Here is a 109,875-nt window from a genome sequence, read left to right on the forward strand (position 1 = left end):
CCCGGGGGGGGGCTCGCGGCCGGGGGGGCGCGGGGGGGGGGCCGCCGGGCGGGGGCCCCCCCCCGCCGACGCGGCGCTCGACCGCGTCGGCCTGCACCACCGGGGTGCGGCGCTGGCCGGCACCCTCGCCCACGGCGAGAAACGCAAACTGGAGATCGCGCTGCTGCTCGCCGGGGAACCCCGGGTGATGCTGCTGGACGAGCCGATGGCCGGGGTGAGCGCCGAGGACGTGCCCGAACTGGTCCGGGTGATCAAGTCGTTGACCGGCGACAGTGGCCGGGCGGTGCTCATGGTGGAACACCACATGGACGTGATCCTGGAACTGGCCGACCGGATTGCCGTCATGCACCACGGCGCGTTGCTGGCCTGCGACACCCCGGAAACGGTGATGGCCAACGCCACCGTGCAGGAGGCGTACCTGGGGGAGGCTCTGTGAGCGCGAGGAGTGAGCCGGGTTCGCGAGCCCCGCAGTCGCGAACGAGAAGCGGCTCTGTGAGCGCGAGGAGTGAGCCGGTCCTGTCCGTCGAGGACCTGTCCGTGCGGATCGCCGGACTGCACATCCTCCAGGGCGTGTCGTTCGAGGTCGCGCCCACCGGCGTCACCGTGCTGCTCGGACGCAACGGCGTCGGCAAGACCACCACACTGCGCGCGATCGTCGGGCTGACGCCGCGCAACGGCGAAGCCCGCGGCACCGTCCGGATGGGGGCGCGGGCCCTGCTGGCACGCCCCACCCACCGGCTGGTCCGCGACGGCCTCGGCTACGTGCCGGAGGACCGCTGCGTCTTCGCCGCGCTCACCGTCGCGGAGAACCTGCGGCTGGCCGAACGGCGGGGCATCACCCCGGCGTACGACAAGGTCTTCGCGCTCTTCCCGGAGCTGGACCGGCGCGGACGGCAACGCGCCGGCTCGCTCTCCGGCGGGCAGCAGCAGATGCTCGCCATCGGCCGCGTCCTGCTCAACGACAACCGGCTGCTGCTGGTCGACGAGCCGACCAAGGGGTTGGCGCCGAAGGTGGTGACCGAGGTGGCCGAGGTGTTGGAACGGGTCGCGGAATCCGTGCCGGTGCTGCTGGTCGAGCAGAACCTGGCGGTGGTACGGCGGTTGGCGACCGACGCGGTGGTGCTCTCCGCCGGTCGGGTCGCCTGGACCGGTGACGCACGCGAACTGCTACTGGAGACGGCGCTGACGAAGTCGCTGCTCGGGGTCGGATCCGGGGAGGCGCACTCGTGAACACAGTGGTGCTGCTGACGCTGACCGGGCTGGGCCTGGCCGCGCTCTACTTCCTCGTCGCCTCCGGCCTGTCCCTGGTCTTCGGCCTCGCCGACGTGCTCAACTTCGCGCACGGTCTGTTCCTCGGCGTCGGCGCGTACGCCACCTGGTGGGCGGCGGACAACCTGCCCGGCGCCGGGCCGGACGGGTTCGGCTTCGTGCTGGCGGTCGCGTTCGGTGTGCTGGCCGGGGCCCTGGTCGCGGTGCTCGTCGAACTGGTGCTGATCCGGCCGCTCTACTCCCGCACCATCGAACAGGTGCTGGTCACCGTCGGCCTGTCGCTGGCCGGGGTGGCGCTGCTCCAGGCCACCTGGGGCGCGGACCCGCGACCGTTCCCGCGTCCCGAGTGGAGCCGGGACGTGACCTCGGTGCTCGGCGCGCAGGTGCCGAACGCCGGGCTGCTGCTGATCGTCGCCGCCGCGGTGGTGCTCGGCGGGTTGCTGGCGTTCCTGCGCTGGACCCGGTACGGCCTGATCATCCGGGCGGGGGTGGAGAACCGCGAGATGGTCACCGCGCTCGGCATCGACGTGCGCAAGGCGTTCACGCTCGTCTTCGCGATCGGTGGGGCCGCCGCCGCGCTGGCCGGCGCGCTGGGCGGCGTCTACTTCGGCACCGTCTCACCCGGGCAGGGCGGTTCGCTGCTGATCTTCGCCTTCATCGTGGTGGTGATCGGCGGGATGGGCTCGGTGGTCGGGTCCGCGTACGCGGCGGTCGCGGTGGGGCTGCTGCAACAGTTCGTCAACTACTACGGCACGTCCGGGCTCGGTGACCTGTGCGTGGTCGGTCTGCTCGCCGTGGTGCTGCTGCTGCGTCCGCAGGGCCTGGCCGGAAAGGTGGCTCACGCATGACCGAGGTCAAGAGTGCCGAGGCGCCCGCCCCCCGGGCGGCGGTGCCGGACGAGTTGACCCCCGGCCGCGCCCGCTGGCACGGCCTGCGTCCGTACCTGCCCCTGGTGGCGCTGCTGGTGGCGGTGATCCTGCCCTACTCCACGCTGCACCTGCCGGGGATCTTCGAAGGGCCGCTGAACTCGCCGGGCACCCTGCAAATGCTCGCCATCTGCCTGGTCTTCGGCGGGCTCGCGGCCGGCTACGACCTGCTGTTCGGGCGCACCGGGATGCTCTCCTTCGGGCACGCGCTCTACTTCGCCGCCGGGGTGTACGGCACGGACGTCCTGGTCACCAAGGCCGGGCTGCCGCTGTGGCAGGCCGCCGTGCTGACCGTGATCGGCGGGACGACGCTCGCCGCGCTGCTCGGCGCGGTGGCCCTGCGGACGGTCGGCATCGCGTTCGCCATGGTGACGCTGGCGTTCGCGCAGGTCGGGGCGATCCTGGTGGCCCGGGACTTCGGCGGTCTCACAGGCGGCGAGGAGGGGTTGCCGCTCGACGTGTCCGGGCTGCCGGCGGCGTTGGTCGGGGTCACCAACACGGCGAACCTGTACTGGCTGGCGCTGGCGTACCTCGCACTCGTGGTCCTGGTGGTGCACCGGGTCAGCGCCTCGCCGACCGGGCGGGTGCTGGCCGGGTTGCGCGACGACGAGCGGCGTATCGGGGTGCTCGGGCTCGACCCGTACCGGTTCAAGCTTGTCGCGTTCACGCTGGCCGGCGGCCTGGCGAGCGCCGGTGGGGTGGTCTACGTGCTGATCGTCGGCGGCGCCAGCCCGCACATCACCTCCTCGGAGCTGACGTTGTCGCTGCTGGTCATGGTGGTGCTTGGTGGGCCGGGCACCCGGTGGGGGCCGGTGCTGGGCGGCATCCTCTACATGTACCTGGACCACCGCCTCACCGCGTTCGGCAGCAGCGACGCGGTGAACGACCTGCCCGCGTTCCTGAGCCGTCCACTGAGTCAGCCGCTGTTCGTCCTGGGCACGGTGTTCATCCTGGCGGTGTACTTCTTCCCCGGGGGCCTGGCCAGCCTCCGTTCCCGCCTGACCCCGCTGCTGGCGTCCCTACGGCCGAAGCAGCCCCGCTGATCAGGGAGTTCGCGTCGGATCTGTCCGGATAGGATGACGCGAACTCCTTGATCAATACGACAGTCGGGGGAAAGTCGATGGTGGAACAGGCGAGGCTGGCGGTGGTCAGCGGAGGCGGCACCGGCATCGGCGCCGCCGTGGCGCGGGGACTCGTCGCGGACGGGTTCGACGTGCTCGTCGTGGGACGGCGTGGGGATCTGCTGAGGGCTACCGCCCGGCGGCTCTCCGACGAGGTCGGACGGGACGACGCGGTCACCGCGGTCGTCGCGGACCTGACCGATCCGGTGCAGCTCGGTGCCGTGCGGGACGCGGTCGGAGAACGCACCGTGGACGCGGTGGTCAACAACGCCGGGGGCTACCTCGGCGGTGCGGCGGACACGCTCACCGCGACGGCCGCCTGGTGGCGGGCCAACCTGGACGCCAACGTGCTCACCGCGGTCCTGCTCACCGAGGCACTGCTGCCCGCCCTGCGCCGTCCCGGCGGCCGGGTGGTGCTGCTCAGCTCGATCGCCGCCCAGCGCGGCGGCGGTGGACCCTATTCGGCCGCCAAGGCGGCGCTGCACGGCTGGGCGTACGACCTGGCCGCCCAGCTCGGCCCGGACCAGATCACGGTCAACGTGGTCAGCCCCGGCTACGTCGCGGAGACCGAGTTCTTCGGCGACCGGATGACGCCGGAGGGGCATGCCAAGCGGGTCGCCGCCACCCTGGTCGGCCGGGCCGGAGTGCCGGACGACATCGCCGCCGCCGTGCGCTACCTGGTGGGCCCGTCCGCCGGCTACGTCACCGGGCAGGTGCTCGGCGTCAACGGCGGCTCCGTCCTCGGCCGCTGACACGCGAGCGGGGCCGCGGCCCCCCGTGTGGCCGCCGCCCCGCTCACGTCGTGGGTCAGCCGTTGAGCATCTCGTACGCCGAAGCCGGCGCCTTCTGCACGTCGGCGCCGGTCGGTGCGCTGATCCTCGGCGCCTTGCCGAAGTCGTAGTACCTGGCGACCAGCTTCATGGCCTTCTGCTTACCGGCGGCCGGAATCTCCAGGGTCAGCGAGGTGAGATTGCCGTCCGGGCCGACCACCGCCGTGAACGGCACCTTCTTCGCCGCCTCACCGAGCGCGTCCACGTCCACGCTGCTGAAGTTGTCGCGGACGTCGGCGTTCGCGGTCAGGTCGACGAACCCGCCGTACGTGCCGTTGCCCCGGTCCTCGACCGTCCCGGCGGTCTGGATGATCGCGGCCATGTTGGCCGGGTCGGCGCCCTCGTAGGCCGGCACCTCCGAGGCGTCGCTCAGCTTCGCCCGGTCCATGGTCATCCAGCGCTTCGGCAGCTTCAGCCTGTCGTGCAGGCCGGGGATGCCGGTCAGCTTGACCCGCACCCAGAGGGCCTCGTCGATGATCCGGAACGTCATCGCCATGGTGAACTTCGGGTCCTTGTTCTTCTGCGACACGGACAGTTCGACGCCCCGCGCGGCGGGGTCGACCACTCCGTTGAACTTTTCGCCACCCTCCGCCGTGGAGAACCGGAAGGCCGGGTCCTCGTCGTCGGGCACGGCGGCCAGCAGCGCGGCCTTCGGGTCGGCCGAGGGGGACGGTGCCGGGGCGGAACCGGCCTCGTCGCGGGTCGCGGTGGCGCACCCCGCGGACAGGACGGTGGCGGCCAGTACGACTGTCGCGAGGGACGCGACCCGGCGGAGCGTCGCGGCGGTACCGATTCGCTGCGTCATGGTGTTCGACTCACTTTCCCAGGTGGCTGTTGCCGGGGAAGTATCGCCAGCCGTCACGGTGCTTTCACTGCCGATATGCTGCCGTCCGACTGCCGTCCGACTGCCGTCCGCGACGGCAGTGACAGTCGGACGTTACGGGGGCGGAGACTGGCATGTCAGAGGCGCTGCGCTTCGAACTGCTCGGTCCACAACGGGCCTGGCACGCCGAGCGTCCGCTCGATCTCGGACCGGCCAAACAGCGCGCTGTCCTGGCTGTCCTGCTGCTCGCCGGCGGCCGTCCGGTCCCCAGCGGACAGATCGTCGAGGCGGTCTGGCCGGACGACGCACCGGTAAACGGCCTCAACGTGGTGCAGAAGCACGTGGCGGGTCTGCGCCGGGTGTTGGAGCCGGAGCGGTCGCCGCGAACGCCGGCCCGGGTGCTCACCCTCACCGACGCCGGGTACGTGCTGCGGGTCCCGCCGGAGGCGGTGGACGTGGTCCGCTTCGAGCGGGGTGTGCGGCGTGCCCGGCAGGCGGAGTCGGCCGGGCGTACGGCGGAGGCGCTGGCCGAGGTGACCGCCGCGCTGGAGCTGTGGCAGGGGGAGCCGTTCACCGGTTTCGCCGGCACCGGTTGGTCGAGCTGCGGGGTGTCGCCCTGGAGACGCGTACCGAACTGGAGTTGGCCGCCGGGCGGCACCGTGAGGTGGTGGGGCGGCTGGTCCCGCTGGTCGCCGAGTTCCCGGTGCGGGAGGGCCTGCGCCGCCAGTTGATGTTGGCGCTGCACCGCAGTGGGCGGCCGGCGGAGGCGCTCGCCGCCTACCGGGGCTTCGCCACCCTGCTGCGCGACGAGTACGGCATCGAGCCCGGAGACGCGCTCCAGGACCTGCACCGCCGGATCCTCCGCTCCGATCCGGACCTGCTGCTGCCGGCGCCCGAGGTCCCGCCGGTGGCTGCGCCGGCCCCCGCGGTCCCGCCGGTGGCCGCGCCGCCGCCCGGGGTGCCCGCGCCGCCCCTGACGGCGGACTGGAGCCCCGCCCCGGTGCAGCGTGCCGCCGAGCCCTGGTCGACAGGCGCGAACCGGGCCGCCGGCCCGGCCCTGCCGCTGGCGCGTCTCCTCGGGCCACCGGCGGGCGTGCCGGGTTGGGGAGCGCCGGCCCCGCCGTTGCCCGGTACGTCGTCGAGGGCGCCGCGCACGGTCGCGGTGCCCGGTTGGCTGAGTGTCGGCACCACGGTCGTGGCCGTGTTCGTCTCCGTGTTCTCGTTCAGCCTGCTCACCTGGCTCGTGGTGCTGCTGTACGGCGTCTGGCGACGGAGTTGGGGCAACATCGCGGCCTCGGTCTACTACCTGACCGCGGCGGTGGGGGTGATGCTGGCCCGGCTGCGGGGCATCGCGCACCGCGGGCCGAGCTCCGACGCCAGCCGGCTGCGTCGGGAACACGCCCGCTACCTGCTCTACCACTACCCGTCGGCCCGCGGCGAGCTGCGCATCGGCCGCCCCGATCTGCCCCGCTCGTACGACGACGGCGGACTTGTCGACGTCAACTCGGTGTCCGACGAGGTGCTCGCCCGGCTGCCGGGGCTGAACACGGCGCAGGCGCAGCATGTGGTGTTCGACAGGCGGTTGCGCGGGCCGTACGCCTCGACGGAGGAACTGGCGGCGCGGTGCCTGCTGGCGCCCGCGGTGACGGACTCGCTGCGCGAGGTGCTCCTGTTCCTGCCACCCGAGCCGCCGCCCGGTCCGCCGGTGGCACCGGCTTCCCTGGTAGAAATGCCGGATGAGCCAGGATCGGACGGCCGTCCGGGAGCGAGCCGAGGCGGTGCTGCGGCGGCTGGCGGGTGACCACGCCCGGCTGCGCGAGGACCAGTGGCGCGCCATCGAGGCGCTCGTGGTCGACCGGCGGCGGGTGCTGTGCGTGCAGCGCACCGGCTGGGGCAAGTCGGCCGTCTACTTCGTGGCGACCGCGCTGCTGCGTGCGGGTGGTGAGCACGGTCCGACCGTGATCGTGTCGCCGCTGCTGGCGTTGATGCGCAACCAGGTCGAGTCCGCGGCCCGGGCCGGCATCCGGGCGCGCACCATCAACTCCGCGAACCTGGACGAGTGGGACGAGATCACCGCCGAGATCCACGCCGGGGCCGTGGACGTGCTGCTGATCAGCCCGGAACGCCTCAACAACCCGGACTTCCGCGACGGGGTGCTGCCGAAGCTCGCCGCCACCACCGGCCTGCTGGTGGTGGACGAGGCGCACTGCGTCTCCGACTGGGGGCACGACTTCCGCCCCGACTACCGGCGGTTGCGGACGTTCCTGGCCAACCTGCCCGAGCGCACGCCGGTGCTGGCCACCACGGCCACCGCCAACGCCCGGGTCACCCGGGACGTGGCCGAGCAACTGGGCGACGCCCTGGTGCTGCGCGGCACGCTCGACCGGGAGTCGCTGCGGTTGGGCGTCCTCGACCTGCCCAGCCCGGCGCACCGACTCGCCTGGCTGGCCGATCACCTGGACCGGCTCCCCGGCTCCGGGATCGTCTACACCCTCACCGTGGCGGCGGCCGGCGAGACCGCCGAGTTCCTGCGCAGCCGCGGCTGGTCGGTGGCCTCCTACACCGGGCAGGCCGAGGACGCCGACCGCCGGGCCGCCGAGCAGGACCTGCTCGACAACAAGATCAAGGCGTTGGTGGCGACGAGCGCGCTCGGCATGGGCTTCGACAAGCCCGACCTCGGCTTCGTGGTGCACCTGGGCGCGCCGCCCTCGCCGATCGCCTACTACCAGCAGGTCGGCCGCGCCGGCCGGGCCGTCGCGCACGCCGAGGTGCTGTTGCTGCCGGGGGTGGAGGACGCGGCCATCTGGCGGTACTTCGCCTCGCTCGCGTTCCCGCCCGAGGAGCAGGTACGCGCCGTGCTCGCCGCGCTGGACACCGACCGGCCCATCTCCACCCAGGCCCTGGAACCGGTGGTCGACCTGCGTCGGGCCCGGCTGGAGCTGATGCTCAAGGTGCTCGACGTGGACGGCGCGGTGCGCCGGGTGCGCGGCGGCTGGCTCGCCACCGGCGAACCCTGGACCTACGACGAGGAGCGGTTGCGGCGCGTCGCCGACGCGCGCGCCGCCGAGCAGCGGGCCATGCGGGAGTACGCGGCCACGGCCGGCTGCCGGATGCGCTACCTGCGGGAAGGGCTCGACGACAGCGGTGCGCAGGACTGCGGCCGGTGCGACAACTGCGCCGAGCCGCTGTTCGACGCCGACGTGTCCACCGAGGCGCTGGCCGCTGCGCAGGCGTTCCTCGGCCGCCCCGGCGTGCAGATCCCGCCGAAGAAGCTCTGGCCGACCGGGCTGGACGCGGTCGGCGTACCCCTGAAGGGCCGGATCCCCCCGGCCGAGCAGGCGCTGCCCGGACGGGCCGTGGGGCGGCTGTCCGACCTGGGGTGGGGTGGGCGGCTGCGCGGGTTGGTCGGCCCGGAGGCGGCGGACGGGCCGGTGCCCGACGACGTGGCGGCGGCGGTGGTCGAAGTGCTGAAGGCGTGGGCGCACGGCGACGACCCGTGGCCCCGGCGGCCGGCGGGCGTGGTCGCGGTCGGCTCCCGGACACGGCCGCTGCTTGTCGGTTCGCTTGCCGAGCGGATCGCCGCGGTCGGCCGGCTGCCGCTGCTCGGCCTGGTCGCCCCGCACGGCCCGGCCGGGACCGGCGGGCCACGCGGCAACAGCGCCCAGCGGGTACGCGCGCTGCACGACGCGTTCCGCGTGCCGGACGACCTGGCCGACGCGTTGACCGGACTGGACGGGCCGGTGCTGCTCGTCGACGACCTCGTCGACTCGGGCTGGACGATGGGCGTGGTGGCCCGGCTCCTGCGCCGGACCGGCGCGCCGGACGTGCTGCCGTTGGCGCTCGCGGTGGCCGGCTGACCGGTCGGGTGCGAGCGGCGCCACGGTCCGCGCGGCCGTCGGCGGCGGGCGGTCCGGCCGGCGGTACGGTGGGGTCATGACCGAGCAGCGAGGCGTCGTCCAGACGTACACCGTGACCGGGATGACCTGCGAACACTGCGTCCGGGCGGTGACCGGGGAGCTGTCCGCGCTGCCCGGTGTCGAGGAGGTCCGCATCGATCTGACCGCCGGCACGGCCACTGTCACCAGCGACGCGCCGCTGCCTGTCGAGTCGGTCCGCGCGGCCGTCGACGAGGCCGGTTACGAGATGGTCGGCGGCGGTGCCTGAGTCGCCGTCCCTCACCTCCGCCCCCGACCCGGTCGGGGTGCGCTCCGGCGACGGACCGGATTCGCACGACCGGGTGGACGGGGCGGGTCCCGCCGGTCCCGTCGTGGTGGACCGGGAGACGCTGCGGCTGGCCCTGGTGGTGGGCGGCCTGGTGCTGGCCGTGCTGCTCGGCTTCGGACTCGGCCGGTTGAACCCGTCGGCCGGTTCCGCCGGCCCGGCCGCCGGTGCGGTCCCGGCCGGCGGCGTGGACGGCGGCCTGCACGCCCACGCGCCCGGGACCGGCGCGCACGCGCACGACGGGGCGTCGGTCACCCAGGGCGGCGGCGACGGCGCCGCCGGACTGTCGATCACCTCGGCCGGCTTCACCCTGGTCCCGTCGACCGGCGAGCTGACCGCCGGTCGCGGCGGTGAGCTGCGGTTCCAGGTCCGTGACGAGCAGCGCCGCCCGGTGACCCGGTTCGCCGTGGTGCACGACAAGCCGATGCACGTGATCGTGGTGCGCCGCGATCTCAGCGGTTACCGGCACCTGCACCCCACGATGGCCGCCGACGGGACCTGGTCGGTGCCGCTCGCGCCGCTGGACCCGGGCCCCTGGCGGATGTACGCGGACTTCACCGCGGTCGCCGACGACGGCCGGCAGGTCGCCGTAGTGCTCGGGGCGGACCTGACCGCGCCCGGCGCGTACCGGCCCCGACCGTTGCCCGCCGCGGCGGCCTCGGACACCGTGGAAGGGTTCACCGCCACGTACGCCGGCACGCCGGAGGTGGGGCGGTCGGCGCCGCTGCGGTTCCGGGTCACCGGGCCGGGCGGGGCAGCCGCACCGCTGCAGCGCTACCTCGGCGCGTACGGGCACCTGGTCGCGTTGCGCGAGGGTGACCTCGGCTATCTGCACGTGCACCCCGAGCCGGTGCGCGACGGTGACGAGGTGACGTTCTGGCTGACCGCGCCGGGACCGGGTCGCTACCGGATGTTCCTGGACTTCCAGGTCGGCGGCGTGGTGCGGACCGCGGAGTTCACCCTGACCGTGGCCTGATCGGCCGGTCAGCCTGCCCGGCGGACCGGCCGGCGGGCCAGGTAACGCAGCAGGTCGCGGATGTGGTGCTTCTCCTCGGCCGGAACGTTCGGGTCGGCCAGCCGGTCCAGGATGACCCGCACGTCGGCCTCCACCGGCCCCTCCTCGGCGCCGCGCCGACGGGGAGCCGGCCCGGCGTCCGGCAGGCCCAACGCGCGGAACGCCGCCGCCACCGGCAGGTCGAGGGCGGCGCAGAAGCCGCGCACCTTGGCGAGCTCGGGATAGTCCTGCCAGTCGCCGGCCAGCCAGCGGAAGACGGTGGAACGTCCGACCCCGGTGTGGGTGGCCAGGTCGGTCACCGTCCAACCGCGCTCCTCGCGCGCGTCGTCGATGGCCCGGCGTACGAAGCGCGCGAAGGCCATCTGCGGCGACACGTCTGCGGAACCCATCCTCGCGGGTCTGTCCCCTTCCGCCGGGTGGCCCGGCTCTGCGCACCGAGCCTAGTACGCCCGGGCGTCGATGTAACTGCCCGATCGGTCCGGACGTCCCGCCGACGGGACTGTCGAAGTCTGGCGAGTCGCGGCGTGTCCATTAAGCTGGACCGATCCCCTTCAGCCGGACGAAGGAGCAGCATGACCGAACCGGATCGCACCGCCCACACCGGCCCGGGGCGGTGAGCCTCTTCTTCGTGGCCAAGGCCGGTGTGTTCGCGCTCGGCTTCTGGATCTGGCTGCTGGTGCTGGCGGTACGGGGCGACGCGGCGACCGGTGTGCAGGTGATCGCCGCGACCGGCGCGATCTGCACCACGCTCGTCGCCGTGGTGCTCGGCGCGCGTCTGGCGTTGCAGCGCAACGCCGCCGTCCGGCACGCCGAGCTGAAGCGCCTGCTCGTGGATATCTCCTGGAACGCGTTCGCCGCCGCCGGCAACGCCGAGCAGTCGGGGAAGGTGGTGCCGTTCCCGACCGCGCCGCCGGAGGGTGAGCGCGCCACCAACCGGTTCCCGGGTGACCGGGTGTCGGTGCTGGACCGGGGTGACCGCAACCGGGGCGACCGGGGGCGTTAGGGCACCTCGGCCAGCAGCGTCTCCAGCCGGGGCGTGACACCCCACTGGCCGACCAGCTCGCGATATTCCGCCCACTGCGCGTCGGTCGGCGCACCGGTGCGCCGCGCCCGGATGAGCAGGTTGCGCGGGGTGTGCGCGGAGTCGACGAACTCCACCACCTCGGCCCGGTAGCCGTGCAGGCGGAGCAGGGCGGCCCGCAGCGCGTCGGTCAGCACGTCGGCGAACCGTTCCCGCAGGATGCCCTGTCGGGTCAGCAGCTCGTACGGCCCCGGTGCGGGGTGGGCGCGGAGCTGGGCCGCAAGGTCGTGATGGCAGCAGGGCGCGGCGAGCACCCACCGGGCGTCCCAGCGCACCGCGCGGGCGAGCGCCTCGTCGGTGGCGGTGTCGCAGGCGTGCAACGCCAGCACCAGGTCGGGCGCGGGTTCCACGGTCGCCTCGGCGATGGTGCCGGCCACGAAACTCACCCGGTCGGCCCAGCCCAACCGTTCGGCCAGTTCGGTGTTGCGGCGGCGCTGGTCCTCGCGGACGTCCACCCCGACAAGCGTCACGTCGAGGCCCCGCCGCACCAGATAGCGGTGGGCCGCGAAGGTCAGGTAGGCGTTGCCGCACCCCAGGTCCACCACCCGCAGCGGGCCGGTGGGGTCGTCCGGCAGCGTCGCCGCCAACGCGCGCAGGAAGGCGTCGACCTGGCGGCGTTTGGCCGCCGAGCCGCCGATCTCCCGGAACAGTGGATCACCCGGATCGAGCAGCCATTCCTTGGTCCGGTCGTGCCCGTCCGGCGTGCCGGCCGGCCGGGTGGCCGCCGCGCGGTGGACCTGCGCCGCGCCGGATTTCGTCACCCGGAGTTGGAGGGTGGTGTCGGCGGTCTCCACGTGCCAGTTGCCGAACGGTTCGGCGAGCAGTTCGTCGACGGCCACCTCGGCTTCCGCTCCGGGCGCGACGTTGCGGGTGTGCGGCCGGGTCCCGTCGGAGGTGGCGATCTGCAGTCGGGGGCCGGCCTTCAGGGCGACCGGCCGCAGCTCCGCGCGGACCACCGACGGGTGCTGTCCCCGCCGCCGCCCGGCGGCCACCGCCCGGCTCAGCCCTGGCCCGAGCAGCAGCCCGCGCACTTCCCCGAGCGCCACGTCCAACGCTTCCAACATCGCTCTGCCTCTCCGGTGGGGACCGCATCCCACCGCGGCGGCCGCGCCGGGCGTCGCCAACCTCGTCCGGGCCGGTCGGGGTGGGACAGGGAGCGGCCCCCGGGGTGGGTCCGGGGGCCGTCTGGTGCGTACGGGGTCAGTCGGTGGCGGTGGCCTCGACCGGGGTGGCGTCACCGGTGCCGGCCGCGCTGCGGCGACGGCGGCGACGGCGGGGCTTGGTGGCCGTGTCGCCTTCCGTGGCCGTCGGCGCGCCAGTGGCCTCGACGCTTGTCACCGTGGTCTCGCTGCCGGTCGTCTCGCCGCCGACCGTCTCGTCGGCCCGGCGGCGACGCCGCCGACGCGGGACGCGGGCGCCCTCGCCGCCGTCGGAGTCGGTCGCCACCTGCTCGGCCGGCTGGTCCCCGGTGTCGCCACCGCGGCCCCGGCCCCGGCTGTCACCGCGGTCGCGCTCACGGCCCCGGCTGTCACCGCGGTCGCGGTCGCGGCCCCGGCTGTCACCGCGTCGCGTGCCCCGCGACCGGCCGCCGCCCAGGTCCTCCTCGACCTCGGCGGACAACCCGGCGCGGGTACGCTCCGCCGTCGGCAGCGTGCCGCTGATGTCGGTGGGGATGTCCAGGTCGGTGTAGAGGTGCGCGGAGGTGTGGTAGGTCTCCGGCGGCTCCGGCATCTCCAGCCCGAGGGTCTTGTCGATGATCCGCCAGCGGGGGACGTCGTCCCAGTCGACGAACGTCACCGCGACACCCGTGGCGCCGGCCCGGCCGGTGCGGCCGATCCGGTGGGTGTAGGTGTCCTGGTCCTCGGGGCAGTCGTAGTTGATGACGTGCGTGACGCCGGTGACGTCGATGCCCCGTGCCGCCACGTCGGTGGCGACGAGGGTGTCGATCTTGCCGGCCCGGAACGCCCGCAGCGCCCGCTCCCGAGCGCCCTGGCCGAGATCGCCGTGCACGGCCGCCACGGCGAACCCGCGGAAGTCGAGATCCTCGGCGACGCGGTCGGCGGCCCGCTTCGTGCGGGTGAAGATCATGGTCAGCCCGCGCCCCTCGGCCTGCAGGATGCGCGCCACGATCTCGACCTTGTTCATCGAGTGGGTGCGGTACGCGAGCTGCTGGGTCTGCGGCGACGGGCCGGTCTCGGCGGTGTGCCCGGCGTGGATGGTCACCGGCCGGCGCAGGAAGCGCCGGGACAGCGCGACGATCGGGTCGGGCATGGTGGCGGAGAAGAGCATGGTCTGCCGGTCCTCCGGCAGCATCGCCAGGATCTTCTCGACGTCGTCGAGGAAGCCCAGGTCGAGCATCCGGTCGGCCTCGTCGAGGACGAGCGCGCGGACCCGGTCGAGCCGCAGGTGCTTCTGCTTCTGCAGGTCGAGCAGGCGGCCCGGGGTGCCGACCAGGATCTCGGCGCCTCTGCGCAGCGCCTCGATCTGCGGCTCGTACGCGACGCCGCCGTAGATCGGCAGCACCCGGACGCCCCGGGTGCGGCCGGCCGCGTCGAGGTCCTTGGCGACCTGGATGCCCAGCTCGCGGGTGGGGACGACGACAAGTGCCTGCGGTACGCCGTCGCTGCCCTCGGACGGGGCGAACACCCGCTCCAGCAGCGGGATGCCGAAGCCGAGCGTCTTGCCGGTGCCGGTCGGGGCCTGCCCGATCAGGTCGACGCCGCGCAGCGCGATCGGCAGCGCGTATTCCTGGATGGCGAAGGCGCGGGTGATCCCGGCGGCGGCGAGCGCGTCGACGGTCTCCTGGCGGGCGCCGAGCGCCGCGAACGTGGGGGCCTCCGGGCGGACCGGAGCGGTGGGGGCCAGTGGCTGGCCGGAAATCTGCTCACTCATCGGGATGTGGGGGTGCCCTCTCGTGGTGCGCCCCTCATGTCCTCAGGGCGCGTTCGGTGTGGCGCGGGCCACGCGGTCGACGGCGATGTCGCCGAGCCGGACCGGGCCGCACGCGCGCCGAAGGGCCGGTGTCGACCGGCGGAGCTGAGGGTTCCAGCCCAGCCGATCGGTTCGGTGCCCACGGCAACGGCTCTCATCGTACCTGAACGGTCCCTGAGCTGTCCTGATTCCGCCTGGCGGTGGCGCACCCGGGGGGACGTGATGTGATGTGGGCCACCGCGGAGAGGGTGAGCGCGCGCCGCGCGGCTGTCCCCGGCCGGGCTCGACAACTGAGCCGCCGTGGCGGGCGTCCCACCACGGCGGCCGGTGCCGCGCGGGAATCAGCGGACGGTGAACCCGACCGCGCGGGGCGAGGCCTCCGCGATCTCGACGTAGGCGACCTTGCTGACCGGCACGATGACCCGCCGGCCCTTCTCGTCGGTCAGGGAGAGGGTGCCCTCACTCGTGGCGAAGGCGTCGGTCACGATCTGCTCGATCTCGGCCGGCGACTGCGCGCTCTCCAGGACCAGCTCCCGCGGCGCGTACTGCACGCCGATCTTGACCTCCACTGTGCCTCCTCAACTGGGGCGAAAAAGCCACCGTGGGAAGGCTATCCGATCCGGTGGCGCGATGTTCAGGCTGACTCACCTTGCAGCGGGAAGCTGGCGATGCCCCGCCAGGACAGCGCCGCGACAAGCGCCTCGGCCTCGGCCTTCGGCACCTGCCGGCCGCCGGCCAGCCAGAACTGGGCGGCCGTCTCGGCCGCGCCGACCAGGCCGGAGGCGAGCAGTTCGGCGTGCGACCGGCTCACCCCGGTGTCCGAGATGATGGTGTCGGTGATCGCCGCGATGCAGCCCTGCTCGACCCGCTCCACCCGCTGGCGCACCGCCGGATCGTTGCGAAGGTCGGACTCGAAGACCAGCCGGAACGCCTCGCTCTCGTGGTCGACGAAGTCGAAGTACGCGCGCACCGCGGCGCTGACCCGCTCCTTGTTGTCGTTGGTGCCGCGCATCGCCGCGTCCACGTTCGCCACGATGGCGTCACAGTGCGTGTCCAGCAGCGCCAGGTAGAGCTCCATCTTCCCGGGGAAGTGTTGGTAGAGCACCGGCTTGGAGACTCCCGCCCGCTCGGCGATGTCGTCCATCGCGGCGGAGTGGTAACCCTGCGCGACGAACACCTCCTGAGCAGCGGCCAGCAGCTGCTTGCGGCGCGCCGAGCGGGGCAGGCGGGTGGGCCGACCGGCGGTCTGGGCACCGTTCCCCACTGCGGTCATCGGAACCTCCGAGTATCTGCGTACGAGCCGGCACGTAACACCCGAACCGGGGCGGGTTCGTGAACCCGTCGCGGAATTGGCCCGCCGCTGTAACTTATCGCCACTGTCACCACACGGTAGCCTCAGCGGGGGCGACCAAGGAGCGCGCGGTGAGTGAAACAGGGCAACCCGGTGCCGCCACCCCGGGAGAGCACGGCGACGGGACGGGCCGGCACGACGAGCCGGCCCGCACCGGCGGCGGTTGGGCGCCCCCGTCCAACGGCTGGTCCCGGGGCGCCGCCCCCGGCGACTGGCCCTACGGCGACCTCGGCGGCTGGGCCGCCTCCTCGCCCCGGCACGGTGACCTGCCGGCCGTGCTGCCCGGCCACCCCGCGCCGGAACCGCCGGCCCGGGCAAACGGCCACCACGTCAACGGCGTGCACCACGCCGCAGAGGAGTCGCCCGTGACCCGCCAGGCGCCGGTCAGTGCCCCGCCCGTGGCCGAGTCGCTCGGGCCGGCCGAGGGTGACCGGCTGGCCGAGCCGCCCCGTTCGACCGACGGCGATCGACTGGTCGTGCCGGCTCCCCGTCCGGCACCCGCGATCGAGCGTCCGGCGCCCGGGATGGAGCGTCCGGCGCCCGGGACCGGGCCGCGGACCGACACGGCGGCCGCGGCCGGCTCCCGGCACGCCGCCGACGACACCGGACGGATCCCGCGTTGGGCCGACAGCGGCCCCGCGTCCGCGCCACCGGCCCTGCAGGTCCCGCCCGTCGGTGCCGCCGCCTCCGGTTTCGAGGTGCCACCGGGCTTCCACGCGCCGACCACCGAGCGCGCCCCGTCGCTCTCCCGAGGCTGGACGGACCGGGCACCTGCCGAACCCCTCGCGGAGCACCGCCCGGGTGAGGTCCACCCGTCCGAGCACCCGGCGCACCGGCCGGCGGAAGGGCATCCGGCGCGCCGACCGGTGGAAGGGTCGGCGCCGCAGGCCGAGCCACGGGCCGCCGACCGTCGCGAGTCGGCGGACGCCGCCGGGCCGGGCGGGGCGGGGGAGCCGGACTGGTCCGGACCGTCCTGGAGCCCGCCGAGTTGGGGCGACGGATGGGCACCCCCGTGGGCCCGCGGGGACGAACCGCCGGTCCACGACGAGCCACCGACCCAGTCCGCCGGCTACGGCGAGCCACCGGTCCAGTCCGCCGGCTACGGCGAGCCACCGGTCCAGTCCGCCGGCTACGGCGAGCCACCGGCCCATGACGTACCGCCCGCCCGACCCGCCGGCTACGGCGGGTCGCCGGTCGATCGCCCGCCCTACGGTGAGCCGGTGCACCGGTCCGCCCCGGACGAGGACCGGACCGCCCCTGCCGGGGAGCCCGCCCGGGAGGACGACACCGGACGCCCCCGCGCCGCCGGCTGGGCGCCCGAGCCGGTGCGGCCGTACGAGCCGGCGCGCATCGAGTCGCCCTCGGCCTACGAGCCGGTCCGGTCGTACGAGCCACCGCGCGCGGAACCGGCCGCTGGCGGGGAGCCGTCGCCGCCGGAGTCGGCCCGGCCGTTCCGACTGCCCCGCGCCGACGCCGAGCCGCACCCGGGCTATGAGCGCCCCGCCTGGGCCGGCCCGCCCGTGCCGGTCCCGCCGTTGGCCGCGCCCGGCCAGTCCGAACCGGTGCCGCCCCGGGACACGCCGCCCGGCGGGTACCCGTCGGTGCCGGCGGCCGCGCCGTTCATCGGGCATCTCTCCGCACCTGCCGGTGCGCCGTCCACCGGATACGCCCCCGCCGGCTACCCTTCCGCGCCCTCGGCGCCGTCACCCGCCGGGTCGGTCCCGGCCGACGTGCCGTCCCCCGGCGCGGACGCCACCGGGCAGCTTGTCGACGGTCCCCGCCAGGCGGGCGGGCAGGTGGAACCGGCCACCCCCGGGCCGGTCTCCGGCGCGCCCGCCGCAGGCGGGGCGACCCCGTTCGACCGGGCCCCCGAACCCCGTCCGACGAGCGCGCCGCCCTACGCGGCCCGCCGGTCCGCGCCCGAACCGGCACCCGCCGACGCGGTCGTCGAGTCGCACCCGGAGGAGCCGGCCACGCCGGTGCTGCCGCAGCGCGTTCCCGCCGAGCCGGACGTGCCCGTCGTGCCGGAGCCGCCAGCCGTGGAACCGGCCGCCGAAACCCCCGAACTGGCCCGCATCGCCACCCACCTGCGCCGTGAGGACGAACCCGCGCCGCCGCGGGAGCGGCCGGAGGGCTTCGACGTGGACGCCATCCTCGACGCGGTCCGGGAGGTGGCCGGGGTGCGGGACGCGACGCTGCGCCGTACCCAGGCCGGTGCCCACAGCCTGCGCCTCGACCTGGCCGACGGCGCGGACGCGGCCGAGGTGAGCCGGCTGGTGGCCCGGTTGTTGCAGGAGCGGATGGGCCTGGCCGCCGCGCCGCAGAACCTGCCCGGCGAGCCGGTCGTGCCGCCGGTGCCGCTGCGTCGCCGGTCGGCCCGCCGCAACGGTGAGCCCCGCACCGCCATGGCGTCGGCGCTGCCGGTCGAGGCGGGTGACGGCGCGGCCGGCGAGGTGCGGGACGAGCCGGACAGCCCGGTACGCGGCCGCGGCGACGTGTCGGCGCGTGGTGGCGTGGCGCGGCCGGCGGTGAACCGTTCCGGCGAGGGACGGTTCGGCGGTACGGAGTCGCGTGCCCCCCATCCGACGGACGCGCCGATGGACGACGACGAGCCGCCGCGCCGCCGCCGACAGGCCACCCACCGGGGTCGCGCCGCGGTGGACGAGACGTCGTTGGCCACCGCCCCGACCGGCATGTCCACCGGCAGCCCGGTCACGCTTGGCACCTCGTACTCCGGTGGGCAGATGACCACGACGGAGACCGCGCCCTCGCGGCCGCTGGACACCGGCGGCATCCCGGGGCCCCGGGTGGTGATCGAGCACGTCCTGGTGAGCACGATCGGCCTGGACGCATCCACCGAGGTCCGGCTGGTGGCGGGCGACCGGCCGGCCGTGGGGCAGGCGACCGGGCCGGCCGTGGACGGGTACGTCCTGCGGCTCTGCGCGGTCGCGGCCGCTGCCGCGGTGGACGAGTTGCTCGGCCGGGACGCCGTGCCGGCCGGCGAGCGGGGGCGGTGCTTCGTCGAGCACACCGCGGTGGTGCCGTTCGGCAACTGCGAGGTCGCCACGGTGGTCGTGCTGCTGGTCTGTGACGGCTGGGTGGAGCAGTTGGCCGGCGCCGCGCTTGTCGCCGGGGACCCTCGGCAGGCGGTCGTGCGGGCCACGTTGGCGGCGGTGAACCGGCGGCTGGAGGCGTTGCTGATCTGAGTGCCGGTGCACAGTCTGGCTCCGGCGGGGAACACTGGAGACATGAAGCGCGCCGCACTCTGGTCGGACCACGACCTTCCCGCACCCCACGTCCCGCCGCCCTGGCCCGGCCGGCACGTGCGGGTCGACGGCAGCCTCGTGCACGTACGGGAGACCCCGGCGACCGCACCCGGCGCGGAGCCGGCGCTGTACGTGCACGGCCTCGGCGGGTCCGCGCAGAACTGGACCGACCTGGCCGGGCTGCTCGCGGGCCGGCTCGACGGCCAGGCGATCGACCTGCCCGGGTTCGGGCGCAGCGAGCCGGGCCCCCGCTACACGATCCCGGCCTTCGCCGACCTCGTGGCCCGCTGGATCGAGATGGGTGAGCGGGGGCCGGTGCACCTGTTCGGCAACTCGTTGGGCGGCGCGGTGGCGGTGCGGGTGGCGGCGTTGCGCCCGGACCTGGTCCGCACGCTCACCCTGATCTCGCCGGCCCTGCCGTTCCTGGACTTCCGGCGGTCGTTGCAGGGGCGGATGCTTCCGCTGCTGGCGATCCCCCGGGGCGAGCGGCTGGCCGCCTGGCGGCTGGCCCAGTTCACCCCGGAGGTGACGGCGCAGCAGGTGATGGAGGCGAGTGTGGCGGACCTGACCCGGATCAGCGAGCAGCGCCGGCAGGAGGCGATCGACGAGATCCGGATCCGGTACGAGGCGGCGCACTACGCCGCCGCGTACGTCCGCACGTTCCGAGGGTTGGTGAGCAGCTTCCTGCGGTCGTACCTGCCGGGGGAGGGCGCGTTGTGGCGGCAGGCCGCGGCGGTGCGGGCGCCGACGCTCGTGGTGGGCGGGCGGCAGGACCGGCTGGTCGACGTGCGGGTGGCGCCGCAGGCCGCCCGGGTGATCCCGGACAGTCGCCTGTTGATGCTCGACGGCGTGGGGCACGTGGCCCAGTTGGAGGTGCCGAGGACCGTGGCGCGGGCGGTGCTGGCGCTGCTCGCGGAGCGGCGGGAGAGCGCGGCCGGGGGTGACGTGGCAGGCTGACCGGGATGCTCAGCTCCCGCCGTCCGCGTGCCGGCCGATCCCGTCCGCCCCTGCGTCACTGGCGTTCCGCGCTTGTGGCCTGCGCGTTGCTCACCGCCGCCGGGGTCGGCATCGGCGTGGCCGTGCGGCTTCCGTCCGCGGGGGCCGAGACGCGGGTCGCCGAGGGGTCGGTGGCTCCGTCGGCGCCGACGCGGGTGCCGCCAGCGCTGGTCCCGTCGCCCACGGTGGTCCCGTCGCCGACGGTGGCGTCCGGTTCGCTGGCGGCCCCGGTGCTGACCCTGCCCGGTCCGACGCCCACGAAGGGGCGGGGCAGTTTCGGGTATGACGAGCGGGTCGGCGGTGTGCTCGGCCGGTCCGGAACGCTGGTCCGTTACCGGGTGGCGGTGGAGCACGGCGCCGGTGAGGACGCGGGCGACTTCGGTGCGGCGGTGCACCGTGCGCTGGTCGGGCCGGGGAGCTGGGTGGACGGCGGCCGCCTGCGGTTGCAGCAGGTCGGGTCGGGCAGCCGGCACGACTTCACGGTCTACCTGGCGACCCGGGAGACCGCCGGCCGGATCTGCGGCGCGGGTGGGATCAACATCCGGGTGGGCGGGGTGCCGTACACGTCCTGCCGGGTGTCGGGCAAGGTGGTGATCAACCTGGATCGGTGGCGGACTTCCGTGCGGCATCTGGTGGCGGCGCGGGTGCCGCTGGACACCTACCGTCTCTACGTGGTCAACCACGAGGTGGGTCACCAGCTCGGGCACCGGCACGAGAGCTGCCCGGGTGCGGGCCGGGCCGCGCCGGTGATGCAGCAGCAGACGCTCTTCCTGGACGGCTGTCGACCGAATCCGTGGCCTTATCTGGGTGGGAAGCGGTACAGCGGTCCAGCCAGGTGAGATGGCGAGAAACTTTCGCGGCATAGGCGGCAAAAGCAGCTAAATGCCCGTTTTGCATGTCACGCTTGGTTCATGACGTCGTCGTCCCCGTACGACCCGCCTGCCGCACCGTCGCGCCGGCCGACCCCGCGCCGGCCAGCCGCCCCGGAGCGCCCCAGCCTGCGCCGGATGCGCCGCCGCCGGCGCCGCTCCGTGCTGCTGCTGGCCATGCTGCTCGCGGCCGGCAGTGGCGCCGCCGGCATCACCGTGCTCACCGGCCCACCGCCCGGTCACACGCCGGTCCCGCTCGCCGCCCGACCGCTGGTGCGCGGCGTCGACGCCCCCACCGCGTCCCCGAGCGGCTACCCCACCGCCGGCTCCGGCACGTTCGCGGTGGCCCAGGAGCGCTCACCTGTACGCGGGCAGGCCGGCCCGTTGCGCCGCTACCGGGTCGAGGTGGAGCAGGGCACGGGGCAGGACGCCGACCGGTTCGCCGCCGCCGTGGACACGGTGCTCGGCGACCCACGCAGCTGGATCGCCTCCGGGCAACTGCGGGTGCAGCGGGTGCCCGAGGCGGTCGCCGCCGACTTCACCGTCTACCTCGCCAGCCCGGCCACCTCCGAGCGGATGTGCGCCGAGGGTGGCCTGCGCACCGAGCGTTACACCTCCTGCCGCCTCCCCGGGCAGGTGGTGCTCAACCTGGCCCGGTGGATGACTGCGGTGCCCGACTACGGTGCTCCGCTCGAGGTCTACCGGACGTATGTGATCAACCACGAGATCGGCCACGAGTTCGGCGAACTGCACCAGGCGTGCCCGGCGCCCGGCGCGCCCGCCCCGGTGATGCAGCAGCAGACGTACGGGCTGGACGGCTGCGTGCCGAACGCCTGGCCGTACGTCGACGGATCGCGCTACGAAGGTCAACCGACCGACGGCCTCTGAGTTATTCCCGGTCCCGCAGTTCGGACCGAGTGTCCCTCATCATGGCCGTGCCCCGTCCTGGCGAGAGACAATTGCGCCCTCACGCCGCCGATCCCGGGGAGTCCACCGTGTCGTTGCCCCCGCTCGTCGAACCCGCCGCCGAGCTGACCGTAGACGAGATCCGCCGCTACTCGCGCCACCTGATCATCCCGGACGTGGGGGTGGCGGGGCAGAAGCGGCTGAAGAACGCCCGGGTGCTCTGCGTCGGTGCCGGCGGCCTCGGCTCGCCGGCCCTGCTCTACCTCGCCGCGGCCGGTGTCGGCACGCTCGGCATCATCGACTTCGACACCGTCGACGAGTCCAACCTCCAGCGTCAGGTCATCCACGGCGTCTCGGACGTGGGCCGGTCGAAGGCCGAGTCCGCCGCGGCCTCGATCCGCGAGATCAACCCGCTGGTCCACGTGGAGATCCACAACACCGCGCTGGACCGGGAGAACGTCCGGGACATCTTCTCCCGGTACGACCTGATCGTGGACGGCACCGACAACTTCGCCACCCGGTACATGGTCAACGACGCGGCCGTCCTGCTCGGCAAGCCGTACGTGTGGGGTTCGATCTACCGCTTCGACGGCCAGGCGTCGGTGTTCTGGGCCGAGCACGGCCCCTGCTACCGCTGCCTCTACCCGGAGCCCCCGCCGCCCGGCATGGTCCCCTCCTGCGCGGAGGGCGGCGTGCTCGGTGTGCTCTGCGCGTCCATCGGCTCGATCCAGGTGAACGAGGCGATCAAGCTGCTCACCGGCATCGGCGAGCCGCTCGTCGGCCGGCTGATGGTCTACGACGCGCTGGAGATGAGCTACCGGAAGATCAAGGTCCGCAAGGACCCGAACTGCGCGCTCTGTGGCGAGAACCCCACGGTCACCGACCTGTTGGAGGACTACGAGGACTTCTGCGGCGCGGTCTCCGAGGAGGCGCAGGAGGCGGTGGTCGACTCGACCATCACCGCGCTGGAGCTGAAGGACTGGCAGGACGCCGGCAAGGACATCTTCCTGGTCGACGTGCGCGAGCCCGCCGAGTACGAGATCGTCCGGATTCCCGGCTCCACGTTGATCCCCAAGCAGGAGATCATCTCCGGCGAGGCGCTGGCGAAGCTCCCGCAGGACCGGCAGATCGTGCTGCACTGCAAGTCCGGCGTCCGCTCCGCCGAGGCGCTGGCCGCGCTGAAGGCGGCCGGCTTCTCCGACGCGGTGCACCTCCAGGGGGGCGTGCTGTCCTGGGTCAAGCAGGTCGACCCGTCCCTGCCCGCGTACTGAACCACGCCGATAGGCCCTCCCGGGATCGGGAGGGCCTTCCGCGTGCCCCGCTCGACGACGGGGGTGGGGCCACCCTGACCGGGCTACCGAGGCGTAACCACGTAGGCGCAGGTAGCGTCTCTGTCGTGGTCGACATGGATGCGGCGATCGGATTCGTCGTCGCGCACGGGGACGCGGTGGATCGCGCCCGCCTCTCCCGGCTGCGCACCGGCGCTCCCGTGCCAGCCGGTGTGCTCGACGCCGCCGAGGCCGGGCAGAGCCCTGACGGCGGCTGGCCGGCCGTCCTCGGTGGCGACGTCGGCTCGGTCGACGCGACCTGCTTCCGCCTCGCCGAGCTGGACGATCTCGGCGCGCTGGGCCGCCCGGCCGCCCGGCACGCGCTGGACTGGCTGGCCGCCCGGCAACTGCCCGACGGCGGCTGGGACGAGGACCGGGCGCTGGCCGGGCTGGCCCCCGAGTGGGCCACCCCCGGTGACCCGGAGGCGCGGCTCTACCTCACCGCCAACGCCGGGTTCTGGCTGACCGTGGCCGGGCTGGACGCCCGCGCCGCCGGCCCGTTGGACCACCGGGTCGGCGGCGCGTACGCCGGTGTGGTGCAGGCGGCGGCGCAGACCCTGGCCGGTCAGCTCGCCCCGGACGGCAGCTGGCCGTCGTTCCTGCCGGCCGGTTGGCTCGCCGCCGCCGTGCTGCACCGCCAGCGGATGTACTACGAGTCGGCGCGGATCCAGGCGGTGCTTGCCGAACGGCTCCCCCGGATGTCCCCGGCCGACGTGGCCTGGCTCGCCGCCACCCTGCGCCGGGTCGACGTGGGCGAGGAGCAGTGGCTGCTGGTGTCGGCACGCAACCGGCTCGGCGCGACCCAGCGCAGCGACGGCGGCTGGGACAGCGACGACGGCCACCAGTTCGACGTGCACACCACGCTGCGTGTGATCCGGGCGTGCCGTCCGGCGGAGCCCGCGGTGCCGGCCTCCGGCGCGCCGACCGCGGCACCTCGCGCCGAGGTGCCGCCGGCCATCCGGCCGGTGCCCGCACCGAAGGTCGTGCCCCCGCCGGTGGGGCCGGCCGCGTCCGCCTCCGCGTGAGGCGCCGGCGCTGCGGCGGTCACGTCGCGGTGGCGTCCGGCGCGGGGCGTGGGGCGGCGGCTCCGGCGGCCAGGCCGTCGAGGACCACCCGTAGGGCCGGCCCGGTGGCCGACGGTTCGATGCTCGGGTGGGCGGCGGCCAGGGAGAGGCCACGGATCAGCAGGTACACGTCGTCCACGGTGACGTCGGTGCGGATCGCGCCGGCGCCCTGCGCGCGGCGTAGCGAGGCGTCCACCTCGGTGCGCAGGGCCGCGGACGCGCGCAGGGCGCCTTCGGTGAACCCGCCCGCATCGATGAGCAGACCCAGCATCACGATCTTGCCGGCGCCGCGTTCCGTCATCGTGGACAGCAGGGCGCGGAAGGCGGCGCCGGCCTCCGGTTCGCTGCCGGCGGCGCGGGCGTAACTGGTCAGGTGCTCGAAGTGCCGCACCACGGTGGCGCCGAGGAGGTCGCGCTTCGTGGGGAAGTGCCGGAACACGGTCGCCACCCCCACGCCCGCGCGGCGGGCCACGTCCTCGGTGGAGCCGGTGGCGCCGAGCTCACCGAACACCTCCTCGGCGGCGGCCAGGATCCGGTCGCGGTTCGCCCGGGCGTCACTGCGCATGGTGCCTCCTTCGGCAAGCGAGCGTACGCCTTGACAAAACGGAGTGGTGACTCCGTTAAATCGGAGTCACCACTCCATTTGCGACAGAGGAGCCGACATGGCCGTGCCCACCACCCCCCGCGACGTGTTCCACCGCCTCGTCGAGGGCGTCGCCCGCCTGGTCGCTGGGGACACCGCACAGGTGGACGTCCTCGCCGACCTGTACGCCGAGAACACCCACGTCAGCCATCCGATGAGCCCGCTCGGCAACGAACCCCTGCGTACCCGCGACGCCCTGCGCAAGCACTTCGCCGAAGGGCCCGGCCGGCACGACGGCGAGTTGACCGAATTCCACGCCGACGACATCACCGTGCACGAGACCACCGATCCGGAGGTCGTGGTGGCCGAGTTCCGCTACCACGGCCGCGTCCACGGCCGTCCGTTCGCCGTGCCGTGCGTGTTCGTGCTCCGGGTCCGCGACGGTCGGATCGTCGAGTCGCGCGACTACACCGACCACCTGACGTTCGCGCGGATCGGCGGTGGCCTGGACGGACTGTTCGAGGCGCTGCGCGCCGCCGACCGCTAACGCAGGTGACCGTCCCCGGTGACCACGTACTTGGTGCTGGTCAGCTCCGGCAGGCCCATCGGCCCGCGGGCGTGCAGCTTCTGCGTGGAGATGCCGATCTCCGCCCCGAAGCCGAACTCGCCGCCGTCGGTGAAGCGGGTGGACGCGTTGACCATGACCGCGGCGGCGTCGACCCGGGCCACGAACTCCCGGGCGGCCCGCTGCGAGTCGGTGACGATCGCCTCGGTGTGCCCGGTGCCGTACCGCCGGATGTGCGCGACCGCCGCGTCGAGCGAGTCGACCACGGCCACCGAGATGTCGGCGGACAGGTATTCGGTGCCGAAGTCCTCGTCGGTCGCCGGGACCACGGCGGTGGAGTGGGCGGCGACCTCGGGCGTCCCGTGCACGGTCACCCCGGCCTCGGCGAACGCGGCCAGCACCGCTGGCAGGAACGCGTCCGCGATGTCGCGGTGGACCAGCAGCGACTCGGCGGTGTTGCAGGTGGAAAGGCGTTGCGTCTTGGCGTTCAGGGTGACCGCCACCGCCTTGCCGAGGTCGGCGTCGGCGTCGACGTAGACGTGGCAGTTGCCCACCCCGGTCTCGATCACCGGCACCGTCGACTCCTCGACCACGGCCCGGATCAGCGACGCCCCGCCGCGCGGGATCAGCACGTCGACCAGGCCCCGGGCGCGCATCAACTCCTTGACCGAGTCGCGGGTGCTGGAGTCCAGCAGTTGCACCGCGTCCGCCGGTAGGCCGGCCCCGGAGACCGCGTCGCGCAGCACCGCGACCAGTGCGGCGTTGGAGTGGGCGGCCGAGGACGAACCGCGCAGCAGCGCCGCGTTGCCGGACTTCAGGCAGATCCCGGCGGCGTCCACGGTCACGTTCGGGCGGCCCTCGTAGACGATGCCGACCACCCCGAACGGCACCCGGACCTGCCGCAGCTCCAGCCCGTTGGGCAGGGTGGAGCCGCGTACCACCTCACCGACCGGGTCGGGCAGCGCGGCCATCTGGCGCAGGGCGTCGGCGATGGTGGCCACCCGAGCCTCGTCGAGGGCGAGCCGGTCCAGCACGGCCGTGGACAGTCCCGCGTCGCGCCCGGCCGCCAGGTCCGTCGCATTGGCGGCCAGGACTTCCGGGGTGCGCGCCACGAGCGCGTCGGCCATCGCGTGCAGCGCGGCGTCCTTGACCGTACGGGTGGCGGTGGCGAGGGACTCCGCCGCGTCCCGGGCCCGGCGGGCCTGCTCGACGACGCTCATCGTGCGTACTCCTTCGGAGGTGGGTTCACAGCAGGACGAGGTCGTCGCGGTGCACGACCTCTCGTTCGTACGCCGGGCCGAGCGCCGCGGCGAGTTCGGAGGTGGACCGGCCGAGCAGGCCGGGCAGTTCCACCGCGTCGTAGTTGACCAGCCCGCGGGCCACCGGCGCCCCGGCGGTGTCCACCAGATCCACCGGGTCGCCGGCGGTGAACGCGCCGTCCACGGCAGTGATGCCGGCCGGCAGCAGCGACTTGCGGCGGCCGACCACGGCCTGCACCGCCCCGGGGTCCAGGTGCAGCCGGCCGCGGGGGGCGGTGGCGTGCGCCAGCCAGAACAGGCGCGCGGCCGGGCGGCGGCTGCTCGGGTGGAAGTACGTGCCGACCGGCTCGCCGGCGAGCGCCGACCCGGCCAGCGGCGCGGCGGTGAGCACCACCGGGATGCCGAACCCGGTGGCGATGCGCGCCGCCTCGACCTTCGTCACCATGCCGCCGGTGCCCACCCCGGCCCGCCCGGCCCCGCCGACGTCCACGCCGGCCAGATCGCCCTCGCCGTGCACCTCGGCGATGCGGGTGCTGCCGGGGCGGGCGGGGTCGCCGGTCCAGAGCGCGTCGACGTCGGAGAGCAGCACCAGCAGGTCGGCGTCGACGAGCGCGGCGACCAGCGCGGCGAGGCGGTCGTTGTCGCCGAACCGGATCTCCTCGGTGGCCACCGTGTCGTTCTCGTTGACGATCGGCACGGCGTGCAGGTCGAGCAGTTTGCGCAGCGTCCGGTACGCGTTGCGGTAGTGCGCCCGGCGGGTCACGTCGTCGACGGTGAGCAGCACCTGCCCGACGGTGCGCCCGTGCCGGGCGAACGCGGCCGCGTACCGCCCGATCAGCAGGCCCTGGCCGACGCTGGCGGCGGCCTGCTGGGTGGCCAGGTCGCGGGGGCGCCGGGTCAGTCGCAGCGGGGCGAGGCCGGCGGCGATCGCCCCGGAGGAGACCAGCACCACCTCGCGCCCGGCGGTGACCAGCTCGCCGAGCGCGTCGACGAGCGCGTCGACCCGGGCGTCGTCCAGGCCGCCCGTCGCAGTGGTCAGCGAGGACGAACCGATCTTGACGACGATCCGGCGGGCCGAGGTGACTGCTTCACGCACCCGACCATTCTGCGCGCCGTGGTCCGCCGCGCCGCGGCGCGTTCCCATATCGTGGCAGCTCGTGACACCGGACGAGTACGTCGAGGCGGTTCTGGCGCTTGTCGAGCGGATTCCGCCCGGGCGGGTGATGTCGTACGGGGCGGTCGCCGACGCGCTCGCCGACCGGTCGGGGCGGGCATCGCCACGACTTGTCGGTTCGATCATGGCGCGGCACGGGGGCGGGGTGCCGTGGCACCGGGTGGTGAACGCGGCCGGCCGGCTCCCGCCGGGGCACGAGCGCCGGGCCCGGGAGCGACTGCTCGCCGAGGGGTGCCCGTTGCGCGGGGACCGGGTGGACCTGGCGGCGGCCGCCTGGTCGCCGGAGGAGGGGATGTGACGCCGGTCATACGTGAGTAACATTCGGCGCCATGACGGCTTCGGGTCTGCCCCGCCGGGTGCACCTCGGGTACGCCTCCGGGTCCCTGGTCACCGGCGCGTTCGGCACCGTGCCCGGGTTGCTGCTGCTGCCGTACCTCACCGACACGCTGGGCGTGGCCGCCGGGCTGGCCGCGTTGCTGGTGCTCCTGCCGAAGGCGTGGGACGTGCTGGTCAACCCGGTCGCCGGGCGGATCTCCGATCGGACCCGGTCGCGTTGGGGCGCCCGCCGGCCGTACCTGCTGGGCGGCGGACTGGCCCTGGCCGTGCTGTTCGCCGCGATCTTCGCCGCCCCGTTCGCGACCGGCCCGGCCGCCGCCGGATACGTGGCGTTCGCGTTCCTGGCCACCGCCACCGCGTTCGCGTTCTTCCAGGTGCCGTACGTGGCCATGCCCGCCGAGTTGACCGCCGACCCGGCGGAGCGTACCCGCCTGATGACCTGGCGGATCGCGGTGCTGGCGCTGGCCATCCTGGTCTCCGGCGCGGTGGCCCCGGCGGTGGTGACCGCCGGCGGGGACGGCGTGCCGGGCCACCGGTGGATGGGCCTGTTCGTCGCCGCGCTGATCGTGGTCGGCACCGTCGGCGTGTTCCTCGGCACCCGGTCCGCGCCGGCCGGGACGGTGGGGGAGAGCGAGCCGAGCCTGCGCGCCCAGCTCGCGGTCGCCACCCGCAACCGGCCGTTCCGGGCGCTGCTCATCTGCTTCGTGATCCAGTCCGCCGGGGTGGCCACCGTGCTGGCCGGCGTGAAGTACTTCGCCGACCAGGTGCTGCGCGAACCGGACAGCGGCCCCACGCTGCTGTTCGCCTGTTTCGTCGCGCCCGCGCTGCTGGTCATGCCGCTGTGGTCCCGGGCCGGTGCCCGGCTGGGCAAGCGGGCGTCGCTTGCCGTCGCGTCGCTGATCTTCGCGGCCGGCGCGCTCACCCTGGTCGCCGCGCCCGCGCTGCCGGCCGCCGGGGCGTACGCGGTGGTCGCGGTGATCGGCGTCGGGTACGCCGGCCAGCAGGTCTTCGCGCTGGCCATGCTGCCCGACTGCATCGCGTACGACACCGCGCGCACCGGGCGGCGGCAGGCCGGGGTCTTCACCGGCCTGTGGACCGCGGGCGAGACGTTCGGGCTGGCGCTGGGGCCGGGCATCTACGGGCTGGTGCTCCAGCTCTGCGGCTATGTCTCCTCGTCCACAGGGGTCGCCGCCGCCCAGTCCGACACCGCCCGGCTCGGCGTGCTGCTCGGGTTCACCGTGCTGCCGGCCCTGCTTGTCGCCGCCCCGGTGGTGCTGCTGCGCGGCTACACCCTGACCCCGGCCCAGTTGGCCACCGCGCCCGACGCCACGGCACCCGACGCCACGGCACCCGACGCCACGGCACCCGGCGCCACCGCACCTGTCGCGCGGGCGTGAACGCCCCGACGCCCCGGAAACCGTCACGAGAGGAACACCCGATGACCGACACGGCAGGCGCGGGCGCGCTGCCCGCGCGGGGGATACCCGCGGCGGACGTGCTCGACGAGATCAGGGCGCTGCGCGCGGCCGACCGGCCGACGCACGGCGGGCGGCTGTTCGCCTACGTCTACGACCCGGGCGTGGCCGGGCTGGACGAGTTGGCGCACGCCGCGTACGCGCAGAGCGCACACGTCAACGGGCTGGACCCGACCGCGTTCCCGTCGCTGCTGGCGATGGAGAACGCGCTCGTCGGGGCCGCCGCCCGGCTGCTCGGGGGCGGCCCCGGCACGCACGCGCCGGACGTCGTCGGCAGCGTCACCGGCGGCGGCACCGAGTCGCTGCTGCTCGCCGTCAAGGCCGCCCGGGACGCGCACCCCAACCTGAGTGCGCCGCGGATCGTGGCGCCGGCCAGCGCGCACGCCGCGTTCGCGAAGGCGGCGCACTACCTGCGGGTCACGCTGGACACGGTGCCGGTCGACCCGGTGACGCTGCGGCCGGACGTGGCCGCGACGGCCGCCGCGATCGGCCCGGAGACCGTGCTGGTGGTGGCGTCCGCGCCGTCGTACGCCCACGGGGTGGTCGACCCGGTGGCGGAGATCGCCGCCGTCGCGCAGGCCGCCGGGGTGCGCTGTCACGTGGACGCCTGCTTCGGCGGCTGGGCGCTGCCCTGGCTGCGCCGGCTCGGCGCGGCGGTGCCGCCGTTCGACTTCGCCGTGCCCGGGGTCACCTCGATCTCGGTGGACCTGCACAAGTACGCGTACGCGCCGAAGGGCGTCTCGGTGCTGCTGCACCGCGATCCGGCGTTGCGCGCCCCGCAGTACTTCGCGTACGCCGACTGGCCCGGCTACACCATGGTCAACCCGGTGATCGCCTCCACCCGCTCCGGTGGGCCGATCGCCGCCGCGTACGCCACGCTGCGTCACCTCGGCGAGGACGGCTATCTGCGGCTGGCCGCCGCGACCCGGGAGGCGGTCGCCGGGCTGGCCGACGCGGTGCGGGCCACCGGCGGGCTGCGGCTGATGGCCGAACCGGAGACCACAGTGGTCTGCTTCACCGCCGACGACCCCGGCCTGGACCTGTTCGTGCTCGTCGACGAGCTGACCGCGCGCGGCTGGCACACCCAACCCCAACTCCGGTACGCCGACCTGCCGGCCAGCGTGCACCTGACGGTGACCGCGGCGGTGGCGCCGCGGGTGGCAGAGTTCGGCCCGGCGCTGGCCGAGGCGGTCGCCGCGGCCCGCGCCGCCGGTCCGGTCGCCCTTGGGCCGGAGCTGCTGGCACTGGCCGGCGGTCTCACCCCGCAGGCGCTCACCCCGGAGCTGGTGGCCGGGTTGGCCGACGGGCTCGGCCTGACCGGCGGGATCGGTGCCCCGGGCCGGATGGCGGTGGTCAACACGCTGCTCGACGCCGCTCCGGCGCGGCTGCGGGAGCGGCTGCTCGCCGAGTTCGTCGGGCTGCTCCAGCGCCCCACCTGGTGAACACGGCGAGGGCCCGGAACCAGAAGGTTCCGGGCCCTCGTGCCGGGGATGTCAGCTCGCGTCGACCGCGGTCACCGCGAAGGAGGTGACGTTGTCCACCGGGTTGACGTCCTGCGGGTCCGCGCCCCAGAAGTAGCTTCCGGACACCGTGAAGGTACCGGTGCCCAGGTCGCCGGTAGCCGTGCCGGCGGGCGCGCTGAGGAAGACGTCAAAGGTCCGCTCCTCGCCCGGCATGAATCGGCCGCCCGGCACCGAGAACCCGGTCGGGAAGCTCGGCATGTCCTCTGGCTCGACGTGGTGGACCTGCACCTCGGCGGGCAGGGCGGCCCTGACGTTGAGGGAGAAGGTCGGCGCGTCGTTGCCGTAGCGAACGGTGACCGGCATCCGGCCGAGCAGGGTGCCGTCCGGCTGCGGGCTGAGCGTCACCGCGCCGCCCCGGATGCTGAGGTCGGTCTCGGTGGCCTGCACGTACGGCCGCGGATCGCGCAGGCTGCCGGTCGTGGACCGGAAGAGGGTGGTGAAGCGGGCGGCGTCGTCGGCCGTGGTGGCGCCCGCCGGGACGACCTCGACCCGCCCGCCACTGGCGATCATGGGATAGGCGCGGGTGGTGGTCCAGACGCGGAAGCCCAGACGCAGGGCGAGGCTCTGCCCCGCCTCGACCTGGTCGCCGGTGCACCTGATGACCAGCCGGTTCTCCACCAGCCGCTGGTAGAGGCAGCCGCCGCCTGGCTCCACGGAGACGAACGACGCTCCCGCCGGCTCGGTGACGACCAGGTCCACCGACGTCGCGGTCGACCGCCGGTTGGTGACGGTGGCGGTGAGCGTCCCGACATAACCACGGTCGGTCGGGTTGAGGACGAGTCGCTGGGCGGTGACGTCGACGCGGCCGGCCGGGGCGCTCGGCGCGGCGGTGGCCGGTGCGACCAGGGTGAGCAGTGCGGCGGCTCCACCGAGCAGTGCGGTGGCGATCCGGGCCGTAGTTGTGGTCATGCTGGTTCCTCCTGTGATTCCCGTTTGCCGGAAGGTGCCTCCGGCTGCCCAACGTCGGTAACACGTCCACATAGGACGGTTGGTTGCGATGCTTGTTGTCGCCTGCCTGACAGAGCCGGATCTTGCTCCGGCTCAGCGGTACGTGTAGCGGTCCTCGTCGTTCTCGTGGTTCGGGTCCATCAGCGGCTCGGCGTCGGTACCGACCGGCGACACCTCGGCGGTGCCGGTGCCGCTGGCGCTGTTGGTGTTGCGCAGGACGAACTGGAAGGTCCGTTTCGCGCCGGGACCGAGCGGGCCGAACCGGCAGGTGAGCGGTCCCTTCGGCGGTGCGCCGTCCCGGCAGGCCGACCAATCGCCGCCGCCCGCGACCGTCCCCACCTGCATCCGCAGGTGCACCTGCACCAGGGCGGCCGGAACCGCGCTCAGGTTGCGCACCGTCACGCTCATCGTCCCGGTGCGTGAGCCGTCGGCTTCGGGTGCGCTCCACACCACGTTTCCGGCCGACACGGTCAGGTCGGCCAGGTGCGGGTTCGGGCCGAACGAGGTGGGACCGTCGACCTGCGCGAAACGCGCCCCGCTCCACCGATAGCCGCGCCACTGACGCTGCGACCAGTCCAGCGACCAGCCTGCTCCGGGCGCGCGGTCCGCCACTTCCACGCGGACCGTCCCCCCGTCGGTGACCTGCACGTCCAGCAGCCACTGCGGTGTCGTCTTCGCGGACCGCACGACCTGACCGAGGACGACGGTCCGGCCGTCGGGACTCCGGTCGAGTGCCACCACCTGCGACGGGCCCTGCTGGGCGCCCTGGCAGCGAAGTAGGGCGACCGTCTCGACGGTGCCGTCACCGTCCAGGTCGCCGTGGGTGAGGCCCACCAGTTGCACGTCGCCCTCGTTCCCGGCCGTGGTGGTGATCCGGGCCAGCCCTGCCTTGCAGGCCGCGCCGGGGGCCCAGGCCGGAAGATCGAGCCGGACGGCGGTCAGTTGGGATGGGGTGATCCGCCCGTCCGGCACGGCCGGGTCCGGGCTGCCCGTGCTCGGGATCGTGGTCGGGGTCGGCGGTGGAGGCGACGGGGTTTCGGACGGGCTCGGGTCGACGGTCTGGGCGGGAGCGGGAGCGGGAGGCGGCCCGGACCGCCGTTGCAGGCCGGCGTTCGCGCCCACGGGGATCGCCACGGCGAGCACCACGGCCGCCGCGGTGGCCACCGCGGTCCGCCGACGGCGGTACTGGACCGTGCGCCGGACCGCAGCTGTCCCGGCCGGTTGCACCCACGGGGCGTACGACTCGCGGAACCCGGCGAACTCGCCGTTGACCAGGTTGTCCTCGGGCTCAGTCATGGTTCGCCTCGCTCCTGATGGTGAGCTGTGCTGCCAGCGATGCGCGTCCTCGGTGCAGCCAGGACTTGACCGTGCCCTCCGGCACACCCTCCTGCTCCGCGATCTGCCCGACGCTCAGATCGGCCAGGTAGTGCAACACCACGGCGCGGCGCTGGGTGGAGGGCAGCTGGGACAGCGCCGCTGTCAGAGCCACCCGATCCGGGCCGGGACCCGGTACGTGCTCCTCACGCTGCCGATGCAGCCATGTCTGGGCCGTCCGTAGCCGCCGCCACCGGCTGGTCGCCAGATTCCATGCCACCCGACGTACCCAAGCCAGGGGGTCGTCGTACCGGGATACCCGTGACCAGCGCGCGAACGCCCGGCAGAACGCCTCCTGCACCAGATCCTGCGCCTGTGACAGGTCGCCGCTGTACGCGGCGAGCTGGAGCGTCAGCGACCGGAAGTGTGCCTGGTAGAACCCGTCGAAGTCGACGACATCGCGCCCGAGCGCCTTCTCTGGTGGCGGGTCATCGAGCCTCGGCTCCCTCGTCACCATCATGTGGTCCTCCCCGTATGTATGCCGCCGAGGCGGTCACGACAGTCACACGCCCTGACGTCGCCGCCGGTTGCAGAGGTTGCCGGATCGGGTGCTGTGGTTGACTGTCGTCTCGGGGACAGCAGAAGGAGGACCAGGTGCAGGTGCCGGCCGTGCTCGGCGAGCCGATCCGGTTCGTCCTCAACTGGGGCCGCCGCTACTCGCTCTGGGTGTTCAACTTCGGCCTGGCCTGCTGTGCCATCGAGTTCATCGCGACCAGCATGGGCCGGCACGACTTCATGCGGTTGGGCGTGATCCCGTTCGCCCACGGCCCTCGACAGGCCGACCTCATGGTGGTCAGCGGCACGGTCACCGACAAGATGGCCCCGGCGATCAAGCGGCTCTACGACCAGATGCCCGAACCGAAGTACGTCATCTCGTTCGGTGCCTGCTCCAACTGCGGCGGCCCGTACTGGGACTCCTACTCGGTGACCAAGGGCGTCGACCAGCTCATCCCGGTGGACGTCTACGTACCCGGTTGCCCGCCCCGCCCGGAGGCGCTGCTGCACGGCATCCTCCGCCTCCAGGAGAAGATCGCCGCGGAGGAGTCCGGCGTCGGCGGGGTGCCCCGGCCGGATCCGCTCGCCTCCCCGGCGGACACCGTCGCGCGGCCGGTCGAAGCGCTGACCGCACCTCCGGTGCGGCCGCCGGCCGGCTGAGCCACCGACGGCGGGGCCACGCGGTGGCGGGGCCGGGCGGTGGCGGCGCCGGGCTAGCCTGCGGACATGACCGACTCCGCGGAGACGCGTGCCGCCTTCATCATCGACGTGCTGACCGAGGAGTTCGGCGCGTCCATGGCGATCGACCCGGCGGCGTTCCGCCGCAAGTTCCGCAAGATGGCCGCCTCACCGTTCGCGTTCTACCGGGGCAGCGCCGCGCTGTTCTACGCCGACCAGCGCGGCGGGTTCCGCAGCGACCGGTTCCTCGACGAGCGGACCAGCCGGGTGTGGATCCACGGCGACCTGCACGCGGAGAACTTCGGCACCTACATGAACGCCTCCGGGCAGCTCGTGTTCAACGTCAACGACTTCGACGAGGCGTACGTCGGGCCGTTCACCTGGGACCTGAAACGCCTCGCCGCGAGCGTGGCGCTGCTCGGCTACGCCAAGGCGCTCTCCGACCGGGTGATCGGTGACCTGGTGACCGGCTTCGCCCGGTCGTACCTGGCCGAGCTGCGGGCCATCGCGGCCGGTGGGGACGACGCGATCGGCTCGATCACGCTTGACAACGCCGACGGCGTGCTGCGCCGGGTGCTCCAGCAGGCCCGGCTGAACACCCGGGTGGACCTGCTCGCCGCGCAGACCACGGTCGACAACTACGAGCGGCGCTTCTCCCTCGGCGAGGGCGTGTACGAGATCGACACGGCGACCCGGGAGAAGGTCTGCGCCGCGTTCGCCGACTACCTGCACACACTGCCGCACTCGACCACCCGGATGCGCCCGGTGGCCACCGGCATCAAGGACGTGGTGCTGCGCAAGGGCGTCGGCATCGGGTCGGCCGGGCTGCCGTCGTACAACCTCCTGCTGGAGGGGCACACCCAGGCGTTGGAGAACGACGTCGTCATCTACATGAAGCAGGCCCAGGTGCCGGCGGTGGCCCGGTACGTCGACGACGAGCGGGTCCGGTCGTACTTCCGGCACCAGGGCCACCGCACCGCGGAGTCGCAGCGCGCGTTGCAGGCGCATGCCGACCCGTGGCTGGGTTTCACCGAGCTGGACGGCGTCGGCCAGCTCGTCGCGGAGGTCTCCCCGTACGCGGCGGACCTCGACTGGGCAGACGTGAACGAGCCGGAGGACCTGACCGGCGTGCTCGCCGACCTGGGCCGGGCGGTGGCCCGGATGCACTCGGTGGCCGACGACGAGTCCAGTCACGACCTGGTCGACTACTCCACCGAGGAGGCGATCGTCGCGGTCGTGGACGCCGACCCGGAGGCGTTCGTCGACTACCTGGTCGACTTCGGGCACCGGTACGGGATCCGCGCCCGCGAGGACCACCAGCTGTTCGTGGACCTGTTCCGCAACGGCCGGTTGCCGGGCATCTGAGGGCGGCCCGCACCTCACTGCGCGAAGTCCAGCACCACCTTGATGTCGTGGCCGGTGGGGGTGTACGCCTCCCGGTAGGCCGCCACCGGCACCCGGCGGGTGATCAGCGACGTGAGCCAGGACTGGTCGGCCCGGGCGAGCGCCTCGGCGGCCAGGTCCCAGTGCCGTCGGCCGGCGTTGACCGAGCCGAACACCACGTTGTTCTCCAGCACCAGTTCCCGGTTGAGCGCCCCGGCGTCGAAGGTGATCCGCCGGCCGCCGCTGGACACGCCGGTCAGGCAGACGATGCCGCTCGGCCCGGCCTTGCCCATCGCTTCCAGCACCACCGTGGGCGCGCCGGTGCACTCGATGACCACGTCCGGTGACAGGTCCAGCTCGTGCACCGCGCAGGCGTGGTACGTCGCACCGAGCGCCCGGACCAGGTCCGGCTTCGCGCCCCCGGGGGCGCGGTCCAGCACGTGCACGGACAGTCCGCGCTGGCTGGCCAGCAGCGCCGCCAGCAGGCCGATCGGTCCGGCGCCGGTGACCAGCACGGTTTTCGGCTCCCACTCGGCCCGCCGGCCGATCCGCTCGATGTGGTCCCACGCCTTCGCCACCACGCTCGCCGGTTCCAGCAGCATGCCCACCGAGCCGAGGGCCGGGTCCAGCCGGACGGCGAACTTGGGCGACAACCGCCAGCGGTCCCGGGCGAACCCGGGCAGCCCCTTGATGCCGTGCTCGGTGTACCGCCCGTTGCGGCACATGTCCCACTGGTCCACCGCGCAGTTCGCGCAGGGCACCGGGTCGGGGTTGCGGACCACGCCGGCCACCAGGTCACCGGGCTGCAGCGTGCCGGTCGGGTCCTCCAGCACCCGGCCCAGGGACTCGTGGCCGAGCACCAGCCGTTCCTGGCCTGGCGGCGCCTCGCCGTACCCACCAGAGATGATCTCCTGGTCGGTGCCGCAGACGCCGACGGCCAGCGCCTCGACCAGGATGGGGCCCTCCTCGGGCGGCGGCTCGGGCCAGTCGTCGAGGAGTCGCAGCGAGTTCGGGACACCGGGGACCACAGTCACAGCTCGCACGGACCTCATCTTTCCGCGCGTTCCCGCCGTCCGCCCGGCAAAGCGACGATCCGGGGCGTGGGCGGCCCGTCCCGGTCCGCACCCGTCGGCCATAGGATCAGCGCATGACTCCGGAAGAGGTCGGCCGGCGGGTGGTCGCGCTGCTCGCGCCCGTCGAGGCCGCCGTGTCGGTCTCCGGCGGTCAGGCGTACGCCCGCGCCACCGTCGACGTACCCCCGACGAGCTGGGCGGATGCGGTGCGCGCGGTGCGCGACGACGCCGAGTTGGGGTTGGATTTCCTGGACTGGCTCTCCGCGGTGGACGAGATGGCCGACGGCTTCGACGTGGTGGCGCACCTGTGGTCGGTCCGGCGCCGGCACGGGTTGCTGCTGCGCACCCGGGTGCCCCGGGCCGAGCCGGTCGTCGCGTCGGTGGTCGACGTGTTCCCCGGCGCCGCCTGGCACGAGCGGGAGACCCACGAGATGTTCGGTATCGACTTCCGTGGCCACGGCGACCTGCAGCCGTTGCTGCTGCCGCCGGAGTTCGAGGGGCATCCGCTGCGCAAGGAGTTCGTCCTGGCCTCCCGGGTCGCCAAGCCGTGGCCCGGCGCGAAGGAGCCGGGCGAGTCGGAGGCCGGTGGCGGTCGTCGGCCGATCCGCCCGCCGGGCGTACCGGCTCCGGGCGAGTGGGGCACGACGCCCACGCCGGCCGGCGCGGCCGGTGCGGGTGAGGGCCCGCGCGGGGGTACGCCGGCCCGGCCGGCCCGGGAGCGTCCGGCCCGCCCGGCGCCGGGTGAGCGCCCGACCGGTGCGCCCCGGGCGGAGCCGGGTCCCGACGCGGCGGGGGAGAGCTGATGCCGGACTGGTTGGAGCTGGTCCTGCGGGTGGCCGGCGTGCTCGTCGCGTTCCTCACCCTGCCGCTGATCGTCGGCCAGGCCGAGCACAAGGTGATGGCGCACATGCAGGGCCGGCTGGGCCCGATGTACGCGGGTGGCTTCCACGGCTGGGCGCAGCTGGTGGCCGACGGGGTCAAGTTCGTGCAGAAGGAGGACGTCACCCCGCGCGACGCGGACCGGCCGGTGTTCCGGCTGGCGCCGGCGGTGGCCCTGGTGCCATACCTGCTGGTGCTGCTGGTCATCCCGCTCGGGCCGGGTGACCTGGTGGCCCAGCCGCTGGACATCGGCCTGTTCTTCGTGCTCGCCGTGGTGGGCGTCGGGGTGCTGGCGGTGCTCATGTCGGCGTGGGCGTCGGCCAACAAGTACAGCCTGCTCGGCGGGCTGCGCGGTGCGGCCCAACTGCTCGGGTACGAGCTGCCGCTGGTGCTGGCCGCCGCCTCGGTGGCGATGGCGGCCGGCACGCTGAGCCTGCCCGGCATCGTGGAGGCGTGGCAGCCCTGGTGGCTGCTGTGGCAGGCCCCGGCGATGGTCATCTTCTTCGTGGCGGGGCTGGCCGAGATCCGCCGCCCGCCGTTCGACATGCCGGTGGCCGACTCGGAGCTGGTGTTCGGCTACATGACCGAGTACACCGGTCTGCGTTTCGCGTTCTTCCTGCTCGCCGAGTACGTCGGGATCGTGGTGATCGCGGCGCTGACCACCGTGCTGTTCCTTGGCGGCTGGCAGGGCCCGTTCGCGGACGCGCAGCTCGGCTGGCTGTGGACGCTGCTGAAGGTGTTCGCGGTCGCCTTCGTGATCATCTGGCTGCGGGTGAGCTATCCGCGGCTGCGCGAGGACCAGCTCCAGCGCCTCTGCTGGCTGGTGCTCGTCCCCCTGGCCCTGGCCCAGCTGGTCCTCACCGCCGCCGTCCGCCTCGCCCTCTGACCCCGCCCCTCCCCGGCGCCCCTCCCCGGGGACGAGGACGGGCGGGGCGAGGCGGGAAAGGGCGGGGCGGGAGGGGGTCAGCGCAGGGGGGTGTGGGCCGGGTCGACCCGCTCCCCGGGCGGGGGTGGTGGGGGCGGGGTGCCGTCGCCGAACGGGCGACCGCCGAGTTCCTCCCGGCCGTGCGGGGTGAGCCAGTTCGCCAGGTCGGGGCCGGCCGGCACGATCCCGGTCGGGTTGATGTCCCGGTGCACCTCGTAGTAGTGGCTCTTGATGTGGACGAAGTCGACCGTGTCCCCGAAGCCCGGGGTGGTGAACAGGTCCCGGGCGTACGCCCACAGCACCGGCATCTCGCTGAGCTTCTGCCGGTTGCACTTGAAGTGCCCGTGGTAGACCGGGTCGAAGCGCACCAGCGTGGTGAACAGCCGCACGTCCGCCTCGGTGATCGTGTCACCGACCAGGTACCGCTGCCCGGCCAGCCGGTCCGACAACCAGTCCAGCCGGTCGAACAGCCGGTGGTACGCCCGGTCGTACGCCTTCTGGCTGCCGGCGAAGCCGGCCCGGTAGACGCCGTTGTTCACGTCGGCGAAGACCACCTCGTTGACCTCGTCGATCTCGCCGCGCAGCGGCTCCGGGTACAGGTCCGGCGCGCCCGGCCGGTGGTGTCCGGTCCACTCGGTCGACAGGTCCAGGCTCATCTGCGCGTAGTCGTTGGTCACCACCTGCCCGCTGGGCACGTCGACGAGCGCCGGCACGGTGATGCCGCGCTCGTAGCCGGGGAAGCGGGCGAAGTAGGCGTCGGCGAGCCGTTCGATGCCGAGCACCGGGTCCTTGCCGTCCGGGTCCAGGTCGAACGACCAGCTCCGCTTGTCGTGGGTGGGGCCGGCCACGGCCAGCGAGATGACGTCCTCCAGCCCGAGCAGCCGGCGGACGATGATCAGGCGGTTCGCCCAGGGGCAGGCCCGGCTGACCGCGAGCCGGTAGCGGCCCGGCTCCACCGGCCAGCCGTCCCGCCCCTCGGCGGTGATCCGGGTGGCGATGTACCGCTGGTCCCGGGTGAACTCGCCACCCGGTTCCACGTACTTCCCGCCGGTCCGTTCGAGGATCTCGTCGTCGTTGACGCCCACGCCCACCTCCGAGGTCGGTTCTGGTTCCCATCATGGTCGCTGCCGGGCCGCCCGGCAGGCCGAGCGGGCCACTTACGGGCATAGGCTGCCGGCCGTGACCGATCTGGAGGCGGCGGCCCGACGCTTCATCGCCGACGTGTGGAACGCCGGCCGCGAGGAGAGCACGTACGAGCTGGTGGCCCCGGACTGTCCGGGGTTGGGCGGCGCGGGGCCGGACGCGGTGCTGGCCTGGCACCGGGACCGGCGGGCGTCGTTCCCCGACCTGCGTTACAAGATCGTCGAGGTGGTGGAGTCCGGGGCGCGGGTGGCGGTGCGCTGGCGGGCCGCCGGCACCCAGGCCGGCCCGTTCGGGCCGGTGCCGCCGACGGGCCGGGTGGTCAGCTATTCCGGGGCGACGTTCCTGCGGTTCGACGAGGCCGGGCGGATCGCGGACGTGTGGAGCGTCAACGAGCTGTTCCAGGTGCTCCAGCAACTCGGCGTGGAGATGCTGCCCCCGCTGGCTCCGGACGGGGCGTGATCCGGCCGGGCGCCGGTCGCCGGTGGCAGCTTGCGGGGGGTGGTCGCGCGCGCCCGGGTTACAGGGCAGGATGGGCGGCATGAGCGAGCACGGTGGAGTGCCCGGCAGCGGGCTGGTGAAGGGCTTGGCGGTCACGTTGAAGACGATGACCCGCCGCTCGACCACCCAGCAGTACCCGGACGTCGCGCCCGAGTTGCCGCCCCGGTCCCGCGGCGTGATCGCGTTGCTGGAGGAGAACTGCACGGTCTGCATGCTCTGCGCGCGCGAGTGCCCGGACTGGTGCATCTACATCGACTCGCACAAGGAGGAGGTGGCGGTGCCCGGCGCCGCCCGCCCCCGCCAGCGCAACGTGCTCGACAAGTTCGACATCGACTTCTCGCTCTGCATGTACTGCGGCATCTGCATCGAGGTCTGCCCGTTCGACGCCCTCTACTGGTCGCCGGAGTTCGAGTACGCCGAGTACGACATCAAGGATCTGCTGCACGACAAGGGCCACCTGGGTGAGTGGATGGCCACCGTGCCGCCGCCGCCGGCCCACGACCCCCTCGGCGACCCCTCGAAGGAGGAGACCACCGCCGCCCGTAAGGCGGCCGGTCCGGCCGCCCGGCCGGCACCCGCCCGGCTTCGCCCCGACGCCGCCGACCCGGGCCCGGGCGCCGTCTCATGACCGGTGCGGACGTGCTGCTGCTGGCCCTCGGCGCGGTGGCGGTCGGCGCGGGTGCGCTTGTGGTGGCCACCCGGCACCTGGTGCGGGCCGGGCTGTGGCTGGTGGTGTGCCTGGGCGCGCTCGCCGGCGACTACCTGGTGCTCACCGCCGAGTTGGTGGCCTGGGTGCAGGTGCTGATCTACGTGGGCGCGGTGGTGGTGCTGCTGTTGTTCGCGGTGATGCTGACCCGCGCCCCGATCGGCCCCTCCGACGACCTGGACCGGCCCGGCTGGCCGGCCGCGCTCGTCGGCGCGGGCAGCGGTCTCGGCCTGGCCGTGCTGCTTGTGGACGCGTTCCGCTGGTCGCGGGTGGACCTGCCCGCCCCGGGCACCGCCGAGCGCCTCGGCGAGCAGTTGTTCCGCTCCTGGGTGCTGCCGTTCGAGGTGCTGTCGGTGCTGCTGCTCGCCGCGCTCGTCGGCGCGATCGTGCTGTCCCGTCCGGACATCGGCAGCCGGGCCGGTGGCGCCCGGCCCGACGCCGCCGGACCCGACGCCACGGCCGGCCCTGAGCCGGTCGCCGAGGGCGGTCGCCGGTGAGGCCGGTCATCCCGTACGTCACCGCCGCGCTGCTGTTCGGCCTCGGCGTGTACGGCGTGCTGCGCCGCCGCAACGCCGTGCTGGTGCTGATGGCGGTGGAGTTGATGCTCAACGCGGTGAACCTGGTGCTGGTCACCGCCGACACCACGGTCCGGGCCGTGCTGCCGCACTCGGGTCAGGTGTTCGCCCTGTTCGTGATCGTGCTCGCCGCCGCCGAGATCGGTGTCGGGCTGGCCATCGTGCTCCAGCTCTACCGGCTGCGCGCCAGCGTCACCGTCGACGACGTCCCGCTCGCCGAGGCGCCGGCCGGGACGGAGGACGCGCGATGACCACGTCCACGCTGTGGCTCGCGGCGGCGCTGCCGGGCGCGCCCCTGCTCGCCGGCCTGCTCGGCCTGCTGCTGCCGCCGGCCCCGGGTGACGACCGGCGTGGCGAGGCGTCGGCCCGCCGGCTGGCGGTCGGCCTGGGGGTGGCCGGGGCGACTGTGGCGTGGCTGTCCGCGCTGGTGTTGCTGACCCGGGTGGACGCGCCGGTGGAGGCGTCCACCACCTGGGTCGAGATGGGCGGGCTGCGGGTCACGCTGGGCCTGCGGCTGGACGGCGTGGCGGTGCTGGTCGCCACCGCCGTGTCCACCGTGGCGCTTGCCGTGCAGGTCTACTCGGTCGGCTACCTCCGTCGCGGCCCGCACGACGACGTGGACGTGGACCACCGCTACCCGCCGTACGCGGCGCAGTTGAGCCTGTTCACCGCCGCGATGCTCACGGTGGTGGTGTCCGGTGACCTGATCATGCTGCTGGTCGGCTGGGAGGTGATGGGCATCTGCTCCTACCTGCTCATCGCCCACGACCGGCGGCTGCCCGAGGCGCCCGGCGCCGCGGTGAAGGCGTTCCTGGTCACCCGGGTGGGTGACGTCGGGTTCCTGCTCGGTATCGCGCTGCTCGGCGTGGGCGCGGGCAGTTTCCGGATCGCGGACGTGTTGGCGCACGACTGGTCCACGGGCACGCTGACGGCCGCCTGCCTGCTGCTGCTCGGCGGGGTGGCCGGCAAGAGCGCCCAGTTCCCGCTGCACACCTGGCTGCCCGATGCGATGGCCGGCCCCACGCCGGTCTCCGCGCTGATCCACGCCGCCACCATGGTCGCCGCCGGGGTGTACGCGGTGGCCCGGCTGTTCCCGCTGTTCGAGCGGGCCCCGGCCGCGCTCGCCGTGCTCGGGGTGATGGCCGCGGTGACTATGCTGCTCGGCGCGTTCGCGGCCACCGCGCAGGACGACATCAAGCGGGTGCTCGCCTGGTCGACGGTCTCCCAGATCGGCTACATGACCGGCGCGCTCGCGGTCGGCGCGCCCGCCGCCGCGCTGTTCCACCTGCTCACCCACGCCGCGTTCAAGGCGCTGCTGTTCCTCGCCGCCGGCGCGGTGATCCACGCCGTCGGCACCACGCTGATGTCCCGGATGGGTGGGCTGCGCACCGCCATGCCGGTGACGTTCTGGTGCATGGTGGTCGGTCTCGGCGCGCTGGCCGGCGTACCGCCGCTGTCCGGTTTCTGGAGCAAGGACGGGGTGCTCGCCGCCGCCGAGGCCGCCGCGCTCGACGGCGCCGGGCCGACCGCGCCGTGGGTGGGCTGGCTGGTGTGGCTGGCCGGGCTGCTCGGCGTCGCGGTCACCGCGTGGTACGCGACCCGGCTGCTGCTGCGCACCTTCCTCGGCGCGACCCGCACGCCGTTGCTGCGGCCGCACGACCCGCCCGCGCTGCTGCGCCTGCCGGTGCTGCTGCTCGCGATCCCGGCCGCCCTGCTCGGGCTGGCCGCGTTCGCGCCCTGGTTCGCCGACCGCCTGCGGGTGCCCGGGGACGCCACCGGCGAGGCGGTCGAACTGGTCCACCTCGCGCCGAACCTGATCCTGCCGTTCCTGCTGCTGCTGGTCGGTGCCGGCGTCGCGTGGGCCGGCTGGCGCCGCGACCCGGCCGCCGACCCGGCCCGCTTCCTGGGTCCGCTGCGGCCGGTGTTCGCCCGGGCGTTCCGGCTCGACGACGTCCAGCACGCCCTCGTCGTACGCCCGACCGGCGCGTTGGCGCGGGCCGTGCGTACCGGCGACGAGCTGGGCGTGGACGGGCTGGTGGAGGGCACCGGCCGCGCCGCGGTGGAGGTGGGTGGCGGGTTGGCCGAGCTGCACCGGGCGGCGCTGCCACGCGCGACGGCCGGGGTGTTGGCCGGTGCGCTGCTGATCGGCCTGGCCGTCGCCCTGATCGGAGTCACCTCATGACGTTCGGGCAGGTCCTGTTGGTGGCCGTGGTCGCGCTGCCGGCGCTGGGCGCGTTGGCGACGGCCGCCGTGCCGGGGGAGCGGGCCGGCCGGCTGGTCGGCACCGCCGCCGCCGCGCTGACGCTGCTGGCCACGTTGCCGCTGGTCGGCGGCGAGCACGGCTGGTTCGGGTACGGTCCACGCCCGGCGGTGCAACCGTGGCACCAGCTCGACGTGTCCTGGGTGCCCGGCCTGGACCTGCGGTTCCACCTCGGGGTGGACGGCATCTCCTGGCCGCTGGTGGTGCTGACCGCGTTGCTCACGCTGCTCTGTTGCGGGTACACGCTGTGGCGGGTGCCGGCCGGCGGGGGCAGCGGGCGGGCGCTTGTGGCGTTGCTGCTGGTGGTCGAGGTGGGCATCCTCGGCACGTTCCTGGCGCTGGACCTGGTGCTGTTCTTCCTCTTCTTCGAGGTCGTGCTGCTGCCCATGTACGCGGTGATCGCCGGCTGGGGCGGCGAGGACCGGCGGCGGGCGGCCCGCAAGTTCGCGCTCTACACGCTGTTCGGTTCGGTGCTGCTGCTGGTCGGCGTCTACGTGGTGGTGTCCGCCGCGGGCACCGCCGACCTGGTCGCGCTGACCGGCGGCGCCGGCCTGTCCCGGGGCACCCAGCTCGCCGCGTTCACGCTGTTGGCGTTGGCGTTCGCGGTGAAGAGCCCGCTCTGGCCGCTGCACTCCTGGCTGCCCGACGCGCACACCCAGGCGCCCACCGTGGGCAGCGTGATCCTCGCCGGGGTGCTGCTCAAGATGGGCACGTACGGGCTGATCCGGGTGGCCGTGGGCGTCGCGCCGGAGGGTGCCCGCTGGGCGTCGCCGGCGCTCGGCGTGCTCGCCGTCGCCGCCATCGGCATCGGCGGCCTGGTCTGCCTGGCGCAGAGCGACCTGAAGCGGCTGATCGCCTACTCCAGCGTCGGGCACATGGGATTCGTGCTGCTCGGGGTGGCCACGCTCACCGCCACCGGGCTGCAGGCCGCCCTGATCGGCAACATCGCCCACGGGGTGATCACCGGCCTGCTGTTCTTCCTGGCCGGGGCGATCAAGGACCGCGCGCACACCGGTTCGCTGGCGGAGCTGTCCGGGCTGCGGGAGACCGCGCCCCGGCTGGCCGGCCTGCTCGGGTTCGCGGCGGTCGCCTCGCTGGGCCTGCCCGGCCTGGCCGGCTTCTGGGGTGAGGCGTTCGCCGTGGTGGCGGCCGTGCAGCGGGGCGGCCCGCTCTGGCTGACGCTCGCCGTGCTCGCCGCGTTGGGCGGCGCGCTCACCGCCGCGTACCTCCTGCGGTTGCTGCGCCGGGTCACCCACGGCCGGCCCAGCCCGGCCGTGGCCCGGCTCACGCCGGGTCTGGCCGCGGTGGAGGTGACCGCGTGGGCGCCGCTGGTGCTGCTCGCGCTGGCCGTCGGGGTGGCCCCGGCCTTGGTCCTGTCCTACGCCTCCGGCCCGGTGGAGGCGCTGCTGGGGGTCCTGCCATGAGCCTGGTGCAGAGCGTCGACAACGTGGCGATGCTGCCGGCGTACCTGGCCGCCGGCACCGCCGTCCTGGTGCTCCTGGTCGACCTGCTGGTCGCGCGGCCCGCCGTCACCGTCGCGACGGCGGCGGTCGGCGCGGCCGGCACCGCGCTCGGCTCGGCGCTTGTCGGCGCCGCCGGCAGCCGGCGCACGTTCTGCGTCGGCGCGGACTGTTCCTGGGTGTTCGACGGCCGGGCCGCCCTGGTCGGGGCGGTGATCGCCCTGCTCACGTTGGGTGTGCTGGCGGTGTCCGGGCCGGTGCTGCGGGCCGGGCGCATCCCGGTCGGCGAGTACTGCTTCCTGCTCGCCTGCGCGATGACCGGCGGCGTGGTGCTTGGCGCGGCCGGCGACCTGATCACCCTGATCGTGGCGTTGGAGACGCTGACGCTGCCGCTGTACGTGCTGGTCGGGCTGCGCCGGGGCAGCCTGGCCGGCGCCGAGGCGGCGGTGACGTTCTTCGTGGTCAGCGTGGTCGCGACCACGGTGACCCTGCTCGGCGCGGCGTTGCTGTACGCGGTCACCGGCACCCTGCACCTGGAGCGGCTCGGCGCCACCCTGGCCGACCGGGCGGACCTGCTGGACCTGCCGCTGACCACGGTCGCGGTGGCGCTCGTGGTGGCCGGGCTGGCGTTCAAGGTCGCCGCGGTGCCGTTCCACGCCTGGGCTCCGGCCACCTACGACGGCGCGCCGCTGCCGGTGGCCGCGTACCTGTCGACCGCCTCGAAGTTCGGTGGCGTGGTGGCGCTGCTGGCGGTGGTGCAGCGGGCGTTGCCGGGGGAGGTGACCGGCCCGGTGCTGGCGTTGCTCGCCGCGCTGACCATGACCGTCGGCAACCTGGTGGCGCTGCGCCAGCGGCGTACCGTGCGGCTGCTGGCCTGGTCGTCGGTGGCCCAGGCGGGCTACATCCTGGCCCCGCTGGGTGTGCTGGCGCTGGCGGCGGGCCGCACCGCCGACGCGCGGGCGCAGGCGTACGCCGCCGCGGTCGCGTACGCGGTGTTCTTCGTGTTGCTGGAGTTGGCGGCGTTCGCCGCGGTGGTGGCGTTGCGCCCGGCGGACGGCGACGGGGGCACGCTCGCCGACCTGCGCGGCGCGGCCCGGCGGCACCCGTGGGTGGGCGGCGCGTTCGCGCTGGCGCTGATCGGGCTGGCCGGGCTTCCGCCGGGCCTGGCCGGTCTGTTCGCCAAGGTGACCGTGGTGCGGTCGTTGCTGGCCGGGCACGCGGGCTGGCTGGCTCTGGTGGTGGCGTTGAACGCGGTGATCGGCCTGGCCTACTACCTGCGGGTGGCCGCGACGCTGTACGCGGCGCCGCGGGCCGGCGCGGCGGCCCCGGGCCGGCCGGCCCGGACGGTGGCGCTGGCGCTCGGGGTGGCCACCGCACTCGCCATCGTGATCGGTTTCGCACCGCAGCTCGTGCTGGACGTGGCGGCCCGCTGACCCGTTCGTGCCCGGTTGGGCGATCGCCCCAGGTCATGTACAGGAACGTCCAGTCAACTCTCAGCCATGAGCCGGATGGTTGACGGGTACCGGTGTGTTGAACCGGTCAGCGGTCCCCGCGTCGGCCCGCGCACCGAAGGAGCGATTCGTGCATCACAACCGTCTCAAGACCGCAGCGCTGCTGGGCCTGCTGACCTCGCTGATCCTGGCGGTCGGCTACTGGTTCGGCGGGAGCGGCGGTCTCGTCATCGCCGTCGTCGTCTCGTTGCTGATGAACGGTGTGACCTACTTCTACTCCGACAAGCTCGCGTTGCGCTCGATGAAGGCGCAACCGGTCACCGAGGCAGAGTTCCCCGAGCTGTACGCGATGGTGCGGGAACTCGCCACCCAGGCCGGTAAGCCGATGCCCCGGCTGTACGTGAGCCCCACTGCGCAGCCCAACGCGTTCGCCACCGGGCGGAACCCGGAGCACGCGGCGGTCTGCGTCACCCAGGGCATCCTGCAGATCCTCGACTACCGGGAGCTGCGCGGCGTGATCGGCCACGAGCTGTCGCACGTCTACAACCGGGACATCCTGATCTCCAGCGTCGCCGCCGGCCTGGCCGGCATCATCACCATGCTGGCCAACCTGGCGTGGTTCATCCCGTTGGGCTCCTCCGACGACGAGGATGGCCCGAACCCGGCGGTGCTGCTGCTCACACTGATCCTCGGCCCGATCGCGGCCACCGTGATCCAGCTCGCGATCAGCCGCAGCCGGGAGTTCCAGGCCGACCGGTCCGGCGCCGAGCTGACCCGGGACCCGCTGGCCCTGGCCAGCGCCCTCCGGAAGATCCACATGGGTACGCAGATGCGCCCGCTGGCACCGCAGGGCCAGCTCGCCAGCACCGCCCACCTGATGATCGACAACCCGTTCAAGCGGGGCGGCGGCATCGCCGCGATGTTCGCCACCCACCCGCCGATGGAGCAGCGGGTGGCCCGCCTGGAGGAGATGGCCCGCAACTCTGGGCCGGTGCAGTTCCAGCGCTGACAGTCCGTCCCGCGCCGCCCGCGTCCCACCCGGACGCGAGCGGTGCCGTGCCTGCGGCCGGGCCTTCCCGGGCGGGCCCTCCGGCCGGTCACGCCGGTTTCGGGCAGCCGGTCCGGTCAGGCCGGTTCGGGTAGCCGGTCCGGCCGGGAGAGCAGCACCACGACGAGCAGCACCAGCCCCGCCGCCAGGTAGGCCGCCGCCGGGCCGAGCAGCACGGCCACGCCGCTGAGCAGGAAGACCCCGACCCCGGAGAGCACGATGTTGCCGGCCACGATCGTCGCCTCCACCTGCCCCATCCGCTCCCGCGGCGCCAACCGCGCGAACGTCGCCTGGGCCCCGATCAGCCAGCCGCCGCCGGCCCCGATCAGCGCGTTCGCCACGGCCAGCGCCCACGGCGGGGCGTCGACCGCCACCAGCAGGCCGGCGAGCAGCAGCGCCGCGCCCAGCATGACCGCGGCCACCACCTGGCCGGACACCCGCGCCAACCAGCCCCGACGCCCGACCGCCAGCACGAACACCGCACCGCCTAACGACGACGCGGCCAGCACGACCGGCCGCCACGCCCCGGCGGCCAGATCCGGGGCGAGCGTCTCCGGCAGCCCGCCGGACAGGACGGTGGCCAGGGTCAGCAGCGCCACCCCGCGCAGGACCGGATGCGCGGCGATGATCCGCACGCCCGCCGTGGCGGGCGGTCGCGGGCCCCGATTCTCCTGCCGGACCACCGGCAGGCCGGCGAGGACCACAGCCGCGATCAGGAACGACACCAGATCGATCACGAGCGCCACCCGGGGGCCGAGCGCCACCGTCACGCCCGCCCCGGCGAGCAGGCCGATGACCTGGCCGCTCTGGTTGGCGAAGGCGGAGAGACCGAACAGCGGCAGCCGCAGCGGCGCCTCCACCGCCTCGGCCGTGATCGCCACGTGCACACTCGCGTACGCGGCCCGGACCGCGCCGAGCAGCCCCGCCGCCACGATCGCCGGCAGTGGCCAGGGTGCCACCGCCGGTACGGCGATGAGCACCGCGCCGGCCAGTGAGAGCCCGACCAGCATGGTGCGCCGGGCCGGCACGTCCAGCCAGCCGCTGAACACGGTCGCGACCAGCAGGGCGGGCACCGTCCGGGCGGCGTACACGGCGGCCGGGCCGAGCACCGAGTTGGTCTGGTCGTAGGCGAGCAGCAGCAGGGCCGCCAGCCCGACGAAGTCACCCAGCTCGGAGACCCCCCGGGCGATCAGCAGCCGCGCCGCCACCGGGTGCCGGAAGAGCGCCCGGTAGCCGGGCGCGGGCGTCGCGGTGTCGGTCATCGGTCCGACGGGTCCGTTTCCTCGACGCCCACCGGTTGATAGTCGGCCTGCTCCCGCAGTCGGCGGGCCTGCTCGCGCCGGTAGCTGCTCCGGACCTCCGGGTCCTGCCGCCGGCGGCGCAGCGCCACCAGGTCCTGCCACAGGTCGTCCGGCCACGCCGCGATGCCCTGCCCGGTGACCAGTTCGGCGTTCCGGACCGCCGCGAGCGTCGACCGGTGCACCGGCTGCAGGCACATCAGGGGGATGTGCCGGTAGAGCCGGACCACGTGGCCCGGCTCGGTGAGGCGCAGGATGGTCGGCAGGAACGACGTGTACCAGTCGGTCTCCACCACACCCTCGTAGAGTTGCAGACCGCGCTGCGCCGGCCAGTTCGGTACGCCGCGCGCCAACAGGCACCAGCCCGGCGAGGTACGCGCGACGACCCCGGTGACCATCTCGATGGTGTGTGGGGCGCGCGGGTCCGCGTCGATGAACGGCATGCTGCCGTCGTAGCGGTCGAAGATGTCCAGGCCGTCCCGGAACCGCTCCGGCAGATCCGCGAGTTGGGCCGACGCCTGCGGCAACGTGCCGTCGTATCCGCCGGCCAACGACCGCCAGCCGGCCGGCTCGTTCTCCTGGAGCAGGCTCCACTCGGTGTCGTGGCCGTCCCAGCGCAGGGCCACGTCGGCAGGTGGGTAGACGTACCAACCGAGACCGGAACCGGCCGCCACCGGCGGACATTGCTGGACCGCCCGGACCGGCAGCGAACCTCGCAGGGTGGCGGACGCGGACTCGGCGGGCCGGGTGTCGCCGTACACCGAGTAGATCTCCACCCGCAACGGCGCGACAGCCGTGCCGCTCATCCGACCTCCGTTCGCGGCGATCGCGCGCCGCAGGCATGGACTCCGTTCGATCACCGAACCTACCGGCTCGCCGCGGGTACGGCAGCCCCTGCGCGGCGGTCGGATGTGACCGACTCGACCGCAGCCCCGATGAGCTGGGGCGTTAGGGTCGGAGGCGGACTCACTCGTTACCTGTCTTCCCGGAGGTGCACACCGTGGCCGCACTGCGCCAGTACCTGGGCGTCTGGCGGATCCCCGGCGCGCCGATGCTGCTGGTCTTCGGCATCATCGGCCGGCTCGGGATCGGCATGACGCCGCTGGCGCTGCTGCTCGTCGTCGAGCAGGTCACCGGCCGGTACTCCCTGGCCGCCGTGGCCGGCGGCATCTACGCGCTCTCCGGCGCGGCGCTCAGCCCGATCGCCGGCCGGATCGCCGACCGGGTCGGGCCGCCCCCCGTCCTGCTCGCCACCGCGCTGACCCACCCGCTGGCCCTGATCGGGCTGCTCGCCGCCACCCGCTCCGACGGCGGCAGCCTCCCCCTGATCTACCTGGCCGCGGGCGTGGCCGGCGCCACCTATCCGCCGCTCACCGCCGCGATCCGGGGCGCCTGGAACGACCTCACCTCGCCCGCCAGCGGCCGGTCGCGCCTGCGCAACACCGCCCTCGCCGCCGAGACCACCCTGTTCGAGGTCGTCTTCGTGATCGGCCCCCTGCTCGTCGCCGGCTTCGTGCTGCTCGCCGACGCCTCCGCCGCGCTGATCGGCGCCGCGGTGGTCACCCTCGTCGGCACCGGCACGGTCGCCCTCGGCCCGGTCATGCGCGGCTGGCGCCCGCATCCGCGCGAGCACCACGCCCGCGGGCTCGGCCCGCTGCGGCTCGGCGGCTTCCCCGCGCTGCTGCTCTGCGTGGCGAGCCTCGGCATCGCCTTCGGCGCCTCCGGCGTGATCGTCCCCGCCTTCGCCGGGAACAGCGGCGCCGCCGACCCGGAGAGCCTGGCCGGGGTGCTGCTCGCCGTCTGGGGCGTCGGCAGCGCCGTCGGCGGCTTCTGGTTCGGCGTACGCAAGCCGGCCGCCAACATGACCCGCCAGTTCGCCTGGCTGCTCGGCACCGTCGCGGCCAGCTTCGCCGTGTTCGCGGTGATGCCCGGCCCGGTCCCGCTCGGTGTGGCGCTGGTGCTCGGCGGCGCCGCCATCGCCCCCGCCCTCACCCTGGAGAACACCCTGGTCGGGCGGATCGCCCCGGCCGGCATGCTGAACGAGGCGTACAACTGGGTGGTGACCATGTCGATCGCGGCGAGCGCCGCCGGCGGCGCGGTCGCCGGACTGATCATCGACCACGCCGGCGGCGTGCCCTGGGCATTCGTCTTCGCCGGGCTGGCGGTCGGCGTCGGGGCCATGGTCGCCGCGCTGCCCGCCGGGCCGATCGCCCGGGCGGAGGCGGCGGCGGTACGCGTCGAGCAGTCCCTCGCCGCCTGACCGCACCGGGCCGAGTCCCGCGGCCGGCCGCGACCGGGCCCGCCCGCGTCGCGCGGTGAGCGCGGCGGCCAGCAGGCCCAGCGTGAGCATCCCCACCGCGCACGCCAGCAGCGTGGGCCGTGCCCCGAGTACGGCGGTCGCCGGCCCGCCGGCCATGGTGCCCAGCGGCACCGCCAGCACGGTGACCGCCCCGTTGGCGGCCAGCACGCGGGGCAGGTCGGCGGGGTCGGCCCGACGTTGGAGCAGCGCCGCCGCGGTCGGCGCGTAGGGAGCCCAGACGAGCCCGGCGAGCGCGAACGCCGGGAGGGAGACGGCGACCGGCGCGCCCACCCCGAGCGGCAGCAACGCGACGCCAAACGCGGCGACGACACCGACCAGCGTGCCGCGGGGCGACCAGCCGCGCAGGTGACCGGTGACCAGACCGCCGAGCAGCGAGCCGACACCGAACGCCGTGTAGTAGGCGCCGAGCGTCGCCGCCGAGGCGTGCAGGTCGTCGGTGACGTACACCGGCATGGCCACGTAGAACGGCCCGAAGAGGACGTAGAACCCGCAGGTCAGCGCCAGCAGGCCGAGCAGGGTCCGGTCCCGGCCGATGAGCCGCAGGCCGGAGGCGCGCGACGGCCCGGCACCCGCCGTCGCGCCCCGGCGCGCGGACGCCGGTACGGCGAGACGGAGGCTGACGGCCAGGACACCGAAGCTGGCCGCGTCGATCGCGATCACCCACACCGGGCCGATCCCGGCGATGAGCAGGCCGGCCAGCGGCGGCCCGACGATCGTCGCCGCCTGACCGAGTACGCCGAGCAGCGCGTTCGCCGCCAGGCGGTCCCGCTGCGGCAGCAGCTCGGCCACGAGCGTGAACCGTCCGGCCGACCCCAACGGGTGCAGCAGCGAGGACACCGCCAGCAGCGCCACGTAGAGGCCGGCGTCCAACACCCCGACGAGGTGGGCGACCGGAATCGCGCCCAACGCCGCCGCCCGGACCGTGGCGTTCCACCCGGCGATCTGGGCACCGCCGCGCCCACCCAGCCGGCGACCCAGCAGCATCGTCCCGGTCGCGCCCGGCAACGTGTACGCCGCCACCGCGAACGCCGTCCACGTGCCGCGCTGCCCGGGTGGCGCGAGTTGCAGCGCCAGCCACGTCACCGCGACCAGGGCGAGACCGTCACCGAGAGCGGAAACCGCGAGTCCGGGCAGCAGCCGGCGCAGCACCGGTTGGGCGAGCACCGGCCGGTAGGGGAGGAACATCGCGGGCGTCATGTCGTCCACCTGACCCCAGACGATGCCCGCGACCCAAGGAAGTCGCCTCAGGGCAGAAGGAAAGTCGTCTCCGGGCAGAAAGACGGCCCCCGCCGGGCGGCCGGGTCACTTCCCGAGGTCCAGCGTGGAGTCCGGGTCGCCGCCGCCCGCGCGGTGGCCGGGGCGGCCTGGGCGGTGTTCCGGCGTACCGGCGGTCAGGAGGTGGCGAGCGTCGGCCGCGGCGTGGGCGACCTCGCGCCACCGGGGGTGCGTGAGGTAGTCGTCGTCGGCCGCGGTGGGCCCGAGTTCGTCGAGCACGGCCGACAACGGTTCGAGTGTCGCGGTGATCGCGTCGGCCTCGTCGGCGTCGCCGAGGATGGTGCCGATGTCGGCGACGGGTGAACGCTGGTCCCAGAAGGTGTCGTCGACGAGCCAGTGCACCGCCTCGGTCAGGCCGGGCCACGACGTCCGGGCGTGCGGCCGGAGGGCGGCGAGGACGGACAGGGCGGCGACGACGTCCGCCCTGCGGTCGGGCCAGGCGATGGTGGTCATGAAGCCGCCAGTTCGGGCGACCCGGGTCGCCGGTAGGTGTCACGGTCGCGGGGGAGCCGCCGCACGACGAAGGGCGGGGCTCCCCATCCGGTCACCGCGACCTGCGGGGCTGAGGCACCCTACCGATAGTTGTTGAACTGGAGCGCCACGCCGAAGTCCTCACCCTTGAGCAGCGCGATGACCGCCTGGAGGTCGTCCTTCTTCTTACCCGTGACGCGAAGCTGGTCGCCCTGGATCTGCGCCTGCACGCCCTTCGGGCCCTCGTCGCGGATCTTCTTGCTGATCGCCTTGGCCTTATCCGAGTCGATGCCCTGGATCACCTTGGCGTCGATCTTGAAGATCTTGCCCGACTGCCGCGGGTCGCCCGCGTCCAGCGACTTCAACGAGATGTTCCGCTTGATCAGCTTCTCCTTGAAGACCTCCAACGCGGCCCGTACCCGCTCCTCGGTCTCCGCCTGGATGCTGATCGCCTCCTCACCCGACCAGGCGATCTCCGCGCCGGTGCCCCGGAAGTCGAACCGCGTCGAGAGCTCCTTCTCCGACTGGCGGACGGCGTTGTCGACCTCCTGCCGGTCAACCTTGCTCACGATGTCGAAGGACGGGTTCGCTGCCATGCTGATGCTCCTGCTGTCCGGCGGTCTGTCCTGGTCCGTCCCGCGCTGACCAGCGTGGGACTCCCTGACGGTACCCGGTTGCGGAAGTGCCGGTGGCAACCGCTATCCTTGCTTCCGCTGCCGCGTTGCGACGCGGTGGCGTGCCCTGGCGGGTTGCCCGAGCGGCCAATGGGAGCGGACTGTAAATCCGTCGCGAAAGCTTCAGAGGTTCGAATCCTCTACCCGCCACCAGGTGCAGATGCGGCCCCTGACCAGCAGAGATGCTGATCAGGGGCCGTTGTCGTCTCCGGCCCATGTTGAGCTTGGCCGTCCCCGGTTGTCCGGTCCATCGGGCATGTAGCGGGCACGAGGAGGCGCTTTCCGTGGCTCTGGTGAAGGCTCAAGGCTCCCGCATTTGGCTCCCAAGCCAGCTAGTGGTTCACAGTCCCCCACTGAGTACCCTGCCGAGATGGCTACCGATGAGGACGTACTGGAGTGGGCCTCGCAGTCGCAGTTCCCGCCGAGGCGGTTGCCTGGTCGGGGACGCGGCTGGTACCGAGGTGACTGCCATGTGCATTCGTCGCGCTCGAACGGTGGCGAGTTGACGCCGGAGCAGCTCGCGGCCGGTGCCCGTAAGTCCAGGCTTGACTTCATCGCCATCACCGAGCACAACGCATCCGACACCCATGGCGTCTGGGGTCCACTCGCCGGTGACGACCTGCTGGTGATTCTGGGCCAGGAGGTCACCACCCGGACCGGGCACTGGCTCGCGCTCGGGCTCGACCCGGGGCAGGTGGTCGATTGGCGATACGGCATCCGCGAGGACGTGATCGACCGGCATCTGGACCAGGTACGTCAAGTCGGCGGATTGTGCGTAGCGGCTCACCCGCACGCGCCGTATCCGACTGGCGCCTTCATGTATCCGTTCCAAGGATTCGACGTAGTAGAGGTGTGGAACGGGCTGTGGAGTTCCGACCTGCCCTGGAACGCTGACAATGAGGCGGCACTGGCCGAATGGGGTCGTAGCCTGGCTGCCGACATCCACCGTGGGCAGTGGCGGCCGGCCATAGGCAACAGCGACACGCATCTGGATGACCAGATCGGCATTCCGCACACCGTCGTGCTGGCCGAGGAGCTAAGCACTGAGGCCGTCCTCGCCGGTATCCGGGCCGGGCGCAGCTGGATCGCCGATTCGGCAAAGATTGAGCTGTCGCTCACCGCCTCCGCCGAGGACGGTAGCGCGGGGATCGGCGAGCGGCTGAAGACCCGCGGGGAACAGGCTCTGGTACGGATAAACGTGCGCGAAGTGCCATCCGGGACCATCAGCGTCCACACCGACCGAGGCATGGTGCACCGCGAATCCCTGCCCAGCAGCGGCTCCGGTGTCGTGGAATGGCGCACCAGCGCGGCTGACTCGGCGTTCGTCCGCGTCGAGATACGCCACCCGGGTGGCCACATGGCGGCGCTCACCAACCCCGTCATCCTGACCTGAACTCGGTGCCGCCCGCTCAAGCTTCAGAGGTTCGAATCCTCTACCCGCCACTTCCTGATCAACACACCCTTTGATCAGCCCTGCCCACGCCCAGCTGAACGGCGTCGGGCTGGCGTCCGGCGTCGGTGGGTGACCTGCGGACAGCCGTTAGACACCAGGTGGCATAGGTGAGGGTGACACCGCCCTCGACCGCGGCGGCGACCGTCGACAGGATCTCGGCGAGCTTGTCAGGTGGCATGCTCGCGAGGCCGCCGGATGTCGGGATGAGTTCGAGCAGTTCATCGCGCGACCCGCGCCAGCAGTTGTTCGACGCGGCCACGCGGGTGCTCACCCGCGGCGGCGTCGCCGCGCTGACCAGCCGAGCGGTCACCGACGAGGCCGGAGTCGCCAAGGGCGTGTTGCACCGGCACTTCGCCGACTTTGACGCGTTCCTGGTCGATCTGGTGCTCGAGCGCATCGGGTCGAGGCGCAAGGTGCCGCGCTGCGCGATGCGGCCGGGACCGGGACTGTTGCCGGCAACCTCACCAACGCGATGTTCGAACTCTTCGAGCCGGTCATGTCCGCGATCGTCGTGCTCATCATCGCCCGCGACGAGCTGCGCAACCGCCTGCGGGTGGCCGGCACCGCCCGGTTCCCCGTGGCGGGCGAAGCGGTCGCCGCGGTGGCCGGCTATCTGGCAGCCGAGCGTGACCGTGGTCGGGTCGCCGCCGAGGCGGACGTGCATGTGCTGGCGCCGACCCTGATCGGTGCCGCGCAGCTGCTGTTCACCGAGCACCGCGGCGACGAGCCGCCGGTCGAAGATGTGTGCACAAGGTCGTGGCGGCCGTCCTGCGCTGACGAGTATGCCGAAGCGGCCTTGGGCCGCGATGCGCCGCGCTCGCAGGAAGATCGAGAACTGTCGGCCCGATCCGCCGGGCGGGCGCCACGGTCCTGCTTCGCGTCCGACGGGTGTCTCCTTGCTCAAGGGACAAGCCATCAGCGCGACATCGGAGTGTGTCGACTCCCTCGTTGTCGTGAACCGACACGGGGTCCGCTCGCACGGACGGCCGGCGGGCCGAGTCTGTCCGGGCTTTGGTGGCGGCTGCCGCCGTACTCACCCTCGCCGGTTGCGCTGACCCGCCCGAGCAGGGGCGACGGGAGGCCAGGAGCTTTGCGGTGGGGGATGCGGACCGCTATGTCCGCGACGCGGAGGTCGCCGCGATCAGCCGCACTGAGCTGGGCGACGGATCGGTGCGCTACCTACGCGGGCGCCTGGCAAGGTCGAACGACCAGGTGTTGGGCTGCTGGAGCAGCCGGGCATGGCCGAGCCGGGCGCGGTGGTCGGCTGGGTCGACGTTGCGCTCACCCGCACGTCGTCTGACGGCGTGTTTGTCGAAGGCGCCACGGTGACCACCTGCCCCCGCTTCGAGGTGTTCTGGTCTGACCGTGAGGGCGCCCAGTTCACCTACCACACGAAGGACTGCCCGCCGGATATGCCGTCGCCTCCGGCTCAGTAGGCACCACCCCCCAGCCGGGTGCTGCCCGGCGGATCCGGCTGGGGAGCGGGAACTACGGATCCTGTCAGGTGTTCGTCCCGACCTCCGTCCAGTCGTCCGCAGGCCGGTTGTCGTCGCCGTCGAGCAGGAAGGCGGCGTACCCGGCTGATCTGACGGTGGTCGGGAGGCGGGCGGCGAGTGGGGCGGACGTCATCGCGCTGCGGCCGACGTGGCGTAGAAGTCCAGGAGTTCGGTCCAGCCGCGGCCGTGGCCGTCGGCCGATCCGGCGGTGGCGGAGCGGACGCGGTCCCAGCCACTGTGCTCGACCGTCACCCGGGTGCCCTGTCCTACGGGCTCGAAGCGGATGTCGACGTCGGTGGTCTCGTCGGTTGCCCAGTCGGCCTGCCGCCAGGTGAACGCGAGGCGTCGGCCGGGTTCCCAGGCCACCACCCGGCCGATCTCGAAGCCCGCACCGCTGCGCGGGTCGTGGACCTCGTGGAGGCGACCGCCGGCCCGGGGCTCGAAGCGCAGTTCCTGACCGCGTTCGGCGTCGTTCCAGTACGGGGTTCCGCGCTTCCACCACGTACCGATGTCGTCGGTGAAGACGGCGAAGGCGGTCTCGGGGTCCACCGCCACCTCGATGCTGGCGGTGGCCGTCGTGGTTGTGCTCATGTTTTCGTTGCCTTCCTCGTACGCTCGGCGTGCTCCTTGAAGGCGCCAAGCTGATCGGTCCAGAACGCCTGCACCTGGTCCAGCCAGGCACTCAGGGCGATGAACGGTTCCGGCTGCAGCTGATAGACGCGCACCCGGGCGTCGTCCGCCAGGCCGTGCTCGGCCACCAGTCCGCTGTGGCGCAGGACCCGCAGGTGTCGGCTGATGGTGGGGGCGCTGCTCTGGAAGGTGGCTACCAGCTCACCCGCGCGGTGCGGCCGTTCGTGCAGCAACTCCACGATGCGGCGCCGGGTGGGATCGGCGAGGGCGGCCAGCGTCGCATCAACTTCGTTAGCCATGCGGCCAATAGTTAGCCATGGAGCTAAGTAAGTCAAGCGCACGCCCGACTCCGGCGGGCACGGTGCGGTGAGTCGAATCCGCTATCAGCTCGAAAGGCGGTAGCCGGGGACCTGGTGTGACGGCGCCGGACCGCAAATGGTGGGACAGAGGATGGGGCGGAGAACCTGCCGGGCCAGGGCCGCGGCGGGACGACGTGGCGGGGATGCGGGTCGACTGCCGCCCCGTGCCCTATTTGACGGGGCGGGGGCCCCACTTCTGTTCGAGCCGGGCCTTGTCGTCTCCGGACACGAGGTTGTAGTCACGTGCCTGCCCCCGGGCCGGGTCCGCCGGGTCCGCGACACCGATGGAGATCGACGAGACGGGCGTCAGCCTGCTCTGCCACACCAGTTTGCCGGCGACGTCGGCCAGGCGGTCCACCTCCGCGCCGGCCTTGGCGGTCACGCTGACCGACACCAGGCCGGGCGCGTTCAGGTTGTTCTGGTAGATGACCTTGGCCGCCGTCACCTCGGGCTCCGCGGCGAGTTCCGACTGGATCTGGGCGGCGATCGGGGTCATGTCTTCCTCGCGTTTCGCAGGCTCGGAGCCGACGAGCTGGCACCCGGCGAGAGTGAGCGTGAGAGCCAGCCCGGCGAGGCAGGCGACAACAGTCGTCAAGAGGCGATCTCTACCGGCCACCTGCAGCACTCACTTCGCTCGCTCGGTCAGGGAACTCGGGTCAGCTCGTAGACCTTAGTCTGCACGGTGCTCCCCGGGCTGCCGAAGAACGCGCCGGCGCTGTTCCGATAGGCGGCGACCGACGGGTCGTCGCTGCGGTCCAGAGCGTCTGCCGCTGGCGTGTAGACCGTGTTCGTGCCGTGGTTGTTGCCGATGCTTCCGGTCTGCGAATCGAACGTGACGGTGGTGTGGTTCGCCCGGTCCCGGTTGTCCGCGGCATCGAGGTGCGGCACGATGTCGTGCGAGTTCTCCAGCGACAGCACCTGCACGTTGTCCGGGACGTCGGTCATGCCGATGGGGGAGCCGGCGGTGACGACGTGGGTGACGTTGAAGTCGAAGTTGCCGTTGCCGGTGTCGTGGGCGGCCTGCGCGGCGACCATCCCGCCCTGGCTGTGGCCGATCAGCATCACCGGGTCGTCCGGCCCGGCCCCGGCCCGGCGCAGTGCCTCCCCGATCGCCGCCTGGCGTGCGGTGGTCTCGCCCCCCATGACGTGGACGTTGGTGCCGAGGTCGTTCAGGAACGGGCTGAACTCGCCCGGCGGTCCCCACGCCTTCGTGCCCGGGATGTCGACGATGTACCCGCTGCTGCCGTCGGCGTGCTGGACGAGCCGTACGTCGATCTGGTCAGGCTGGTTCGCCTGGGACTGCCCGTTGCGGTAGTCGAGGGTACGCATGAGATCCCCGAAGCCCTGGGGTGGCTGCGCCGTTCTCGGGTCGATGTCGAGGCCCCTGTCGACGACCTCGCCAGTGCCGTCGGGATAGAAGGCGCCGAGCAGCCGGGCGGCGGCCGCCACATCTTCCGTGGGAATCCCGAGCCCGTTGACCAGGCCCGGGGCGACGCCGACGATGGTGTCGACGATGCCGGGATGGTCGGTGATCAGCCGTTCCCAGTCGATCTCCCCGCCGGCCAGCTGGTAGGCGGCGATCGGCAGACCCAGCGCCGCCAGCAGGGGAACGATCGTCAGCGGCTGCGAGCCCAGTATGTTGCCGATCGTCCACCGCAGGCTCTCGAGCGCTTCGGCCTGCGCCTCGTCGGTGACCCGGTAGGCGGCGACCGCGGTGCGTAGGGCGGCCGCCTGGGTGCCGAACCCGGCAGCGAGGGCGGTCAACCCACGCGGCCCGTCGAGGGCGGCCAGGAGGGCTGCTTCGAAGCGGGCCACCCCGGCCGGATTGAGGAGAGCGGACGCGAGCACGTCGGCGTCGGCGAGTGCCCCGTGGCTTTCCTTGCTTGCCGAGAGCAGGAAGGCGGCCACGTCACTACTGTGGGTGGCCAGCATGCCGAGGTCGTCGTAGCGGGCGTCGACACCGCCGGCGCCGCCGGTGACCGTGAGTTCTGGGTCAGTCATTGTCGTCTCCGATGAGCTGAGCGAGGTAGGGCGCCACCGCGGCGGCGAACCCGGTTCTCTCCGCGGGGGTGATCACCACTTCGCGGGTGCCGTCGGCCGCCGTCACGGGTCGCGTGGCGAGCCAGCCACTGACGGCGGCGAGCCAGATCACCTGCGCTACGGCAGCCGAGCCTCGGGCGCGCCCGGTGACCACCGCGCGGAGGACACCCGTCACCTCGCTGTCGAGCCGGGCAGCGAGCCGGCGTTGGGCGTCGGTGAGTTGCCAACGGTCTGTGGTGGCCGCCGCGCCGTCGCTGCCGGCCACCCGGCAGGCGGGCCCGTACTCCGCGAGGACCTCGAGGGGGATCCGTCCCGACGGTGGGGCGCCGGCCCCCGCCAGGGCCAGCCGGATGGGATCCGACGCGCGGGCGAGCTCGGTCGGGTCCGGCACGGCGCGGATCAGTTCCCAGCCGATCGACGCCGCGGGGAACATCGACAGTTCCACGGCCTCGTCGGGAAGCGTCAACACACTGGCCCCGAGTGGGCCCTGCAGCGCGTATCGGGCCCGTAGGCCGCGGCGACGCACGGAAACCGCAATGTCGACGACGATCGGCCCGCCGGTGAGGATCGCGAGGTTCGCCGCGACCGGGGGAGCCGGCTGACGTTCACCGTCGACAAGTACGCCCCTGTCCGACAGGGCATCCGTTGCTTCCTGCCGGAGTGCCGGGTCGACATCGTCCTCGCCGGTGTCGAAGCCGGGCGGCTGCGGCGTCTGTGTCAGCGCGCACAGCACCGACCACTCCGGCGCCGTCAGCGTGAGTCGATGGGCGGCGACGGTCCCCGTCGGCATCAGAGCGCACCGGCCGACTTGAGGAGATCGCCTACGTCCAGCCATTTCCGGTCACCGGACGGCGGCAGTGTCCCCGGTCGGTACGGCCACCCCTCCCACGGTGCCGTGATGGCCCGCCGCAGCGCGCCTACGGCCTGCTCCGCCTGGTTGAGGAGTTCGTGTCCCTTGCGCTCGAACCACTCCGCGGCTGCCCGTTCGATGGCGGCGATGCGCGCCAGGGTCTCCCGGACCTCCTGCGCGTGCGCGTGCAGCAGGTCCGCCGCCCGCTCCAGGTCGTCGGCGACCCGCCCGAGCTCCGCCCCGTCGTCGTGCACCCGCTTCCGGTACGCGTCTGCCGCCGTCGACACCCAGTGTGCCGCCTGGACGCGCTGCGAGTGACGGTCACGCCAGTCCCGGATTTCCTGGGCGCGTGCCGCGATGCGTGATGCGAGGCGGTCCAGTTCGTCAGGGTCGCCGTAGGCGCTCATGCCGATGTCCCCCGTATAGACAAGTGCCAAGCTGATCCGGCTCAGTCGATCACAGATGTGGGCATCTTGTCGATGTCATCGCATCGACGACCGGTGTCGTCTAGGCGGAGCGCCCGGCAGCCCGGATGAGTGGACGGACGCGGCCCTGGGATTCGACTCAATTCGAATCTCTCGACGTCTGTGGGGTCGTCCGTCAGTGTGGGCATGCCGGCGGGATGGGCTGGGCGCCAGCTAGCTCCACTGCTCGACCGGCCTCGACGGCAGTGAGCCTCTGCTGCGGGGGAAGTGACCGCCGGCCATCACCTCATTCGCAGGCACCATCGCGGATCGATTTAGGAGTGATCAGTTGAGCAAAATTGGGAAGCGTATCGCCCGGATCTCTGCCGTCATTGTGGGAAGTGTCGGGCTGATCGTGTCGACGACGGTCCCGGCCAGCGCGGCGACTGCCCGGGACGGGCGTTGCGAGGGGCGACCAGTCGGCTGAGCGGATCGTCGAGCATGTCGTGGTCAGGGGGTCCTGCGGGCCGCGACAGGTGGGGGAACAGGTCGTCGGCGAGCTGCCCGCAGCCCGCCGACGACCGTCCGGCACCCTGGCGCGCCGCGACGGTCGGGCGCCCGCCGTGGTGGTGGCGAGTGCGGCGGCGTTCGCCGTCGAAGCGCAGGCCCGGTGAGAGGACCGAGTTCCGCCTCGCCGCGCGAGGTGCCGGGTGTCGGCAATCGGGCGCGGGAAGCGCTCTGGTGCTCGGGTCAGACTTAGGTATGGTGGTCTATGCCTGAGGGAGCTCGGGCTGCCGGATCGACTGACGTCCGGCGCGAGGCCTGACCGGACTTTTCGGACACCTGGGCCGGTTCGGGCTGAAGGTCGGAATGCGCAGTGGACGGACGCGCTCGCACCCCCTGACCCCGCTGATCTGGCTAGGAGTCCCCGTGGCGGCGAGCCGATCGGTGAAACCTTCGCGACGGTCGGATCGGGGCTGCTCCCACCGCTTTCCCGGCTGCGGGCCCTGTGGCACGATCGTGAGACCTCCACCGCCCGTGGTGACCCATCCCTGACAGGAGAGCGAACATGACTGGTCGAAGGCTGGGCCGGCTGCTTGGCTCAATGCTGGTTCTTGCTGCAGTAGTGAGCGGCGCCCTCGTCGGCGTCGGGCCGGAGCTCGGCGACATGCAGACCGCCGACGTCATCTGGAACATGCCTGCGACTCGCTGACGGATGACCGTCCCGTCCGGGCCAGGCGAGGCTGACTGACGGAAGGGTCGGCATGTCCACACAGCCGTCCAAAAGGGCGCGGTCCAATGATCATGCCTGGCTGATCACTGGACCGCTGGTCCTTTTCGCCGTCGTCTGTTCGACGGTGACCGGTCTGATCAGTGACGACCCGTTCGGCGGCTGGCCGCTGGCGCTGTTGCTGCTGGTGGCCATGGTCGCCGCCGGCCTGCCGGTGTTGAACTTCACCGTACGGCGGCAGTCGCTCGGTGTGACCATCACCGAGATTCCCCTGGTCCTGGCCTTCTATCTGACCCGTCCGCTGACGGTGATCGCGATCTACACCGGGGCGGCGGTCCTCACCCATCTGTGGCACCGGATGGGTATGACGAAGCTCTGGTTCAACGTCGCCCGTGCCGCGGCCGGCTCCTCGCTGGCCGTGCTCGTGTTGCAGGTCCTGCCCCCGGTCGAGGGGGTGGGCCCGCGCACGTGGCTGACGTTGTTCACCGCCGCGATCATGGTCAACGTGGTCAGCATCACCTCGGTGGCCGGGGTGTACACGCTGTTGCAGGGCTGGCAGACCGGCCGCGACGCGTTCCGCAAGTCGCCGTCGGCGCTGCTCTCCGCGGCCATCAACATCGTCGCCGGTCTCATCATCCTGATCCTGGTGACCGCCGACTGGTGGTCACTGATCCTGCTGGCGGCCTTCACCACCGCGCTGGCGATGGTCTACCGCGCGTACGCGCAGTTCTTCCGCCAGCACCGCACCCTCGCCGACATGTACGAGCTGAGCCGGGCGGTGAGTGGCAGCGGCCAGGACGGCACGCTCGCCGACGCCCTGCTGGGCCGGGTCCGGGCGCTGCTGCAGGCCGAGTACGCGACGCTGTGGCTGCCCGCCCAGGGCCGGCATCCGGAGGTGCTGCTGACCGCACGCATCGCGGACTCCGGCCTGCTGGACGTGGCCCCTACGCCGGCGTCCCTGCGCGAGCAGGTGCGTGCCGACGGGCGGACGCTGGTGCTCGGCCGGGGTGCCGGTGCTGACGGAAAGCTGCGGAACGCCCTCGTCGAGCAGCGCGTCAAGGACGTCATCGTGGTGCCGCTGCGCTCCGGCAAGGCGGTCGTCGGCACGCTCGAGGTGGCCAACCGGCTCGGTGCCAGCAACTCCTTCACCCGCACCGACGTGCCGCTGCTGGAGACGGTCGCCGCGCACGCCGGGGTGGCTCTGGAGAACTCCCGGCTGGTCGACCGGCTTCGGCACGACGCCGAACACGACGCGCTGACCAAGCTGCCCAACCGGCGGCGGCTCATCGCGGCGGTGGGCGAGGCGGTCAAGATCCGCGCTCCCGGCGAGGTGGTGGCGCTGCTGCTCTTCGACGTCGACCGGCTCCGCCAGGTCAACGAGTCACTGGGGCACGCCGCCGGCGACAAGGTGCTGGCCGAGGTGGCCCAGCGGCTGCGGGCCTGCGCGCCCTCCTCGGCGTTGGTCGGCCGGGCCGGCGGTGACGAGTTCCTGGTGACGCTGCGGCTGGAGAGCGCCGAGGCGGCGCTGGAGCTGGCGGCCCAGCTCCGGGAGCAGATCCGCGACGAGATGGTCTTCGACGCCCTCACCCTGGACGTGGACACGGTCGTCGGAGTGGCCGTGCATCCCGACCACGGCAGTGACGCGGTGACGTTGCTGCAACAGGTCGACCTGGCCGCCACCGCCGCCAAGTCGGTTCCGGGCAGCGTGCAGCTCTACAGCCCGGCGCTGGAATCCCGGTCGTTGCGCCGGCTCGGTCTCGCCGGTGACCTGCGGCGGGCCCTGGACGAGGGCGAGCTGGAGGTCTACTTCCAGCCCAAGGTCACGTTGCGGGACCGCCGCCTGGTGGGCGTGGAGTGCCTGGCGCGGTGGGAGCATCCGGCGCACGGCACGGTCGCTCCGGACGACTTCGTGGCGGTGGCCGAGCACACCGGCCAGTTGGGTAGGTTCACCGAGTTCGTGCTCCGGGAGAGCCTGCGACGCAGCCGCGACTGGAGCCACGGCGAGCAGCCGCTCTCCGTCGCGGTCAACCTCGCCGCCCGTACGCTCGGCGACCAGCATTTCCCGGCGCTGGTGCGGGATCTGTTGGACGAGTACGGCGTGCCGCCGCAGCGGCTGACCCTGGAGATCACCGAGGCCGGTGTCCTGGACGGCACGGAACGCCCCATGCCGACCCTTCGTAGCCTGCGTGACCTCGGTGTCCGGCTCTCCGTGGACGACTTCGGCACGGGCAACTCGTCCCTGGCCCAGCTGCGCCGGCTGCCGGTGCACGAGGTCAAGGTGGACCGGTCGTTCGTGCAGGGGATGGCGACGGACCCGGGTGACCTGGCGATCGTGAACGCCGTGGTGACGCTCTCCCAGCAGTTCGGCCTGACGGTGGTGGCCGAGGGCGTGGAGAGCGAGCTGACCCTGGAGCTGTTGCAGGACATCGGCTGCGAGATCGGCCAGGGCTTCCTGTTCAGCCGCCCGCTGCCGTACGAGCGGCTGGAGGCCTGGTTCGGCGCCCAGGTCGACCCGGAATCGGTGGCCGCGGGGGAGCTTCCGCGGCTGCGTGTGGTGCCCTGAGCAGGAGCGACACCCGCCGGGGGGATCCGATTTCACCTCGGGGAGGGGGGTCGTGTACTGTTTCCTCTGCGCGACACCCCGCGGTGATCGGGCAAGCCCCCTTAGCTCAGTCGGCAGAGCGTCTCCATGGTAAGGAGAAGGTCTACGGTTCGATTCCGTAAGGGGGCTCAGAGGGTCCGGCTGGACCCGCCACGGCGGTGTAGCTCAGATGGTAGAGCAAGCGGCTCATAATCGCTGTGTCGCCGGTTCAAGTCCGGCCACCGCTACTCTCGCCCTCCGGGTCATCCCGGTGGTCGATGGGACGGGCGCCACAGGCGCCCACTTTGCATGTCTGCGTCGTCAGTGCATAGGCTGACACGCTGTAGTTGTTGTCCGTGAGCGAGGAAGGCACTCCGCCGTGGCGAAGGCGACCGATGTTCGGCCGAAGATCACTTTGGCGTGTGTGGAGTGCAAGGAGCGCAACTACATCACGCGCAAGAACCGGCGTAACGACCCGGACCGCATCGAGCTGAAGAAGTTCTGCCCCCGGGACGGCAAGCACACCGCCCACCGCGAGACCCGCTGACCACGTCCGGCGCAGCCGGCCCGCAGCAGCTTCCGTGAACGCCGATCCGCCCGGTCGGTGGCCTTCGTGCCGCCTGACCCGGCGGATCGGCGTTCGTGTTTCCGTGTAGGTTCGCGACATGTCTCTGGACCCGTCCTTCGTCGGCCGGACGTACCCGCCGACCGCCCCCTACCAGGTGGGCCGAGAAAAGATCCGCGAGTTCGCCACCGCCGTCGGTGCGACCGACCCGGCTCACCACGATCCGGAGGCGGCCCGGGCGCTGGGCCATCCCGACGTGGTGGCGCCGCCGACCTTTCCGGTGGTGGTCACGATGGCGGCCAGCCGGCAGATCGTCGAGGACCCGACGCTGGGCGTCGACTACAGCCGGGTGGTCCACGGTGACCAGCGGTTCGCGTACACCCGGCCGGTGGTCGCCGGGGACGAGCTGGTGTGTGTGAGCACCATCGAGGAGGTCACCAGTCGGGGCGGGCACGGGTTCCTGACCACCCGCACCGACGTGCGTGACGCGGACGGTGAACCGGTGGTCTCCGTCTGGTCCAAGATCGTCGTGCGCGGGGAGGGCTGAGCAGATGGAACTGCCCATCCAGACGTACCGGGTCACCCGGGCGGACCTGGTCCGCTACGCGGGTGCCTCGGGTGACTTCAACCCGATCCACTGGAGCGACCGGACCGCCACCGGCGTGGGGCTGCCCGGGGTCATCGCCCACGGCATGTTCACCATGGCCCTGGTGGGGCGGGCGGTCGCCGCCTGGGCCGGCGCGCCGGACGCGGTGGTCGACTTCGGTGTCCGCTTCACCCGCCCGGTGGTCGTGCCGGACACCGACGAGGGCACCGAGATCGAGGTGGCCGCGGTGGTCAAGGAGGTCACCGACGCGGGCCTGACCAGGCTCGACATCACCGCGACGTGCCGGGGCGAGAAAGTGCTCTCGCAGGCCCGGGCGCTGGTCCGGATGACCGGCTGAGGGTCCGCCCGACGCGCGCGGGGCGGACCGGTTGGGAAAGTCGTACGACTACCCGTACACTGGTCCGCCGTGGGGCAAGTGACCTCCGCTCGACACCACGTGTCCGGGTGAAGGTGAGTTGTCGCACAGGGGTGTAGCTCAATTGGCAGAGCAGCGGTCTCCAAAACCGCAGGCTGCAGGTTCAAGTCCTGTCACCCCTGCGCCTCAGGCCTGACCGTCCCGTGGGTCGCGCCGCCTTCACCGGCGGCGTCCGGCCCGTGGTGGTGGCCCCGGTGGGGCGGTTCCGAGGCGTTCGGGGCCCTCCCGGCCGGCCCGCCGGCCGCGGCCCGTCGCGGGACGGTTGGTCCGGCCGGCGTGACCAACACGCCGCGCATGCCGCCCGGCGTGCGACCCGACACCCCGCACGGAGGGCGAAGTGGCCGAGAAGAAGCGGCGCGGCGAGGACGACGGCGACGAGCGTCTGAACGACGACGCGATCGTCGACGACGTGGCCGACGACGACGTGGCCGACGACGACGCCACCGACGCGGAGGAGCCGGTCTCCCGTGGCGGCACCGCGACCCGCAAGCGGGCCCAGGCGGAGCCGGCGGAGGGGCGCAAGACCCGCAAGGACACCGAGCGGATCGGGCTGTTCGCCCGTATCGCGCGGTTCTTCCGCGAGGTCGTGGCCGAGCTGCGTAAGGTCATCTGGCCGACCCGCAAGGAGCTGTTGACCTACACGGCCGTGGTGGTCGTTTTCGTCGCGGTGATGCTGGCGATCGTGGCCGGGCTGGACTTTGGCTTCGCCAAGGCCGTGCTGTGGGTCTTCGGTGACCCCAGCTGACCTGCGGACAGTGATACTGACGGAAGTGAGCGAGCGTGCCTGAGTACGACGAGACCGCCGAGACCCGGGACGAGCAGTCCTCGGTGGCGACGGCGGCCAACAACGAGTCGGTCGAGGCCGCCAGCGAGCCGGAGTTCCCGGCCACCGAGCCGGCTCCGGAGGAGGACTTCGACCCGGTCGCCGAGTTGCGCCAGAAGCTGCGGTACGCGCCCGGCGACTGGTACGTGGTGCACTCGTACGCCGGCTACGAGAACAAGGTCAAGACCAACCTCGAGACCCGGATCACCTCCCTGGACATGGAGGAGTTCATCTACCAGGTCGAGGTGCCGACCCGGGAAGAGGTCGAGGTCAAGAACGGCAAGCGGTCGCAGGTCCAGGCGAAGGTCTTTCCGGGTTACATCCTGGTCCGGATGGAGCTGACCGCCGAGTCCTACTCCTGCGTCCGGAACACGCCGGGGGTCACCGGCTTCGTCGGCGCGACCGACCGGGCCGACCGGCCGGCGCCGTTGAGCCTCGACGAGGTGCTCAAGTGGCTGGCCCCGGCGGTCGAGACCGAGCAGAAGAAGGCGAAGCCGGAAATCAAGGTCCTCGACTTCGAGGTCGGTGACTCGGTCACCGTCACCGACGGCGCGTTCGCCTCGCTGCCGGCGACGATCAGTGAGATCAACGCCGACCAGCAGAAGCTCAAGGTGCTGGTGTCGATCTTCGGCCGGGAGACGCCGGTAGAGCTGAACTTCAACCAGGTCGCCAAGATCTGACGTACCTCGGCACCGGCGGTCGGCCCTTCGGGACGGCCGCCGGTGCGCCGTTTCATCGCCCCGTGGACCTCGGCGCGGAGCGCGGCGGACGGCTGCGCTACCCTAGAACGTCGGCTGTCCGCACCGCGCTGACCGTGCGCGCCCGCGGAGCGGCGAGAATCCGGTTCCAAGCCCCAGGAAGAGACATGCCTCCGAAGAAGAAGCTCGTCAAGACGTTCACGCTTCAGTTGCCGGCGGGCCAGGCCACGCCGGCGCCGCCGGTCGGCCCCGCGCTCGGCCAGCACGGCGTGAACATCATGGAGTTCTGCAAGTCCTACAACGCGCAGACCGAGTCCCAGCGGGGCGACGTCGTCCCGGCTGAGATCAGCGTCTACGAGGACCGCACGTTCACCTTCGTGCTGAAGACCCCGCCCGCCGCCCGGCTGCTGATCAAGGCTGCCGGTGTGCAGAAGGGCTCGGGCGTCCCGCACAAGGAGAAGGTCGGCTCGGTGACTCGCGCCCAGCTGCGCGAGATCGCCGAGAAGAAGATGGCTGACCTCAACGCCAACGACATCGACCAGGCCGAGAAGATCATCGCCGGCACCGCCCGGTCGATGGGCCTGACCGTCGCCGACTGATCTCGCTCCACCGTTCCACCCGATCTTGTCTGTTCGTGGGAGGGCCGCGCGCGTCGCGGGCCCGCCAGAGACCACAGGAGTCACCAGAAATGCAGCGCAGCAAGAGCTACCGCAAGGCCGCTGACGTCATCGACCGGTCGAAGCTCTACACCCCCGTCGAGGCCGTCAAGCTGGCCAAGGAGACCACGAACGTCAAGTTCGACGCCACGGTCGAGGTCGCGATGCGCCTCGGCGTCGACCCCCGCAAGGCGGACCAGATGGTCCGCGGCACGGTCAACCTGCCGCACGGCACCGGTAAGACCGCCCGCGTGATCGTCTTCGCCGCCGGTGCGAAGGCCGAGGAGGCCGTCGCCGCGGGTGCGGACGAGGTGGGCACCGATGAGCTGGTCGCCCGGATCCAGGGCGGTTGGCTGGACTTCGACGCGGCGATCGCCACGCCCGACCAGATGGCCAAGATCGGCCGGATCGCGCGGATCCTGGGCCCGCGCGGTCTGATGCCGAACCCGAAGACCGGCACCGTGACCATGGACGTCACCAAGGCCGTCTCGGACATCAAGGGCGGCAAGATCACCTTCCGGGTGGACAAGCACTCCAACCTGCACCTGATCATCGGCAAGGCGTCCTTCTCGGAGGCCCAGCTGGTCGACAACTACGCCGCGGTGCTCGACGAGGTGCTGCGCGCCAAGCCGTCCGCGGCCAAGGGCACCTTCCTCAGGAAGGTCACCCTCACCACCACCATGGGCCCGGGCGTCCCGGTCGACCCGAAGGTCGTGAAGAACATCCAGGAGGGCTCGGCCGACAGCTGAGCACACCACCTCCCGAACGGGGCCCCGCCACCACCAGGTGGCGGGGCCCCGTTCGTCCGTCCGGTGTGCCACTCTCGGACGCATGAGGCTCGACGGCGTCTGGCTCCGCTACCACAGGCGCGGCCCGTGGGTGCTGCGGCAGGTCGACGTCGCGATCGGCCCGGGCGAGGTCGCGATCGTGCTCGGTCGCAACGGTGCGGGCAAGTCCACGTTGCTCCAGCTCGCGGCCGGGGTGCTGCGGCCGGGCCGGGGCCGGGTCGCCGACCGTCCGGCGGCCACCGGCTGGGTGCCGGAGCGGTTCCCCGCCGACCAGCCGTTCACCGTCGGGGCCTACCTGTCCGGGATGGGCCGCGCCGCCGGTCTGCCCGGTCCCGCCGCCGACCGGGCGGTGCGCCACTGGGTGGAGCGCCTGGGCCTGACCCGCTTCCACGACGTGCGCCTGCCGCGGTTGTCCAAGGGCACCGCGCAGAAGGTCGGCCTGGCACAGGCGCTGCTGCGCCCGCCCGGCCTGCTGGTGCTCGACGAGCCCTGGGAGGGGCTGGACGCGAGCGCCCGCGAGGCCGTCCCCGAGATCATCGGCGAGGTGCTGGCCGACGGCGGCACGGTGCTGGTCAGCGACCACCGGGGCGAGACGGTCCGGCTGCCCGGCGCCCGGCACCTGTCGGTCACCGACGGCACGGTGACCGAAGAGGCGAGGTCGGGCGGCGCGGCCGTCGCCGTGGTCGAGCTGGCGGTGCCGGCCGCCGGCCTGGCCGCCGCCGTCGCCCGCCTGCGCGCCGACGGCCACCAGATCCTTCGGGTACGCGAACACGCCGTCGCGCCTCCCGCCACGCCCTCGGAGCCGATCTCCGCCGGCCCGTCCGCCGCCGGTGGGCCGGGCGGTGCGCCCGCCGCAGAGGTCCCAAGCGGTGCGTCCGCCTTAGAAGTCCTGGAGGGCGCGTCCGCCGCAGAGGCCCCGGGTGGCGCATCCGGCACCCGGTCCGACACCGCCCTGCCCGGTGCCCAGGCTCGGCTCGGCTCGCCGGGCCACGCCGGCGCCGAGGCCGGGGACTCCGGCCGCCCCGGAGCGGCCCCGGAGGTGACCCGGTGATCGCGCTGGCCCGGCTGCGGCTGACCGGCTTCGTGCGTACCGGCCGGGCGCTGGCGCCGGTGCTGGCCGGCCTGCTCGTGCTCGGCGTCCTTTCCGGCGGTGGCCGGGCGGAGCCGGCGGACGCCTACGGCGTCTCTGCGGTGGTGCTCTTCCCGGTGCTGGCCTGGCAGACCAAGATCCTGTTGGACGTGGAACCCGACGTGCAGCGCCGGATGGCCCGGGTGGTGGTCGGGCCGGCCCGGGAACGGGCGGCCGGGCTGCTCGCGGCGCTGGTGGCGGGGCTCGTCGTGGTGTTTGTCGCGCTGGTGCTGCCGTGGCCGCTCGGCGGGGTGACCGCGGCCGTCGGGCCGGGGGAGCGGTCGGTCCTCGTCGGGGTGGCGCTCGGGCTCTGGGCCCACCTGCTCGCCCTGCCGGCGGCGGTGGCGCTCGGCGCTCTGGCCAGCCGGGCGGTGACCCGCAGCGCCGGCTACGGGGTGGCCGTGCTGGTCACCGGTGCGGTCCTCGTCGTGGTGCTCGGGCTTTCCGGTTCGGTCGCGCCGTGGTTGGCCCCGCCGGTGATGGCGACCGCGCGGGCGGTGACCGGGCCGGTGGCGGTCGGCGCCGGACTGTTGCTCACCGGCTGGGCGGTGCTCTGGACGGTGGTCGCGCTCACCGGCTACGCCTGGGCCCGGCGCACGCGTGCCTGAGCCGGGGTGACCCGCGGCACCCGGGACGATTTGGTGCTGCGGCGCACATCGCGTAACCTGGGCCGGTAGTTCCACCCAGAGACCGCTGGTCACCGTGCTCCGGCACGGTCGAAGGCTCCGCGACGACGGGCGACCCGCGCAGGGCGGTAAGCGAAAAATCGGTGTCACGCACGGTCCGCCGACCGTGCCCGTGCCGCCGGCCCCTCGCCCCGCGCGCCCTGCGCCGGGGCTTTTCTCGTTGTCGTGACGCCTCCGCCGCCGTCGCGAGCCTTGGCTCGTCGCCGGCGTACCAGCTCCGAGCAACGAGAGAGGAGGGACATGGCGGACAAGCCGATCCGGGCCGACAAGGCCACGGCCGTCGCCGAGCTGACCGAGAGCTTCCGCTCGTCGGGAGCCACCGTGCTGACCGAGTACCGCGGGCTCACGGTTTCGCAGCTCACCCAGCTGCGACGCACGCTCGGCAAGGAGACCAGCTACACGGTCGCGAAGAACACGCTGGCCAAGCGTGCCGCGGCCGATGCGGGCATCTCCGGGCTCGATGAGCTGTTCACCGGTCCTACCGCGCTGACTTTCGTTTCGGGCGACGTCGTCGAGGCGGCGAAGGGGCTTCGCGACTTCGCGAAGGCCAACCCGAAGCTCGTCATCAAGGGCGGTGTCTTCGAGGGCAAGGCCATTTCCGCGGCCGAGGTCACGAAGCTCGCCGACCTGGAGTCCCGCGAGGTGCTGCTGGCGAAGCTGGCCGGCGCCATGAAGGGCAACCTGAGCAAGGCCGCGGCCCTGTTCCAGGCTCCGCTCGCCAAGACCGCGCGTCTGGCGGCAGCCCTGCAGGACAAGCGCGAGAAGGAGGGCGCCGAGGCGGCCTGAGGCCCCGCGGCGCACCCACGTTCTTAGTTTTCACACCGAGAAAGGACGCCAGACATGGCGAAGCTCAGCACCGACGAGCTGCTCGACGCGTTCAAGGAGATGACGCTGATCGAGCTCTCCGAGTTCGTGAAGCAGTTCGAGGAGACCTTCGAGGTCACCGCCGCCGCTCCGGTCGCGATGGCCGCCGCCGGCGGTGCCGCCGGTGGCGCTGCCGCCCCGGTCGAGGAGGAGAAGGACGAGTTCGACGTCATCCTCGAGGCCGACGGTGGCAAGAAGATCCAGGTCATCAAGGTCGTGCGTGAGCTGACCGGCCTGGGCCTCAAGGAGGCCAAGGACCTGGTCGAGGCCGCGCCGAAGGCCGTCCTGGAGAAGGCCAACAAGGAGACCGCCGAGAAGGCCAAGGCCAAGCTCGAGGGTGAGGGCGCCAAGGTCACCATGAAGTGACCTGGCGTTGACCTGACGCGCGTCCGGCTCACGTGAGTCGGGGCACATCGCGTCGTGGCGGGCGGTGATCCGGAAACGGGTCACCGCCCGCCGTCTTCGTGGTGTCGCGGGTCGCGGTGGTGTGAGCAGGGCGTACAGGTTTCTCCCACCGGTGTGTCAGCGAGGTCTGTCGGTAGCCCGGCGGGGGGAAAGGCACCCCGTGCGGTAACCGGCCCTTGACGTGACACCGGCCCGCCAGGCACGCTGGCATCAGCAAGACTTTCCGCGCTTGCAACGGCCACCTCTCGGGTAATGGCAACGGCAGCACCGCCGCCTCCGCGGCAACGGCAGCACCGTCGCCGTGGCACCCGAGCGGACCGGCAGGAGCGTCGCGTTCCGAGCGGCCCCGGTCGACCCGGTTTCCGAGGTCCAGGGCTTGTTCCGCGACGACCTGCGGTTCGGGCTGGACAGCGGTTAGCCTCTCGGCTACACTGCTAGTTTGCGCTGCCTTCCGACTTGACCCCTGCTCGGAAATGTCCGATTGTGGATATTTCTGGTGGGGTCATTGGAGTGCACGCGTACCAGCCGTTCTGCAGCACCGGTCCTCGGAAGGACGCATCTTGGCAGCTTCCCGCCCTGCGAAGACCAGTCGTACGTCGAGCGCTTTCGCACCCCGCCGAGTTTCTTTCGGTCGGATCACCGAACACCTCGAGGTCCCCAACCTACTTGCCATCCAGAACGAGTCCTTCGACTGGCTCGTCGGCAACGAGGCTTGGCAGGGCCGGTCGGCGGACGACCCGCACGCACGCTCGGGTCTCGCGGAGATCCTCGAAGAGATCAGTCCCATTGAGGACTTCTCCGGCACCATGTCGCTCTCCTTCTCGGCTCCGCGCTTCGACGAGGTCAAGGCCTCGATCGAGGAATGCAAGGAGAAGGACCTGACCTACTGCGCGCCACTGTTCGTGACCGCGGAGTTCACCAACAACACCACCGGTGAGATCAAGAGCCAGACGGTGTTCATGGGTGACTTCCCGATGATGACGCCCAAGGGCACCTTCATCATCAACGGCACCGAGCGCGTCGTGGTCAGTCAGCTCGTCCGCTCGCCGGGCGTCTACTTCGACAAGCAGCCGGACAAGACCTCCGACCGCGACCTCTCCAGCGTCAAGGTCATCCCGAGTCGGGGTGCCTGGCTGGAGTTCGACATCGACAAGCGCGACACGGTCGGCGTACGCATCGACCGCAAGCGCCGGCAGGCCGTCACCGTCCTGCTCAAGGCCATCGGGTGGTCCGCGGAGCGGATCCGCGAGAAGTTCGGCTGGTCCGAACTGATGATGACCACGCTCGAGAAGGACCACATCGCCGGGCAGGACGAGGCGCTGCTGGACATCTACCGCAAGCTCCGTCCCGGCGAGCCGCCGACCCGCGAGAACGCCCAGACCCTGCTGGACAACCTCTTCTTCAACCCGAAGCGGTATGACCTGGCCAAGGTCGGGCGATACAAGTTCAACAAGAAGCTCGAGATCGGCATCCCGATCACCACCGGGACGCTCACCGAGGACGACATCGTCGCCACCGTGGAATACCTCTGCCGGCTGCACGCCGGTGAGGAGGGCTACGAGGCCGACGACATCGACCACTTCGGCAACCGTCGCCTGCGCACCGTGGGCGAGCTGATCCAGAACCAGGTCCGGGTGGGTCTCTCCCGGATGGAGCGGGTCGTCCGCGAGCGGATGACCACCCAGGACGTCGAGGCGATCACGCCGCAGACCCTGATCAACATCCGCCCGGTGGTGGCGGCGATCAAGGAGTTCTTCGGCACGTCGCAGCTGTCCCAGTTCATGGACCAGACCAACCCGCTGGCGGGTCTGACCCACCGGCGCCGGCTGAGCGCGCTCGGCCCGGGTGGTCTGTCCCGCGAGCGGGCCGGCTTCGAGGTCCGGGACGTGCACCCGTCCCACTACGGCCGGATGTGCCCGATCGAGACGCCGGAAGGCCCGAACATCGGCCTGATCGGCGCGCTGTCCACGTTCGCCCGGGTCAACCCGTTCGGCTTCATCGAGACGCCGTACCGGAAGGTCATCGACGGTCGGGTCACCGACCAGATCGACTACCTGACCGCGGACGAGGAGGACCGGTTCGTCAAGGCGCAGGCCAACGCCCCGCTGAAGTCGGACGGCACGTTCGCCGAGGATCGGGTCCTGGTCCGCCGTAAGGGCGGCGAGACCGAGGACGTCATGCCGGGTGCCGTGGACTACATGGACGTGTCGCCGCGGCAGATGACCTCGGTCGCGACCGCGATGATCCCGTTCCTGGAGCACGACGACGCCAACCGCGCGCTCATGGGCGCGAACATGCAGCGTCAGGCGGTGCCGCTGGTCAAGGCCGAGGCCCCGCTCGTCGGCACCGGCATGGAGTACCGCGCGGCCGTGGACGCCGGTGACGTGGTCGTCGCCGAGGTCGGCGGTGTGGTCGAGGACCTGTGCGCGGACTACATCACGGTCCACCAGGACGACGGCCACCGCCGGACGTACCTGCTGCACAAGTTCCGCCGCTCCAACGCCGGCTCCTGCGTCAACCAGAAGCCGGTGGTCTTCGAGGGCGACCGCGTCGAGGCCGGCCAGGTCGTCGCCGACGGGCCGTGCACCGACGAGGGCGAGATGGCACTCGGACGCAACCTGCTGGTGGCGTTCATGTGCTGGGAGGGCCACAACTACGAGGACGCGATCATCCTGTCGCAGCGCCTCGTGCAGCAGGACGTGCTCACCTCGATCCACATCGAGGAGCACGAGGTCGACGCCCGGGACACCAAGCTCGGCCCGGAGGAGATCACCCGCGACATCCCGAACGTCAGCGAGGAGATGCTCGCCGACCTCGACGAGCGCGGCATCATCCGGATCGGCGCCGAGGTCGTCCCCGGCGACATCCTGGTCGGCAAGGTCACGCCGAAGGGCGAGACCGAGCTGACCCCCGAGGAGCGGCTGCTCCGCGCGATCTTCGGTGAGAAGGCGCGCGAGGTCCGGGACACCTCGCTGAAGGTGCCGCACGGCGAGACCGGCACGGTCATCGGTGTGCGTACCTTCTCCCGCGAGGACGGCGACGAGCTGCCTCCGGGCGTGAACGAGCTGGTCCGGGTGTACGTGGCCCAGAAGCGCAAGATTCAGGACGGTGACAAGCTCGCGGGCCGCCACGGCAACAAGGGCGTCATCTCCAAGATCCTGCCGATCGAGGACATGCCGTTCCTGGAGGACGGGACCCCGGTCGACATCGTGCTGAACCCGCTCGGTGTGCCGTCCCGGATGAACATCGGCCAGGTTCTGGAGACCCACCTCGGGTGGGTGGCCAAGACCGGCTGGAGCGTGGACGGCGACGACTCCGAGTGGAAGCGCCAGCTCCGCTCGATCGGCGCGAACGAGTCCGAGCCGGACACCAACGTGGCCACCCCGGTCTTCGACGGTGCCCGCGAGGAGGAGATCTCCGGTCTGCTGGAGTCGACCCTGCCCAACCGGGACGGCAACCAGTTGATCGGGCGCACCGGCAAGGCGCAGCTGTTCGACGGTCGCTCCGGCGAGCCGCTGCCCGACCCGATCGCGGTCGGTTACGTCTACATCCTGAAGCTCAACCACCTGGTCGACGACAAGATCCACGCCCGCTCGACCGGTCCGTACTCGATGATCACGCAGCAGCCGCTGGGTGGTAAGGCGCAGTTCGGTGGTCAGCGCTTCGGCGAGATGGAGTGCTGGGCCATGCAGGCGTACGGCGCCGCCTACGCCCTCCAGGAACTGCTGACCATCAAGTCCGACGACGTGCTGGGCCGGGTCAAGGTCTACGAGGCGATCGTCAAGGGCGAGAACATCCCGGAGCCGGGCATCCCGGAGTCGTTCAAGGTGCTGCTCAAGGAGCTGCAGTCGCTGTGCCTCAACGTCGAGGTGCTCTCCAGCGACGGCGTGGCCCTGGAGATGCGCGAGACCGACGACGAGGTGTTCCGGGCCGCAGAGGAGCTGGGCATCGACCTGTCCCGGCGCGAGCCGAGCTCGGTCGAAGAGGTCTGAGGCAGTGATTCGGGGGCCGGCTCGCCGGCCCCCGATCCCGCCCGTTAGCTAGCAGTACAGACGACGACATAGGGGACATAGTGCTCGACGTCAACTTCTTCGACGAGCTGCGCATCGGTCTCGCCACCGCCGACGACATCCGTCAGTGGTCCCACGGCGAGGTCAAGAAGCCGGAAACCATCAACTACCGCACCCTCAAGCCGGAGAAGGACGGGCTCTTCTGCGAGAAGATCTTCGGCCCGCAGCGGGACTGGGAGTGCTACTGCGGTAAGTACAAGCGGGTCCGCTTCAAGGGCATCATCTGCGAGCGCTGCGGCGTCGAGGTGACCCGCTCCAAGGTTCGCCGGGAGCGGATGGGGCACATCGAGCTGGCTGCTCCGGTGACCCACATCTGGTACTTCAAGGGCGTGCCGAGCCGGCTGGGTTACCTGCTGGACCTCGCCCCGAAGGACCTCGAAAAGATCATCTACTTCGCCTCGTACGTCGTGACGAGCGTGGACGCCGAGGCGCGTCACCGTGACCTCTCGACCATCGAGAACGAGATCCTGGCCGAGAAGCGGCAGTCCGAGAACAGCCGCGACTCGGAGATCGAGAAGCGCGCCGCCAAGCTGGAGGCCGACCTGGCCGAGCTGGAGGCAGAGGGCGCGAAGGCGGACGTCCGGCGCAAGGTCAAGGAGGGCGGAGAGCGCGAGATGCGCCAGATCCGCGACCGGGCCCAGCGCGAGATCGACCGCCTCGACGAGGTCCTCGACACCTTCCGCAAGCTGGAGCCGAAGCAGCTGGTCACCGACGAGCTGCTCTACCGCGAGCTGCGCGACCGCTTCGGTGAGTACTTCACCGGCAGCATGGGCGCCGAGGCCATCAAGGCCCTGGTCCAGAACATGGACTTGGCGGCCGAGGCGGAGAACCTGCGCGAGACCATCCGGTCCGGCAAGGGTCAGCGGAAGATCCGCGCGCTCAAGCGGCTCAAGGTCGTCGCGGCGTTCCAGAACACCCGTAACTCGCCGCTGGGCATGGTGCTGGACTGCGTCCCAGTCATCCCGCCGGACCTGCGCCCGATGGTGCAGCTCGACGGCGGCCGCTTCGCGACCTCCGACCTGAACGACCTGTACCGGCGGGTGATCAACCGGAACAACCGCCTCAAGCGGCTGATCGACCTCGGCGCGCCCGAGATCATCGTCAACAACGAGAAGCGGATGCTCCAGGAGGCCGTCGACGCGCTGTTCGACAACGGCCGCCGCGGTCGCCCGGTCACCGGGCCGGGTAACCGGCCGCTGAAGTCGCTGTCCGACATGCTCAAGGGCAAGCAGGGCCGGTTCCGGCAGAACCTGCTCGGCAAGCGCGTCGACTACTCCGGCCGTTCGGTCATCGTGGTCGGCCCGAAGCTCAAGCTGCACCAGTGCGGCCTGCCCAAGCAGATGGCGCTGGAGCTGTTCAAGCCGTTCGTGATGAAGCGGCTGGTCGACCTCAACCACGCGCAGAACATCAAGTCCGCCAAGCGGATGGTCGAGCGGCAGCGGCCGGTCGTGTGGGACGTGCTGGAAGAGGTCATCGGGGAGCACCCGGTCCTGCTGAACCGGGCGCCGACCCTGCACCGGCTGGGCATCCAGGCCTTCGAACCGCAGCTGGTCGAGGGCAAGGCCATCCAGATCCACCCGCTGGTCTGCACCGCGTTCAACGCCGACTTCGACGGTGACCAGATGGCGGTGCACGTGCCGCTGTCCGCCGAGGCCCAGGCCGAGGCGCGGATCCTGATGCTGTCGTCGAACAACATCCTCAAGCCGGCCGACGGCAAGCCGGTCACCATGCCCACCCAGGACATGGTCATCGGTCTCTACCACCTCACCCACCTCACCGCTGGTGGCAAGGGCGAGGGCCGGGTGTTCAGCTCGGACGCCGAGGCCCGGATGGCCTACGACAACGGTGAGCTGCACCTGCAGGCCCCGGTGCGGATCCGGCTGCGCGACGTGGTCGGGGTCGACAACGGCGCCGGCGCCGAGCCGTGGACCGCCCCCGAGGGGTGGACCGAGGGCGCGCAGGTGACGGTGGAGACCACGCTGGGTCGGGTCCTGTTCAACGAGACGCTGCCCCCGGGCTACCGCTTCGTGAACTACGAGATCCGTAAGGGTCAGCTCTCCGCGATCGTCAACGACCTCGCCGAGCGCTTCCCGAAGGTGGCCCTGGCCGCCACCCTGGACGGCCTCAAGGAGGCCGGCTTCCACTGGGCAACCTGGTCCGGCGTCACCATCGGCATGGAGGACGTCATCGCTCCGCCGCGCAAGCGGGAGATCCTGGAGCGCTACGAGAAGGAAGCCGACAAGATCGACCGCCAGTACCAGCGCGGTCTGATCACCTCCGAGGAGCGCCGGTCCGAGCTGATCTCCATCTGGACCAACGCGACGAACGAGGTCGCCAAGGAGATGGACACCGCGCTGCCGCAGGAGAACCCGCTGTGGAAGATGATCCACTCGGGTGCCCGCGGTAACCTGCTGCAGCTCCGGCAGATCGCGGCGATCCGTGGTCTGGTGGCCAACCCCAAGGGCGAGATCATCCCGCGACCCATCAAGGCGTCGTACCGGGAGGGTCTGTCCGTGCTGGAGTACTTCATCTCCACGCACGGCGCCCGCAAGGGCCTCGCGGACACCGCCCTGCGTACCGCCGACTCGGGTTACCTGACCCGGCGTCTGGTGGACGTCTCGCAGGACGTCATCATCCGCGAGGAGGACTGCGGCACGGACCGGGCCATCCCGATGCAGATCGGCCAGCGCATCGACGCGACCGGCCAGCCGGCCGCCGAGGGCGGCAGCCTGGCGGTGCACGAGCACGCCGAGACCAGCGTGCACGCCCGTACGCTCGCCGACGACATCAAGGGGCCGGACGGCACCGTGGTGGCCCACCGCGGGCAGGACGTCAACTCCATCCTGGTGGACGCGATCGTGGCCGCCGGTACGGAGACGGTGCGGGTGCGCAGCGTGCTCACCTGCGAGTCGAAGCTGGGCGTCTGCGGTGCGTGCTACGGCCGTTCGCTGCCGACCGGCAAGACCGTGGACGTCGGCGAGGCGGTCGGCATCATCGCCGCACAGTCGATCGGTGAGCCGGGTACGCAGCTGACGATGCGTACCTTCCACACCGGTGGTGTCGCGGGTGAGGACATCACCCAGGGTCTGCCCCGTGTCCAGGAGATCTTCGAGGCCCGGGTGCCGAAGGGCAAGGCGCCGATCGCCGACACCCCGGGTCGCATCCGGATCGAGGACGGCGAGCGGTCGCGCAAGATCGTGGTCATCCCGGACGACGGCAGCGACGAGATCGTCTACGACAAGATCTCGAAGCGGGTCCGGCTCCGGGCGCACGACGGCGACCACGTCGAGGTCGGCGAGAAGCTCACCGAGGGCACCATCGATCCGCACGAGCTGCTGCGCATCCTCGGCCCGCGCGCGGTCCAGGTCCACCTGACCCAGGAGGTCCAGGAGGTCTACCGCTCGCAGGGTGTGCTCATCCACGACAAGCACATCGAGATCATCATCCGCCAGATGCTCAAGCGGGTGACGGTCATCGACTCCGGCTCGACCGAGTTCCTGCCGGGTGTGCTCGTCGACCGGGCGCTGTTCGAGTCGGAGAACCGCCGGCTCGTCGGCGAGGGTGGCGAGCCCGCCGCCGGTCGTCCGGTGCTGATGGGTATCACCAAGGCCTCGCTGGCCACGGATTCCTGGCTGTCGGCGGCCTCCTTCCAGGAGACCACCCGGGTGCTGACGGACGCGGCGATCCACGCCCGCAGCGACTCGCTGATCGGCCTCAAGGAGAACGTGATCATCGGTAAGCTCATCCCGGCCGGTACCGGCATCAGCAAGTACCGCAACGTCCGGGTCGAGCCGACCGAGGAGGCGAAGGCCAAGGTCTACTCCATGACCGGCTACCCGGAGACCGACTACGGCTTCGGGCCGGCCAGCGGCCAGGCGGTTCCGCTGGACGACTTCGACTTCGGGTCGTACCGCTGACGTAGTACCGACCGACGAGGCCCCCGGCGTGTCGCGCCGGGGGCCTCGTCGTGTCCGGGTCGTGGTCGGACAGGGAGTGGATCGGGGCATGATGGAGGGCATGACGACCGTGCCCGGGCAGGTGCCCGTCGTGCCGCAGGCGCACCGCCATCCGCACGATCCGGAACCGGTCCGTTCGACAAAGGCCCGTGCGGTCTTCGCCCTCGGCCTGATCGCCGCGTTGACCGGTCTCTTCGTCGGTGGGGTGGTGCCGGCGACGATCGCGCTCGCCCTGGCGCGGCAGGCCCGCCGGGAGGCGTACGCCTCGAAGGGCTATCTGACCGGCGCGGCCTGGCTGCGTCGCGGTGAGCGGCTGGCCCGGGCGGGGTTGGCGCTGGCCGCCGTCGCGCTGGTCGGTGCGGTGGTGATCGGGGTGGTGCGGCACGCCGACGCCTCGTTCGGCCACGATTTCGCGCCGAACTTCGACTGACCTGGTGGGGGAGTGGCGCCGCGCCCGCCCACCCGGCCGTGACCGGCGGCGGTAGCCTGGCCGGTGTCCGCCGCATGGCGGGTGAGCCGTGGACACAGGAGGACCCGTGACGGAACCGGCTGCGCCGGGAGGCGACCCGACCCGCCCCGGTGCGGGGCCGCATCCCGCCGGGCCGGCGTTCGGGGCGTACCCGGGGAATCCGCCCGGCCACGGTGGCGGCTGGGGTTCGCCGGGGCACGCATCGGGCGGTTGGCGGCCGGCGGGCGGGCCGGTCGTCCCGCCGCCACGGGACGAGGCGCCCCGCCCGCCGAAGCGGGTCGACGCCGTGCCCGGCACCCCGTTCGGGGTGGTCCACCTGGATGTGCCGCCGGTCACGTCGGGGCTGGCCATCGGGTCGCTGCTCGCCGGGGTCGCGGCGATCCTGGTGTCCCTGCTGGTCTTCTGCTTCGGCCTGGCCGGGCCGAGCGTCGGCGGTGCCTGGGCGGCCGGCGCCTTCACGGTGCTCGGCGCCCTGGCCGGCGTCGGGGGGATCGTGGCCGGGTTGCTCGCCCGCCGGCAGATCCGCCGGCCGGCGCCCCCGCCGGCGGTCCGGTTCGCCGGTGGTGGCCTGGCCGTGGCCGGGCTCAGTTGCGGGGCGGCCGGGTTGTTGCTGAGTCTGGTGGGGCTGGGGATCGCGCTGGTGGTGCAGATCACGTGACGTGACCGAGGTGCCGATCGGGGTCGCTGACCCGCTTTGGGCGGTATGTCCGGGTGCCCGGTGCGTGGGGGGTGCCGGGGCCGCCGGGTCGAGCGGCGGATAAGCCGGTACACTCGTCACTGTAGGTACCCATCGCGGGCGCGTCGGCGACCCGGAAATGGTCGGCGGGGCTGTGGATGTCCTCCCCGACCCATCCGTTTTGACCGCTGCGGCTGTGGTAGGTACTCTTTCCCCTTGTGCCCGGGCTCGCCCGGGCAATGCGTGCGTGCGCTGGAGCCGGCCCACCGGTGATCGCGCGGTCGCACCACGAAGACCAAAGACCCGGTACGACACGCGAGTGGCCGCACCGGGACCGTGACTCGGGCGACACGCCCGACCGCGGGTACTGGGACCCCGTCAGGTGGCCCCGGTTGGAATGTAGGAGAGCCGCCCATCCGGTCGGCTAGAGCAGACGGCGCGGTCGCCTCGCAGCGGCCGAAGGGAGCGGAGAAACCCGGTGCCCACCATTCAGCAGTTGGTCCGAAAGGGCCGTCAGGCCAAGACGACCAAGACCAAGACCCCGGCGCTCAAGGGGTCTCCCCAGCGGCGCGGCGTGTGCACCCGCGTGTACACCACTACCCCGAAGAAGCCGAACTCGGCGCTGCGCAAGGTCGCTCGCGTCAAGCTCAGCAGCCAGATCGAGGTGACCGCCTACATCCCGGGCGTCGGCCACAACCTTCAGGAGCACTCGATCGTGCTCGTGCGCGGCGGCCGTGTGAAGGACCTCCCCGGCGTGCGGTACAAGATCGTGCGCGGTTCGCTGGACACCCAGGGTGTCCGCAACCGCAAGCAGGCTCGCAGCCGTTACGGCGCGAAGAAGGAGAAGAGCTGACATGCCGCGTAAGGGACCCGCTCCGCGGAAGCCGCTGGTCGCCGACCCGGTGTACAACTCGCCGATGGTCACCCAGCTGGTGAACAAGATCCTTCTGCGCGGCAAGCGCCAGCTCGCCGAGCGCATCGTGTACGCCGCCCTGGAGGGCTGCCGCGAGAAGTCCGGCACCGACCCCGTCGTCACCCTCAAGCGCGCGATGGACAACGTCAAGCCGACCCTCGAGGTGCGCAGCCGCCGTGTAGGTGGCGCCACCTACCAGGTTCCGGTCGAGGTCCGTCCGTCCCGTGCGACCACGCTCGGTCTGCGCTGGCTGGTGACCTACTCCCGGGCCCGGCGCGAGAAGACCATGGTCGAGCGGCTGACGAACGAGCTGCTGGACGCGAGCAACGGCCTCGGCGCCGCGGTCAAGCGGCGTGAGGACACGCACAAGATGGCCGAGTCGAACAAGGCCTTCGCGCACTACCGCTGGTAACACCTGAGGTTCCGGCGCCCACCAGGCGCCGGAACCGCCACCAGTTGTGTCGAGACGACGATAAGTAGGGATTGAAGTGGCCGCCGCAGACGCGCTCGCCAACGTACGCAACCTCGGCATCATGGCGCACATCGATGCCGGTAAGACCACTACCACCGAGCGAATCCTGTTCTACACCGGCATCACGTACAAGATCGGTGAGGTCCACGAGGGCGCCGCCGTCATGGACTGGATGGAGCAGGAGCAGGAGCGCGGTATCACCATCACCTCCGCCGCCACGAAGTGCGAGTGGAAGGGCCACACGATCCAGATCATCGACACGCCCGGCCACGTCGACTTCACGGTCGAGGTCGAGCGGTCGCTGCGGGTGCTGGACGGTGCGGTCGCGGTCTACGACGGCGTGGCCGGCGTGGAGCCCCAGACGGAGAACGTCTGGCGGCAGGCGGACAAGTACAACGTCCCCCGGATGTGCTTCGTCAACAAGCTCGACCGGACCGGCGCCGACTTCTTCCGCTGCGTGCAGATGATGATCGACCGGCTCAACGCCACCCCGCTGGTCCTGCAGCTCCCGATCGGCGCCGAGTCCGACTTCATCGGCGTGGTCGACCTGGTCGAGATGCGGGCCCTCACCTGGCGCGGCGAGACCCAGAAGGGTGAGGACTACGCGGTCGAGGACATCCCGGCCGACCTCGCCGACTCGGCCGCCGAGTGGCGCGAGAAGCTGATGGAGACCCTCGCCGACGTCGACGACACGGTGATGGAGAAGTACCTCGAGGGCGAGGAGATCTCCACCGAGGAGATCAAGGCCGCCATCCGCCGGGCCACCATCGGCGGCAAGGCCAACCCGGTCCTCACCGGCACCGCCTTCAAGAACAAGGGCATTCAGCCGATGCTGGACGCGGTCGTCGCGTACCTGCCCTCGCCGCTGGACATCCCGGCGATCGAGGGTACGGCCACCGACGGCGAGACGCCGCTGCAGCGCCAGCCCTCGGTCTCCGAGCCGTTCGCCGGCCTGGCCTTCAAGATCCAGACGGACAAGCACCTCGGCAAGCTGACCTACGTGCGGATCTACTCCGGCACGCTCGAGTCCGGTTCTCAGGTGATCAACTCCACCAAGGACCGCAAGGAGCGCATCGGCAAGATCTATCAGATGCACGCCAACAAGCGGGAAGAGCGCGGCTCCGCCCAGGCCGGCGACATCATCGCGGTGCAGGGTCTGAAGCAGACCACCACCGGTGACACCCTGTGTGACCCGGCGAAGCCGGTCATCCTGGAGTCGATGACGTTCCCGGAGCCGGTCATCGAGGTGGCCATCGAGCCGAAGACCAAGGCCGACCAGGAGAAGCTCAGCACCGCCATCCAGCGGCTGGCCGAGGAGGACCCGACCTTCCGCGTCAAGCTGGACGACCAGACCGGTCAGACGGTCATCTCCGGCATGGGCGAGCTGCACCTGGACATCCTGGTCGACCGGATGCGCCGCGAGTTCAACGTCGAGGCGAACATCGGTAAGCCGCAGGTGGCGTACCGCGAGACCATCCGCCGTAAGGTGGAGAAGGTCGAGTACACGCACAAGAAGCAGACCGGTGGTTCCGGCCAGTACGCTCGCGTGATCATCAGCGTGGAGCCGCTGCCGCTGGGCAACGACGCGCCGACCTACGAGTTCGCCAACGGCGTCACCGGTGGCCGCATCCCCCGGGAGTTCATCCCCTCGGTGGACGCGGGCGCCCAGGACGCGATGCAGTACGGCATCCTCGCCGGCTTCCCGCTGGTGGGCGTCAAGCTCACCCTGGTGGACGGCCAGTACCACGAGGTCGACTCGTCGGAAATGGCGTTCAAGATCGCCGGCTCGATGGCGATGAAGGAGGCGGCCCGCAAGGCCGACCCCGCTCTCCTCGAGCCGATGATGGCTGTTGAGGTCACCACTCCGGAGGAGAACATGGGTGACGTCATCGGCGACCTCAACTCCCGGCGTGGCATCATCCAGGCGATGGAGGAGCGCAGCGGTGCTCGCGTCGTCAAGGCTCTGGTGCCGTTGTCGGAGATGTTCGGCTACGTCGGCGACCTGCGGTCGAAGACCCAGGGCCGGGCTAGCTACAGCATGCAGTTCGACTCCTACGCCGAGGTTCCGAACTCGGTGGCCAAGGAGATCATCGCCAAGGCGACGGGTGAGTGACGCTCACCCTCGGCTGATCCGATGAGCCGGGGCGGTCGCGGGAGGGTTTCTCCCGCCCGCGGCCACCTCGGTCGGATTGTGTGAGACCGGGCCTGTAGGCTTCATCGCCGCAGAACCCACAAAAGCTCTCCGGCCTTCCGGCCGGAAAGGCTGTCGACAGAGTCCTAAGCGCCGCACGGCGCGCCGGGCGAACGAACCAAGAAAGTCCACAGGAGGACACCAGTGGCGAAGGCTAAGTTCGAGCGGACTAAGCCGCACGTCAACATCGGCACCATTGGTCACATCGACCACGGTAAGACGACGCTGACGGCGGCCATCACCAAGGTCCTGCACGACCAGTACCCGGACCTGAACCCCTACACGCCGTTCGACGAGATCGACAAGGCGCCGGAGGAGAAGGCCCGCGGTATCACGATCTCGATCGCGCACGTCGAGTACCAGACCGAGGCGCGTCACTACGCGCACGTCGACTGCCCCGGGCACGCCGACTACATCAAGAACATGATCACCGGTGCCGCGCAGATGGACGGCGCGATCCTGGTGGTGGCGGCGACCGACGGCCCGATGCCGCAGACCCGCGAGCACGTGCTGCTGGCCCGTCAGGTCGGTGTGCCGTACATCGTCGTGGCGCTCAACAAGAGCGACATGGTGGACGACGAGGAGCTCCTGGAGCTCGTCGAGCTCGAGGTGCGCGAGCTGCTCTCCTCGCAGGAGTACCCGGGTGACGACCTGCCGGTCGTCCAGGTCTCCGCGCTGAGGGCCCTCGAGGGCGACCCGGTCTGGACCGAGAAGCTGCTCGAGCTGATGAGCGCGGTCGACACCGCGATCCCGCAGCCCGAGCGCGAGACCGAGAAGCCGTTCCTCATGCCCGTCGAGGACGTGTTCACGATCACCGGTCGTGGCACCGTCGTCACCGGTCGTGTCGAGCGTGGCGTGCTGCTCCCGAACGAGGACGTCGAGGTCGTCGGCATCCGCGAGAAGGGCTTCAAGACCAAGGTCACCGCGATCGAGATGTTCCGGAAGACCCTGGACGACGCCCGCGCAGGCGAGAACGTCGGCCTGCTGCTGCGTGGCACCAAGCGCGAGGACGTCGAGCGCGGCATGGTGGTCATCAAGCCGGGCACCACGACCCCGCACACGGAGTTCGAGGCGACGGTCTACATCCTCTCCAAGGAGGAGGGCGGCCGCCACACCCCGTTCTTCCAGAACTACCGCCCGCAGTTCTACTTCCGGACCACGGACGTCACCGGCGTCGTCACGCTGCCCGAGGGCACCGAGATGGTCATGCCGGGCGACAACACCTCGATGACGGTGAAGCTGATCCAGCCCATCGCCATGGAGGACAACCTGAAGTTCGCGATTCGCGAGGGTGGTCGTACGGTCGGCGCGGGTCGCGTCACCAAGATCCTCAAGTGAGCTGGGTAACCCCGATTAGCGTCGCCGCCGGTCGTGCGGCATACTAGTCAGGTTGCGTAACGACGGTCGGTCGCCCGCGTCCGGTTGACGCTGGACCTCCGGGAGTCAGACCGTATCGCGTGGGGTGGTTGGTCGCCATCGGCGGTCAACCACCCTCGCGCGGCGTTCAGGTCGCGGTTCTCCGCGATCGGCGCCAATGACCTACCGCGTGGTCGGAGAGCCGCTCCGGAGTCCCGGGGCGGAGCCCGTCCCACGGGCGCGACACGCCCGACCGCGGGGGTCGGCGGAAGTGGGCCTGTGCCAGCCGGTGCAGGCGCCCGCAACACAGCGGCATCGAGAGAAGGAACAGAAGCCACCATGGCGGGACAGAAGATCCGCATCCGGCTCAAGGCCTATGACCACGAGGTCGTCGACTCCTCGGCTCGGAAGATCGTCGAGACGGTGACGCGTACCGGGGCGCAGGTCGCTGGCCCGGTGCCGCTGCCCACGGAGATCAACCGTTTCTGCGTCATCCGCTCGCCGCACAAGTACAAGGACTCGCGCGAGCACTTCGAGATGCGTACGCACAAGCGTCTGATCGACATCATCGACCCGACCCCGAAGACGGTCGACTCGCTCATGCGCCTCGACCTGCCGGCTGGCGTCGACATCGAGATCAAGCTGTAGGGACCGGACAAATGGACAGGCAAGTCAAGGGGATCCTGGGCGCCAAGCTCGGCATGACCCAGGTCTGGGACAACAACAAGGTTGTGCCCGTGACCGTGGTTCAGGCCGGCCCGTGCGTCGTGAGCCAGGTTCGTAGCGCCGACAAGGACGGCTACTCCGCGGTCCAGCTGGCGTACGGGGTCATCGACCCGCGCAAGGTCAAGAAGCCGATCGCCGGGCACTACGCCAAGGCGGACGTCGCACCGCGCCGGCACATCGTCGAGCTGCGCACCGCCGACGCCGGGGACTACGCCCCCGGCCAGGAGGTCACGGTCGACGAGTTCCCGGCCGGCGTCGTGATCGACGTGACCGGAAAGACCAAGGGCAAGGGCTACGCAGGCCCGATGAAGCGACACGGCTTCCACGGTCTGCGCGCCAGCCACGGTGTCGAGCGCAAGCACCGCTCGCCCGGCTCGATCGGCGCCTGCGCGACCCCGGGTCGCGTCTTCAAGGGCACGCGGATGGCGGGCCGGATGGGTGGCGTGCGCTACACCGTCCAGAACCTGACCGTCCAGGCGGTCGACACCGAGAACAACCTCCTGCTCGTCCGCGGCGCCATTCCGGGCCCGAAGGGCGCGCTGGTCCTGGTCCGCACGGCGGCCAAGGCGAAGGTGAAGAAGGGCGGTGCGGCCAAGTGACCACCGTTGACGTGATCAACGTCGAAGGCGCCAAGAGCGGCTCCGTCGAGCTGCCGGCCGATATCTTCGACGCACAGGCGAACATCGCGCTGATGCACCAGGTCGTGGTGGCCCAGCTCGCGGCGGCTCGCCAGGGCACCCACAAGACGAAGTCCCGCGGCGAGGTCTCCGGTGGAGGCAAGAAGCCGTACAAGCAGAAGGGCACCGGTCGCGCCCGCCAGGGTTCGATCCGCGCGCCGCAGTTCGCCGGCGGTGGCGTGGTCCACGGCCCGGTGCCGCGCGACTACAGCCAGCGCACCCCGAAGAAGATGAAGGCTGCCGCCCTGCGTGGCGCCCTCTCCGACCGGGCCCGCGCCGGCCAGGTGCACGTCGTCGAGGCGTTCGTCTCGGACGAGAAGCCGTCCACCAAGGCGGCGCTGGCCACGTTGGCCAAGCTGACCACGGCCCGGCGGGTCCTGGTCGTGCTGAGCAGCACCGACGAGCTGAACTGGGTGTCGCTGCGGAACCTGCGCAACGCGCGGGACAGCCGGGTACACCTGATCGAGGCCGGCCAGCTCAACACCTACGACGTGCTGGTGGCCGACGACGTGGTCTTCACCAAGGAGGCCCTGGACGAGTTCCTGGGCGTGCCCGCCGAGACCACCGAGGAGGATGGCAAGTGAGCACGATCGCCGATCCGCGTGACGTCATCGTCGCGCCGGTCGTCTCGGAGAAGAGCTACAGCGAGCTGAACCGCAACTGGTACACCTTCATGGTGCACCCGGACGCGAACAAGACCGAGATCAAGATCGCTATCCAGCAGATCTTCAACGTCCGCGTCCTGACGGTCAACACGCTCAACCGCGAGGGCAAGCGCAAGCGGACCCGTAGCGGGTTCGGCAAGCGCAAGGACACCAAGCGCGCGATGGTGAAGCTGGCTGACGGTGACCGTATCGAGGCCTTCGGCGGCCCGGTCAGCTGAGGGGTGTAGACAATGGCTATCCGTAAGTACAAGCCGACGACGCCGGGCCGGCGTGGCTCGAGCGTTGCCGACTTCGCCGAGATCACCCGGTCGACGCCCGAGAAGTCGCTGCTGGCTCCGCTGCCGAAGAAGGGCGGACGCAACGCCCACGGCCGGATCACCGCGCGGCACCACGGTGGCGGGCACAAGCGCCAGTACCGTCTGATCGACTTCAAGCGGGTCGACAAGGACGGCGTGCCGGCGAAGGTCGCCCACATCGAGTACGACCCGAACCGCACCGCGCGCATCGCGCTGCTGCACTACGCCGACGGCGAGAAGCGCTACATCCTCGCGCCGAAGGACATGAAGCAGGGCGACCGCGTCGAGTCCGGTCCGGGCGCCGACATCAAGCCGGGTAACAACCTGCCGCTGCGCAACATCCCGGTCGGCACCACGATCCACAACGTGGAGCTGCGTCCGGGTGGCGGGGCCAAGCTGGCCCGCTCGGCCGGCGTCGGCATCCAGCTGCTCGGCCGCGAGGGCGCGTACGCGACCCTGCGTATGCCGTCCGGCGAGATCCGGCGGGTGGACGTGCGCTGCCGCGCCAGCATCGGCGAGATCGGCAACGCCGACCAGTCGAACATCAACTGGGGTAAGGCCGGCCGGATGCGGTGGAAGGGCAAGCGCCCGACCGTCCGTGGTGTCGCGATGAACCCCGTGGACCACCCGCACGGCGGTGGTGAGGGTAAGACCTCCGGTGGTCGCCACCCGGTCAACCCACAGGGTAAGCCCGAGGGCCGCACCCGTCGTAAGGGCCAGCCGAGCGACCGGATGATCGTCCGCCGCCGCTACGCCACGCGTAAGCGCGGCTGAGGGAGATAAGACATGCCTCGCAGCCTTAAGAAGGGCCCGTTCGTCGACGACCACCTGCTCAAGAAGGTGGAGACGCAGAACGACAAGGGCTCGAAGAACGTCATCAAGACCTGGTCGCGGCGCTCGACGATCATCCCGGAGATGCTGGGTCACACGATCGCCGTGCACGACGGACGCAAGCACGTCCCGGTGTTCGTGACCGAGGCCATGGTCGGGCACAAGCTCGGCGAGTTCGCGCTGACCCGCACGTTCAAGGGTCACGAGAAGGACGACCGGAAGAGCCGCCGGCGCTGACGCCGCGGGCATACGGATAGAGGAACAAGGGGTTACAGCGATGCCAGGAAAGGGCGACGCTCCGGTGCTTCCGGGCGCGCGGGCGGTTGCGCGGCACGTGCGCATCTCGCCGATGAAGGCGCGCCGGGTGGTCAACCTCGTCCGCGGCCTGCCCGCGAAGGAGGCGCTCACGGTGCTGCAGTTCGCGCCGCAGGCTGCGAGCGAGCAGGTGTACAAGGTGCTCGCGAGCGCGATCGCCAACGCGGAGAACAACGAGCGGCTGGACCCCGACGCGCTGCTCGTCAGCGAGGCGTTCGTCGACGAGGGCCCGACGATGAAGCGGTTCCGGCCGCGGGCGCAGGGCCGGGCTTTCCGGATCCGCAAGCGGACCTGCCACATCACTGTGGCGGTCGAGGCGGTCGCGCCGGCCGCGCCGAAGAAGTCGGCGAAGAAGGCCGCTGGGACCAAGCCGGCGGACGCCGAGGGGCAGAGCACGACGGAGGGTGCCGAGTAATGGGTCAGAAGGTTCACCCGACCGGGTTCCGGCTCGGCATCTCGACCGACTGGAAGTCCCGCTGGTTCGCGGACAAGCTCTACAAGGACTACATCGGCGAGGATGTCAAGATCCGCCGGATGATGTCCCAGGGCCTCGAGCGTGCCGGGATCTCCAAGGTCGACATCGAGCGCACCCGTGACCGGGTCCGTGTCGACATCCACACCGCCCGGCCGGGCATCGTCATCGGCCGTAAGGGTGCGGAGGCCGACAAGATCCGCGGCAAGCTGGAGAAGCTCACCGGCAAGCAGGTGCAGCTGAACATCATCGAGGTCAAGAACCCCGAGTCGGACGCGCAGCTGGTTGCCCAGGGCGTTGCCGAGCAGCTCTCCAGCCGGGTCAGCTTCCGCCGGGCCATGCGCAAGGCGATGCAGTCCGCGATGAAGAACCCGGCCTGCAAGGGCATCCGGGTTCAGGTCTCGGGTCGCCTCGGCGGTGCCGAGATGAGCCGGACCGAGTTCTACCGCGAGGGCCGGGTTCCGCTGCACACGCTGCGGGCCAACATCGAGTACGGCTTCTTCGAGGCCCGTACCACCTTCGGCCGGATCGGCGTGAAGGTCTGGATCTACAAGGGCGACGCCGTCCCGGGCCGGGAGGCTCCGGCCGAGGCCGGTCCGTCCCGTCCCCGTCGGGACCGCGGCGACCGCCCCGAGCGGCCCCGCCGTGGCCGGTCGGGTTCGTCCGGCACCACCGCCGGTGGCACCGAGGCGGGCCGAGCTGCCGCCGCGCAGCAGGCCGAGGCGCCGAGCGCCCAGCCGGCCGACAGCGCGGCTGTCGCCGGTTCCGCTCCGGCAGAAACGCAGCAGGAGGGCTGACAGATGCTGATGCCGCGCAAGCCCCCGAAGGGCTTCCGCAAGCCGCACCACCCGGACCGCAGCGGCGCGTCCAAGGGTGGTAACCGGGTGGTCTTCGGCGAGTTCGGGATCCAGGCTCTCGAGCCGGCGTACGTGACGAACCGTCAGATCGAGTCGGCACGTATCGCCATGACCCGTCACATCAAGCGTGGTGGCAAGGTCTGGATCACGATCTTCCCGGACCAGGCACTCACCAAGAAGCCGGCCGAGACCCGGATGGGTTCCGGCAAGGGTTCGCCCGAGTGGTGGGTCGCGAACGTCAAGCCGGGTCGGGTCCTCTTCGAGATGTCCTTCCCCAACGAGCAGATCGCGCGAGAGGCGATGCGTCGCGCGATCCACAAGCTCCCGATGAAGTGCCGCATTGTTACGCGCGAAGTGGGTGAATCCTGATGGCAGCGGGCGTCAAGGCCTCCGAGCTGCGTGAGCTCTCCGAGGAGGAGCTGGTCACGAAGCTGCGCGAGGCGAAGGCGGAGCTGTTCAACCTCCGCGTGCAGGCCGCAACCGGGCAGCTGGACAACAACCGGCGGCTGCAGATCATCCGTCGGGAGATCGCCCGGATCTACACGATCATGCGTGAGCGTGAGCTGGGTCTCTCGGCCGCGCCGACTGAGGTGACTGCATCATGAGTGAGAACACCACCGCCGCCCCCGCGCGGTCCCGCCGCAAGGTTCGCGAGGGCCTCGTGGTCAGCGACAAGATGGACAAGACCGTTGTGGTCGAGGTCGAGGACCGGGTCAAGCACGCGCTCTACGGCAAGATCATGCGCCGTACGCGCAAGCTGAAGGTCCACGACGAGCAGAACTCGGCCGGCATCGGTGACCGAGTCCTGATCATGGAGACCCGGCCGCTTTCCGCCACCAAGCGGTGGCGGCTCGTGGAGATCCTCGAGAAGGCCAAGTAGCGAAGGCTCGAGCTCGGCCGGTCTCGGTCGGGCGCAGGTTCCGCCAGGCTCCGGCCGCCCTCGCGCGGCCGGAGAACCGGCAGACATAGGAGATAGACGTGATTCAGCAGGAGTCGCGACTGCGCGTCGCCGACAACACGGGTGCCCGGGAGATCCTGTGCATCCGTGTGCTCGGCGGCTCCGGTCGGCGCTACGCGAGCATCGGCGACGTCATCGTGGCCACGGTCAAGGATGCGATCCCCGGTGCCGGTGTGAAGAAGGGCGATGTCGTCAAGGCTGTCGTCGTTCGGACCGCCAAGGAGCGGCGGCGGCCGGACGGGTCGTACATCCGCTTCGACGAGAACGCCGCCGTCATCATCAAGGACGGTGGGGACCCGCGCGGTACCCGTATCTTCGGCCCGGTGGGCCGGGAGCTGCGGGACAAGCGGTTCATGAAGATCATCTCTCTCGCGCCGGAGGTGTTGTGACCGTGAAGGTCAAGAAGGGCGACACGGTCGTCGTCATCGCCGGCAAGGACAAGGGTGCCAAGGGTAAGGTCATCGCGGCCTACCCGCGGCAGGACAAGGTCCTGGTCGAGGGCGTGAACCGGGTCAAGAAGCACACCCGCATCAGCACCACCCAGCGTGGCGCCAAGACCGGTGGCATCGTCACCCAGGAGGCCCCGATCCACGTGTCGAACGTGATGGTCGTGGACTCCGAAGGCAAGCCGACCCGCGTCGGCTACCGGATCGACGACAATGGCCAGAAGGTCCGCATCGCGCGTAGCACCGGTAAGGACCTCTGATGACCACGGCTACCGAAACCAAGACCCTGCCGCGCCTCAAGGAGCGGTACCGCAACGAGATCGTGGGCGAGCTGCAGAAGCAGTTCGAGTTCGCCAACGCGATGCAGGTGCCGCGGCTGGTCAAGATCGTCGTCAACATGGGCGTCGGCGAGGCCGCTCGCGACGCCAAGCTGATCGACGGGGCCGTCCGCGACCTGGCCACCATCACCGGCCAGAAGCCGCAGGTTCGGCGGGCCACGAAGTCCATCGCGCAGTTCAAGCTCCGCGAGGGCATGCCGATCGGCGCGAAGGTCACCCTGCGCGGCGACCGGATGTGGGAGTTCCTGGACCGGCTGCTCTCGATCGCGCTGCCGCGTATCCGTGACTTCCGCGGCCTGGACGGGCGCAAGCTCGACGGGCACGGCAACTACACGTTCGGCCTGACCGAGCAGTCGGTGTTCCACGAGATCGATCAGGACAAGATCGATCGCCAGCGGGGCATGGACATCACGGTGGTCACGACCGCCACGACCGACGACGAGGGCCGGGCGCTGCTCAAGCTCCTGGGCTTCCCGTTCAAGGAGAACTGAGATGGCCAAGAAGGCGCTGATCCTCAAGGCGGCCGCGAAGCCGAAGTTCTCGGTTCGCGCGTACACCCGCTGCCAGCGGTGCGGGCGTCCGAAGGCGGTCTACCGCAAGTTCGGTCTCTGCCGGGTGTGCATCCGGGAGATGGCCCACCGCGGTGAGCTGCCCGGCGTGTCCAAGGCTTCCTGGTAATAGCCCGGCGCGCTCCGGCGCGTCAGCTGAACTGTCTCTTCGCCGTAGGCCCCGGGCCTGGCCCGGGGAACCCCGGCGAGAAAGGTTGACGAGTTTTCATGACGATGACCGACCCGATCGCAGACATGCTCACGCGTCTGCGTAACGCCAACCAGGCGTACCACGACCGGGTGACGATGCCCTACTCGAAGATCAAGGCGAACATCGCCGAGGTCCTCAAGGCCGAGGGTTACATCGCCACCTGGTCCGTCGAGGAGCCCGAGGAGGGCGCCGTCGACAAGCGACTGGTCGTCGAGCTGAAGTACGGCCAGAACCGCGAGCGGAGCCTGGCCGGCATCAAGCGCGTGTCCAAGCCCGGTCTCCGGGTGTACGCCAAGACGGACGGGCTCCCGCGGGTGCTCGGTGGGCTGGGCGTGGCGATCATTTCGACGTCCCAGGGGCTGCTCACTGATCGGCAGGCCCGCAAGCGGAGCGTTGGCGGGGAAGTCCTCGCCTTCGTCTGGTAACGGGAGACAGGTAGAAATGTCGCGTATTGGACGTAAGTCGATCCCGGTGCCCGCTGGCGTCGACATCACGATCGACGGCCAGACCGTCAAGGTCAAGGGCCCGAAGGGCGAGCTGAGCCACGTGCTGGCCGAGCCGATCACGGCGGAGCGCAGCGACAACGGCGAACTGCACGTCAACCGGCCCAACGACGAGCGCAAGGCCAAGGAGCTGCACGGCCTGAGCCGTACGCTGGTGGCCAACATGATCGTCGGGGTGACCGAGGGCTACCGCAAGAGCCTGGAGATCGCCGGCACCGGTTACCGGGTGACCGCCAAGGGCAAGGACCTGGAGTTCGCGCTCGGGTTCTCGCACCCGGTCCTGGTGCAGGCGCCGGAAGGCATCACCTTCACGGTCGAGAAGCCGACGGTGTTCCACGTGGCCGGCATCGACAAGCAGCAGGTCGGCGAGATCGCCGCCAACATCCGGAAGATCCGTCCGCCGGAGCCCTACAAGGGCAAGGGCGTGAAGTACCAGGGCGAGGTCATCCGCCGCAAGGCCGGTAAGGCGGGCAAGAAGTGACCGCGGCCGGCAACACCCGGGCGAGGTCGTCCGCCGGCCGTGAGGCCGTGAGAAAGGCAGGTAAGAAGTGAGCGCCACGCTGCTCAAGCGCCGCCGCGGCGTCGCCGCCAAGCGTGCCGTCGGGCGTGCGCGTCGGCACTTCCGGGTCCGCAAGAACGTCAGCGGCACCGCCGAGCGTCCCCGCCTGGTCGTCACCCGCTCCCTGCGGCACGTGATCGCCCAGGTCGTCGACGACACCAAGGGTCACACCCTGGCGTCGGCCTCGACCATGGACGCCTCGCTGCGCGGCGCCGAGGGCGACAAGAGCGCCCTGGCCGGCAAGGTCGGCGCTCTGCTCGCCGAGCGTGCCAAGGCCGCCGGCGTCTCGAAGGTCGTCTTCGACCGCGGTGGCAACCGGTACGCGGGGCGTGTCGCCGCGCTCGCCGATGCCGCCCGCGAAGCCGGGCTCGAGTTCTAGAAACCCCGTCACGAGAGAGAAGGAAGGCTGCTGATGCCAGGTCAACAGCGCCGTGGCGGCGGGTCCGGTGGCAACGAGGGTGGTCGCCGCGACAACCGCCGTGAGGGCGGCCGCGGAAACGCGCCCGTCGAGAAGACCCCGCACATCGAGCGGGTCGTCGCGATCAACCGCGTCGCCAAGGTCGTGAAGGGTGGTCGTCGCTTCAGCTTCACCGCCCTCGTGATCGTGGGCGACGGCGACGGCACCGTCGGCGTGGGCTACGGAAAGGCCAAGGAGGTGCCCGCGGCCATCGCCAAGGGTGTCGAGGAGGCCAAGAAGCACTTCTTCAAGGTGCCGCGGATCGGTCAGTCGATCCCGCACCCGGTGCAGGGCGAGGAAGCCGCCGGTGTGGTGCTGCTCAAGCCGGCCTCCGCCGGTACGGGCGTCATCGCCGGTGGCCCGGTGCGCGCCGTGCTGGAGTGCGCGGGCATCCACGACGTGCTCTCCAAGAGCCTCGGCTCGTCCAACCCGATCAACATCGTGCACGCCACGGTGGCGGCCCTGAAAGGGCTCGAGTCCCCGGAGCAGGTCGCGGCCCGTCGTGGTCTGCCGGTCGAGGACGTCGCGCCGGCCGCCATGCTGGCGTCGCGGGCGGGGGTGGCGTCCTGATGGCACGCCTGAAGGTCACCCAGCTCCGATCCGAGATCGGGACCAAGAGGAACCAGCGTGAGTCGCTGCGTTCGCTCGGTCTCAAGCGGATCAACGACGTGGTGGTCAAGGAGGACCGGCCGGAGATCCGCGGCATGATCTTCACGGTCAGCCACCTCGTGAAGGTCGAGGAGGTCGAGTAATGACGATCAAGGTTCACCACCTGCGTCCGGCTCCGGGTGCCAAGACCGACAAGACCCGGGTGGGTCGCGGTGAGGGCTCGAAGGGCAAGACCGCCGGTCGCGGTACCAAGGGTTCCAAGGCCCGGAAGAACATCTCGCCGGCGTTCGAGGGCGGGCAGATGCCCATCCACATGCGCCTGCCGAAGATGAAGGGCTTCAAGAACAAGTTCAAGGTCGTGTTCCAGGTGGTCAACCTGGACCGGCTCGCCGAGCTGTTCCCGAACGGCGGCCAGATCGGCCCCGTCGAGCTGGTCGAGGCCGGCGCGGTCCGCAAGGGCCACCCGGTCAAGGTGCTCGGCACCGGAGACCTCGGCGGCGTGGCTCTCCAGGTCTCGGCGCACGCGTTCAGCGCGTCGGCCAAGGAGAAGATCACCGCGGCCGGCGGCTCGGTCACCGAGCTGTAAGGCGATGTTCGTGGCGCCCGCTCAGTTGTTCGCAACTGGGCGGGCGCCGTGCTCTACCGGCCACGTGTGCGCCGGGTAACATCGAATTCGTTTTATGTAGCCGGGCGCATCTGCCCGGCACGGGGTCGGGCTGTTAGAGTCCGATCCCAGCCATGGATGCCGGGCACTCCGTCCGGCACCACCCCGCCCCGCCAGGATCGTCACCGGCGGCCCGCGTCGCGCAGGAGGAAGAAGTTGCTGTCCGCCTTTCTCAGTGCGTTCCGTACGCCTGACCTGCGCAAGAAGCTGCTGTTCACAGTAGGCATCGTCGCGGTCTACCGGCTGGGCGCCACGCTGCCCAGCCCGGGCGTCTCGTACGGCAACGTGCAGAAGTGCCTCGACACCATCCAGGGCGGCGGCACCAGCCCTCTCCAGCTGCTGGACCTCTTCTCCGGTGGGGCGTTGCTGCAGCTCTCGGTCTTCGCGCTGGGCATCATGCCCTACATCACCGCGTCGATCATCCTGCAGCTGCTGACGGTGGTGATCCCGCGACTGGAGCAGCTCCGCAAGGAGGGCCAGGCCGGTCAGGCGAAGATCACCCAGTACACCCGCTACCTGACCCTGGGCCTGGGCATCCTCCAGTCCTCGGCGTTCGTGGCGCTGGCCCGCTCCGGGCAGCTGTTCAACAACCAGTGCGACCAGTTCCCGATCGTGCCCAGGGGCACCGGCATCCCGGACTGGCTGACCCTGACCATCCTGGTCATGACCATGACCGCCGGTACCGGCATGGTGATGTGGCTCGGCGAGCTGATCACCGACCGGGGCGTCGGCAACGGCATGTCCGTGCTGATCTTCACCTCGATCGCGGCCCGGCTGCCCAGCGAGGGCTGGAAGATCAAGACCACCAAGGGCTGGGGGATGTTCTTCCTCGTCATCGCCCTGGTGCTGCTGGTCATCACCGCGGTCACGTTCATCGAGCAGGCACAGCGCCGGATCCCGGTGCAGTACGCGAAGCGCATGATCGGCCGGCGGATGTACGGCGGGACCTCGACCTACATCCCGCTCAAGGTGAACCAGGCCGGCGTCATCCCGGTCATCTTCGCCTCGTCGCTGCTCTACCTGCCGACGCTCGCGCTCCAGTTCTTCGACCAGAACGACCCGGGCAAGACCCAGGCGTGGATCCAGAACCACATCGTGAAGGCGAGCGCGCCCGAGCACATCGCCCTCTACTTCCTGTTGATCGTCTTCTTCACGTACTTCTACGTGTCGATCACGTTCAACCCGACCGAGGTCGCGGACAACATGAAGAAGTACGGCGGCTTCGTGCCGGGCATCCGCCCCGGCAAGCCGACCGCCGAGTACCTCGACTTCATCCTCAGCCGGATCACCCTGCCGGGCGCGCTCTACCTGGGCATCGTCGCGATCCTGCCGAACTTCTTCTTCATCTGGCTGGACAACGAGCAGTTCCAGAACTTCCCGTTCGGCGGCACCGCTGTGCTCATCATGGTCGGCGTCGGTCTGGAGACCGTGAAGCAGATCGAGAGCCAACTCATGCAGCGGAACTACGAAGGGTTCCTGCGGTAGATGCGACTCGTTCTGGTTGGCCCGCCGGGCGCGGGCAAGGGCACACAGGCGGAGTTCATCGCCGCGCAGCTCTCGGTGCCCCAGATCTCGACCGGTGACATCTTCCGGGCGAACGTCACCCAGGGCACGCCGCTGGGCGTCGAGGCCAAACGGTTCATGGACGCGGGCAAGCTGGTCCCGGACGAGGTCACCATCAACATGGTGCGGGGCCGGCTCGCCGAGCCGGACGCCAGCGAGGGGTTCCTGCTCGACGGCTTCCCGCGTACCACCCCGCAGGCCGCCGCGCTGGACAAGCTCCTCGCCGACCTGGGCACCGCGCTGGATCTGGTGCTGGAACTGGTCGTCGACGACGACGAGGTGATCCGGCGGCTGTCCGGCCGGCGCACCTGCCGCGGCTGCCGCAAGATCTGGCACGTCGAGTTCGACGCGCCCAGCCGGGAGGGCGTCTGCGACCGCTGTGGCGCGGAGCTGTTCCAGCGGGACGACGACAAGCCGGAGACCATCGCCGCCCGCCTGCGGGAGTACGCCGACAAGACCGCGCCGCTGGTGGACTACTACGGCGCGCAGGGCAAGCTGGTCGGCATCGACGCGACCGGGCCGGTGGAGGACGTCACGGTCCGCGCCATCGACGCGCTGCGTTCGTACGGCGGCTGAGGTCCCCCCGCCGACCGGCGGATAGAGTGCGAACAGCGGGGTACGTGCGACGTACCCCGCTGCTCCGCGTACACGCCAAGAAAGGTAATGCCACGATGCGCCGTCACCAGCTGGACATCCAGCTGAAGACCCCCGAGCAGATCGAGCTGATGCGGGCCGCCGGCCTGGTGGTGGCCCGCGCCCTGGGGCGGATGCGGGAGGCTGTCGCGCCCGGTGTGACGACGGCGGACCTCGACGTGATCGCCGAGTCCACCATCCGCGAGGCCGGCGCCGTCCCGTCCTTCAAGGGCTACCACGGCTTCCCGGCGTCGATCTGCTCCTCGGTCAACGAGCAGGTGGTGCACGCCATCCCGTCGGCGCGGCAGGTGCTGCGCGAGGGCGACCTGATCTCGATCGACTGCGGCGCGGTGCTGGACGGCTGGCACGGCGACGCGGCGGTCACCGTGCCCGTCGGCGAGGTCGACCCGGCGTTGCTGAAGATGACCGCGGTCGCCGAGGACGCGATGTGGGCCGGGATCGCCGCCGCGGCCCGGGGCGCGGCCTCCGGCAAGGGACGACTCACCGACATCTCCCACGCGGTCGAGACCGCGGTCCGGGCCGGCGGCCGGTACGGCATCGTCGAGGGCTACGGCGGCCACGGCATCGGCACCGAGATGCACCAGGACCCGCACGTGCTCAACCACGGCCGCCCCGGCAAGGGGCCGCGCCTGGTGCGCGGCATGGCGCTCGCCATCGAGCCGATGATCACCATGGGCTCGCCGCGTACCGTCGAGCTGGCCGACGGCTGGACGGTGGTGACCCGGGACCGGTCGATGGCGGCGCACGTCGAACATTCGATGGCGCTGTTGGACGACGGCGTGTGGGTGCTGACCGCCGAGGACGGCGGCCGCGGCCGCCTGGGGGACCTGGTGACCGCGCGACAGGTGTCGGTGGACTCCCCGGCGGTCTGATCGGGCCGTCCGCCCCGCCGGCTCCCCGTGCCCGTCCGGCAGTGCTGCCGCTCTGGCGATTGAGTGACATGCTTGTCGCCATGGATGAGCGCAACCGGATACGGGCTGCCGACGCGGACCGGGAGGCCACCGCGGAGCGGCTCCGGGCGGCGCTGGCCGAGGGCCGGCTGGACCTGGACGAGTACGACGAGCGGCTCCGCCAGGCGTACGGGGCCAAGACCTACGGCGAGCTGGACACGTTGCTGACCGACCTGCCCACCTCCGGGCCGGTCGAGCGTGCCCTGCCGATACCCCGCCTAGGCGGCAGGAGCGCCGTTGCGCCGTCGGGGCCGCAGACGGGCGAGGTGGCCGCGAAGGGGCAGCGAAACGCCTGGCTGCTGGAGGTCTGGGGGCCCTGGTTGAAGGTCGCCCTGATCGTCAACGTCATCTGGTTCATCACACAACTGGGTGACGGTGAGTTCGAGCTGGACGACTACTGGCCGATCTGGGTGTTCGGCCCGTGGGGGGCCGTGATGGCCTTCCGGACCGTGCAGGGGCTGGCCAGCGGCGAGCCGGCGAAGGCCGCCGAGCGGCGGCGACGCAGGCAGGTCGAGCGGGAGGCGCGTCGACAGGCGAAGCGGGAGCTGCCGGAGACGTGACAAGGGTCATATCCCAGCACTCCGGGTGACCCTCGTGCAGGTCGGTTTGGCGAGGCCGTGCCGACCGGCGTACACTTTCTGTTCGGCGCACAGCGTCCACTCCGCCATGCCCACCAGCGCTTCGGTGGGAGGCGGAGCCGCGGCTGGCGCGGGTTTCCGACCACGGTCGGTTCACCCGTGTAAGACGTTGTGGGCCGTCCGGAGCAACCGACGTCAGGACAGCGGAGTACATGCCGAAAAAAGACGGAGCCATCGAGATCGAGGGTCGGGTCATCGAGCCCCTGCCGAACGCCATGTTCCGGGTGGAGCTCGCGAACGGCCACAAGGTGCTCGCCCACATCAGTGGCAAGATGCGGCAGCACTACATCCGCATCCTGCCGGAGGACCGGGTCGTCGTCGAACTCTCGCCGTACGACCTGACCCGCGGGCGCATCGTCTACCGCTACAAGTAAGCCTGGCGGCGGCCGGGGAACGTTCCCGTGTCCGTCTTCGACGTCCGGCCGTGTCTCGGCACGCTCGGGCCAGATGGGAAGTAAGGCAACCGTGAAGGTCAAGCCGAGCGTCAAGAGGATCTGCAACAAGTGCCGGGTGATCCGCCGGCACGGCCGGGTCATGGTGATCTGCACCGACCCGCGCCACAAGCAGCGCCAGGGCTGACGCCCCACATCACCAGCTCGTCCCAGCCGCGGTCGGTGCGCACGCGTACCCCTCGTGGTTGACCCCCGGTCGGAGGCCGGGGCCCGCTCGGGCAGCGACCCATCCCGGTCGCCGGCGTGTGACACGCCGGAAGGACAGGGACGGTCGGAGCGGGATGGGACGGGTCCACACCTCCGCCACACATCACGAGGAGTACGCCCGCACATGGCACGTCTAGTCGGCGTGGATCTCCCCCGCGAGAAGCGGATGGAGATCGCGCTCACCTACATCTTCGGGGTCGGTCGTACCCGCGCCCTGGAGACGCTCGCCGCGACCGGCATCTCGCCGGACAAGCGCGTTCGGGACCTCACGGACGAGGAACTCGTCGAGCTCCGGAACCACATCGAGGGCAACTACAAGGTTGAAGGCGACCTGCGCCGCGAGGTCGCCGCTGACATCCGCCGCAAGGTCGAGATCGGCTGCTACGCCGGCATCCGGCACCGTCGCGGTCTGCCCGTGCGTGGCCAGCGCACCAAGACCAACGCGCGGACCCGGAAGGGCCCGAAGCGGACCGTGGCCGGCAAGAAGAAGCCCGGCAAGAAGTAACTAGGAGCGCACAGACTTATGCCACCGAAGGCTCGTGCCGGAGCCGCCGTCAAGAAGGTCCGGCGCAAGGAACGCAAGAACGTCGCCCACGGGCAGGCGCACATCAAGAGCACCTTCAACAACACCATCGTGTCCATCACGGACCCGACCGGTGCGGTCATCTCCTGGGCCTCGTCCGGCCAGGTGGGCTTCAAGGGCTCCCGCAAGTCGACCCCGTTCGCCGCTCAGCTGGCCGCCGAGGCCGCCGCGCGTCGGGCCATGGAACACGGCATGCGCAAGGTCGACGTGTTCGTCAAGGGTCCCGGCTCCGGCCGGGAGACCGCCATCCGTTCGCTGCAGGCCGCCGGTCTCGAGGTCGGACAGATTTCCGACGTCACCCCGCAGCCGCACAACGGGTGCCGTCCGCCGAAGCGTCGCCGGGTCTGAGAGGTTAGAGAGAGATGGCTCGTTACACCGGTGCAGACTGCCGCCGTTGCCGGCGGGAGAAGATGAAGCTGTTCCTCAAGGGCAGCAAGTGCGATGGACCGAAGTGCCCGTTCGAGTCCCGGCCGTTCCCGCCCGGGCAGCACGGCCGCGGCCGCACGAAGGAGACGGAGTACCTGCTCCAGCTCCGTGAGAAGCAGAAGGCCCGCCGGGTCTACGGCGTGCTGGAGAAGCAGTTCCGCGGCTACTACGAAGAGGCCGTGGGCAAGAAGGCCAAGACCGGTGAGGTTCTGCTGCAGATCCTCGAGTCGCGGCTGGACAACGTGGTCTACCGGGCCGGCTACGCCAAGTCCCGGGACATGGCCCGTCAGCTGGTCAAGCACGGTCACTTCACGGTGAACGGCAAGAAGGTCGACATCCCGTCGTACCGCGTCAAGGAGCACGACATCATCGAGGTGCGTGGGAAGAGCAAGGAGCTCACCCCGTTCCTCGTGGCGCAGGGCGAGGCCGGTTCCCGTACCGTCCCGGCGTGGCTTGAGGCCATCCCGAGCCAGATGAAGATCCTTGTGCACTCGCTCCCGGCCCGTCAGGTGATCGACACCCAGGTCCAGGAGCAGCTGATCGTCGAGCTCTACTCCAAGTAAGGGCTCGTTGCGGTGGCCCGCCCCGACGGGGCGGGCCACCGGAACAGTTGTGTCGTGGGCGTCAAATAGCGGGCGCCCCGGAAGAGAAGAGAAAAGATGCTCATCAGCCAGCGACCGTCTCTCTCCGAAGAGTCGATCAACGAGACCCGGTCCCGGTTCACCATCGAGCCGCTGGAGCCCGGCTTCGGCTACACGCTCGGCAACTCGCTGCGGCGCACGCTGCTGTCGTCCATCCCGGGCGCGGCGGTCACCTCGATCAAGATCGACGGTGTCCTGCACGAGTTCACCACGATCCCCGGTGTCAAGGAGGACGTGGTCGAGCTCGTCATGAACATCAAGGAGCTGTGCGTCAGCTCCGAGCACGACGAGCCGGTCAGCATGTACCTGCGCAAGCAGGGGCCCGGCGACGTGACCGCCGGTGACATCCAGCCCCCGGCCGGTGTCTCGGTGCACAACCCGGACCTGAAGCTCGCCACCCTCAACGGCAAGGGCCGGCTCGACATGGAGCTGACCGTCGAGCGGGGTCGCGGCTACGTCACGGCGGCGCAGAACAAGCAGGCGGGCGCGGAGATCGGCCGGATCCCGGTCGACTCGATCTACTCGCCGGTGCTCAAGGTGACGTACCGGGTCGAGGCGACCCGCGTCGAGCAGCGCACCGACTTCGACCGGCTGATCATCGACGTCGAGACCAAGCCGTCGATGGGCCCGCGTACCGCGCTGGCCTCGGCCGGTTCGACGCTCGTCGAGCTGTTCGGGCTCGCCCGCGAGCTGGACGAGACCGCCGAGGGCATCGACATCGGGCCGTCCCCGCAGGACGCCCAGCTGGCGGCGGACCTGGCTCTGCCGATCGAGGAGCTGGACCTGACCGTCCGCTCCTACAACTGCCTCAAGCGCGAGGGCATCAACTCCGTTGGTGAGCTGATCGGGCGTACCGAGGCCGACCTCCTCGACATCCGCAACTTCGGCCAGAAGTCGATCGACGAGGTCAAGATGAAGCTCGCCGGGATGGGCCTGGGGCTGAAGGACTCGGCTCCGAACTTCGACCCGGCGCACGTCGTGGATGCCTTCGGCGAGGCCGACTACGACACCGACGACTACCGCGAGACCGAGCAGCTCTAGTCCGCGCTGCCGCCACACCTGAGGAGCACCAAGCATGCCCACGCCCACCAAGGGCCCCCGCCTCGGCGGCAGCCCCGCGCACGAGCGGCTGATGCTGGCCAACCTGGCCACCGCGCTGTTCCAGCACGGCAAGATCCAGACCACCGAGACGAAGGCCCGGCGGCTCCGCCCGCTGGCCGAGCAGCTCATCACCAAGGCCAAGCGCGGCGACCTCGCCTCGCGTCGCCGGGTGGCGGGCGTCGTCAAGGACAAGGACGTGGTCTACAACCTGTTCGACCAGATCGCGCCCCGGTACGCCAACCGCAACGGTGGCTACACCCGGATCGTGAAGACCGGCCCGCGCAAGGGTGACGCCGCTCCGATGGCGATCATCGAGCTGGTGGAGGAGCTTCAGGTCGCCGAGCCGAAGGCGAACCGGAAGACCGCCGCCCGCAAGGCCGCCCAGCAGGACAAGGTCGAGGCCCTGGCCCCGGCCGAGGAGACCCCGCGCTCCAGCGGTGGCGACCAGGACGCCGAGGCTCCGGTTTCCGCCTCCGGTGACACCGCCGCCGCCCGCGAGGACAGCGACGAGGCCACCGAGAACGACGACAAGGCCACCGAGAACGACAAGGCCTGAGCGTAGGCAGCAACGTCGGGCCCGGCTCCCCACGCGGGGATGCCGGGCCCGTCGGCGTCAACGGGAGGTACGAGGTGGACGAGCGGAGCCGGCTGCGGCTGGACGTCTCGTACGACGGCGCCGGCTTCTCCGGCTGGGCGCCCCAGCCCGCCCGGCGCACGGTTGCCGGCGTCCTGCTGGACACGCTGGACCTGGTCCTCGGCGCGGGGACCGTGACCGGGTTGACCGTGGCCGGGCGCACCGACGCCGGGGTGCACGCCACCGGGCAGGTCTGTCACCTGGACCTGCCGACGGCGGTGTGGCGGGACCACGAGGGGCGGCTGCTGCGCCGGCTGGCCCGGCTCCTCCCGCCGGACGTCCGGGTCCGCGCGATGACCGAGGTGCCGGCGACGTTCGACGCCCGGTTCTCGGCCACGTTCCGCCGCTACGAGTACCGGGTCACTGACGCCCCCTGGGGTGCCGAGCCGCTGCGCCGCGGCGACACGCTGGCCTGGCCCAAGCCGCTGGACCTGACGGCGCTGAACGCGGCCGCCGCAGGGCTGGTCGGTGAGCACGACTTCGCCGCGTACTGCCGGCGCAAGGAGAACGCGACCACGCTGCGCGAGGTGACCCGGCTGGACTGGCGGCGGGACCCGGACGGCATCCTGGTCGCCACCGTGCAGGCCGACGCGTTCTGCCAGAACATGGTGCGCAGCCTGGTCGGGGCGATGCTTGTGGCCGGGGACGGGCGGCGGCCGGTGGAGTGGCCCGCGGGGCTGCTGACCCGCCGGGAACGGTCCAGCGAGGTGACCGTGGCGCCGGCGCACGGTCTGGCGCTGGTCGAGGTGGGCTACCCCGCCGACCCGGCCGAGTACGCGCGCCGCGCCGACCTGACCCGCCGCCTGCGGGTGCCGGTGGCCGAGGGCTGAACCTGCTCAGTCGGAGGTGGCCCGTTGGCTGACGCCGCCGTACGTCGGGGTGCCGGTGGGTCGGTCGCCCGCGCCTGCGGCGGTCCGCCGGTTCAGCACGCCCCGGTTCAGGTGCAACTCGATCACGTCGTACATGATCTGCCGGGCGGTGCTGTCGTCGCCGGCGATGCGCGTGCCGTCGGCGCGGGTGACCACGCAGTAGGCGACGTAGTGGCCGCGGGTCTGCCAGCCGACCCGGGCGGCGGCCTTCTCCACCATCGTGGTGTCGTCGCCGGCGGCCATGCCGCGGAACCGCCCCTTCCGTTCCTCGATCAGCGGCCGGAGCCGGTCGCGTACCCGCAGGGCGCTCGCCGCGTCGGTGACGTTGAACAGGCCGGCGGTGAGCAGGTGGTCGCCGCCGGGGGAGCGGAGTGTCCCGCGGACCACCAGGTTGCAGCCGAGCCGGTCCAGCAGGTCGGCGATCTCGCCGGTGGCCGCCGTGCCGCACGTGGTGCTCGCCTGGGTCTTGAGCACCTGGTAGGCCGGCTCGCCGTCGGCGACCACCAGGGTCTTCGCCGGGAAGACCTCCTTGACGGCGAGGGCGGCCCGGTCGGTCTCCCGGGAGTCCAGATTGTCGTCGGGGGTGCCGCTTCCCGCGATCGGCTGGGGCGGCGGCTGCGCTGCCGACGGCGCGGCGGGCCGGTCCTCGCGCAGCGCCGCGATGATCAGCCCGGTGAGGGAGACCAGGAGCAGCACGGCGACGCCGCCGACGAGCACCGGGCGGAGTCGGTCGCCGCCCCGGGAACGCCGGGACGATGGTGACCTCGCGCCCGCCCGGGTGGGCGGGTGAGCCGGGACGGGCCGGGTCGTCGCGGCCGGTATCGGTGCCGGTGCCGGTGGCGCGGGCTGCGGCGGTACGGGTTCCCGGGGCGGCGCGGGCTTGCCCGGTGTCGGTGCCGGCTTCGGCGGTGCGGGCGCCGGTGCGTGGGCGTCGTGGACCACGGATCGGGTGGTCCGCGCCGGTGGCAGTGACGGGGTGGGGAAGCGGGACGGCGACGGCCCGGCGGGCGGCGGCGTCGCGGCTGCGGGCCCGTGCGGGGCGTCCTCGTCGGACTCGTACCGGTACACCATGGAGGACACAGTAGGGGCTGATTGTCCCTTTCAGGGGTAATACCGGGAAAGTCTGTCGGGGTGGCGTGCGCCGCCGCCCGCCGCACCGTCGTCGGCCCCACTCCCGCCCGGTGCGACAATGCCGGACGTGACCGGCGACCACTACTTCACCGCTGAACCGACCACCCCGGCCCGCCCCCGCGAGGTCGAGTTCACCGTCGCCGGGCGCGACTACACGCTCACCTCGGCCGGCGGTGTCTTCTCCGCCGACCGACTCGACCCCGGCACCGCGGTGCTCCTGCGCAAGGCCGACCTGCCCGCCGCCGCCGTGACCGGCGCCCTGCTCGACATCGGCTGCGGCTTCGGGCCGATCACCTGCGTCCTCGCCACCGTCGCACCCGCCACCACCGTCTGGGCGGTGGACGTCAACGAGCGGGCCCGCGCCCTCACCACCGCCAACGCCGAACGGGTCGGTGCCGCCGAGCGGGTCCGGGCCGTCGCGCCGGACGAGGTGCCGGCCGACGTCACCTTCACCCAGATCTGGTCCAACCCGCCGATCCACATCGGCAAGGCCGACCTGCACGCGCTGTTGCTGCGCTGGCTGCCCCGACTCACCCAGGACGGCGTGGCCTGGCTGGTCGTCGCCCGCCACCTGGGCGGTGACTCGCTGCACCGCTGGCTGGTCGAGCAGGGCTGGCAGGCACACCGGCACGCCAGCCAGAAGGGGTACCGGGTGCTGCGGGTCACCCGGTAATCCGGTGTCGCCCGTCGACCCGGCTCGGGCAGGATGCCCGCGTGGGATACGTAGACGTGGCAGGGGCGGGACACATCCTCCCGGACGGGCGGGAACTGTTCAGCGACGTGTCGTTCCGGGTCGGTGAGGGCGCCAAGGTGGCGCTCGTCGGCCCCAACGGCGCCGGCAAGACCACCCTGCTCCGGATGGTCGCCGGGGACCTGCCCGTGACGACCGGCGCGATCGCCCGCGCCGGCGGGCTGGGCGTGATGCGACAGTTCATCGGCATGATCGGCGACGAGTCCACGCTCGCCGACCTGGCCCTGTCGCTGGCCCCGCCGCCGCTGCGCGACGCCGGGCGCCGGCTCGCCGAGACCGAGGCGGCCATGCGCGCGGCCGAGGTCCGCGGCAAGTACAGCTCCGCCGCCGCCAAGGCCCAGCTCGCGTACGCCGACGCGCTCGCCGCCTGGGGTGAGACCGGCGGGTACGACGCCGAGGTGCTCTTCGACACCGTCACCACCATCGTGCTCGACCTGCCCTGGGACAGCGCGCGGGACCGGCCGGTGCGCACCCTCTCCGGCGGGCAGCAGAAACGCTTCGCCCTGGAACTGCTGCTCCGCGGCCCGGACGAGGTGCTGCTGCTCGACGAGCCGGACAACTTCCTCGACGTACCCGGCAAGCGCTGGCTGGAGGCGCGGCTGCGCGAGTCCGGCAAGTCGGTGCTCTACGTCTCGCACGACCGGGAACTGCTCGCCCAGACCGCCGACCGGGTGGTCGCGGTGGAGGGCGGCAGCGCCTGGGTGCACCCCGGCGGGTTCGCGAGCTGGCACGACGCCCGGACCGCCCGGCACGCCCGCCTCGACGAGCTGCGCAAACGCTGGGACGAGGAGCACCAGAAGCTGCGCGAGCTGATGCTGATGTACAAGCAGAAAGCCGCGTACAACTCCGACATGGCGTCGCGCTACCAGTCGGCGCAGACCCGGCTGCGCAAGTTCGAGGAGGCCGGGCCGCCGCCCGTACCCCCGAAGGACCAGGACATCCGGATGCGGCTGACCGGCGGGCGGACCGGCAAGCGGGCGGTGATCGCCGAGCAGCTCGAACTCGACGGCCTGACCTACCCGTTCGACCTGGAACTCTGGTACGGCGACCGGGTCGCGGTCCTCGGCGCGAACGGCACCGGCAAGTCCCACTTCCTGCGCCTGCTGGCCCGCGGCGGCACCGACCCGGAGCCGGGCAACACCCCCGTCGACGGCGCCGCCGCGCTCGCACCGGTCGCGCACGGCGGTGCGGTGCGGCTCGGCGCGCGGGTCCGGCCCGGGCACTTCTCACAGACCCACGACCGACCCGAACTGATGGCCAGGACGCTTGTCGAGGTGCTGTGGCGCGGCGACGATCACCGGGCCGGCATGGACCGGCACGCGGCCATGGCGGCGCTGTCCCGCTACGAGCTGGCCGGCCAGGGCGACCAGCGGTTCGGCACCCTCTCCGGCGGGCAGCAGGCCCGGTTCCTGGTGCTGCTGCTGGAGCTGTCCGGGGCCACCCTGCTGCTGCTCGACGAGCCCACCGACAACCTCGACCTCGCCTCCGCCGAGGCGTTGGAGGCCGGGCTGACCGGGTTCGACGGCACGGTCGTCGCGGTCACCCACGACCGTTGGTTCACCCGCACCTTCGACCGGTTCGTGCTGTTCCGCGGCGACGGCGACGTGGTCGAGACGCCGGAACCGGTCTGGGACGTGGGCTGAACCGCGCTGCCCGGGTGCTGCCCCCGCGACCGGCATAGGGTGGATCTCGTGAGTGAGATGACCTTCCGCCGGCTGGGCGACTCCGGACTCGTGGTGTCCGTGGTCGGTATCGGCTGCAACAACTTCGGCCGCAAACTCGACCTCGACGGCACCCGGGCGGTGGTGGACGCCGCGCTCGACGCCGGGATCAACTTCTTCGACACCGCCGACATCTACGGCGAACCCCAGGGCGGCTCCGAGGAGCTGCTCGGCCAGGCCCTCAAGGGCCGCCGCGACGACGTGGTGGTGGCCACCAAGTTCGGCATGGACATGAACGGCGCGAACGGGCCGGACCACGGGGCCCGGGGCGCCCGCCGCTACGTCGCCCGCGCGGTCGAGGCGTCGCTGCGCCGCCTCGGCACCGACCACATCGACCTCTACCAGATGCACGAGCCCGACCCGGGCACCCCGATCGACGAGACGCTCGCCGCGCTCGACGACCTGGTGACCGCCGGCAAGGTGCGCTACCTCGGCAACTCCAACTTCGCCGGCTGGCAGATCGCCGACGCCGACTGGACCGCGTCGTCGCAGGGCCGCACCCGGTTCGTCTCCGCGCAGAACCACTACTCGTTGCTGGAGCGTGGGGTGCAGGACGAGGTGATCCCGGCGTGCGAGCGGTTCGGCCTCGGCATGCTGCCGTTCTTCCCGCTCGCCAACGGGCTGCTCACCGGCAAGTACAAGCGGGGCGAGGCGCCCCCGGCGGGCAGCCGCCTGGCCGGTGGCGGGCGGTACGCGCAGCGGCTGGCCGCCGCGCGCTGGGACACCATCGAGGCGATCGAGGCGTATGCGGCGCAGCGCGGGATCAGCATGCTCCAGGTGGCCATCGGCGGTC

At 71.8% G+C, this 109,875-nt stretch carries 118 protein-coding genes, 4 tRNA genes and 3 pseudogenes (1 of these 125 cut by a window edge); 98 read left to right on the forward strand and 27 right to left on the reverse strand.

Features of this window, described 5'->3' with window-relative positions:
• The 5 genes from ACLQ2X_RS08400 to ACLQ2X_RS08420 form a co-directional block, all read left to right on the forward strand.
• A partial coding sequence (locus ACLQ2X_RS08400) for an ATP-binding cassette domain-containing protein (RefSeq protein ID WP_425680411.1) occupies positions 1-436 on the forward strand: 436 nt, incomplete at its 5' end.
• A 56-nt stretch (positions 437-492) separates the two neighbouring features.
• The gene (locus tag ACLQ2X_RS08405) at positions 493-1,230 is read left to right on the forward strand and encodes an ABC transporter ATP-binding protein (protein ID WP_425680412.1); all 738 of its coding nucleotides are present in this window, start codon (positions 493-495) and stop codon (positions 1,228-1,230) included.
• Positions 1,227-2,117 carry a branched-chain amino acid ABC transporter permease gene (locus ACLQ2X_RS08410; RefSeq protein WP_425680413.1) on the forward strand — a complete coding sequence of 297 codons (891 nt, stop codon included), beginning with the start codon at positions 1,227-1,229 and terminating at the stop codon, positions 2,115-2,117. The genes ACLQ2X_RS08405 and ACLQ2X_RS08410 overlap by 4 nt, the downstream gene beginning before the upstream one ends.
• The gene (locus ACLQ2X_RS08415; protein WP_425680414.1) at positions 2,114-3,238 is read left to right on the forward strand and encodes a branched-chain amino acid ABC transporter permease; all 1,125 of its coding nucleotides are present in this window, start codon (positions 2,114-2,116) and stop codon (positions 3,236-3,238) included. Before ACLQ2X_RS08410 ends, ACLQ2X_RS08415 begins: the two co-directional genes overlap by 4 nt.
• A gap of 77 nt (positions 3,239-3,315) precedes the next feature.
• Complete coding sequence (locus tag ACLQ2X_RS08420; RefSeq protein ID WP_425680415.1) at positions 3,316-4,068, forward strand: SDR family NAD(P)-dependent oxidoreductase; 753 nt, start codon at positions 3,316-3,318, stop codon at positions 4,066-4,068.
• Between the two features lie 55 nt (positions 4,069-4,123).
• On the opposite strand, the gene ACLQ2X_RS08425 is transcribed toward ACLQ2X_RS08420, so the two are convergent.
• Positions 4,124-4,951: a hypothetical protein gene (locus tag ACLQ2X_RS08425; protein ID WP_425680416.1), complete on the reverse strand. Its 828-nt coding sequence runs from the start codon at positions 4,949-4,951 to the stop codon at positions 4,124-4,126.
• 152 nt (positions 4,952-5,103) lie between these two features.
• Here ACLQ2X_RS08425 and ACLQ2X_RS08430 point away from each other — a divergent pair.
• The 5 genes and pseudogenes from ACLQ2X_RS08430 to ACLQ2X_RS08450 all read left to right on the forward strand — a co-directional run.
• Positions 5,104-5,771: pseudogene (locus ACLQ2X_RS08430) on the forward strand (AfsR/SARP family transcriptional regulator); the annotation flags it as partial.
• 525 nt (positions 5,772-6,296) lie between these two features.
• On the forward strand, positions 6,297-6,770 hold the full coding sequence (locus ACLQ2X_RS08435) for a ComEA family DNA-binding protein (protein WP_425680736.1): 474 nt from the start codon (positions 6,297-6,299) through the stop codon (positions 6,768-6,770).
• Entirely contained in the window at positions 6,706-8,826 is a 2,121-nt protein-coding gene (locus ACLQ2X_RS08440; protein WP_425680417.1) for a DEAD/DEAH box helicase, read from the forward strand. Before ACLQ2X_RS08435 ends, ACLQ2X_RS08440 begins: the two co-directional genes overlap by 65 nt.
• A gap of 76 nt (positions 8,827-8,902) precedes the next feature.
• On the forward strand, positions 8,903-9,133 hold the full coding sequence (locus tag ACLQ2X_RS08445) for a heavy-metal-associated domain-containing protein (RefSeq protein ID WP_425680418.1): 231 nt from the start codon (positions 8,903-8,905) through the stop codon (positions 9,131-9,133).
• Positions 9,126-10,166 (forward strand): hypothetical protein, encoded by a 1,041-nt coding sequence (locus tag ACLQ2X_RS08450; protein ID WP_425680419.1) that lies wholly within the window; start codon positions 9,126-9,128, stop codon positions 10,164-10,166. Before ACLQ2X_RS08445 ends, ACLQ2X_RS08450 begins: the two co-directional genes overlap by 8 nt.
• Positions 10,167-10,174: 8 nt before the next feature.
• Here ACLQ2X_RS08450 and ACLQ2X_RS08455 read toward each other — a convergent pair whose 3' ends face one another.
• Complete coding sequence (locus ACLQ2X_RS08455; RefSeq protein ID WP_425680420.1) at positions 10,175-10,594, reverse strand: helix-turn-helix domain-containing protein; 420 nt, start codon at positions 10,592-10,594, stop codon at positions 10,175-10,177.
• 239 nt (positions 10,595-10,833) lie between these two features.
• Here ACLQ2X_RS08455 and ACLQ2X_RS08460 point away from each other — a divergent pair, with 239 nt between their 5' ends.
• A complete protein-coding gene (locus ACLQ2X_RS08460; RefSeq protein WP_425680421.1) occupies positions 10,834-11,208 on the forward strand; it encodes a hypothetical protein in 375 nt (124 codons plus the stop codon).
• Here ACLQ2X_RS08460 and ACLQ2X_RS08465 read toward each other — a convergent pair.
• The 4 genes from ACLQ2X_RS08465 to ACLQ2X_RS08480 all read right to left on the reverse strand — a co-directional run bounded on the left by ACLQ2X_RS08465 (position 11,205) and on the right by ACLQ2X_RS08480 (position 15,490).
• Positions 11,205-12,350 carry a class I SAM-dependent methyltransferase gene (locus ACLQ2X_RS08465; RefSeq protein ID WP_425680422.1) on the reverse strand — a complete coding sequence of 382 codons (1,146 nt, stop codon included), beginning with the start codon at positions 12,348-12,350 and terminating at the stop codon, positions 11,205-11,207. The two genes, ACLQ2X_RS08460 and ACLQ2X_RS08465, sit on opposite strands and share 4 nt — an antisense overlap.
• Before the next feature lie 136 nt (positions 12,351-12,486).
• Positions 12,487-14,178: a DEAD/DEAH box helicase gene (locus ACLQ2X_RS08470; protein WP_425680423.1), complete on the reverse strand. Its 1,692-nt coding sequence runs from the start codon at positions 14,176-14,178 to the stop codon at positions 12,487-12,489.
• 380 nt (positions 14,179-14,558) lie between these two features.
• The gene (locus ACLQ2X_RS08475) at positions 14,559-14,786 is read right to left on the reverse strand and encodes a DUF3107 domain-containing protein (protein WP_425680424.1); all 228 of its coding nucleotides are present in this window, start codon (positions 14,784-14,786) and stop codon (positions 14,559-14,561) included.
• Positions 14,787-14,851: 65 nt separating this feature from the next.
• Entirely contained in the window at positions 14,852-15,490 is a 639-nt protein-coding gene (locus tag ACLQ2X_RS08480) for a TetR/AcrR family transcriptional regulator (protein WP_425680425.1), read from the reverse strand.
• Between the two features lie 149 nt (positions 15,491-15,639).
• Here ACLQ2X_RS08480 and ACLQ2X_RS08485 point away from each other — a divergent pair, with 149 nt between their 5' ends.
• The 6 genes and pseudogenes from ACLQ2X_RS08485 to ACLQ2X_RS08510 all read left to right on the forward strand — a co-directional run.
• Positions 15,640-18,774 carry a hypothetical protein gene (locus tag ACLQ2X_RS08485; RefSeq protein ID WP_425680426.1) on the forward strand — a complete coding sequence of 1,045 codons (3,135 nt, stop codon included), beginning with the start codon at positions 15,640-15,642 and terminating at the stop codon, positions 18,772-18,774.
• A gap of 42 nt (positions 18,775-18,816) precedes the next feature.
• The gene (locus tag ACLQ2X_RS08490; RefSeq protein WP_425680427.1) at positions 18,817-19,791 is read left to right on the forward strand and encodes an alpha/beta fold hydrolase; all 975 of its coding nucleotides are present in this window, start codon (positions 18,817-18,819) and stop codon (positions 19,789-19,791) included.
• 5 nt (positions 19,792-19,796) lie between these two features.
• Positions 19,797-20,669 carry a DUF3152 domain-containing protein gene (locus ACLQ2X_RS08495; RefSeq protein ID WP_425680428.1) on the forward strand — a complete coding sequence of 291 codons (873 nt, stop codon included), beginning with the start codon at positions 19,797-19,799 and terminating at the stop codon, positions 20,667-20,669.
• 72 nt (positions 20,670-20,741) lie between these two features.
• A complete protein-coding gene (locus ACLQ2X_RS08500; RefSeq protein WP_425680429.1) occupies positions 20,742-21,587 on the forward strand; it encodes a DUF3152 domain-containing protein in 846 nt (281 codons plus the stop codon).
• A 41-nt stretch (positions 21,588-21,628) separates the two neighbouring features.
• Positions 21,629-22,876 (forward strand): adenylyltransferase/sulfurtransferase MoeZ, encoded by a 1,248-nt coding sequence (gene moeZ / locus ACLQ2X_RS08505; protein ID WP_425680430.1) that lies wholly within the window; start codon positions 21,629-21,631, stop codon positions 22,874-22,876.
• A gap of 134 nt (positions 22,877-23,010) precedes the next feature.
• A pseudogene (locus ACLQ2X_RS08510) lies at positions 23,011-23,820 on the forward strand (hypothetical protein); the annotation flags it as partial.
• Positions 23,821-23,977: 157 nt separating this feature from the next.
• On the opposite strand, the gene ACLQ2X_RS08515 reads toward ACLQ2X_RS08510, so the two are convergent.
• Positions 23,978-24,562 carry a TetR/AcrR family transcriptional regulator gene (locus ACLQ2X_RS08515; protein ID WP_425680431.1) on the reverse strand — a complete coding sequence of 195 codons (585 nt, stop codon included), beginning with the start codon at positions 24,560-24,562 and terminating at the stop codon, positions 23,978-23,980.
• Between the two features lie 97 nt (positions 24,563-24,659).
• On the opposite strand from ACLQ2X_RS08515, the gene ACLQ2X_RS08520 reads away from it, so the two are divergent.
• Positions 24,660-25,127 carry a nuclear transport factor 2 family protein gene (locus ACLQ2X_RS08520; RefSeq protein ID WP_425680432.1) on the forward strand — a complete coding sequence of 156 codons (468 nt, stop codon included), beginning with the start codon at positions 24,660-24,662 and terminating at the stop codon, positions 25,125-25,127.
• On the opposite strand, the gene ACLQ2X_RS08525 is transcribed toward ACLQ2X_RS08520, so the two are convergent.
• The gene (locus tag ACLQ2X_RS08525) at positions 25,124-26,365 is read right to left on the reverse strand and encodes a glutamate-5-semialdehyde dehydrogenase (protein WP_425680433.1); all 1,242 of its coding nucleotides are present in this window, start codon (positions 26,363-26,365) and stop codon (positions 25,124-25,126) included. The two genes, ACLQ2X_RS08520 and ACLQ2X_RS08525, sit on opposite strands and share 4 nt — an antisense overlap.
• Positions 26,366-26,390: 25 nt before the next feature.
• Positions 26,391-27,548, reverse strand: coding sequence for a glutamate 5-kinase (gene proB / locus ACLQ2X_RS08530; RefSeq protein WP_425680434.1), 1,158 nt, complete (start codon positions 27,546-27,548; stop codon positions 26,391-26,393).
• Between the two features lie 13 nt (positions 27,549-27,561).
• Between proB and ACLQ2X_RS08535 the strand changes: the two genes are divergently transcribed.
• From ACLQ2X_RS08535 to ACLQ2X_RS08545, 3 genes are read left to right on the forward strand one after another with little or no spacing between them, the layout of a single operon-like run.
• On the forward strand, positions 27,562-27,876 hold the full coding sequence (locus ACLQ2X_RS08535; RefSeq protein ID WP_425680435.1) for an MGMT family protein: 315 nt from the start codon (positions 27,562-27,564) through the stop codon (positions 27,874-27,876).
• A 31-nt stretch (positions 27,877-27,907) separates the two neighbouring features.
• Positions 27,908-29,311 carry an MFS transporter gene (locus tag ACLQ2X_RS08540; RefSeq protein ID WP_425680436.1) on the forward strand — a complete coding sequence of 468 codons (1,404 nt, stop codon included), beginning with the start codon at positions 27,908-27,910 and terminating at the stop codon, positions 29,309-29,311.
• A 41-nt stretch (positions 29,312-29,352) separates the two neighbouring features.
• Positions 29,353-30,831 carry a pyridoxal phosphate-dependent decarboxylase family protein gene (locus tag ACLQ2X_RS08545; protein WP_425680437.1) on the forward strand — a complete coding sequence of 493 codons (1,479 nt, stop codon included), beginning with the start codon at positions 29,353-29,355 and terminating at the stop codon, positions 30,829-30,831.
• A gap of 51 nt (positions 30,832-30,882) precedes the next feature.
• Here the strand turns inward: ACLQ2X_RS08545 and ACLQ2X_RS08550 are convergent, their stop codons facing one another.
• The 3 genes from ACLQ2X_RS08550 to ACLQ2X_RS08560 form a co-directional block, all read right to left on the reverse strand.
• Complete coding sequence (locus ACLQ2X_RS08550) at positions 30,883-31,821, reverse strand: hypothetical protein (protein ID WP_425680438.1); 939 nt, start codon at positions 31,819-31,821, stop codon at positions 30,883-30,885.
• Positions 31,822-31,953: 132 nt separating this feature from the next.
• On the reverse strand, positions 31,954-33,156 hold the full coding sequence (locus ACLQ2X_RS08555) for a hypothetical protein (protein ID WP_425680439.1): 1,203 nt from the start codon (positions 33,154-33,156) through the stop codon (positions 31,954-31,956).
• A complete protein-coding gene (locus ACLQ2X_RS08560; RefSeq protein ID WP_425680440.1) occupies positions 33,149-33,694 on the reverse strand; it encodes a SigE family RNA polymerase sigma factor in 546 nt (181 codons plus the stop codon). Before ACLQ2X_RS08560 ends, ACLQ2X_RS08555 begins: the two co-directional genes overlap by 8 nt.
• Before the next feature lie 134 nt (positions 33,695-33,828).
• On the opposite strand from ACLQ2X_RS08560, the gene ACLQ2X_RS08565 reads away from it, so the two are divergent.
• Positions 33,829-34,389, forward strand: coding sequence for an NADH-quinone oxidoreductase subunit B (locus tag ACLQ2X_RS08565; protein WP_425680441.1), 561 nt, complete (start codon positions 33,829-33,831; stop codon positions 34,387-34,389).
• 66 nt (positions 34,390-34,455) lie between these two features.
• Positions 34,456-35,772, forward strand: coding sequence for a DUF2252 domain-containing protein (locus tag ACLQ2X_RS08570; RefSeq protein WP_425680442.1), 1,317 nt, complete (start codon positions 34,456-34,458; stop codon positions 35,770-35,772).
• A 14-nt stretch (positions 35,773-35,786) separates the two neighbouring features.
• Here the strand turns inward: ACLQ2X_RS08570 and ACLQ2X_RS08575 are convergent, their stop codons facing one another.
• Entirely contained in the window at positions 35,787-36,833 is a 1,047-nt protein-coding gene (locus ACLQ2X_RS08575; RefSeq protein ID WP_425680443.1) for a glucose 1-dehydrogenase, read from the reverse strand.
• A 104-nt stretch (positions 36,834-36,937) separates the two neighbouring features.
• On the opposite strand from ACLQ2X_RS08575, the gene ACLQ2X_RS08580 reads away from it, so the two are divergent.
• Both ACLQ2X_RS08580 and nuoH read left to right on the forward strand, forming a co-directional pair.
• Entirely contained in the window at positions 36,938-37,666 is a 729-nt protein-coding gene (locus ACLQ2X_RS08580; RefSeq protein ID WP_425680444.1) for an NADH-quinone oxidoreductase subunit C, read from the forward strand.
• Complete coding sequence (gene nuoH / locus ACLQ2X_RS08585) at positions 37,666-38,628, forward strand: NADH-quinone oxidoreductase subunit NuoH (RefSeq protein ID WP_425680445.1); 963 nt, start codon at positions 37,666-37,668, stop codon at positions 38,626-38,628. Before ACLQ2X_RS08580 ends, nuoH begins: the two co-directional genes overlap by 1 nt.
• 77 nt (positions 38,629-38,705) lie before the next feature.
• Here nuoH and ACLQ2X_RS08590 read toward each other — a convergent pair whose 3' ends face one another.
• Positions 38,706-39,758, reverse strand: a complete 1,053-nt coding sequence (locus ACLQ2X_RS08590) for a glutathione S-transferase family protein (RefSeq protein ID WP_425680446.1) — start codon at positions 39,756-39,758, stop codon at positions 38,706-38,708.
• Positions 39,759-39,846: 88 nt separating this feature from the next.
• Between ACLQ2X_RS08590 and ACLQ2X_RS08595 the strand changes: the two genes are divergently transcribed.
• From ACLQ2X_RS08595 to htpX, 8 genes are all read left to right on the forward strand, one after another.
• The gene (locus ACLQ2X_RS08595; protein WP_425680447.1) at positions 39,847-40,269 is read left to right on the forward strand and encodes an ester cyclase; all 423 of its coding nucleotides are present in this window, start codon (positions 39,847-39,849) and stop codon (positions 40,267-40,269) included.
• 79 nt (positions 40,270-40,348) lie between these two features.
• Complete coding sequence (locus ACLQ2X_RS08600; protein WP_425680448.1) at positions 40,349-40,936, forward strand: NuoI/complex I 23 kDa subunit family protein; 588 nt, start codon at positions 40,349-40,351, stop codon at positions 40,934-40,936.
• Positions 40,933-41,511, forward strand: a complete 579-nt coding sequence (locus tag ACLQ2X_RS08605; RefSeq protein WP_425680449.1) for an NADH-quinone oxidoreductase subunit J family protein — start codon at positions 40,933-40,935, stop codon at positions 41,509-41,511. Before ACLQ2X_RS08600 ends, ACLQ2X_RS08605 begins: the two co-directional genes overlap by 4 nt.
• The gene (gene nuoK, locus ACLQ2X_RS08610; protein WP_425680450.1) at positions 41,508-41,840 is read left to right on the forward strand and encodes an NADH-quinone oxidoreductase subunit NuoK; all 333 of its coding nucleotides are present in this window, start codon (positions 41,508-41,510) and stop codon (positions 41,838-41,840) included. Before ACLQ2X_RS08605 ends, nuoK begins: the two co-directional genes overlap by 4 nt.
• Positions 41,837-43,771 carry an NADH-quinone oxidoreductase subunit L gene (locus ACLQ2X_RS08615; protein ID WP_425680451.1) on the forward strand — a complete coding sequence of 645 codons (1,935 nt, stop codon included), beginning with the start codon at positions 41,837-41,839 and terminating at the stop codon, positions 43,769-43,771. Before nuoK ends, ACLQ2X_RS08615 begins: the two co-directional genes overlap by 4 nt.
• Positions 43,768-45,273 carry a complex I subunit 4 family protein gene (locus tag ACLQ2X_RS08620; RefSeq protein ID WP_425680452.1) on the forward strand — a complete coding sequence of 502 codons (1,506 nt, stop codon included), beginning with the start codon at positions 43,768-43,770 and terminating at the stop codon, positions 45,271-45,273. The genes ACLQ2X_RS08615 and ACLQ2X_RS08620 overlap by 4 nt, the downstream gene beginning before the upstream one ends.
• Positions 45,270-46,742, forward strand: coding sequence for an NADH-quinone oxidoreductase subunit N (locus ACLQ2X_RS08625; protein WP_425680453.1), 1,473 nt, complete (start codon positions 45,270-45,272; stop codon positions 46,740-46,742). The genes ACLQ2X_RS08620 and ACLQ2X_RS08625 overlap by 4 nt, the downstream gene beginning before the upstream one ends.
• 148 nt (positions 46,743-46,890) lie before the next feature.
• The gene (gene htpX, locus ACLQ2X_RS08630; RefSeq protein ID WP_425680454.1) at positions 46,891-47,769 is read left to right on the forward strand and encodes a zinc metalloprotease HtpX; all 879 of its coding nucleotides are present in this window, start codon (positions 46,891-46,893) and stop codon (positions 47,767-47,769) included.
• A 116-nt stretch (positions 47,770-47,885) separates the two neighbouring features.
• Here htpX and ACLQ2X_RS08635 read toward each other — a convergent pair whose 3' ends face one another.
• Positions 47,886-49,070: an MFS transporter gene (locus ACLQ2X_RS08635; RefSeq protein ID WP_425680455.1), complete on the reverse strand. Its 1,185-nt coding sequence runs from the start codon at positions 49,068-49,070 to the stop codon at positions 47,886-47,888.
• Positions 49,067-49,912 carry a DUF6065 family protein gene (locus tag ACLQ2X_RS08640; protein ID WP_425680456.1) on the reverse strand — a complete coding sequence of 282 codons (846 nt, stop codon included), beginning with the start codon at positions 49,910-49,912 and terminating at the stop codon, positions 49,067-49,069. Before ACLQ2X_RS08640 ends, ACLQ2X_RS08635 begins: the two co-directional genes overlap by 4 nt.
• Before the next feature lie 194 nt (positions 49,913-50,106).
• Between ACLQ2X_RS08640 and ACLQ2X_RS08645 the strand changes: the two genes are divergently transcribed.
• Positions 50,107-51,366, forward strand: coding sequence for an MFS transporter (locus ACLQ2X_RS08645; RefSeq protein ID WP_425680457.1), 1,260 nt, complete (start codon positions 50,107-50,109; stop codon positions 51,364-51,366).
• Positions 51,367-51,407: 41 nt separating this feature from the next.
• On the opposite strand, the pseudogene ACLQ2X_RS08650 reads toward ACLQ2X_RS08645, so the two are convergent.
• From ACLQ2X_RS08650 to ACLQ2X_RS08660, 3 genes and pseudogenes are all read right to left on the reverse strand, one after another.
• Positions 51,408-52,623: pseudogene (locus ACLQ2X_RS08650) on the reverse strand (MFS transporter); the annotation flags it as partial.
• Positions 52,624-52,728: 105 nt separating this feature from the next.
• Positions 52,729-53,154: an SCO4402 family protein gene (locus ACLQ2X_RS08655; RefSeq protein WP_425680458.1), complete on the reverse strand. Its 426-nt coding sequence runs from the start codon at positions 53,152-53,154 to the stop codon at positions 52,729-52,731.
• A gap of 119 nt (positions 53,155-53,273) precedes the next feature.
• On the reverse strand, positions 53,274-53,768 hold the full coding sequence (locus ACLQ2X_RS08660) for a YajQ family cyclic di-GMP-binding protein (RefSeq protein WP_425680459.1): 495 nt from the start codon (positions 53,766-53,768) through the stop codon (positions 53,274-53,276).
• A 147-nt stretch (positions 53,769-53,915) separates the two neighbouring features.
• On the opposite strand from ACLQ2X_RS08660, the gene ACLQ2X_RS08665 reads away from it, so the two are divergent.
• From ACLQ2X_RS08665 to ACLQ2X_RS08680, 4 genes are all read left to right on the forward strand, one after another.
• Positions 53,916-53,999: transfer RNA gene (locus tag ACLQ2X_RS08665), tRNA-Tyr, on the forward strand.
• A gap of 217 nt (positions 54,000-54,216) precedes the next feature.
• The gene (locus ACLQ2X_RS08670) at positions 54,217-55,239 is read left to right on the forward strand and encodes a CehA/McbA family metallohydrolase (protein WP_425680460.1); all 1,023 of its coding nucleotides are present in this window, start codon (positions 54,217-54,219) and stop codon (positions 55,237-55,239) included.
• Positions 55,240-55,502: 263 nt separating this feature from the next.
• A complete protein-coding gene (locus ACLQ2X_RS08675; protein WP_425680737.1) occupies positions 55,503-55,982 on the forward strand; it encodes a TetR/AcrR family transcriptional regulator in 480 nt (159 codons plus the stop codon).
• A gap of 555 nt (positions 55,983-56,537) precedes the next feature.
• Positions 56,538-56,735: a hypothetical protein gene (locus ACLQ2X_RS08680; RefSeq protein ID WP_425680461.1), complete on the forward strand. Its 198-nt coding sequence runs from the start codon at positions 56,538-56,540 to the stop codon at positions 56,733-56,735.
• A gap of 64 nt (positions 56,736-56,799) precedes the next feature.
• Here ACLQ2X_RS08680 and ACLQ2X_RS08685 read toward each other — a convergent pair whose 3' ends face one another.
• From ACLQ2X_RS08685 to ACLQ2X_RS08715, 7 genes are all read right to left on the reverse strand, one after another.
• Positions 56,800-56,928, reverse strand: coding sequence for a hypothetical protein (locus tag ACLQ2X_RS08685; RefSeq protein ID WP_425680462.1), 129 nt, complete (start codon positions 56,926-56,928; stop codon positions 56,800-56,802).
• Positions 56,925-57,386: an SRPBCC domain-containing protein gene (locus ACLQ2X_RS08690; protein WP_425680463.1), complete on the reverse strand. Its 462-nt coding sequence runs from the start codon at positions 57,384-57,386 to the stop codon at positions 56,925-56,927. Before ACLQ2X_RS08690 ends, ACLQ2X_RS08685 begins: the two co-directional genes overlap by 4 nt.
• Positions 57,383-57,724, reverse strand: coding sequence for an ArsR/SmtB family transcription factor (locus ACLQ2X_RS08695; protein WP_425680464.1), 342 nt, complete (start codon positions 57,722-57,724; stop codon positions 57,383-57,385). Before ACLQ2X_RS08695 ends, ACLQ2X_RS08690 begins: the two co-directional genes overlap by 4 nt.
• Positions 57,725-57,953: 229 nt before the next feature.
• On the reverse strand, positions 57,954-58,409 hold the full coding sequence (locus tag ACLQ2X_RS08700) for a hypothetical protein (protein ID WP_425680465.1): 456 nt from the start codon (positions 58,407-58,409) through the stop codon (positions 57,954-57,956).
• A gap of 17 nt (positions 58,410-58,426) precedes the next feature.
• Positions 58,427-59,785, reverse strand: coding sequence for an esterase/lipase family protein (locus ACLQ2X_RS08705; protein ID WP_425680466.1), 1,359 nt, complete (start codon positions 59,783-59,785; stop codon positions 58,427-58,429).
• Complete coding sequence (locus ACLQ2X_RS08710; protein WP_425680467.1) at positions 59,778-60,614, reverse strand: hypothetical protein; 837 nt, start codon at positions 60,612-60,614, stop codon at positions 59,778-59,780. Before ACLQ2X_RS08710 ends, ACLQ2X_RS08705 begins: the two co-directional genes overlap by 8 nt.
• Complete coding sequence (locus ACLQ2X_RS08715; RefSeq protein ID WP_425680468.1) at positions 60,614-61,081, reverse strand: WXG100 family type VII secretion target; 468 nt, start codon at positions 61,079-61,081, stop codon at positions 60,614-60,616. Before ACLQ2X_RS08715 ends, ACLQ2X_RS08710 begins: the two co-directional genes overlap by 1 nt.
• A gap of 533 nt (positions 61,082-61,614) precedes the next feature.
• Between ACLQ2X_RS08715 and ACLQ2X_RS08720 the strand changes: the two genes are divergently transcribed.
• The 57 genes from ACLQ2X_RS08720 to truA all read left to right on the forward strand — a co-directional run bounded on the left by ACLQ2X_RS08720 (position 61,615) and on the right by truA (position 105,440).
• The gene (locus ACLQ2X_RS08720; protein WP_425680469.1) at positions 61,615-61,752 is read left to right on the forward strand and encodes a hypothetical protein; all 138 of its coding nucleotides are present in this window, start codon (positions 61,615-61,617) and stop codon (positions 61,750-61,752) included.
• A gap of 591 nt (positions 61,753-62,343) precedes the next feature.
• Complete coding sequence (locus tag ACLQ2X_RS08725) at positions 62,344-64,872, forward strand: putative bifunctional diguanylate cyclase/phosphodiesterase (protein ID WP_425680470.1); 2,529 nt, start codon at positions 62,344-62,346, stop codon at positions 64,870-64,872.
• 95 nt (positions 64,873-64,967) lie between these two features.
• Positions 64,968-65,040 (forward strand) — tRNA-Thr (locus ACLQ2X_RS08730).
• Between the two features lie 25 nt (positions 65,041-65,065).
• Positions 65,066-65,138: transfer RNA gene (locus tag ACLQ2X_RS08735), tRNA-Met, on the forward strand.
• A 131-nt stretch (positions 65,139-65,269) separates the two neighbouring features.
• Positions 65,270-65,437 carry a 50S ribosomal protein L33 gene (gene rpmG / locus ACLQ2X_RS08740; RefSeq protein WP_091242082.1) on the forward strand — a complete coding sequence of 56 codons (168 nt, stop codon included), beginning with the start codon at positions 65,270-65,272 and terminating at the stop codon, positions 65,435-65,437.
• Positions 65,438-65,555: 118 nt separating this feature from the next.
• Positions 65,556-66,002 (forward strand): FAS1-like dehydratase domain-containing protein, encoded by a 447-nt coding sequence (locus ACLQ2X_RS08745; RefSeq protein WP_425680471.1) that lies wholly within the window; start codon positions 65,556-65,558, stop codon positions 66,000-66,002.
• Positions 66,003-66,006: 4 nt separating this feature from the next.
• Positions 66,007-66,399: a MaoC family dehydratase gene (locus ACLQ2X_RS08750; protein WP_425680472.1), complete on the forward strand. Its 393-nt coding sequence runs from the start codon at positions 66,007-66,009 to the stop codon at positions 66,397-66,399.
• Positions 66,400-66,526: 127 nt separating this feature from the next.
• Positions 66,527-66,599: transfer RNA gene (locus ACLQ2X_RS08755), tRNA-Trp, on the forward strand.
• Between the two features lie 215 nt (positions 66,600-66,814).
• Complete coding sequence (gene secE, locus ACLQ2X_RS08760) at positions 66,815-67,222, forward strand: preprotein translocase subunit SecE (RefSeq protein ID WP_425680473.1); 408 nt, start codon at positions 66,815-66,817, stop codon at positions 67,220-67,222.
• A 35-nt stretch (positions 67,223-67,257) separates the two neighbouring features.
• Entirely contained in the window at positions 67,258-67,980 is a 723-nt protein-coding gene (gene nusG, locus ACLQ2X_RS08765; protein WP_425680474.1) for a transcription termination/antitermination protein NusG, read from the forward strand.
• A gap of 185 nt (positions 67,981-68,165) precedes the next feature.
• Positions 68,166-68,597, forward strand: a complete 432-nt coding sequence (rplK, locus tag ACLQ2X_RS08770; RefSeq protein ID WP_091065740.1) for a 50S ribosomal protein L11 — start codon at positions 68,166-68,168, stop codon at positions 68,595-68,597.
• 89 nt (positions 68,598-68,686) lie between these two features.
• Positions 68,687-69,403: a 50S ribosomal protein L1 gene (gene rplA / locus ACLQ2X_RS08775; protein WP_425680475.1), complete on the forward strand. Its 717-nt coding sequence runs from the start codon at positions 68,687-68,689 to the stop codon at positions 69,401-69,403.
• 82 nt (positions 69,404-69,485) lie between these two features.
• On the forward strand, positions 69,486-70,493 hold the full coding sequence (locus tag ACLQ2X_RS08780; RefSeq protein ID WP_425680476.1) for an ATP-binding cassette domain-containing protein: 1,008 nt from the start codon (positions 69,486-69,488) through the stop codon (positions 70,491-70,493).
• The gene (locus ACLQ2X_RS08785; protein ID WP_425680477.1) at positions 70,490-71,179 is read left to right on the forward strand and encodes a hypothetical protein; all 690 of its coding nucleotides are present in this window, start codon (positions 70,490-70,492) and stop codon (positions 71,177-71,179) included. The genes ACLQ2X_RS08780 and ACLQ2X_RS08785 overlap by 4 nt, the downstream gene beginning before the upstream one ends.
• Before the next feature lie 318 nt (positions 71,180-71,497).
• Complete coding sequence (rplJ, locus tag ACLQ2X_RS08790) at positions 71,498-72,043, forward strand: 50S ribosomal protein L10 (RefSeq protein WP_425680478.1); 546 nt, start codon at positions 71,498-71,500, stop codon at positions 72,041-72,043.
• A gap of 54 nt (positions 72,044-72,097) precedes the next feature.
• On the forward strand, positions 72,098-72,487 hold the full coding sequence (rplL, locus tag ACLQ2X_RS08795; protein WP_425680479.1) for a 50S ribosomal protein L7/L12: 390 nt from the start codon (positions 72,098-72,100) through the stop codon (positions 72,485-72,487).
• Between the two features lie 599 nt (positions 72,488-73,086).
• Positions 73,087-76,518, forward strand: coding sequence for a DNA-directed RNA polymerase subunit beta (locus ACLQ2X_RS08800; protein WP_425680480.1), 3,432 nt, complete (start codon positions 73,087-73,089; stop codon positions 76,516-76,518).
• Positions 76,519-76,598: 80 nt separating this feature from the next.
• Positions 76,599-80,513, forward strand: a complete 3,915-nt coding sequence (locus ACLQ2X_RS08805; protein ID WP_425680481.1) for a DNA-directed RNA polymerase subunit beta' — start codon at positions 76,599-76,601, stop codon at positions 80,511-80,513.
• Positions 80,514-80,613: 100 nt separating this feature from the next.
• Positions 80,614-80,982: a hypothetical protein gene (locus ACLQ2X_RS08810; protein ID WP_425680482.1), complete on the forward strand. Its 369-nt coding sequence runs from the start codon at positions 80,614-80,616 to the stop codon at positions 80,980-80,982.
• Between the two features lie 325 nt (positions 80,983-81,307).
• Entirely contained in the window at positions 81,308-81,679 is a 372-nt protein-coding gene (locus tag ACLQ2X_RS08815; protein ID WP_425680738.1) for a hypothetical protein, read from the forward strand.
• Positions 81,680-82,175: 496 nt separating this feature from the next.
• On the forward strand, positions 82,176-82,550 hold the full coding sequence (rpsL, locus tag ACLQ2X_RS08820) for a 30S ribosomal protein S12 (RefSeq protein WP_007465318.1): 375 nt from the start codon (positions 82,176-82,178) through the stop codon (positions 82,548-82,550).
• A gap of 1 nt (position 82,551) precedes the next feature.
• Positions 82,552-83,022, forward strand: a complete 471-nt coding sequence (rpsG, locus tag ACLQ2X_RS08825; protein WP_425680483.1) for a 30S ribosomal protein S7 — start codon at positions 82,552-82,554, stop codon at positions 83,020-83,022.
• 76 nt (positions 83,023-83,098) lie between these two features.
• Positions 83,099-85,195, forward strand: coding sequence for an elongation factor G (gene fusA / locus ACLQ2X_RS08830; protein WP_425680484.1), 2,097 nt, complete (start codon positions 83,099-83,101; stop codon positions 85,193-85,195).
• Between the two features lie 222 nt (positions 85,196-85,417).
• Entirely contained in the window at positions 85,418-86,611 is a 1,194-nt protein-coding gene (gene tuf / locus ACLQ2X_RS08835; protein WP_425680485.1) for an elongation factor Tu, read from the forward strand.
• 357 nt (positions 86,612-86,968) lie between these two features.
• Positions 86,969-87,277, forward strand: a complete 309-nt coding sequence (gene rpsJ / locus ACLQ2X_RS08840) for a 30S ribosomal protein S10 (protein ID WP_007073037.1) — start codon at positions 86,969-86,971, stop codon at positions 87,275-87,277.
• An 11-nt stretch (positions 87,278-87,288) separates the two neighbouring features.
• On the forward strand, positions 87,289-87,954 hold the full coding sequence (rplC, locus tag ACLQ2X_RS08845) for a 50S ribosomal protein L3 (protein ID WP_425680486.1): 666 nt from the start codon (positions 87,289-87,291) through the stop codon (positions 87,952-87,954).
• Positions 87,951-88,616: a 50S ribosomal protein L4 gene (rplD, locus tag ACLQ2X_RS08850; protein WP_425680487.1), complete on the forward strand. Its 666-nt coding sequence runs from the start codon at positions 87,951-87,953 to the stop codon at positions 88,614-88,616. Before rplC ends, rplD begins: the two co-directional genes overlap by 4 nt.
• A complete protein-coding gene (gene rplW, locus ACLQ2X_RS08855; RefSeq protein WP_425680488.1) occupies positions 88,613-88,915 on the forward strand; it encodes a 50S ribosomal protein L23 in 303 nt (100 codons plus the stop codon). The genes rplD and rplW overlap by 4 nt, the downstream gene beginning before the upstream one ends.
• Before the next feature lie 12 nt (positions 88,916-88,927).
• Complete coding sequence (gene rplB / locus ACLQ2X_RS08860) at positions 88,928-89,767, forward strand: 50S ribosomal protein L2 (RefSeq protein ID WP_425680489.1); 840 nt, start codon at positions 88,928-88,930, stop codon at positions 89,765-89,767.
• A 12-nt stretch (positions 89,768-89,779) separates the two neighbouring features.
• Positions 89,780-90,061, forward strand: a complete 282-nt coding sequence (gene rpsS, locus ACLQ2X_RS08865; protein WP_007073032.1) for a 30S ribosomal protein S19 — start codon at positions 89,780-89,782, stop codon at positions 90,059-90,061.
• 40 nt (positions 90,062-90,101) lie between these two features.
• On the forward strand, positions 90,102-90,554 hold the full coding sequence (gene rplV, locus ACLQ2X_RS08870) for a 50S ribosomal protein L22 (protein WP_425680490.1): 453 nt from the start codon (positions 90,102-90,104) through the stop codon (positions 90,552-90,554).
• Positions 90,554-91,408 carry a 30S ribosomal protein S3 gene (rpsC, locus tag ACLQ2X_RS08875; protein ID WP_425680491.1) on the forward strand — a complete coding sequence of 285 codons (855 nt, stop codon included), beginning with the start codon at positions 90,554-90,556 and terminating at the stop codon, positions 91,406-91,408. The genes rplV and rpsC overlap by 1 nt, the downstream gene beginning before the upstream one ends.
• A 3-nt stretch (positions 91,409-91,411) precedes the next feature.
• Entirely contained in the window at positions 91,412-91,837 is a 426-nt protein-coding gene (gene rplP, locus ACLQ2X_RS08880; protein ID WP_007465292.1) for a 50S ribosomal protein L16, read from the forward strand.
• Complete coding sequence (gene rpmC / locus ACLQ2X_RS08885; RefSeq protein WP_425680492.1) at positions 91,837-92,073, forward strand: 50S ribosomal protein L29; 237 nt, start codon at positions 91,837-91,839, stop codon at positions 92,071-92,073. The genes rplP and rpmC overlap by 1 nt, the downstream gene beginning before the upstream one ends.
• Positions 92,070-92,348, forward strand: a complete 279-nt coding sequence (gene rpsQ / locus ACLQ2X_RS08890; RefSeq protein ID WP_425680493.1) for a 30S ribosomal protein S17 — start codon at positions 92,070-92,072, stop codon at positions 92,346-92,348. Before rpmC ends, rpsQ begins: the two co-directional genes overlap by 4 nt.
• A gap of 98 nt (positions 92,349-92,446) precedes the next feature.
• On the forward strand, positions 92,447-92,815 hold the full coding sequence (gene rplN / locus ACLQ2X_RS08895; protein ID WP_007465279.1) for a 50S ribosomal protein L14: 369 nt from the start codon (positions 92,447-92,449) through the stop codon (positions 92,813-92,815).
• Positions 92,812-93,132 carry a 50S ribosomal protein L24 gene (gene rplX / locus ACLQ2X_RS08900; protein ID WP_425680494.1) on the forward strand — a complete coding sequence of 107 codons (321 nt, stop codon included), beginning with the start codon at positions 92,812-92,814 and terminating at the stop codon, positions 93,130-93,132. Before rplN ends, rplX begins: the two co-directional genes overlap by 4 nt.
• Positions 93,132-93,701: a 50S ribosomal protein L5 gene (gene rplE / locus ACLQ2X_RS08905; RefSeq protein ID WP_425680495.1), complete on the forward strand. Its 570-nt coding sequence runs from the start codon at positions 93,132-93,134 to the stop codon at positions 93,699-93,701. Before rplX ends, rplE begins: the two co-directional genes overlap by 1 nt.
• A gap of 1 nt (position 93,702) precedes the next feature.
• Complete coding sequence (locus ACLQ2X_RS08910) at positions 93,703-93,888, forward strand: type Z 30S ribosomal protein S14 (protein WP_007073023.1); 186 nt, start codon at positions 93,703-93,705, stop codon at positions 93,886-93,888.
• 98 nt (positions 93,889-93,986) lie between these two features.
• Positions 93,987-94,394 carry a 30S ribosomal protein S8 gene (gene rpsH / locus ACLQ2X_RS08915; protein ID WP_425680496.1) on the forward strand — a complete coding sequence of 136 codons (408 nt, stop codon included), beginning with the start codon at positions 93,987-93,989 and terminating at the stop codon, positions 94,392-94,394.
• A gap of 16 nt (positions 94,395-94,410) precedes the next feature.
• Positions 94,411-94,953: a 50S ribosomal protein L6 gene (gene rplF, locus ACLQ2X_RS08920; RefSeq protein ID WP_425680497.1), complete on the forward strand. Its 543-nt coding sequence runs from the start codon at positions 94,411-94,413 to the stop codon at positions 94,951-94,953.
• 67 nt (positions 94,954-95,020) lie between these two features.
• The gene (gene rplR, locus ACLQ2X_RS08925; RefSeq protein WP_425680498.1) at positions 95,021-95,410 is read left to right on the forward strand and encodes a 50S ribosomal protein L18; all 390 of its coding nucleotides are present in this window, start codon (positions 95,021-95,023) and stop codon (positions 95,408-95,410) included.
• Between the two features lie 33 nt (positions 95,411-95,443).
• The gene (gene rpsE, locus ACLQ2X_RS08930; RefSeq protein ID WP_425680499.1) at positions 95,444-96,058 is read left to right on the forward strand and encodes a 30S ribosomal protein S5; all 615 of its coding nucleotides are present in this window, start codon (positions 95,444-95,446) and stop codon (positions 96,056-96,058) included.
• Positions 96,058-96,240 (forward strand): 50S ribosomal protein L30, encoded by a 183-nt coding sequence (rpmD, locus tag ACLQ2X_RS08935; protein WP_091444005.1) that lies wholly within the window; start codon positions 96,058-96,060, stop codon positions 96,238-96,240. Before rpsE ends, rpmD begins: the two co-directional genes overlap by 1 nt.
• Positions 96,240-96,683: a 50S ribosomal protein L15 gene (gene rplO, locus ACLQ2X_RS08940; RefSeq protein WP_425680500.1), complete on the forward strand. Its 444-nt coding sequence runs from the start codon at positions 96,240-96,242 to the stop codon at positions 96,681-96,683. The genes rpmD and rplO overlap by 1 nt, the downstream gene beginning before the upstream one ends.
• 234 nt (positions 96,684-96,917) lie before the next feature.
• A complete protein-coding gene (secY, locus tag ACLQ2X_RS08945) occupies positions 96,918-98,246 on the forward strand; it encodes a preprotein translocase subunit SecY (protein WP_425680501.1) in 1,329 nt (442 codons plus the stop codon).
• A complete protein-coding gene (locus tag ACLQ2X_RS08950) occupies positions 98,247-98,900 on the forward strand; it encodes an adenylate kinase (RefSeq protein WP_425680502.1) in 654 nt (217 codons plus the stop codon).
• A gap of 95 nt (positions 98,901-98,995) precedes the next feature.
• A complete protein-coding gene (map, locus tag ACLQ2X_RS08955) occupies positions 98,996-99,850 on the forward strand; it encodes a type I methionyl aminopeptidase (RefSeq protein ID WP_425680503.1) in 855 nt (284 codons plus the stop codon).
• Positions 99,851-99,930: 80 nt separating this feature from the next.
• On the forward strand, positions 99,931-100,488 hold the full coding sequence (locus ACLQ2X_RS08960; RefSeq protein ID WP_425680504.1) for a DUF1707 SHOCT-like domain-containing protein: 558 nt from the start codon (positions 99,931-99,933) through the stop codon (positions 100,486-100,488).
• Between the two features lie 230 nt (positions 100,489-100,718).
• Positions 100,719-100,940, forward strand: a complete 222-nt coding sequence (infA, locus tag ACLQ2X_RS08965) for a translation initiation factor IF-1 (protein WP_007073013.1) — start codon at positions 100,719-100,721, stop codon at positions 100,938-100,940.
• A 91-nt stretch (positions 100,941-101,031) separates the two neighbouring features.
• Complete coding sequence (gene rpmJ, locus ACLQ2X_RS08970) at positions 101,032-101,145, forward strand: 50S ribosomal protein L36 (protein ID WP_012184307.1); 114 nt, start codon at positions 101,032-101,034, stop codon at positions 101,143-101,145.
• A 204-nt stretch (positions 101,146-101,349) separates the two neighbouring features.
• Entirely contained in the window at positions 101,350-101,730 is a 381-nt protein-coding gene (rpsM, locus tag ACLQ2X_RS08975; protein WP_013288614.1) for a 30S ribosomal protein S13, read from the forward strand.
• A gap of 18 nt (positions 101,731-101,748) precedes the next feature.
• Entirely contained in the window at positions 101,749-102,156 is a 408-nt protein-coding gene (gene rpsK / locus ACLQ2X_RS08980; RefSeq protein WP_014440747.1) for a 30S ribosomal protein S11, read from the forward strand.
• A gap of 14 nt (positions 102,157-102,170) precedes the next feature.
• Positions 102,171-102,797 (forward strand): 30S ribosomal protein S4, encoded by a 627-nt coding sequence (rpsD, locus tag ACLQ2X_RS08985; RefSeq protein WP_425680505.1) that lies wholly within the window; start codon positions 102,171-102,173, stop codon positions 102,795-102,797.
• Positions 102,798-102,893: 96 nt separating this feature from the next.
• Positions 102,894-103,916 carry a DNA-directed RNA polymerase subunit alpha gene (locus ACLQ2X_RS08990; protein ID WP_007073009.1) on the forward strand — a complete coding sequence of 341 codons (1,023 nt, stop codon included), beginning with the start codon at positions 102,894-102,896 and terminating at the stop codon, positions 103,914-103,916.
• Between the two features lie 34 nt (positions 103,917-103,950).
• Positions 103,951-104,532, forward strand: coding sequence for a 50S ribosomal protein L17 (gene rplQ / locus ACLQ2X_RS08995; RefSeq protein WP_425680506.1), 582 nt, complete (start codon positions 103,951-103,953; stop codon positions 104,530-104,532).
• Between the two features lie 74 nt (positions 104,533-104,606).
• A complete protein-coding gene (gene truA, locus ACLQ2X_RS09000; RefSeq protein WP_425680507.1) occupies positions 104,607-105,440 on the forward strand; it encodes a tRNA pseudouridine(38-40) synthase TruA in 834 nt (277 codons plus the stop codon).
• Positions 105,441-105,446: 6 nt separating this feature from the next.
• Here truA and ACLQ2X_RS09005 read toward each other — a convergent pair whose 3' ends face one another.
• A complete protein-coding gene (locus ACLQ2X_RS09005; RefSeq protein WP_425680508.1) occupies positions 105,447-106,196 on the reverse strand; it encodes a hypothetical protein in 750 nt (249 codons plus the stop codon).
• A gap of 481 nt (positions 106,197-106,677) precedes the next feature.
• On the opposite strand from ACLQ2X_RS09005, the gene ACLQ2X_RS09010 reads away from it, so the two are divergent.
• The 3 genes in view from ACLQ2X_RS09010 to ACLQ2X_RS09020 are tightly spaced (at most 41 nt apart) and all read left to right on the forward strand, a layout consistent with a single transcriptional unit that may run on beyond the window.
• The gene (locus tag ACLQ2X_RS09010) at positions 106,678-107,283 is read left to right on the forward strand and encodes a class I SAM-dependent methyltransferase (protein ID WP_425680509.1); all 606 of its coding nucleotides are present in this window, start codon (positions 106,678-106,680) and stop codon (positions 107,281-107,283) included.
• 41 nt (positions 107,284-107,324) lie between these two features.
• Positions 107,325-109,004: an ABC-F family ATP-binding cassette domain-containing protein gene (locus ACLQ2X_RS09015; RefSeq protein WP_425680510.1), complete on the forward strand. Its 1,680-nt coding sequence runs from the start codon at positions 107,325-107,327 to the stop codon at positions 109,002-109,004.
• 39 nt (positions 109,005-109,043) lie between these two features.
• On the forward strand, positions 109,044-109,875 hold the 5' portion of the coding sequence (locus ACLQ2X_RS09020) for an aldo/keto reductase (protein ID WP_425680511.1). The gene runs 131 nt beyond the window's last position; only the first 832 of its 963 coding nucleotides appear in the window; the start codon lies at positions 109,044-109,046; its stop codon lies off the right edge, out of view.

The sequence above is a fragment of the Micromonospora sp. DT31 genome (assembly GCF_049841795.1).
GTDB lineage: Bacteria > Actinomycetota > Actinomycetes > Mycobacteriales > Micromonosporaceae > Micromonospora.

Excerpts from the sequence above, each read along its gene's own strand:
- ACLQ2X_RS08415 (WP_425680414.1), top strand. The coding sequence starts at position 2,114 with ATGACCGAGGTCAAGAGTGCCGAGGCGCCCGCCCCCCGGGCGGCGGTG.
- ACLQ2X_RS08420 (WP_425680415.1), top strand. The coding sequence starts at position 3,316 with ATGGTGGAACAGGCGAGGCTGGCGGTGGTCAGCGGAGGCGGCACCGGC.
- ACLQ2X_RS08425 (WP_425680416.1), bottom strand. The coding sequence starts at position 4,951 with ATGACGCAGCGAATCGGTACCGCCGCGACGCTCCGCCGGGTCGCGTCC.
- ACLQ2X_RS08435 (WP_425680736.1), top strand. The coding sequence starts at position 6,297 with ATGCTGGCCCGGCTGCGGGGCATCGCGCACCGCGGGCCGAGCTCCGAC.
- ACLQ2X_RS08440 (WP_425680417.1), top strand. The coding sequence starts at position 6,706 with ATGAGCCAGGATCGGACGGCCGTCCGGGAGCGAGCCGAGGCGGTGCTG.
- ACLQ2X_RS08445 (WP_425680418.1), top strand. The coding sequence starts at position 8,903 with ATGACCGAGCAGCGAGGCGTCGTCCAGACGTACACCGTGACCGGGATG.
- ACLQ2X_RS08455 (WP_425680420.1), bottom strand. The coding sequence starts at position 10,594 with ATGGGTTCCGCAGACGTGTCGCCGCAGATGGCCTTCGCGCGCTTCGTA.
- ACLQ2X_RS08465 (WP_425680422.1), bottom strand. The coding sequence starts at position 12,350 with ATGTTGGAAGCGTTGGACGTGGCGCTCGGGGAAGTGCGCGGGCTGCTG.
- ACLQ2X_RS08470 (WP_425680423.1), bottom strand. The coding sequence starts at position 14,178 with ATGAGTGAGCAGATTTCCGGCCAGCCACTGGCCCCCACCGCTCCGGTC.
- ACLQ2X_RS08480 (WP_425680425.1), bottom strand. The coding sequence starts at position 15,490 with ATGACCGCAGTGGGGAACGGTGCCCAGACCGCCGGTCGGCCCACCCGC.
- ACLQ2X_RS08490 (WP_425680427.1), top strand. The coding sequence starts at position 18,817 with ATGAAGCGCGCCGCACTCTGGTCGGACCACGACCTTCCCGCACCCCAC.
- ACLQ2X_RS08495 (WP_425680428.1), top strand. The coding sequence starts at position 19,797 with ATGCTCAGCTCCCGCCGTCCGCGTGCCGGCCGATCCCGTCCGCCCCTG.
- ACLQ2X_RS08500 (WP_425680429.1), top strand. The coding sequence starts at position 20,742 with ATGACGTCGTCGTCCCCGTACGACCCGCCTGCCGCACCGTCGCGCCGG.
- moeZ (WP_425680430.1), top strand. The coding sequence starts at position 21,629 with ATGGCCGTGCCCCGTCCTGGCGAGAGACAATTGCGCCCTCACGCCGCC.
- ACLQ2X_RS08515 (WP_425680431.1), bottom strand. The coding sequence starts at position 24,562 with ATGCGCAGTGACGCCCGGGCGAACCGCGACCGGATCCTGGCCGCCGCC.
- ACLQ2X_RS08520 (WP_425680432.1), top strand. The coding sequence starts at position 24,660 with ATGGCCGTGCCCACCACCCCCCGCGACGTGTTCCACCGCCTCGTCGAG.
- ACLQ2X_RS08525 (WP_425680433.1), bottom strand. The coding sequence starts at position 26,365 with ATGAGCGTCGTCGAGCAGGCCCGCCGGGCCCGGGACGCGGCGGAGTCC.
- proB (WP_425680434.1), bottom strand. The coding sequence starts at position 27,548 with ATGGGAACGCGCCGCGGCGCGGCGGACCACGGCGCGCAGAATGGTCGG.
- ACLQ2X_RS08540 (WP_425680436.1), top strand. The coding sequence starts at position 27,908 with ATGACGGCTTCGGGTCTGCCCCGCCGGGTGCACCTCGGGTACGCCTCC.
- ACLQ2X_RS08545 (WP_425680437.1), top strand. The coding sequence starts at position 29,353 with ATGACCGACACGGCAGGCGCGGGCGCGCTGCCCGCGCGGGGGATACCC.
- ACLQ2X_RS08550 (WP_425680438.1), bottom strand. The coding sequence starts at position 31,821 with ATGACCACAACTACGGCCCGGATCGCCACCGCACTGCTCGGTGGAGCC.
- ACLQ2X_RS08555 (WP_425680439.1), bottom strand. The coding sequence starts at position 33,156 with ATGACTGAGCCCGAGGACAACCTGGTCAACGGCGAGTTCGCCGGGTTC.
- ACLQ2X_RS08560 (WP_425680440.1), bottom strand. The coding sequence starts at position 33,694 with ATGATGGTGACGAGGGAGCCGAGGCTCGATGACCCGCCACCAGAGAAG.
- ACLQ2X_RS08570 (WP_425680442.1), top strand. The coding sequence starts at position 34,456 with ATGACCGACTCCGCGGAGACGCGTGCCGCCTTCATCATCGACGTGCTG.
- ACLQ2X_RS08580 (WP_425680444.1), top strand. The coding sequence starts at position 36,938 with ATGACTCCGGAAGAGGTCGGCCGGCGGGTGGTCGCGCTGCTCGCGCCC.
- nuoH (WP_425680445.1), top strand. The coding sequence starts at position 37,666 with ATGCCGGACTGGTTGGAGCTGGTCCTGCGGGTGGCCGGCGTGCTCGTC.
- ACLQ2X_RS08600 (WP_425680448.1), top strand. The coding sequence starts at position 40,349 with ATGAGCGAGCACGGTGGAGTGCCCGGCAGCGGGCTGGTGAAGGGCTTG.
- ACLQ2X_RS08605 (WP_425680449.1), top strand. The coding sequence starts at position 40,933 with ATGACCGGTGCGGACGTGCTGCTGCTGGCCCTCGGCGCGGTGGCGGTC.
- ACLQ2X_RS08615 (WP_425680451.1), top strand. The coding sequence starts at position 41,837 with ATGACCACGTCCACGCTGTGGCTCGCGGCGGCGCTGCCGGGCGCGCCC.
- ACLQ2X_RS08620 (WP_425680452.1), top strand. The coding sequence starts at position 43,768 with ATGACGTTCGGGCAGGTCCTGTTGGTGGCCGTGGTCGCGCTGCCGGCG.
- ACLQ2X_RS08625 (WP_425680453.1), top strand. The coding sequence starts at position 45,270 with ATGAGCCTGGTGCAGAGCGTCGACAACGTGGCGATGCTGCCGGCGTAC.
- ACLQ2X_RS08635 (WP_425680455.1), bottom strand. The coding sequence starts at position 49,070 with ATGACCGACACCGCGACGCCCGCGCCCGGCTACCGGGCGCTCTTCCGG.
- ACLQ2X_RS08640 (WP_425680456.1), bottom strand. The coding sequence starts at position 49,912 with ATGAGCGGCACGGCTGTCGCGCCGTTGCGGGTGGAGATCTACTCGGTG.
- ACLQ2X_RS08655 (WP_425680458.1), bottom strand. The coding sequence starts at position 53,154 with ATGACCACCATCGCCTGGCCCGACCGCAGGGCGGACGTCGTCGCCGCC.
- ACLQ2X_RS08660 (WP_425680459.1), bottom strand. The coding sequence starts at position 53,768 with ATGGCAGCGAACCCGTCCTTCGACATCGTGAGCAAGGTTGACCGGCAG.
- ACLQ2X_RS08670 (WP_425680460.1), top strand. The coding sequence starts at position 54,217 with ATGGCTACCGATGAGGACGTACTGGAGTGGGCCTCGCAGTCGCAGTTC.
- ACLQ2X_RS08675 (WP_425680737.1), top strand. The coding sequence starts at position 55,503 with ATGAGTTCGAGCAGTTCATCGCGCGACCCGCGCCAGCAGTTGTTCGAC.
- ACLQ2X_RS08680 (WP_425680461.1), top strand. The coding sequence starts at position 56,538 with ATGGCCGAGCCGGGCGCGGTGGTCGGCTGGGTCGACGTTGCGCTCACC.
- ACLQ2X_RS08685 (WP_425680462.1), bottom strand. The coding sequence starts at position 56,928 with ATGACGTCCGCCCCACTCGCCGCCCGCCTCCCGACCACCGTCAGATCA.
- ACLQ2X_RS08690 (WP_425680463.1), bottom strand. The coding sequence starts at position 57,386 with ATGAGCACAACCACGACGGCCACCGCCAGCATCGAGGTGGCGGTGGAC.
- ACLQ2X_RS08695 (WP_425680464.1), bottom strand. The coding sequence starts at position 57,724 with ATGGCTAACGAAGTTGATGCGACGCTGGCCGCCCTCGCCGATCCCACC.
- ACLQ2X_RS08705 (WP_425680466.1), bottom strand. The coding sequence starts at position 59,785 with ATGACTGACCCAGAACTCACGGTCACCGGCGGCGCCGGCGGTGTCGAC.
- ACLQ2X_RS08710 (WP_425680467.1), bottom strand. The coding sequence starts at position 60,614 with ATGCCGACGGGGACCGTCGCCGCCCATCGACTCACGCTGACGGCGCCG.
- ACLQ2X_RS08715 (WP_425680468.1), bottom strand. The coding sequence starts at position 61,081 with ATGAGCGCCTACGGCGACCCTGACGAACTGGACCGCCTCGCATCACGC.
- ACLQ2X_RS08725 (WP_425680470.1), top strand. The coding sequence starts at position 62,344 with ATGTCCACACAGCCGTCCAAAAGGGCGCGGTCCAATGATCATGCCTGG.
- ACLQ2X_RS08745 (WP_425680471.1), top strand. The coding sequence starts at position 65,556 with ATGTCTCTGGACCCGTCCTTCGTCGGCCGGACGTACCCGCCGACCGCC.
- ACLQ2X_RS08750 (WP_425680472.1), top strand. The coding sequence starts at position 66,007 with ATGGAACTGCCCATCCAGACGTACCGGGTCACCCGGGCGGACCTGGTC.
- rplK (WP_091065740.1), top strand. The coding sequence starts at position 68,166 with ATGCCTCCGAAGAAGAAGCTCGTCAAGACGTTCACGCTTCAGTTGCCG.
- rplA (WP_425680475.1), top strand. The coding sequence starts at position 68,687 with ATGCAGCGCAGCAAGAGCTACCGCAAGGCCGCTGACGTCATCGACCGG.
- ACLQ2X_RS08780 (WP_425680476.1), top strand. The coding sequence starts at position 69,486 with ATGAGGCTCGACGGCGTCTGGCTCCGCTACCACAGGCGCGGCCCGTGG.
- rplJ (WP_425680478.1), top strand. The coding sequence starts at position 71,498 with ATGGCGGACAAGCCGATCCGGGCCGACAAGGCCACGGCCGTCGCCGAG.
- rplL (WP_425680479.1), top strand. The coding sequence starts at position 72,098 with ATGGCGAAGCTCAGCACCGACGAGCTGCTCGACGCGTTCAAGGAGATG.
- ACLQ2X_RS08810 (WP_425680482.1), top strand. The coding sequence starts at position 80,614 with ATGACGACCGTGCCCGGGCAGGTGCCCGTCGTGCCGCAGGCGCACCGC.
- rpsG (WP_425680483.1), top strand. The coding sequence starts at position 82,552 with ATGCCGCGTAAGGGACCCGCTCCGCGGAAGCCGCTGGTCGCCGACCCG.
- rpsJ (WP_007073037.1), top strand. The coding sequence starts at position 86,969 with ATGGCGGGACAGAAGATCCGCATCCGGCTCAAGGCCTATGACCACGAG.
- rplC (WP_425680486.1), top strand. The coding sequence starts at position 87,289 with ATGGACAGGCAAGTCAAGGGGATCCTGGGCGCCAAGCTCGGCATGACC.
- rplB (WP_425680489.1), top strand. The coding sequence starts at position 88,928 with ATGGCTATCCGTAAGTACAAGCCGACGACGCCGGGCCGGCGTGGCTCG.
- rpsS (WP_007073032.1), top strand. The coding sequence starts at position 89,780 with ATGCCTCGCAGCCTTAAGAAGGGCCCGTTCGTCGACGACCACCTGCTC.
- rplV (WP_425680490.1), top strand. The coding sequence starts at position 90,102 with ATGCCAGGAAAGGGCGACGCTCCGGTGCTTCCGGGCGCGCGGGCGGTT.
- rpsC (WP_425680491.1), top strand. The coding sequence starts at position 90,554 with ATGGGTCAGAAGGTTCACCCGACCGGGTTCCGGCTCGGCATCTCGACC.
- rplP (WP_007465292.1), top strand. The coding sequence starts at position 91,412 with ATGCTGATGCCGCGCAAGCCCCCGAAGGGCTTCCGCAAGCCGCACCAC.
- rpmC (WP_425680492.1), top strand. The coding sequence starts at position 91,837 with ATGGCAGCGGGCGTCAAGGCCTCCGAGCTGCGTGAGCTCTCCGAGGAG.
- rpsQ (WP_425680493.1), top strand. The coding sequence starts at position 92,070 with ATGAGTGAGAACACCACCGCCGCCCCCGCGCGGTCCCGCCGCAAGGTT.
- rplE (WP_425680495.1), top strand. The coding sequence starts at position 93,132 with ATGACCACGGCTACCGAAACCAAGACCCTGCCGCGCCTCAAGGAGCGG.
- ACLQ2X_RS08910 (WP_007073023.1), top strand. The coding sequence starts at position 93,703 with ATGGCCAAGAAGGCGCTGATCCTCAAGGCGGCCGCGAAGCCGAAGTTC.
- rpsH (WP_425680496.1), top strand. The coding sequence starts at position 93,987 with ATGACGATGACCGACCCGATCGCAGACATGCTCACGCGTCTGCGTAAC.
- rplF (WP_425680497.1), top strand. The coding sequence starts at position 94,411 with ATGTCGCGTATTGGACGTAAGTCGATCCCGGTGCCCGCTGGCGTCGAC.
- rpsE (WP_425680499.1), top strand. The coding sequence starts at position 95,444 with ATGCCAGGTCAACAGCGCCGTGGCGGCGGGTCCGGTGGCAACGAGGGT.
- rpmD (WP_091444005.1), top strand. The coding sequence starts at position 96,058 with ATGGCACGCCTGAAGGTCACCCAGCTCCGATCCGAGATCGGGACCAAG.
- rplO (WP_425680500.1), top strand. The coding sequence starts at position 96,240 with ATGACGATCAAGGTTCACCACCTGCGTCCGGCTCCGGGTGCCAAGACC.
- ACLQ2X_RS08950 (WP_425680502.1), top strand. The coding sequence starts at position 98,247 with ATGCGACTCGTTCTGGTTGGCCCGCCGGGCGCGGGCAAGGGCACACAG.
- map (WP_425680503.1), top strand. The coding sequence starts at position 98,996 with ATGCGCCGTCACCAGCTGGACATCCAGCTGAAGACCCCCGAGCAGATC.
- ACLQ2X_RS08960 (WP_425680504.1), top strand. The coding sequence starts at position 99,931 with ATGGATGAGCGCAACCGGATACGGGCTGCCGACGCGGACCGGGAGGCC.
- infA (WP_007073013.1), top strand. The coding sequence starts at position 100,719 with ATGCCGAAAAAAGACGGAGCCATCGAGATCGAGGGTCGGGTCATCGAG.
- rpsM (WP_013288614.1), top strand. The coding sequence starts at position 101,350 with ATGGCACGTCTAGTCGGCGTGGATCTCCCCCGCGAGAAGCGGATGGAG.
- rpsK (WP_014440747.1), top strand. The coding sequence starts at position 101,749 with ATGCCACCGAAGGCTCGTGCCGGAGCCGCCGTCAAGAAGGTCCGGCGC.
- rpsD (WP_425680505.1), top strand. The coding sequence starts at position 102,171 with ATGGCTCGTTACACCGGTGCAGACTGCCGCCGTTGCCGGCGGGAGAAG.
- ACLQ2X_RS08990 (WP_007073009.1), top strand. The coding sequence starts at position 102,894 with ATGCTCATCAGCCAGCGACCGTCTCTCTCCGAAGAGTCGATCAACGAG.
- rplQ (WP_425680506.1), top strand. The coding sequence starts at position 103,951 with ATGCCCACGCCCACCAAGGGCCCCCGCCTCGGCGGCAGCCCCGCGCAC.